This window comes from Streptomyces sp. NPDC091280 (assembly GCF_044768565.1).
In the GTDB taxonomy this organism is placed as follows: Bacteria; Actinomycetota; Actinomycetes; order Streptomycetales; family Streptomycetaceae; genus Streptomyces.
Genome location: NZ_JBIVUZ010000016.1, coordinates 112,005 through 223,409, shown reverse-complemented (window position 1 = coordinate 223,409; position 111,405 = coordinate 112,005). Strand labels below are relative to the sequence as shown.

The 111,405-nt window shown below is 71.4% G+C and carries 105 protein-coding genes and 1 pseudogene (2 of these 106 running past the window's edge); 54 read left to right on the top strand and 52 right to left on the bottom strand.

What is annotated here, in order from left to right; translation table 11 throughout:
• Window positions 1-185, bottom strand: partial view of a DUF3825 domain-containing protein gene (locus ACIQPR_RS40330; protein ID WP_403659520.1) — the start only. 748 nt of this gene lie to the left of the window's left edge; the window shows 185 of its 933 coding nt (coding positions 1-185); its start codon is at window positions 183-185; the stop codon falls past the left edge of the window.
• A gap of 210 nt (window positions 186-395) precedes the next feature.
• Entirely contained in the window at window positions 396-1,592 is a 1,197-nt protein-coding gene (locus ACIQPR_RS40325) for a DGQHR domain-containing protein (RefSeq protein ID WP_403659517.1), read from the bottom strand.
• 454 nt (window positions 1,593-2,046) lie between these two features.
• On the opposite strand from ACIQPR_RS40325, the gene ACIQPR_RS40320 reads away from it, so the two are divergent.
• Complete coding sequence (locus tag ACIQPR_RS40320) at window positions 2,047-2,826, top strand: recombinase family protein (RefSeq protein WP_403659514.1); 780 nt, start codon at window positions 2,047-2,049, stop codon at window positions 2,824-2,826.
• A 245-nt stretch (window positions 2,827-3,071) separates the two neighbouring features.
• Here ACIQPR_RS40320 and ACIQPR_RS40315 read toward each other — a convergent pair whose 3' ends face one another.
• Window positions 3,072-3,716: a DUF7002 family protein gene (locus ACIQPR_RS40315; protein WP_403659511.1), complete on the bottom strand. Its 645-nt coding sequence runs from the start codon at window positions 3,714-3,716 to the stop codon at window positions 3,072-3,074.
• A 175-nt stretch (window positions 3,717-3,891) separates the two neighbouring features.
• Here ACIQPR_RS40315 and ACIQPR_RS40310 point away from each other — a divergent pair, with 175 nt between their 5' ends.
• A complete protein-coding gene (locus ACIQPR_RS40310) occupies window positions 3,892-4,257 on the top strand; it encodes a hypothetical protein (RefSeq protein ID WP_403659508.1) in 366 nt (121 codons plus the stop codon).
• Between the two features lie 124 nt (window positions 4,258-4,381).
• Here ACIQPR_RS40310 and ACIQPR_RS40305 read toward each other — a convergent pair whose 3' ends face one another.
• On the bottom strand, window positions 4,382-4,906 hold the full coding sequence (locus ACIQPR_RS40305) for a hypothetical protein (RefSeq protein WP_403659505.1): 525 nt from the start codon (window positions 4,904-4,906) through the stop codon (window positions 4,382-4,384).
• Window positions 4,907-5,163: 257 nt separating this feature from the next.
• On the opposite strand from ACIQPR_RS40305, the pseudogene ACIQPR_RS40300 reads away from it, so the two are divergent.
• A pseudogene (locus ACIQPR_RS40300) lies at window positions 5,164-5,544 on the top strand (transcriptional regulator); the annotation flags it as partial.
• Here ACIQPR_RS40300 and ACIQPR_RS40295 read toward each other — a convergent pair.
• The 3 genes from ACIQPR_RS40295 to ACIQPR_RS40285 all read right to left on the bottom strand — a co-directional run bounded on the left by ACIQPR_RS40295 (window position 5,531) and on the right by ACIQPR_RS40285 (window position 7,540).
• Window positions 5,531-6,181, bottom strand: a complete 651-nt coding sequence (locus ACIQPR_RS40295; RefSeq protein WP_403659502.1) for a zf-HC2 domain-containing protein — start codon at window positions 6,179-6,181, stop codon at window positions 5,531-5,533. The pseudogene ACIQPR_RS40300 and the gene ACIQPR_RS40295 overlap by 14 nt on opposite strands.
• A 141-nt stretch (window positions 6,182-6,322) precedes the next feature.
• Window positions 6,323-6,838 (bottom strand): hypothetical protein, encoded by a 516-nt coding sequence (locus ACIQPR_RS40290; RefSeq protein ID WP_403659499.1) that lies wholly within the window; start codon window positions 6,836-6,838, stop codon window positions 6,323-6,325.
• A gap of 156 nt (window positions 6,839-6,994) precedes the next feature.
• The gene (locus ACIQPR_RS40285; RefSeq protein WP_403659496.1) at window positions 6,995-7,540 is read right to left on the bottom strand and encodes a sigma-70 family RNA polymerase sigma factor; all 546 of its coding nucleotides are present in this window, start codon (window positions 7,538-7,540) and stop codon (window positions 6,995-6,997) included.
• 224 nt (window positions 7,541-7,764) lie between these two features.
• Here ACIQPR_RS40285 and ACIQPR_RS40280 point away from each other — a divergent pair, with 224 nt between their 5' ends.
• Complete coding sequence (locus ACIQPR_RS40280) at window positions 7,765-8,904, top strand: CapA family protein (protein ID WP_403659493.1); 1,140 nt, start codon at window positions 7,765-7,767, stop codon at window positions 8,902-8,904.
• A gap of 25 nt (window positions 8,905-8,929) precedes the next feature.
• Here ACIQPR_RS40280 and ACIQPR_RS40275 read toward each other — a convergent pair whose 3' ends face one another.
• On the bottom strand, window positions 8,930-9,448 hold the full coding sequence (locus ACIQPR_RS40275; protein ID WP_403659490.1) for a MarR family winged helix-turn-helix transcriptional regulator: 519 nt from the start codon (window positions 9,446-9,448) through the stop codon (window positions 8,930-8,932).
• 57 nt (window positions 9,449-9,505) lie between these two features.
• On the opposite strand from ACIQPR_RS40275, the gene ACIQPR_RS40270 reads away from it, so the two are divergent.
• Complete coding sequence (locus ACIQPR_RS40270; protein WP_403659487.1) at window positions 9,506-10,381, top strand: alpha/beta fold hydrolase; 876 nt, start codon at window positions 9,506-9,508, stop codon at window positions 10,379-10,381.
• Window positions 10,382-10,553: 172 nt separating this feature from the next.
• Here the strand turns inward: ACIQPR_RS40270 and ACIQPR_RS40265 are convergent, their stop codons facing one another.
• Window positions 10,554-11,015, bottom strand: a complete 462-nt coding sequence (locus ACIQPR_RS40265; protein WP_403659484.1) for a universal stress protein — start codon at window positions 11,013-11,015, stop codon at window positions 10,554-10,556.
• A gap of 99 nt (window positions 11,016-11,114) precedes the next feature.
• Here ACIQPR_RS40265 and lysX point away from each other — a divergent pair, with 99 nt between their 5' ends.
• Window positions 11,115-14,393, top strand: a complete 3,279-nt coding sequence (lysX, locus tag ACIQPR_RS40260) for a bifunctional lysylphosphatidylglycerol synthetase/lysine--tRNA ligase LysX (RefSeq protein ID WP_403659481.1) — start codon at window positions 11,115-11,117, stop codon at window positions 14,391-14,393.
• A gap of 91 nt (window positions 14,394-14,484) precedes the next feature.
• Window positions 14,485-15,324: a polysaccharide deacetylase family protein gene (locus ACIQPR_RS40255; RefSeq protein WP_403659478.1), complete on the top strand. Its 840-nt coding sequence runs from the start codon at window positions 14,485-14,487 to the stop codon at window positions 15,322-15,324.
• A gap of 36 nt (window positions 15,325-15,360) precedes the next feature.
• On the opposite strand, the gene ACIQPR_RS40250 is transcribed toward ACIQPR_RS40255, so the two are convergent.
• Window positions 15,361-16,032, bottom strand: coding sequence for a class F sortase (locus ACIQPR_RS40250; protein ID WP_403659475.1), 672 nt, complete (start codon window positions 16,030-16,032; stop codon window positions 15,361-15,363).
• Window positions 16,033-16,364: 332 nt separating this feature from the next.
• Here ACIQPR_RS40250 and ACIQPR_RS40245 point away from each other — a divergent pair, with 332 nt between their 5' ends.
• On the top strand, window positions 16,365-16,868 hold the full coding sequence (locus tag ACIQPR_RS40245) for a hypothetical protein (protein WP_403659472.1): 504 nt from the start codon (window positions 16,365-16,367) through the stop codon (window positions 16,866-16,868).
• Window positions 16,869-16,965: 97 nt separating this feature from the next.
• Here the strand turns inward: ACIQPR_RS40245 and ACIQPR_RS40240 are convergent, their stop codons facing one another.
• The 3 genes from ACIQPR_RS40240 to ACIQPR_RS40230 all read right to left on the bottom strand — a co-directional run bounded on the left by ACIQPR_RS40240 (window position 16,966) and on the right by ACIQPR_RS40230 (window position 19,054).
• The gene (locus ACIQPR_RS40240; RefSeq protein ID WP_403659469.1) at window positions 16,966-17,514 is read right to left on the bottom strand and encodes a hypothetical protein; all 549 of its coding nucleotides are present in this window, start codon (window positions 17,512-17,514) and stop codon (window positions 16,966-16,968) included.
• Between the two features lie 248 nt (window positions 17,515-17,762).
• Window positions 17,763-18,497 (bottom strand): DUF4239 domain-containing protein, encoded by a 735-nt coding sequence (locus ACIQPR_RS40235; protein ID WP_403659678.1) that lies wholly within the window; start codon window positions 18,495-18,497, stop codon window positions 17,763-17,765.
• The gene (locus ACIQPR_RS40230; protein WP_403659466.1) at window positions 18,497-19,054 is read right to left on the bottom strand and encodes a hypothetical protein; all 558 of its coding nucleotides are present in this window, start codon (window positions 19,052-19,054) and stop codon (window positions 18,497-18,499) included. The genes ACIQPR_RS40235 and ACIQPR_RS40230 overlap by 1 nt, the downstream gene beginning before the upstream one ends.
• A 378-nt stretch (window positions 19,055-19,432) precedes the next feature.
• Here ACIQPR_RS40230 and ACIQPR_RS40225 point away from each other — a divergent pair, with 378 nt between their 5' ends.
• From ACIQPR_RS40225 to ACIQPR_RS40215, 3 genes are all read left to right on the top strand, one after another.
• On the top strand, window positions 19,433-20,392 hold the full coding sequence (locus ACIQPR_RS40225) for an SCO0930 family lipoprotein (RefSeq protein WP_403659463.1): 960 nt from the start codon (window positions 19,433-19,435) through the stop codon (window positions 20,390-20,392).
• 340 nt (window positions 20,393-20,732) lie between these two features.
• On the top strand, window positions 20,733-21,545 hold the full coding sequence (locus ACIQPR_RS40220; protein ID WP_403659460.1) for an SAM-dependent methyltransferase: 813 nt from the start codon (window positions 20,733-20,735) through the stop codon (window positions 21,543-21,545).
• On the top strand, window positions 21,542-23,686 hold the full coding sequence (locus tag ACIQPR_RS40215; protein WP_403659457.1) for a putative bifunctional diguanylate cyclase/phosphodiesterase: 2,145 nt from the start codon (window positions 21,542-21,544) through the stop codon (window positions 23,684-23,686). The genes ACIQPR_RS40220 and ACIQPR_RS40215 overlap by 4 nt, the downstream gene beginning before the upstream one ends.
• Window positions 23,687-23,718: 32 nt before the next feature.
• On the opposite strand, the gene ACIQPR_RS40210 is transcribed toward ACIQPR_RS40215, so the two are convergent.
• On the bottom strand, window positions 23,719-24,600 hold the full coding sequence (locus ACIQPR_RS40210) for a LysR family transcriptional regulator (protein ID WP_403659454.1): 882 nt from the start codon (window positions 24,598-24,600) through the stop codon (window positions 23,719-23,721).
• A gap of 120 nt (window positions 24,601-24,720) precedes the next feature.
• Here ACIQPR_RS40210 and ACIQPR_RS40205 point away from each other — a divergent pair, with 120 nt between their 5' ends.
• The 6 genes from ACIQPR_RS40205 (at window position 24,721) to ACIQPR_RS40180 (ending at window position 31,427) form a co-directional block, all read left to right on the top strand.
• Window positions 24,721-25,392 (top strand): succinate dehydrogenase, encoded by a 672-nt coding sequence (locus tag ACIQPR_RS40205; protein ID WP_403659675.1) that lies wholly within the window; start codon window positions 24,721-24,723, stop codon window positions 25,390-25,392.
• Window position 25,393: 1 nt separating this feature from the next.
• Window positions 25,394-27,364 carry a fumarate reductase/succinate dehydrogenase flavoprotein subunit gene (locus tag ACIQPR_RS40200; RefSeq protein WP_403659451.1) on the top strand — a complete coding sequence of 657 codons (1,971 nt, stop codon included), beginning with the start codon at window positions 25,394-25,396 and terminating at the stop codon, window positions 27,362-27,364.
• A complete protein-coding gene (locus tag ACIQPR_RS40195; protein ID WP_403659448.1) occupies window positions 27,361-28,110 on the top strand; it encodes a succinate dehydrogenase/fumarate reductase iron-sulfur subunit in 750 nt (249 codons plus the stop codon). The genes ACIQPR_RS40200 and ACIQPR_RS40195 overlap by 4 nt, the downstream gene beginning before the upstream one ends.
• 320 nt (window positions 28,111-28,430) lie before the next feature.
• On the top strand, window positions 28,431-29,204 hold the full coding sequence (locus tag ACIQPR_RS40190) for a GNAT family N-acetyltransferase (protein WP_403659445.1): 774 nt from the start codon (window positions 28,431-28,433) through the stop codon (window positions 29,202-29,204).
• Window positions 29,204-30,139, top strand: a complete 936-nt coding sequence (locus tag ACIQPR_RS40185; protein ID WP_403659442.1) for a lysophospholipid acyltransferase family protein — start codon at window positions 29,204-29,206, stop codon at window positions 30,137-30,139. The genes ACIQPR_RS40190 and ACIQPR_RS40185 overlap by 1 nt, the downstream gene beginning before the upstream one ends.
• A 118-nt stretch (window positions 30,140-30,257) precedes the next feature.
• The gene (locus tag ACIQPR_RS40180) at window positions 30,258-31,427 is read left to right on the top strand and encodes an alanine--tRNA ligase-related protein (protein WP_403659440.1); all 1,170 of its coding nucleotides are present in this window, start codon (window positions 30,258-30,260) and stop codon (window positions 31,425-31,427) included.
• Here the strand turns inward: ACIQPR_RS40180 and ACIQPR_RS40175 are convergent.
• The gene (locus ACIQPR_RS40175) at window positions 31,315-33,705 is read right to left on the bottom strand and encodes an ATP-binding cassette domain-containing protein (RefSeq protein WP_403659437.1); all 2,391 of its coding nucleotides are present in this window, start codon (window positions 33,703-33,705) and stop codon (window positions 31,315-31,317) included. The genes ACIQPR_RS40180 and ACIQPR_RS40175 overlap by 113 nt on opposite strands.
• Before the next feature lie 167 nt (window positions 33,706-33,872).
• Here ACIQPR_RS40175 and ACIQPR_RS40170 point away from each other — a divergent pair, with 167 nt between their 5' ends.
• On the top strand, window positions 33,873-34,895 hold the full coding sequence (locus ACIQPR_RS40170; RefSeq protein WP_403659434.1) for an alcohol dehydrogenase catalytic domain-containing protein: 1,023 nt from the start codon (window positions 33,873-33,875) through the stop codon (window positions 34,893-34,895).
• Here the strand turns inward: ACIQPR_RS40170 and ACIQPR_RS40165 are convergent.
• On the bottom strand, window positions 34,885-35,889 hold the full coding sequence (locus tag ACIQPR_RS40165; RefSeq protein ID WP_403659431.1) for an LLM class flavin-dependent oxidoreductase: 1,005 nt from the start codon (window positions 35,887-35,889) through the stop codon (window positions 34,885-34,887). The genes ACIQPR_RS40170 and ACIQPR_RS40165 overlap by 11 nt on opposite strands.
• A 52-nt stretch (window positions 35,890-35,941) precedes the next feature.
• The gene (locus tag ACIQPR_RS40160; protein ID WP_403659428.1) at window positions 35,942-36,364 is read right to left on the bottom strand and encodes a (2Fe-2S) ferredoxin domain-containing protein; all 423 of its coding nucleotides are present in this window, start codon (window positions 36,362-36,364) and stop codon (window positions 35,942-35,944) included.
• Between the two features lie 68 nt (window positions 36,365-36,432).
• On the opposite strand from ACIQPR_RS40160, the gene ACIQPR_RS40155 reads away from it, so the two are divergent.
• The 4 genes from ACIQPR_RS40155 (at window position 36,433) to ACIQPR_RS40140 (ending at window position 38,528) form a co-directional block, all read left to right on the top strand.
• The gene (locus tag ACIQPR_RS40155) at window positions 36,433-36,924 is read left to right on the top strand and encodes a hypothetical protein (protein WP_403659425.1); all 492 of its coding nucleotides are present in this window, start codon (window positions 36,433-36,435) and stop codon (window positions 36,922-36,924) included.
• Between the two features lie 84 nt (window positions 36,925-37,008).
• The gene (locus tag ACIQPR_RS40150; RefSeq protein ID WP_403659422.1) at window positions 37,009-37,350 is read left to right on the top strand and encodes an ArsR/SmtB family transcription factor; all 342 of its coding nucleotides are present in this window, start codon (window positions 37,009-37,011) and stop codon (window positions 37,348-37,350) included.
• 3 nt (window positions 37,351-37,353) lie between these two features.
• Window positions 37,354-37,860 (top strand): SRPBCC family protein, encoded by a 507-nt coding sequence (locus ACIQPR_RS40145; RefSeq protein WP_403659420.1) that lies wholly within the window; start codon window positions 37,354-37,356, stop codon window positions 37,858-37,860.
• Window positions 37,860-38,528 (top strand): dihydrofolate reductase family protein, encoded by a 669-nt coding sequence (locus ACIQPR_RS40140; protein WP_403659417.1) that lies wholly within the window; start codon window positions 37,860-37,862, stop codon window positions 38,526-38,528. Before ACIQPR_RS40145 ends, ACIQPR_RS40140 begins: the two co-directional genes overlap by 1 nt.
• Window positions 38,529-38,538: 10 nt before the next feature.
• Here the strand turns inward: ACIQPR_RS40140 and ACIQPR_RS40135 are convergent, their stop codons facing one another.
• From ACIQPR_RS40135 to egtA, 5 genes are all read right to left on the bottom strand, one after another.
• On the bottom strand, window positions 38,539-38,754 hold the full coding sequence (locus tag ACIQPR_RS40135; RefSeq protein WP_403659414.1) for a dodecin: 216 nt from the start codon (window positions 38,752-38,754) through the stop codon (window positions 38,539-38,541).
• A gap of 93 nt (window positions 38,755-38,847) precedes the next feature.
• Window positions 38,848-39,810, bottom strand: a complete 963-nt coding sequence (gene egtD, locus ACIQPR_RS40130; protein WP_403659411.1) for an L-histidine N(alpha)-methyltransferase — start codon at window positions 39,808-39,810, stop codon at window positions 38,848-38,850.
• Window positions 39,807-40,580: an ergothioneine biosynthesis protein EgtC gene (gene egtC, locus ACIQPR_RS40125; RefSeq protein WP_403659408.1), complete on the bottom strand. Its 774-nt coding sequence runs from the start codon at window positions 40,578-40,580 to the stop codon at window positions 39,807-39,809. The genes egtD and egtC overlap by 4 nt, the downstream gene beginning before the upstream one ends.
• Window positions 40,580-41,908 carry an ergothioneine biosynthesis protein EgtB gene (gene egtB, locus ACIQPR_RS40120; RefSeq protein ID WP_403659405.1) on the bottom strand — a complete coding sequence of 443 codons (1,329 nt, stop codon included), beginning with the start codon at window positions 41,906-41,908 and terminating at the stop codon, window positions 40,580-40,582. Before egtB ends, egtC begins: the two co-directional genes overlap by 1 nt.
• A complete protein-coding gene (gene egtA, locus ACIQPR_RS40115) occupies window positions 41,905-43,209 on the bottom strand; it encodes an ergothioneine biosynthesis glutamate--cysteine ligase EgtA (RefSeq protein ID WP_403659402.1) in 1,305 nt (434 codons plus the stop codon). Before egtA ends, egtB begins: the two co-directional genes overlap by 4 nt.
• 280 nt (window positions 43,210-43,489) lie before the next feature.
• Between egtA and ACIQPR_RS40110 the strand changes: the two genes are divergently transcribed.
• Window positions 43,490-44,344, top strand: coding sequence for a TIGR02452 family protein (locus tag ACIQPR_RS40110; RefSeq protein WP_403659399.1), 855 nt, complete (start codon window positions 43,490-43,492; stop codon window positions 44,342-44,344).
• On the opposite strand, the gene ACIQPR_RS40105 is transcribed toward ACIQPR_RS40110, so the two are convergent.
• The 4 genes from ACIQPR_RS40105 to ACIQPR_RS40090 form a co-directional block, all read right to left on the bottom strand.
• Window positions 44,329-44,775: a type II toxin-antitoxin system PemK/MazF family toxin gene (locus ACIQPR_RS40105; RefSeq protein WP_403659396.1), complete on the bottom strand. Its 447-nt coding sequence runs from the start codon at window positions 44,773-44,775 to the stop codon at window positions 44,329-44,331. The two genes, ACIQPR_RS40110 and ACIQPR_RS40105, sit on opposite strands and share 16 nt — an antisense overlap.
• 55 nt (window positions 44,776-44,830) lie before the next feature.
• A complete protein-coding gene (locus ACIQPR_RS40100; RefSeq protein ID WP_403659393.1) occupies window positions 44,831-46,318 on the bottom strand; it encodes an SPFH domain-containing protein in 1,488 nt (495 codons plus the stop codon).
• 144 nt (window positions 46,319-46,462) lie between these two features.
• On the bottom strand, window positions 46,463-46,681 hold the full coding sequence (locus ACIQPR_RS40095; protein WP_403659390.1) for a hypothetical protein: 219 nt from the start codon (window positions 46,679-46,681) through the stop codon (window positions 46,463-46,465).
• Window positions 46,682-46,683: 2 nt separating this feature from the next.
• A complete protein-coding gene (locus ACIQPR_RS40090) occupies window positions 46,684-48,129 on the bottom strand; it encodes an amidase (RefSeq protein ID WP_403659387.1) in 1,446 nt (481 codons plus the stop codon).
• Between the two features lie 237 nt (window positions 48,130-48,366).
• Here ACIQPR_RS40090 and ACIQPR_RS40085 point away from each other — a divergent pair, with 237 nt between their 5' ends.
• Complete coding sequence (locus tag ACIQPR_RS40085; RefSeq protein WP_403659384.1) at window positions 48,367-49,755, top strand: AbfB domain-containing protein; 1,389 nt, start codon at window positions 48,367-48,369, stop codon at window positions 49,753-49,755.
• Window positions 49,756-49,768: 13 nt separating this feature from the next.
• Here the strand turns inward: ACIQPR_RS40085 and ACIQPR_RS40080 are convergent, their stop codons facing one another.
• Window positions 49,769-51,220 carry a PucR family transcriptional regulator gene (locus ACIQPR_RS40080; protein ID WP_403659381.1) on the bottom strand — a complete coding sequence of 484 codons (1,452 nt, stop codon included), beginning with the start codon at window positions 51,218-51,220 and terminating at the stop codon, window positions 49,769-49,771.
• 102 nt (window positions 51,221-51,322) lie between these two features.
• On the opposite strand from ACIQPR_RS40080, the gene ACIQPR_RS40075 reads away from it, so the two are divergent.
• The 3 genes from ACIQPR_RS40075 to ACIQPR_RS40065 are packed head-to-tail and all read left to right on the top strand — an operon-like array spanning window position 51,323 to window position 54,720.
• A complete protein-coding gene (locus ACIQPR_RS40075; protein ID WP_403659378.1) occupies window positions 51,323-52,885 on the top strand; it encodes a purine-cytosine permease family protein in 1,563 nt (520 codons plus the stop codon).
• Window positions 52,882-53,280, top strand: a complete 399-nt coding sequence (locus tag ACIQPR_RS40070) for a nuclear transport factor 2 family protein (RefSeq protein ID WP_403659375.1) — start codon at window positions 52,882-52,884, stop codon at window positions 53,278-53,280. Before ACIQPR_RS40075 ends, ACIQPR_RS40070 begins: the two co-directional genes overlap by 4 nt.
• 15 nt (window positions 53,281-53,295) lie before the next feature.
• Complete coding sequence (locus ACIQPR_RS40065) at window positions 53,296-54,720, top strand: gamma-aminobutyraldehyde dehydrogenase (protein WP_403659372.1); 1,425 nt, start codon at window positions 53,296-53,298, stop codon at window positions 54,718-54,720.
• A gap of 74 nt (window positions 54,721-54,794) precedes the next feature.
• On the opposite strand, the gene ACIQPR_RS40060 is transcribed toward ACIQPR_RS40065, so the two are convergent.
• The 4 genes from ACIQPR_RS40060 to ACIQPR_RS40045 all read right to left on the bottom strand — a co-directional run bounded on the left by ACIQPR_RS40060 (window position 54,795) and on the right by ACIQPR_RS40045 (window position 61,491).
• Window positions 54,795-56,096, bottom strand: coding sequence for a cation:proton antiporter (locus ACIQPR_RS40060; RefSeq protein ID WP_403659368.1), 1,302 nt, complete (start codon window positions 56,094-56,096; stop codon window positions 54,795-54,797).
• A 291-nt stretch (window positions 56,097-56,387) separates the two neighbouring features.
• Window positions 56,388-57,695, bottom strand: a complete 1,308-nt coding sequence (locus tag ACIQPR_RS40055; RefSeq protein WP_403659365.1) for an MFS transporter — start codon at window positions 57,693-57,695, stop codon at window positions 56,388-56,390.
• A 370-nt stretch (window positions 57,696-58,065) separates the two neighbouring features.
• Window positions 58,066-59,652 carry a purple acid phosphatase family protein gene (locus ACIQPR_RS40050; RefSeq protein WP_403659672.1) on the bottom strand — a complete coding sequence of 529 codons (1,587 nt, stop codon included), beginning with the start codon at window positions 59,650-59,652 and terminating at the stop codon, window positions 58,066-58,068.
• 216 nt (window positions 59,653-59,868) lie between these two features.
• Window positions 59,869-61,491, bottom strand: coding sequence for an MFS transporter (locus tag ACIQPR_RS40045; RefSeq protein ID WP_403659362.1), 1,623 nt, complete (start codon window positions 61,489-61,491; stop codon window positions 59,869-59,871).
• A 141-nt stretch (window positions 61,492-61,632) separates the two neighbouring features.
• Between ACIQPR_RS40045 and ACIQPR_RS40040 the strand changes: the two genes are divergently transcribed.
• Window positions 61,633-62,628, top strand: a complete 996-nt coding sequence (locus ACIQPR_RS40040; protein ID WP_403659359.1) for an Lrp/AsnC family transcriptional regulator — start codon at window positions 61,633-61,635, stop codon at window positions 62,626-62,628.
• A gap of 101 nt (window positions 62,629-62,729) precedes the next feature.
• Here the strand turns inward: ACIQPR_RS40040 and ACIQPR_RS40035 are convergent, their stop codons facing one another.
• The 3 genes from ACIQPR_RS40035 to ACIQPR_RS40025 all read right to left on the bottom strand — a co-directional run bounded on the left by ACIQPR_RS40035 (window position 62,730) and on the right by ACIQPR_RS40025 (window position 66,714).
• Entirely contained in the window at window positions 62,730-64,070 is a 1,341-nt protein-coding gene (locus ACIQPR_RS40035) for a jacalin-like lectin (protein WP_403659356.1), read from the bottom strand.
• 236 nt (window positions 64,071-64,306) lie between these two features.
• On the bottom strand, window positions 64,307-65,446 hold the full coding sequence (locus tag ACIQPR_RS40030) for a helix-turn-helix domain-containing protein (protein WP_403659353.1): 1,140 nt from the start codon (window positions 65,444-65,446) through the stop codon (window positions 64,307-64,309).
• A gap of 287 nt (window positions 65,447-65,733) precedes the next feature.
• A complete protein-coding gene (locus tag ACIQPR_RS40025) occupies window positions 65,734-66,714 on the bottom strand; it encodes an alpha/beta hydrolase (protein ID WP_403659350.1) in 981 nt (326 codons plus the stop codon).
• A 251-nt stretch (window positions 66,715-66,965) separates the two neighbouring features.
• Between ACIQPR_RS40025 and ACIQPR_RS40020 the strand changes: the two genes are divergently transcribed.
• Together ACIQPR_RS40020 and ACIQPR_RS40015 are read left to right on the top strand one after the other, a co-directional pair.
• Window positions 66,966-67,913: a TerC family protein gene (locus ACIQPR_RS40020; RefSeq protein ID WP_403659347.1), complete on the top strand. Its 948-nt coding sequence runs from the start codon at window positions 66,966-66,968 to the stop codon at window positions 67,911-67,913.
• A gap of 78 nt (window positions 67,914-67,991) precedes the next feature.
• A complete protein-coding gene (locus tag ACIQPR_RS40015) occupies window positions 67,992-68,873 on the top strand; it encodes an LLM class F420-dependent oxidoreductase (RefSeq protein ID WP_403659344.1) in 882 nt (293 codons plus the stop codon).
• 87 nt (window positions 68,874-68,960) lie between these two features.
• Here ACIQPR_RS40015 and ACIQPR_RS40010 read toward each other — a convergent pair whose 3' ends face one another.
• On the bottom strand, window positions 68,961-69,524 hold the full coding sequence (locus ACIQPR_RS40010) for an NAD(P)H-dependent oxidoreductase (protein ID WP_403659341.1): 564 nt from the start codon (window positions 69,522-69,524) through the stop codon (window positions 68,961-68,963).
• 105 nt (window positions 69,525-69,629) lie between these two features.
• Here ACIQPR_RS40010 and ACIQPR_RS40005 point away from each other — a divergent pair, with 105 nt between their 5' ends.
• The 3 genes from ACIQPR_RS40005 to ACIQPR_RS39995 all read left to right on the top strand — a co-directional run bounded on the left by ACIQPR_RS40005 (window position 69,630) and on the right by ACIQPR_RS39995 (window position 73,161).
• A complete protein-coding gene (locus ACIQPR_RS40005) occupies window positions 69,630-70,310 on the top strand; it encodes a TetR/AcrR family transcriptional regulator (protein ID WP_403659338.1) in 681 nt (226 codons plus the stop codon).
• A 152-nt stretch (window positions 70,311-70,462) separates the two neighbouring features.
• Window positions 70,463-71,497 carry a LacI family DNA-binding transcriptional regulator gene (locus ACIQPR_RS40000; RefSeq protein ID WP_403659335.1) on the top strand — a complete coding sequence of 345 codons (1,035 nt, stop codon included), beginning with the start codon at window positions 70,463-70,465 and terminating at the stop codon, window positions 71,495-71,497.
• A gap of 227 nt (window positions 71,498-71,724) precedes the next feature.
• On the top strand, window positions 71,725-73,161 hold the full coding sequence (locus ACIQPR_RS39995) for an aldehyde dehydrogenase family protein (RefSeq protein ID WP_403659332.1): 1,437 nt from the start codon (window positions 71,725-71,727) through the stop codon (window positions 73,159-73,161).
• 38 nt (window positions 73,162-73,199) lie between these two features.
• Here the strand turns inward: ACIQPR_RS39995 and trxA are convergent, their stop codons facing one another.
• Entirely contained in the window at window positions 73,200-73,586 is a 387-nt protein-coding gene (gene trxA, locus ACIQPR_RS39990) for a thioredoxin (protein ID WP_200715720.1), read from the bottom strand.
• 122 nt (window positions 73,587-73,708) lie between these two features.
• On the opposite strand from trxA, the gene ACIQPR_RS39985 reads away from it, so the two are divergent.
• On the top strand, window positions 73,709-75,139 hold the full coding sequence (locus tag ACIQPR_RS39985) for a dihydrolipoyl dehydrogenase family protein (protein ID WP_403659329.1): 1,431 nt from the start codon (window positions 73,709-73,711) through the stop codon (window positions 75,137-75,139).
• A 37-nt stretch (window positions 75,140-75,176) separates the two neighbouring features.
• On the opposite strand, the gene ACIQPR_RS39980 is transcribed toward ACIQPR_RS39985, so the two are convergent.
• Window positions 75,177-75,821 (bottom strand): peptide deformylase, encoded by a 645-nt coding sequence (locus tag ACIQPR_RS39980; RefSeq protein ID WP_403659326.1) that lies wholly within the window; start codon window positions 75,819-75,821, stop codon window positions 75,177-75,179.
• Window positions 75,822-76,006: 185 nt separating this feature from the next.
• On the opposite strand from ACIQPR_RS39980, the gene ACIQPR_RS39975 reads away from it, so the two are divergent.
• The gene (locus ACIQPR_RS39975) at window positions 76,007-77,398 is read left to right on the top strand and encodes a PepSY-associated TM helix domain-containing protein (RefSeq protein ID WP_403659323.1); all 1,392 of its coding nucleotides are present in this window, start codon (window positions 76,007-76,009) and stop codon (window positions 77,396-77,398) included.
• 66 nt (window positions 77,399-77,464) lie between these two features.
• Here the strand turns inward: ACIQPR_RS39975 and ACIQPR_RS39970 are convergent, their stop codons facing one another.
• From ACIQPR_RS39970 to ACIQPR_RS39960, 3 genes are read right to left on the bottom strand one after another with little or no spacing between them, the layout of a single operon-like run.
• Complete coding sequence (locus ACIQPR_RS39970; protein WP_403659320.1) at window positions 77,465-77,812, bottom strand: tetratricopeptide repeat protein; 348 nt, start codon at window positions 77,810-77,812, stop codon at window positions 77,465-77,467.
• 48 nt (window positions 77,813-77,860) lie between these two features.
• The gene (locus ACIQPR_RS39965; RefSeq protein ID WP_403659318.1) at window positions 77,861-78,307 is read right to left on the bottom strand and encodes a MarR family transcriptional regulator; all 447 of its coding nucleotides are present in this window, start codon (window positions 78,305-78,307) and stop codon (window positions 77,861-77,863) included.
• A complete protein-coding gene (locus tag ACIQPR_RS39960) occupies window positions 78,304-78,786 on the bottom strand; it encodes a MarR family winged helix-turn-helix transcriptional regulator (RefSeq protein WP_403659315.1) in 483 nt (160 codons plus the stop codon). Before ACIQPR_RS39960 ends, ACIQPR_RS39965 begins: the two co-directional genes overlap by 4 nt.
• Window positions 78,787-78,926: 140 nt before the next feature.
• Here ACIQPR_RS39960 and ACIQPR_RS39955 point away from each other — a divergent pair, with 140 nt between their 5' ends.
• From ACIQPR_RS39955 to ACIQPR_RS39935, 5 genes are all read left to right on the top strand, one after another.
• Window positions 78,927-79,892, top strand: coding sequence for a pirin family protein (locus ACIQPR_RS39955; RefSeq protein ID WP_403659312.1), 966 nt, complete (start codon window positions 78,927-78,929; stop codon window positions 79,890-79,892).
• 219 nt (window positions 79,893-80,111) lie between these two features.
• The gene (locus tag ACIQPR_RS39950) at window positions 80,112-80,267 is read left to right on the top strand and encodes a hypothetical protein (protein WP_403659309.1); all 156 of its coding nucleotides are present in this window, start codon (window positions 80,112-80,114) and stop codon (window positions 80,265-80,267) included.
• A gap of 85 nt (window positions 80,268-80,352) precedes the next feature.
• Complete coding sequence (locus ACIQPR_RS39945) at window positions 80,353-80,562, top strand: hypothetical protein (RefSeq protein ID WP_403659306.1); 210 nt, start codon at window positions 80,353-80,355, stop codon at window positions 80,560-80,562.
• On the top strand, window positions 80,555-81,499 hold the full coding sequence (locus tag ACIQPR_RS39940) for a hypothetical protein (protein ID WP_403659302.1): 945 nt from the start codon (window positions 80,555-80,557) through the stop codon (window positions 81,497-81,499). Before ACIQPR_RS39945 ends, ACIQPR_RS39940 begins: the two co-directional genes overlap by 8 nt.
• A complete protein-coding gene (locus ACIQPR_RS39935; protein WP_403659299.1) occupies window positions 81,486-81,779 on the top strand; it encodes a PqqD family protein in 294 nt (97 codons plus the stop codon). The genes ACIQPR_RS39940 and ACIQPR_RS39935 overlap by 14 nt, the downstream gene beginning before the upstream one ends.
• A gap of 58 nt (window positions 81,780-81,837) precedes the next feature.
• On the opposite strand, the gene ACIQPR_RS39930 is transcribed toward ACIQPR_RS39935, so the two are convergent.
• Both ACIQPR_RS39930 and ACIQPR_RS39925 read right to left on the bottom strand, forming a co-directional pair.
• Window positions 81,838-83,058 (bottom strand): metallophosphoesterase, encoded by a 1,221-nt coding sequence (locus tag ACIQPR_RS39930; RefSeq protein ID WP_403659296.1) that lies wholly within the window; start codon window positions 83,056-83,058, stop codon window positions 81,838-81,840.
• An 85-nt stretch (window positions 83,059-83,143) separates the two neighbouring features.
• Complete coding sequence (locus tag ACIQPR_RS39925) at window positions 83,144-84,145, bottom strand: MerR family transcriptional regulator (protein ID WP_403659293.1); 1,002 nt, start codon at window positions 84,143-84,145, stop codon at window positions 83,144-83,146.
• 144 nt (window positions 84,146-84,289) lie between these two features.
• Here ACIQPR_RS39925 and ACIQPR_RS39920 point away from each other — a divergent pair, with 144 nt between their 5' ends.
• From ACIQPR_RS39920 to ACIQPR_RS39910, 3 genes are all read left to right on the top strand, one after another.
• On the top strand, window positions 84,290-85,033 hold the full coding sequence (locus ACIQPR_RS39920) for a transcriptional regulator (protein ID WP_403659290.1): 744 nt from the start codon (window positions 84,290-84,292) through the stop codon (window positions 85,031-85,033).
• Window positions 85,030-86,010, top strand: coding sequence for a pyridoxal-phosphate dependent enzyme (locus ACIQPR_RS39915; protein ID WP_403659288.1), 981 nt, complete (start codon window positions 85,030-85,032; stop codon window positions 86,008-86,010). The genes ACIQPR_RS39920 and ACIQPR_RS39915 overlap by 4 nt, the downstream gene beginning before the upstream one ends.
• Before the next feature lie 165 nt (window positions 86,011-86,175).
• The gene (locus tag ACIQPR_RS39910) at window positions 86,176-86,535 is read left to right on the top strand and encodes a cupin domain-containing protein (protein WP_403659285.1); all 360 of its coding nucleotides are present in this window, start codon (window positions 86,176-86,178) and stop codon (window positions 86,533-86,535) included.
• Between the two features lie 81 nt (window positions 86,536-86,616).
• Here ACIQPR_RS39910 and ACIQPR_RS39905 read toward each other — a convergent pair whose 3' ends face one another.
• The gene (locus ACIQPR_RS39905; protein WP_403659282.1) at window positions 86,617-87,576 is read right to left on the bottom strand and encodes a pyridoxal-phosphate dependent enzyme; all 960 of its coding nucleotides are present in this window, start codon (window positions 87,574-87,576) and stop codon (window positions 86,617-86,619) included.
• 157 nt (window positions 87,577-87,733) lie between these two features.
• Here ACIQPR_RS39905 and ACIQPR_RS39900 point away from each other — a divergent pair, with 157 nt between their 5' ends.
• On the top strand, window positions 87,734-88,438 hold the full coding sequence (locus ACIQPR_RS39900; RefSeq protein ID WP_403659279.1) for an SDR family oxidoreductase: 705 nt from the start codon (window positions 87,734-87,736) through the stop codon (window positions 88,436-88,438).
• 24 nt (window positions 88,439-88,462) lie between these two features.
• On the opposite strand, the gene ACIQPR_RS39895 is transcribed toward ACIQPR_RS39900, so the two are convergent.
• Entirely contained in the window at window positions 88,463-89,827 is a 1,365-nt protein-coding gene (locus ACIQPR_RS39895; protein WP_403659276.1) for a VWA domain-containing protein, read from the bottom strand.
• Window positions 89,824-90,681 carry an AAA family ATPase gene (locus tag ACIQPR_RS39890; protein ID WP_403659273.1) on the bottom strand — a complete coding sequence of 286 codons (858 nt, stop codon included), beginning with the start codon at window positions 90,679-90,681 and terminating at the stop codon, window positions 89,824-89,826. Before ACIQPR_RS39890 ends, ACIQPR_RS39895 begins: the two co-directional genes overlap by 4 nt.
• Before the next feature lie 218 nt (window positions 90,682-90,899).
• Here ACIQPR_RS39890 and ACIQPR_RS39885 point away from each other — a divergent pair, with 218 nt between their 5' ends.
• From ACIQPR_RS39885 to ACIQPR_RS39865, 5 genes are all read left to right on the top strand, one after another.
• Window positions 90,900-91,472, top strand: a complete 573-nt coding sequence (locus ACIQPR_RS39885; protein ID WP_403659270.1) for a TetR/AcrR family transcriptional regulator — start codon at window positions 90,900-90,902, stop codon at window positions 91,470-91,472.
• A gap of 175 nt (window positions 91,473-91,647) precedes the next feature.
• Window positions 91,648-92,328: an ABC transporter permease gene (locus tag ACIQPR_RS39880; RefSeq protein WP_403659267.1), complete on the top strand. Its 681-nt coding sequence runs from the start codon at window positions 91,648-91,650 to the stop codon at window positions 92,326-92,328.
• Entirely contained in the window at window positions 92,325-92,996 is a 672-nt protein-coding gene (locus ACIQPR_RS39875; protein ID WP_403659264.1) for an ABC transporter permease, read from the top strand. The genes ACIQPR_RS39880 and ACIQPR_RS39875 overlap by 4 nt, the downstream gene beginning before the upstream one ends.
• Window positions 92,993-93,931: an ABC transporter substrate-binding protein gene (locus tag ACIQPR_RS39870; protein WP_403659257.1), complete on the top strand. Its 939-nt coding sequence runs from the start codon at window positions 92,993-92,995 to the stop codon at window positions 93,929-93,931. Before ACIQPR_RS39875 ends, ACIQPR_RS39870 begins: the two co-directional genes overlap by 4 nt.
• A gap of 107 nt (window positions 93,932-94,038) precedes the next feature.
• Entirely contained in the window at window positions 94,039-94,551 is a 513-nt protein-coding gene (locus tag ACIQPR_RS39865) for a hypothetical protein (RefSeq protein ID WP_403659254.1), read from the top strand.
• Between the two features lie 15 nt (window positions 94,552-94,566).
• On the opposite strand, the gene ACIQPR_RS39860 is transcribed toward ACIQPR_RS39865, so the two are convergent.
• A complete protein-coding gene (locus ACIQPR_RS39860) occupies window positions 94,567-95,721 on the bottom strand; it encodes a betaine/proline/choline family ABC transporter ATP-binding protein (RefSeq protein ID WP_403659251.1) in 1,155 nt (384 codons plus the stop codon).
• A 201-nt stretch (window positions 95,722-95,922) separates the two neighbouring features.
• Here ACIQPR_RS39860 and ACIQPR_RS39855 point away from each other — a divergent pair, with 201 nt between their 5' ends.
• Window positions 95,923-98,928, top strand: coding sequence for a family 78 glycoside hydrolase catalytic domain (locus tag ACIQPR_RS39855; protein ID WP_403659248.1), 3,006 nt, complete (start codon window positions 95,923-95,925; stop codon window positions 98,926-98,928).
• Here ACIQPR_RS39855 and ACIQPR_RS39850 read toward each other — a convergent pair.
• The 6 genes from ACIQPR_RS39850 to rhaI form a co-directional block, all read right to left on the bottom strand.
• The gene (locus ACIQPR_RS39850; RefSeq protein ID WP_403659245.1) at window positions 98,901-99,590 is read right to left on the bottom strand and encodes a lactate utilization protein C; all 690 of its coding nucleotides are present in this window, start codon (window positions 99,588-99,590) and stop codon (window positions 98,901-98,903) included. The two genes, ACIQPR_RS39855 and ACIQPR_RS39850, sit on opposite strands and share 28 nt — an antisense overlap.
• The gene (locus ACIQPR_RS39845; RefSeq protein WP_403659242.1) at window positions 99,587-101,074 is read right to left on the bottom strand and encodes a LutB/LldF family L-lactate oxidation iron-sulfur protein; all 1,488 of its coding nucleotides are present in this window, start codon (window positions 101,072-101,074) and stop codon (window positions 99,587-99,589) included. The genes ACIQPR_RS39850 and ACIQPR_RS39845 overlap by 4 nt, the downstream gene beginning before the upstream one ends.
• Window positions 101,071-101,826: a (Fe-S)-binding protein gene (locus tag ACIQPR_RS39840; RefSeq protein ID WP_403659669.1), complete on the bottom strand. Its 756-nt coding sequence runs from the start codon at window positions 101,824-101,826 to the stop codon at window positions 101,071-101,073. The genes ACIQPR_RS39845 and ACIQPR_RS39840 overlap by 4 nt, the downstream gene beginning before the upstream one ends.
• 73 nt (window positions 101,827-101,899) lie before the next feature.
• Window positions 101,900-103,363, bottom strand: a complete 1,464-nt coding sequence (locus ACIQPR_RS39835; protein WP_403659666.1) for a rhamnulokinase family protein — start codon at window positions 103,361-103,363, stop codon at window positions 101,900-101,902.
• A 20-nt stretch (window positions 103,364-103,383) separates the two neighbouring features.
• Window positions 103,384-105,423, bottom strand: a complete 2,040-nt coding sequence (locus ACIQPR_RS39830) for a bifunctional aldolase/short-chain dehydrogenase (protein ID WP_403659239.1) — start codon at window positions 105,421-105,423, stop codon at window positions 103,384-103,386.
• Between the two features lie 81 nt (window positions 105,424-105,504).
• Complete coding sequence (gene rhaI, locus ACIQPR_RS39825) at window positions 105,505-106,665, bottom strand: L-rhamnose isomerase (RefSeq protein ID WP_403659236.1); 1,161 nt, start codon at window positions 106,663-106,665, stop codon at window positions 105,505-105,507.
• A gap of 262 nt (window positions 106,666-106,927) precedes the next feature.
• Here rhaI and ACIQPR_RS39820 point away from each other — a divergent pair, with 262 nt between their 5' ends.
• The 4 genes from ACIQPR_RS39820 to rhaS form a co-directional block, all read left to right on the top strand.
• Window positions 106,928-108,445 (top strand): sugar ABC transporter ATP-binding protein, encoded by a 1,518-nt coding sequence (locus ACIQPR_RS39820; protein ID WP_403659233.1) that lies wholly within the window; start codon window positions 106,928-106,930, stop codon window positions 108,443-108,445.
• Window positions 108,442-109,482: an ABC transporter permease gene (locus ACIQPR_RS39815; protein ID WP_403659230.1), complete on the top strand. Its 1,041-nt coding sequence runs from the start codon at window positions 108,442-108,444 to the stop codon at window positions 109,480-109,482. Before ACIQPR_RS39820 ends, ACIQPR_RS39815 begins: the two co-directional genes overlap by 4 nt.
• Entirely contained in the window at window positions 109,475-110,461 is a 987-nt protein-coding gene (locus ACIQPR_RS39810) for an ABC transporter permease (RefSeq protein ID WP_403659227.1), read from the top strand. Before ACIQPR_RS39815 ends, ACIQPR_RS39810 begins: the two co-directional genes overlap by 8 nt.
• Window positions 110,462-110,555: 94 nt before the next feature.
• Window positions 110,556-111,405 carry the 5' portion of a rhamnose ABC transporter substrate-binding protein gene (rhaS, locus tag ACIQPR_RS39805; protein WP_403659224.1) on the top strand. Its footprint extends 233 nt past the window's final position, so the window shows 850 of its 1,083 coding nt (coding positions 1-850); its start codon is at window positions 110,556-110,558; its stop codon lies off the right edge, out of view.

The following is a 111,405-nucleotide window of genomic DNA, read 5'->3' as shown; positions in this document are numbered from 1 at the left end:
ATGTCGGGGTCGCCGATGCCGTCGCGGAGACTGGCTCCCGATCTCACGTACCCCATGTGCGCGTACTCGAAGAGCGCGTTGCCAGACAGGCCCGATACACGGGGAGGCCGTGCCCCGGACGATGGCGTCGCTTGACGGGCAAGGTCTGCCGGTGAGGGGAAAGAGTGCTTCTCGCTGGTAGTCATAAAACCTCTCTAACGTGTATCGGATGGAGTTGCCCCGGTTTCCCCATGCCGTTGGAGCGGCTTGGAGCGGCCGGGGCTTCAGTTCTTCCTGTTGGAGGGCGTTGGACGAGCCGAAAATCAGACTGATCAAGGCTCAGTCGCCGTCCGGGATGTCCAGGCCCTGCGGGCGACGTTGCGGCGGCGGCACACATCGCTCCGCCACACCAGGTATCAGAGCTGAATGGTCTCCGCGGGTGAAGGCAGGCGGCTCTGGATGAGCAGGCTCAGCCGCCGCCTACCGGCGTCCCCGCTGAATCCGGAAGCGACCGAGCCCACCCTCCAGAAGTCGGCGCCGGAGCGGGTCGACAGCTGGCCGTCGTTGTCAACGGACTCGCCCTCAAGAGTGGGCAGGTCCTTCATGACCTTGGCGTACTCGGAGGCCTGGCCGAGCCCCCCTCCGTTGCTGCGGACCACTTCGATCACTTGCGGCAGCACTCGGTGGAGTGCGACGGCTCCGCTGCCCTTCTGGAGGACGAAGTCCTGAGCTTCGTCGAAGGGCTCGGGCATGACCTGCTTGATCCCAGACCAATAGGCGTTGAGGACGGCTGCCACAATCGAGGCATCGGCACGCTTGAACGACGGCATGTCGAGTACCGGCTTCAGAGACCGGGCGAACTGCGGTTTGGGAATCGTCACGCCGTCACCCCTGGTCTTGCGACGGTTGGCCTCCTGGAACCGCCCCTGCCAAGGACCGACCAGCTTTTCCAACTCGTCCACAACCGCGTAGGCGCGAGTGATCCAGTCTCGGTCCTCGGCCGCGAGCATCTCCCGAAGCTCCGGATCTTCCTCTGCCATCTTGGTCAGCAGCTGCCAGGCAAGGTCGGTCTTGACGCTGGCCGCGTTGGTGTTCACCTCGTAGAACTCCCGCATCTCCTCTCCCGGGTCGAGCCCCAGCGTGAGACTGATCGGAACAGGGAAGTCCTCGAAGGCTTCCTGCTCACTGAGCAACTGGTTCAGGCCGCCCGCCCGGTGCTGGCCGTCGTAGATCCACAGCGACACGTCGTCGGTGAACTCGATGCGGCCGGTGCCAATCCAGTTGCCGCCTTCGAGCACAGCGTTCTCGTATCCCACCTGATCGCCGTCCACCACGACGACCACTCGCTCTTCATCCATGTCGATCTTGCGGATGTTGACGAGCAGGGGGTTCGGCATTCGCCCCTTCTTCTCGTCGTAGTAGCGGGCGGCCTTGCGTACTCGGGCGGTGACAGGCGCCCTCTGGTAACCCTCGCTAGTGTCCGGGTCGAAGATGTCGACCTCTTGATGCTCCGACACCGTGACCGCGTCGGCGAACGCCTGAAGCATGCGGGTCCCCCGCTGCACGCACAGCGCGCCAGCGATCTGGATCGTCGTCAAAGCCTGCTTGCTCATACCTCTCCTATCCCACAAGGGCACCCCAGCCGGGCGCGTGTCAGATCTGAATAGTAGATCTGACATAAGGATCTGTCAATCAGATCTGCTATTCAGATCTGAACGGTAGATCTGAAGACTCTAGCCCCTCGTTCGACTCTCACAAACGACCCTTTCCGGGAGCAAGATCGGAAACGGTCGCCGGAGTCGCTCCGGATGCCCGATCAATTCTCAGAACTCGTTCTCACTCAAGTAGTGGCGGACCCCTATTCTGGGAATGGTTTGTGAGAGGATTTTGGGCGTTACGGACCCTCAGGACACCATCGACAGCGACGCCGACGACGTCGAGCGCCACGACTGCCCGCGCTGCGGCGTCCAGCCCGGCTCGCCCTGCCGCTCGCGTTCGGGCGCAGTCGCCGGGATCTACCACACCGGCCGCTTCAAGTAGGTCGCCCGACTCGCCAAGCTGCTGCGGGTGCCGACCCCCGCCGACCGCGGCCCCGGGCAGCCCTGGCGGCCCGGCACCCCGCCGCCGGCCGCGCCCGAGACGGACACCCCGGGCGCGGACATCCGCATCGGGTACGCCCGCTGCAGCCACCTCACCCAGGAGCTGCAGTCGCAGCTGGACGCGCTAAGCGCGCACGGCATCCCCCGGGACAAGATCTTCTCCGAGAAGATCAGCACCCGCATCCGGGTCCGCCCCCAGTTCGAAGCCGCCCTCACCCTCGCCCGGGAGATCAAGGCCCACGCCCCGCACTGCCGCGTGCTGTTCACCGTCTACGAGATGAAGCGGCTCGGCCGCGACGCCGCCGAGCTCACCGCGCTGGCCGACCACCTGACCGCGCACGGCCTGGTCCTGGAGATGCTGGCCGGCCCGCTGCCCGGCATCTACGACCCGTCCGGGCCGGGCCGGATGCTCTTCGGGTTCTTCGCCGCGATGGCCGAGACCGAGCGTGAGAGCATCCGCGAGGCCACCCTCGAAGGGCTCGACGCCGCCGCCCGCAAGGGCAAGCACGGCGGCCGGCCGCCCGTCATCACCGACGACATGCTGCACACCGTGCTGCGACGCCGGGCCGCGGGCGAGTCCGTCGAGCAGATCCGGCCCGACCTGATCATCCCCACCGGCAAGCGCAAGGGCCAGAACCCCGGCCTGGCCAGCATCTACCGGGCCCTGGCCGAGCACGAGAAGCGCCAGGCGTACCCCGAAGCCGTCGCCAAGGCCCACGCCGACTTCGCCGGGCTCCAGGCCAGCTGACGACGGATCGGCCTACAAGATCATCTCAATGTGGGTTTTGCAGGCACCTTGACCGGACCCCATCTACCGGGCACTCGCCGAACACGAGAAGCGCCAGGCGTACCCCGCCGCCGTCCAGCAGGCCCGTGCCGAGTTCGCAGCCCTCCATATGGAGAGCTACCCAACTCGGTCACTCTGAGTTACTTGTCCTTCTGTCATAGCAACCCGAACTCAGAGCCCCTTTCGGGTGACTCGTGTGATGAAGTTCAGTCGAGGCTGGTGCCGTGCTGCCAGTGCTTGGTGGCGGTGGTCAGTTCGGCGAGGTCGGGAATGGCGTCAAGGACTGTGACCTCGGCGACCTTCCGACTGCTTCTGCGGGTGAGGACGGCGGGGCCGGGGAAGTCTTCGGGGCTGGTGAAGAAGCGTGCGTCGCGGGGGAGGTTCTTGCCTTGGGGAATGGCGCCGGAGTTGAAGGCGCTGAGTTGGACGCGCTCGCCGTGGCGCTTGAGCAGTTCGGCGGTGCTGATGCTGAAGACGGTCTGCCGGATAGGCTTGTACCGGGAGCTATTGAGGAGTTTGGTCAGCCGGTCCTGGTCGGCCCAGAGGAAGACGCGGGTGTTGAGGGCGTCGAGGAACTGTTGGGCGGTGGTGCCGTCGGCGAGGTTGTCCTCAAGGCCGATCAGCGGGGTCTGGTCGCGGATAAGAGCGCTTCCGTGGACGGGGTGCTTGATCTGGATGCTGGAGCGCCGGACGGTGCCGAGGATTCGGGCACATTGGGCGTCGTCGACTTCGAAGAGGTCGAGGAGCACCGTGGTGCTGAGAAGTCCGTGCTGGTTGATCAGCTGTTCGGCGCGGGCGTCGGCCATGTGCCAGAGCACCGGGTGACGCTTTATGAGCTCCTGGGTGTCCACAGCGGGAGGCTACTCCGCACGGGTAACAGGGGAGGCTCTGTGCGACAGGCGTACCCCGAAGCCGTCCAGCAGGCCCACACCGACTTTGCCGCCCTCCAGCCCGAAGGCGTCGACCGGTCACTCTGAGCTACTTGTCACCTCGCCGGAGTTTCGGGAGGACAGGGCCTTCGCGGCGATGGCGGAAACCGAACGGGAGAACATCCGGGAGTCGACCCTCGAAGGGCTCGACACCGCAGCCCGAAAGGGCAAGCACGGCGGCCGGCCGCCGGTCATCACCGACGACATGCTGCACACCGTCCTCCGCCGCAGGGCTCTCGGTGAGTCCGTGGAACAGATCCAGCCCGGCCTGATCATCCCCACCGGTAAGCGCAAGGGGCAGAACCCCTCGGTGGCCAGCGTCTACCGGGCCCTCGCTGAACACGCCAAGCGGGAGGCTTACCCCGAGGCCATCGAGTCGGCCCACGCCGACTTCGCCGCCCTCCAGGTCGGTGAAGTCCCCAGCCCTCGTACGGAGACGGCCGAGCCCGCCCGGCGCCGCTAAGCCTGCCCTGAACTGGGCGGCAGCCGCGTAGCGTTGCATTTTCGGCAGGAACTACTGGGATGCCTGCTGTGAGGGGCGGATGCGGTCCGCCCCGTCGTCCGGCGACGGCGGGGCGATTCTTGCGTCAGCTCTGGCGCTGGGTGGTGGTGATGCACTGGCACGGCTTCCACCGGTCAGGCACCTTGCCCCAGGAGAATCTGATGATCGGTTTGTTCTGGTAGCCGCTGAGGAACAACGGACAGCTGGTGGAGGCGTGGTAGGCGTCGCTGGTCGCCGTGGTGACCACTTCGGTCAGCGAGTCGTACTCGTACGTACCAGGTCGCTCGTACCGGCCGTTCGAGGTTCGAAGCCCGGCGGCAATCGAGCCATCCTTGCCCCCACGGGTGTTCAGGATGTTGACACCGCACGCCTGAGCGAACTCATAGACGTCGAAGTTCGGATCGTTGTAGCCCAGGACCTGAGCCGTCACCCACATGGCGTTTGTCTTCACGGCCTGCGTCTGCTCGGTGTTGAGGACCGGGTCGCTGGGGTGGCTCTTTGTGTCGATGTCGCGGTTGTGCCCTGCACGGTCAAGCCGGAAGTGGGCATCGGACCAGTCCTGAAGACGGATCTCGTCAGCGAACTGTTGAGCAAGTTTGCTCAGGGCCATGGTGTCCTCCGATCGGACGGCCTGTCGCCCCCCTACGGGGCGAGCCTTCGCAAATCTAGACGAACTAGGCACCTTCATGCAAGTGCATGCGCTCGCCACGGCTACCGCTTACGTAGCTCGTTCGAGTTGATCTCCTCGTCCCGGCCGCCAGCCTCAGACGGGTCGAAGCAGCCCGCGCCCAGCCCGGTCGCGTGATGGACAGAGCCCATCACACTGAGCTACCTGTCACTTGGTTCGCTGTTCGTTAACAGCACCCCAACCTGGCGCGCCGCCGCTTCCTGGGCCGGCCCCTGGAGAGTTCGAGCGCCGAGGAGTTCGCGCACATCGTGGTCTCCCGGCTGCGCCGTGCCGCCGACCGCTATCCGCACGATCCGGGCCTGACCCGGCTGCTGGCCGAACTGCGCGCCGGCAGCGAGGAGTTCGGGCAGATCTGGGACACCGATCCGGTGCACGCCCCCGGCCACCGCACCAAGACCCTGACGCACCCGGAGGCGGGCCCACTGCGGGTGAACTGCGATGTGCTCACCGTCCCGCACGACGACCAGCAGGTCGTCTTCCTCACCGCGGACCCGGGCACCGCGTCCGCGCGGGCCCTGCGTCAACTGGGCGCCGCGGGGCGGGACTTCAGTGCGAGGTGAGCCGCACCAGCTGCCGGCCCTCGGCCGTCCGGACGTCGTAGTGGTCGATCTCGTCGGGGTGCATCGCCGCGCCGCCGTGCATCGTGATCATCGTCGCGTCGTGCGCCGGTACGTTCCAACTGGTCACGACCTGCTCGGAACCGTCCCGGCCGACGACCACCAGACGACAGGAGCGGGGCCCCGCGCCGTCCTTGATCTTGAGGGACACATCGCTGCCGTAGTCCTCGTTCGCGGCCCTGACCTGTGCCCACACGCCCGACTTGGCGTCGGTCGCGGTGAGTTGCACCGTCCCGTCGCCCTGCCCGGCGAGCGTCGCGACCGCGGGGCCGCCCACGGCCAGTGCCACGGAGGCGGCCACGGCGTACAGAAAACGCCGCCGCCCGGCCCGGTGACGGGCGGCCACTTCTTCGAGCAACCGGTCGAGCAGCCGGGGCCCGGGTTGCGCCATGGGGTGCACGTAGCGCGGTGTTGCCCGCCGGTACAGCATCAACTGCCGTGATGCGGGACCGAATTCGGTCACATGAGCCGCGCAGCTCGCACACTCCATGAGGTGATCCTCGAAGCGGAAGGCCTCCGCCTCGTCCAGCACGCCGAGCGCGTACGCGCCGACGTCGCGATGCCTTTCCAGGGACCTCATGACGAATCCTCGTGCCGTTAGGTGCGGGTGGGGTTGCTCCTTGCTCCCATCGGTACGCACCAGCCCGTCGAATCACTCAAGGCGCACACAGAATCGCCATCACGAATTCGTAGCGGTCGGGCCCATGGATTGGTCCCTCTTTCAAAAAAGATGGATGGCGAGATGACCGAGCGGCAGACCCAGCTGCCAGGCGGGTGTCCAGACCTTCGGCCCGTCGTCCTCACCGGTCACCGGACCGCCTCCCGGCACCGCGTCCAGATCGGGCGCGAGCAGCTCGGTCTCCTCCAGCCAGCGCCAGGCGTCCTCCGCCAGCGCCAGGTCCGGTGCGTCGACGCCGGTCTCGATCGCCTCCGCCGTCAACCTGGACATACGTTCCTGGACCCAGTCCTGCCACGGCTGGTCGTACGCCGTGAGCGAAAGCCAGGTCTCAAGTTGGGTGACCACCCGGATACCGGACAATTCGCCGTCCGTGTCCGAGAGGAAGATGGTCAGCGCCAGTGCGTCCCGTCCCGCGCGGAACTCGAAGGACGTCGGCGGCATCAGGTCGCCGGTCCGCAGCAGTTCGTCGGCGATGTACTCGGCGTACAACCACGCCATGGGGACGGTGAGTTCACCGCCACCGGTGCCGTCCGTGCTCTCTTGACCTCTGTGCAGCATCCCTGCCTGCCTTCCTCCGGTGCGTGCGCGTCGCCCGGCCCGAGGCTCCGTCAGGAACCCCGGGCCCCCCAGTCCGGAACACGGATGAGGACAGCCGATTACTCAACCATGGTCCTGAGCAAGGCGCTTTACGGAGGTTTGACTCAGCAGTCGGTTTCAGTGCAGGTCGGCCGCATAACCCGGAAGCACCCGGCGCAGGGCGCGCAGCGCGTAGTACGCGCGGGACTTCACCGTACCGGGCGGAATTCCGAGCGCCGCCGCGGCCTCCGCCACACTCGCCCCCTGGAAATACACGAGCACCAGGACTTCACGGTGCTCCGGAGTGAGTGTCTTCACAGCCTCCCGCACATCGAGGGTCGCCGCCGACCGTTCCGCGTGATCGGCGCACACCCGCGCGTTCTCCAGCACCGCGTCCCCGACCTCGGGCGGTCGCGCCTGCCGGGCCCGCCGGGCGTCGATCGCGAGTCGCCTGCCCACCGTCAGCAGCCAGGGCCGTACGGACTCGAAGTCGTCGGCGCGCAGGGCCTCGGGGTGCTGCCAGGCCCGTACCAGGGTCTCCTGGACGAGGTCCTCGGCACGCTGGCGGTCACCGTCGCAGAGCCGCAGCAGCAGCGCGAACAGCGGCCTGCCGTGCTCGCGCTGGAGTGCGGCGAGCTCGTGCTCGGCGGTCGTTCCGTCTTTGAGCGTGGGTCCGGCCGTCATGGCCGATATGGCATCGCAGGGGACCGCCAGGGGACAGGGGGCGCACGAGGGGCGTGCGGCGGACGGTCGATCGCGTCGGCGAACGGTGCGACGAACGGTCCGTGCCGCCCGGTGATCCCCCACACGCGCACACCGGACGGGTCATGAGGGAGCGGATGCCGTTTGCGGGGGCGCCGAGGTTCATACCTATCGGTGGGTAAATATGACCACAGTGGGGTGAATTGATGATCGCACGCAGACGACAGGTGGCCGTCGCCCTGGTCGGCGTTCTCGCCGCGGCCGCCGCCTGCCAGGCCCAGCACCACGACCGGAAGACCGCCGGCCGCCCGGCGCCCCCCGCCGCCCACGGCTTCACCCTCGTCGCGGCCGGCGGCATCCTCCCGCACAGCGCGGTCCTCGACCGCGCCCGCTTCGACGCGGGCGGCACCGGCTACGACTTCGGGCCGATGCTCTCGGCCGTCCAACCCCTCGTCTCGCGGGCCGACCTGGCGCTCTGCACCATCGAGACGGCCTACGGCGACCGCACCGGCTCCCCGTTCTTCGACACGCCGCCCGAGGAGGCCAGGGCGCTCGCCGCGACCGGCTACGACAGCTGCTCCACCGCCTCCGAACACAGCCTGGACGACGGCTCCTTCGGCATCCGGCACACCCTCGACACCCTGGACGGCGCCGGCGTACGGCACGCGGGAACGGCGCGCGACGAGGCGGAGGCGCGCGCGGTCACGCTGCTGCGCGCCGGGCCCGCGAAGGTCGCCCACCTCGCCTACACCGCCGACACGAACGGCGTCCCGCTCCCGGCCGGCGAGCCCTGGTCGGTCAACCTCCTCGACCCGGCCCGCATCCTCGCCGACGCCCGCGCCGCCCGGCGCGCGGGCGCCGACGTGGTCGTCGTCTCGCTGCGCTGGGGCACACCGGCCCAGGACACGCCCGACCCGCAACAGGTGGCCCTGGCCGGGGAACTCACCGCCTCCCGCACCGCCGGCCGCCCCGACATCGACCTGATCCTCGGCACCCACGCCCGCACCCCGCAGGCGTACGAGAAGGTCAACGGCACCTGGGTGGTCTACGGGCTGGGCGACCAGGTCACCGGCGAGATGTACGACAACGCGGGCACCCAGGATCCCGGCGGCGACACCAGCACCCTCGCCCGCTTCACCTTCGTGCCGCCCGTCCGGCCCGGCGCGCGCTGGGAGGTGGCGAAGGCGGAGTTCGTCCCGCAGCTGTTCGACGTCGACGCCGGCCGGGTCGTCGACGTCAACCGGGCGATCGCCCAGGGCGCCGAGCTGACCGGGGACCGCGACCGCGTGCGCGAGGTGGTGCTCGGCAGGGGCGCGGCGAAGGACGGGCTGGTGATGGGGCAGTAGCCCGTGGTGCGGATGTGACGGACGGTCAGTCCGTGTCCGTGTCTGTGTCCGTGTCTGTGTCCACCTTCACGTCCACATCCACGTCCGCGTGGTCGAAGGTCTTGAGGATCTCGGTGAGCACCCGCACGCACGCGCTCACCTCGGCGTCGGTCAGCCCGCCGCCGACCTGGCGGTTCAGGGCGTGTTCGCGGCCGAGGACGGTCGTGATGACGGACCGGCCCTCCTCGGTGAGCCGGATCAGGGAGGACCGCTGGTGCGCGGGGTTGGGCGTGACCTCGACCCAGGCGTGGGCCGCCGCCTCGTTGACCATGCGCTGAAGGAACTGCCGACTCAGAGCGAGGGCGCGGCCCATCTGCGGCACCGTCATCGGCCCGTGCTGCCGCAGCAGGTCCAGTGCGGCACGCACGCCGACGGAGACGCCCTCGACCGGTTCGCCCTGCTCGACCTTGCGCAGGGCGCGCCGGTAGAGGGGGCCGACCAGGTCGAACACCTCGGTGAGGCGGTGGCCGAGTTCGTCGGGGGACAGGGGAGCGGAGTCGTTCACGGACCCATCATGACACCTGGGTTGCCAACTTCCTTCAAGGATGACACCTTGGTTGTCATGACAGCCGCTTCGGAACGCGCCTCAGACCTGTCCTCAGACCTGTCCTCGGAACTGACCCCGGAACGTGCTTCGCGACTGAGCTACTTCGCGTCCGCCGACGGGGACCTGGCCTACCTCGACCTGGGCACCGGCACGCCCGTGGTCCTCCTCCACTCCGGCTTCGCCGACCACCGCGTCTTCGACGAGCAGATACCGGCCCTCGCCCGCGACTTCCGCGTGATCGCCCCGGACATCCGCGGCCACGGCTTCTCGGCCAACGCGAGCAGGCCGTTCCGCTGGGCCGACGACCTCGGCGCACTCCTGCACCACCTCGACCCGGGTCCCGTCGTCCTGGTCGGGCTGTGCATGGGCGCGGCCGTCGCCACCGACACCGCGCTGGAACACCCCGGACTGGTCCGCGCGGTCGTCGTCTCCGGCGCAGGCACCAGCGCGTTCGAGTACACCGACCCCCAACTGCTCGAACATCAGGCGCACGCCGGGCGGTTGCTCGCCGCCGGTGACCTCGCGGGCTGGCTCGACCAGTTCGCGCGCGGGGTGGCCGGCCCGCACCGCACCACGGACGAGGTCGCCCCCTCCGTCCTGCGGCGCCTGCGCGAACTGACCTCCCACACCCTCGCCAAGCACACACCCGGCGAGCGCGACTGGCACGTCCCCCTGGGCGACCCGTGGCCCCGCATCCCGGCGCTCGACGTCCCGGTCCTCGCGATCCACGGCGCCCTGGACTGGCCCGACAGCATCGCCATGGCCCAACGCTTCACCGACACGGTCCCCGACGGCCGCTCCACCACGATCGAGGACGCCGGCCACTACCCGAACATGGAGCAGCCGGAGGAGTTCAACGCGATCCTGGGGGAGTTCCTGCGCTCCCTGTGACGAAACTCAGGTCCGCGGCCTTCAGCGAGACCGGTTCCAGCCGCAGCCACACCGTGCCGTCCCGCGCCGGATCGCCGTAGAGACAGCGCACGAACCGCCCGTCCCACCGGGCTTCGTCCGCGCCCGGACAACGCGCGAGCTTCCGCCGCGCCGGCCGGGCCGTACACAGCCCCTACGGCACCACCGTCACCGGCCACCGGCCCGCCTTCACCAACCGCACCGCGACCGAGCCGACGATCCGGTGGCCGGCCTGTTCGGAGGCGCCCACGATGACCGCGTCGGCCTTCAGTTCGTCGGCGGCCTTCACCAGGCCGCCGTAGGGATCGCCGCGGAACGTGTGGAACTCCCAGCGGATGTCGAATATCCCCTTCACCCGCTCGGTCTCGTGCCGGATCTGGGCGACCAGATCCTCGGCGATCTCGTCGGTCGTCTCGGCGACCGGCGCCCCCATGGCCGCGCCCGCCGCCAGCACCGGCTGCACGTACACCAGGGCGAGCAGCGCCCGCTGCCGCCGGGCCAGGCCCGCCGCGTACGACGCCGCCCGCAGCGAGGACTCCGAGCCGTCCACCCCGGCCACGATGACCTTCGGCCCGTCCGTGCCCCGTTCGAACTGAGTTGGATGCTGTTCCGTCACGGCTGCGAGGCTATCGGAACCCGCAGGTCCTGAGCCCTGCCCACCCGCCCCGCGGCTCTCGACGGGCGCACGGGCCGCCCAGTTCCTACAGTCGGAAGCATGACCGCCACCGTGCAGGCGCCCCGGTCCAAGGACACCAAGGCTCCGATACGGCCGCCCGGCCGCGGCTTCCTCAGCAGGGTGCCGGAGGGCTTCGCGACCTTCTTCGGCGCCCTCGGCCTGCTCTGCGTCCTGCTGGCCCTCATCGCCCCGCTGCGCCGCGTCCTGCGCCCGGTGGTCCGCTTCCTCGACCTCCTCATCGTCCCCGTCAGCGCCAACCTCGCCTACGCCGTCTTCCTGTTCCTGCTCGCCGCGGCGACCGCCGCCCGCAAGAAGATCGCTTGGTGGCTGGTCGTCGTCTACCTCGGCCTGCTGGTCCTCACGGACGTCCTGGGCGTGGCCCTCGGCCTGTACGCCGAGTCCCTCCCGTCCCTGATCGTCTGCGCCCTGCTGCTGGTCCTGCTGATCGTCGCCCGCAGACAGTTCTACGCCGCCTCCCGCCGCGCGGCCGTCCGCCGGGCCCTCGCCGTCCTGTTCGCCGGACTCGCCGTCGCGATCCTGGCCGGCTGGGGACTGGTCTCCCTGTTCCCCGGCACGCTGCCCGAGAGCCAGCACCTGGGCTGGGCCGCCGACCGGGTCTGCGGCGGACTGGTCTCCGGCCGCTCCTTCGACGGCCGCCCGCCCCGCGCCCTGTTCTTCCTCCTCGGCCTCTTCGGCGCGCTCGCCCTCCTCAACGCGGCCACCGTCCTCTTCCGCTCCCAGCGCCTCGAAGCGGCCCTGCACGGCGACGAGGAGGCCCGTATCCGCGCCCTGCTGAAGGCCTACGGCGGCCAGGACTCCCTCGGCTACTTCGCCACCCGGCGCGACAAGGCCGTCGTCTTCTCGCCCAGCGGCAAGGCCGCCGTCACCTACCGCGTCGAGGCGGGCGTCTGCCTCGCCAGCGGCGACCCGGTGGGCGACCGCGAGGCCTGGCCGCACGCCATCGCCACCTGGCTCGACCTCGCCCGCCGCCACGCCTGGGCCCCCGCGGTGATGGGCGCCTCCGAGGACGGCGCGAAGGCCTTCGCCCGCGCCGGACTCGGCGCCCTCCAGCTCGGCGACGAGGCCATCCTGCACGTCGCCGACTTCGACCTCGCGGGCCGCGACATGCGCGTCACCCGCCAGGCCGTGGGCCGCGTCCGCCGGGCCGGCGCCACCTGCCGCGTCCGCCGCCACTCCACCCTCACCGACGCGGAGATGGAGGAGATCGTCGACCGCGCCGACGCCTGGCGCGACACCGAGACCGAACGCGGCTTCTCCATGGCCCTGGACCGCCTCGGCGACCCCGCCGACGGCGACTGCCTCCTCGTCGAAGCACTCGGCGGCGACGGCAAGCTGCTCGCCCTGCTGTCCCTCGTCCCCTGGGGCACCGACGGCGTCTCCCTCGACCTGATGCGCCGCGACCGCACCGCACCCAACGGCGTCATGGAGTTCATGGTCGCCGAACTCTGCGCCCTCGCACCGAAGTTGGGCGTCCGCCGGATCTCCCTCAACTTCGCCGTGTTCCGCTCGGCCTTCGAGGAGGGCGCCCGCATCGGCGCCGGACCGGTGCTCCGCCTGTGGCGCCGGCTCCTGCTGTTCTTCTCCAAGTGGTGGCAACTGGAGGCCCTTTACCGCTCCAACGCCAAGTACCACCCCGAGTGGTACCCCCGCTTCATCTGCTACGGCGAGACCGCCTCCCTGGCCCGGATCAGCCTCGCGTCCGGCATCGCCGAGGGCTTCGTCTCCGTACCGTCGCTGCGTCAACTCTGGGGAAAGGGGCACCCGAAGAGCGGACAGCGGCCCGCGACCACGGCGGGGCTGCTGCCCCTGTCGGCACTCGGCCTCGACGGAGCGGACGAGGCCGGGGCGGGCGGCCCGGACGGCGCACGGCCCGAACAGGTCCGCGTCCGCCACCGCACCCTCGACCGCCTGATCGCCACCGGCACCGACCCCTACCCGGTCGGCGTCCCGCGCCGCACCCACACCCTCGCCGAGATCCGCGCGGGCGACCAAGTCACCGTCGCCGGGCGGGTGATGCGGGTGCGCGACCTCGGCGGCATCGTCTTCCTCACCCTGCGCGACTGGTCCGGCGACCACCAACTCGCCCTCACCCGCGCCGAGTCGGGCCCCGGCCTGGACCGCTTCACCGCCGACACCGACATCGGCGACCACATCACCGCCACCGGCCGCGCGGGCACCAGCGACAAGGGCGAACCCACCGTCTTCGTCACCTCCTGGCAGCTCACCGGCAAATGCCTGCGCCCGCTGCCCGACAAACACCGCGGCCTCACCGACCCCGAGGCCAAGGTCCGCACGCGCTACCTCGACCTGGTCGCGAGCCCCGCCGCCCGCGATGTGGTCCGGGCCCGCTCCACCGCCGTACAGGCCCTGCGCCAGGGCCTGTTGGAGCGCGGCTACCTGGAGGTCGAGACCCCGATGCTCCAGCAGATCCACGGCGGCGCCAACGCCCGCCCCTTCACCACCCACATCAACGCCTACGACCTCGACCTCTACCTGCGCATCGCCCCCGAGCTGTACCTCAAGCGCCTGTGCGTCGGCGGGATGGAGAAGGTCTTCGAGATGGGCCGCACCTTCCGCAACGAGGGCGTCTCCTACAAGCACAACCCCGAGTTCACGATGCTGGAGGCCTACCAGGCGTACGCCGACTACGACGAGATGCTCGACCTCGCCCGCGAACTCGTCCAGGGCGCGGCCACCGCCGCCTTCGGCTCGCCCGTCGCGCGCAAGGACGGCCAGGAGTACGACATCTCGGGCCGCTGGCCGGTCAAGACCGTCTACGGCGCGATCTCCGAGGCGCTGGGGGAGCCGGTCGACGCCGACACCGAACTGCCCGCCCTGCACCGGCTCTGCGACCGGGCCGGAGTGCCGTACGGCGTCGACGACCCGCGCGGGGACGTCGTACTGGAGATGTACGAGCGGCTGGTCGAGGAGCCGACCCGGCTGCCCACCTTCTACAAGGACTTCCCGACCGACGTCTCCCCGCTCACCCGGCAGCACCGCACCGACCCGCGCCTCGCCGAACGCTGGGACCTCGTCGCCTTCGGCACCGAACTCGGCACCGCCTACTCCGAACTGACCGACCCCGTCGAACAGCGCCGCCGCCTCACCGCCCAGTCGCTGCTGGCCGCCGGGGGAGACCCCGAGGCGATGGAACTCGACGAGGACTTCCTCGACGCCCTCGAATACGCGATGCCGCCCACCGGGGGCCTCGGCATAGGCGTGGACCGACTGGTCATGTTCCTCACGGGTCTGACGATCCGTGAGACGCTGCCGTTCCCCCTCGTCCGGCGCCGCTGAGCACGCGCACGCTGGGCCGGGCGGGTGTTTTCCTGCCGCCGCTCCGGTGTCGAGGTGCGGCGGCGGTGCCCCGCCGGGCGACTGATGAGTCATGAAGAAGGATCAGTCGCTCACGCGCCGACGGGCCCTGCTCGCCGGCGCCGCTGCCGTCGGGGCGGCCGGCACCGCCGGTCTGCTGTACTCCGGACTCTCCGACGACGCCCCCGCCAGGGCCGCCGCGCCCGCCGCCGGGCCCCCGCCGCGCCTCGCCCGCAAGCCCTCCTCCTACCGCCTCCAGCCCGTGGCCGGATACGGCGCACCGCACACCACCCTCGCCCACGTCCCGGTACGGCACGAACCGTTCCTGCGCATGTCCGGCCGCGGCAACACCATGGTGCTCACCTTCGACGACGGACCCGACCCCCGCTACACCCCGCACATCCTGGACACCCTCGCCGAGTACGACGTCCGCGCCACGTTCTTCGTGTGCGGCGAGATGGCCGACTGGAACCGCGACATCCTGGCCCGGATGTCCGACGAGGGCCACGTCGTCGGCAACCACACCTGGTCGCACCCCCTGCTCACCAAGCTGACCCGACGTCAGATCCGCTCCGAGATGGAACGCACCAGCGACGTCATCGAGGACGCCTACGGCGAACGGCCCCTGTGGTTCCGCGCGCCCTACGGCGCCTGGAACCGGGCCGCCTTCCAACTCGGCTCGGAGCTGGGCATGGAACCCCTCGCGTGGACCGTCGACACCCTCGACTGGGACACCCCCGGCGTCCGGCACATCGTCGACGCGGTCGAGGACGGCGCCGCCCCCGGCGTCGTGGTGCTCTCGCACGACGCCGGGGGCGACCGTTCCCAGAGTGTGCGGGCGCTGCGCGAATATCTGCCGCACCTGCTCGACTCCGGCTATCACATGGCGCTGCCGCGCCGCCGGACCACCTGACGGAATCAGGCCCTGTCCCGCCCGGTCGGGGAACGCTCAGTGGACCTCGACCAGGCGGGCGAAGACGACGACATTGCCGTCGTAGCCGTTCTGCTTGGAGAAACCGCCGCCGCACGTGATGACGCGCAGTTCCGGAGTTCCCTTGGAGGCGTAGACGCGGTCGCCGGGGAAGTTGCTCTTCTCGAAGACCTCGATGCCGTAGATCTCGAATACGGCCGTCTTTCCGTCCTTGCGCTCGACCTCGACGCGATTTCCCTTCTTGAGGGCCCCGAGTCCGTAGAACACGGCGGGGCCCATCTTGTTGTCGACATGGCCGACGACGACCGCCGTGCCCTTCTCGCCGGGGGAGACGGCGCCGGTGAACCAGCCCGCCAGATTCGGGTCCTCCGGCGGTGGCGCGCCGACCCAGCCGTCCGCGTCCAGGCCCACCGGCATGACCGGGGCGTCGACCCGGATCGCGGGAATCCTGACCCGGTCGGCGACGGAGTACGGCAGCGGGGCCGGGGCCTTGCCGAAGGTGCCGACACCGGTGCGGGTGTCGGCCGCAGCCGCCGAAGCCGGCTGCGGCGGCCCCACATCGAACTCCCCCGAACCATTCCGAATGAGCGCGAGACCGGTCAGCAGAACAAGCGCTATCACTCCCCACGGGGCGCGCTTCTTCTGCCGCTCCTCCTCTTCGGCAAGCTCGGACAGCTCGGACGCAGACATTCGCCATCCCCTCTCGACGCGGCCGTCGCCACGTCAATCGCGCATACGAGAACGCTAAGTCCGGAATGCGGAACCGGCGACGGGGCAGGCGCGAACGGGTGGCCCGGACATCCTTATGTGCGCCATATGAGGAAAAGGCGGCAGGAATTTTCTGACGGTCCGTGACCTGCGGCAATATCCGATTGTCCGGTGGTCGCCCGGCGTGTCCGCTCACCAGGACGGACCATTCCCGAAATGCGGGCGCGTGCAAGGCATCTGAGGGTGCGTCTGGGAGGCGTTTTCTCGCCGATCGACCGGGGACGTGTCCCGGGGCGCCTTCCGCGGAGGATGACATGCGTACAACTCGTGCCCTGGCCGCAGCCGGTGCCGCGGTGGCCGTCCTGGGGCTCGCCGCCCCGGCCGCTCTCGCGGACGGCATGGGGGAGAGCCCCAGCAACATCGTCGCCCTGCCCAGCGTGATCGCCCGCGGCGGCCAGCTGACCGTGACGGTCGACGGCTGCTTCACCGGCGCCACCGCCAACTCGCCCGGCTTCGAACGCCCGGCGAACCTGTCGGCACTCGTCGGCGGCGCCGGCCAGACCGCCAGCGGAACGGCGCGGATCAGCCGGAACGCCGGTCCGGGCCCGTACAGCATCACCGTGCGCTGCCGGAACGGCTCCGTGCTGACCCGCGACTCCGCCTACACCGTCATCGGCGGTGTCCGCGGCGGTCTCGGCGGCAGCAGCACCGCCGGCGCGACCCCGACCGACATGGCGATCGGCGGCGGCCTGGTCGCCGCGGCCGTAGTGGGCGGCGGGGTGTTCTGGATGCGCCGCCGCAGCGAGCGCGTCATCTGACCTCCGTCCCCCTGCGGAGAGCGTGCCGCACGGAACAGGCCTTCGCCCCGGACCCTTTCGGGTTCCGGGGCGAAGGCCTGCGCGGGTGCCGGAGCGGTCAGGCGCCGTCCTCCCCGGTACGGCGGCGGGAGAAGTGGTACGCCGCCCCCACCGAGCCGGCGATGAGCGCCGCGCCGATGCCCAGCTCCTTGAGGTCGAACCCGGCGATGCTGCCGCCCTCGCCGGCCCTGACCCCCCGGGGCATCTGCTGCGCCGGCTGGAGCGGCTGGATGTTGTTGTTGGTGCGGCCGGAGGCGATGGTCAGACCCGTGGAGCCGCTCTCGCCGCCGCACGTGAACGTCACCTGGTACACCGCGCCCGGCCGGGCGTCCCAGTCGACCGTCGCGGTCGCCGAGGACTGGCCCGGCGAGATCCTGACGGTGTCGAAGACCCCGGAGGAGACCGTGGCGGAGCCCCGGCAGCCGCCGCTGTCGCGGTCGATCTGCAAGGTCACCTGACCGCCCGCCGCGATCGTCGAGGGCAGGACGCTGAAGCCGAACGGCGTGATGTTGTGGTTGCCGTCGCCCTTCGCGACGGCGGCCGGCGCCGCGAGGGCGAGGGCGCTGATGCCCAGCAGAGCGGCCGAGGCGACGCGTATCGCGCGCATGGTGATTCCTCCGGGTCCCCGAGGAGCAGCCGCGGACCTTTTCCGCTGGCGCCGTAAATGCACCTCGATGTCCGAAACGCTAGGAACATGTGTGCGCTCCCGCGATCCCAGTCGCGCGAATGGGGCAACCGTGTGGGCCGCACAGGGGACGCCGTTCCTGCGACCGGGGGACGGCCGCGGCGTGGCGGACGTCCCCCCCGGCGGCCGACCCGTGACCCGGCCCCGGCCCCGGTCCCGGTGAGGGGCCGTCAGCCCTTGATGTGCGGGAAGAGGTTCAGGAACGGCTGCGACGAGGCCGTGATGCCGCGGCTGTACGGCGCGTCGAAGTCCCAGATGAGGAACAGGAGGAAGGCGATCAGCGCCGAGAACAGCCCGGCCAGCACCAGTTCCCGGGTCGTGCGCCGGATCTGCAACGCGAAGACCATGCCGATGGTGATCACCGCCCCGGCCAGCAGCCCGAACCACACCACCGCCGGCATCGTCGCCCCCGTGGAGTCCGCGCGGGCGTTGCGCGCCGCGTCGAGGGCGCCCACCTGGTCGACCAGCGGCTGGTAGGCCTGCGCCTGGAAGTCCGTCTTCGGCTGGTAGTCCGTGACGTCCGCGCGGATGCGCTCCAGGAGTTCGGCGCCGCGCGGGGTGAGCTTCTGGTGGTCGGCCATCGTCTTCCACTCGACGTTGACGACCTGGGAGACGTACGCCTCGACGTCGGCCCGGATCCGGTCGCGCTCGTCCGGCGGATAGGCCCGCACCCGCTCCGAGATCTCGTGCAGCGCCTGTGCCTCCGCCTGCACATGGTCCTGGGCGGCGCTGCGGGCCTCCCAGACACCGGCGATCGCCAGACCCAGGACGATGGCGTACACCACGCCGATCCACATCGTCATGTACTCGATGACGTCCGGGGTCTCGCTGGGGTCCTCGTCCTCGGACGCGGTGCGGGCGCGCAGGAAGGTGACGATGAGGACGACGACACAGGCCGCCGCCATCACGAGGACGAGAACAAGCCATTCCGACAAGGGTTTCCTCCGGGGATCAGCGCGGACGCAGCGCGGCGATGGCGACCACCGCGGGCAGCGTGATGAGCAGGACGTAGACGACCGGCGGCGTCCGGCTGTGGGCGGGCCGCGGGCGCGGCTGGGCGTGGTACTTCGGATAACTCACCGGGGTCGCCGCGGGACGCGGGGCGGGCCTGGGCACCGGCTTGGGCTTCGGTTTCGGTGAGGGAGTCGGGGTCGGGGTCGGCGTAGGTGTCGGGACCGGCCGGGGCGGCGGGGCGGCGGCCGGCCGGGGCGCCGGGGCGGGCGGCGGAGGCGTGGGCCTCGGCGTGGGTTTCGGGGTCGGGGTCGGCCGGGGTGTCGGCGTCGGGGTGGGCTTCGGCTTCGGCGGGGGAGGCGGCGTCGGCTTCGGCGGTGGCGGAGTGGGCGTCGGCGAGGGGCAGGGCGGCGGCGGGCTCGGCTCCGGGCAGATCGGCGGAGTCGGCCAGGAGTCGCCGGCCACCGCCACTGCCACCGTGCCGTCCGGCCCCGTCGAGGCGTACGCGCACGCGTCGGCCGCCGCCGGGCCCGCCGGCGCGCCCACCAGCAGCCAGGTCAGCGTCACCAGGGCCAACGCCCTTGCGACAGGGGCGGTTCGGGTCGGTTCGGGTCCATGCACGACGGAGATCATGAGGCTTCGCGGGCCCGCGCGTGCCCGGGCGCGGAGGGATTGCCCCGAAGGAGTGGAAGGCGCTGTGCGACGGTTTGACGATCCGACAGTCGGAGGTGGCCGGATGCGTACGCCCATGCGACGGGCGGCTGTGTCACAGGTGTCGGAAAGAAATTTGTGCGGCCGTTGAACACTTCCCTGGTCCCCACCCGTACCTAGGACCGTGCGGCGGCACAGACGGGCGCTGCAACATCCAGGTGATTATGGGGAGTTGAAGATGAAGACCTCCTGGCGGAGCGCCTCACTCGCGGCGACGGCCGTGTCCGTCATGGCGTTGACGGCCGCATGCGGTTCGAGCAACGCGCCTACGCCGTCCTCCGCGGCACAGAATGTCGGTGCCACGGCGGCGGCCGGAGGTTACGGCAGCGTGGGGGCCGCGACGTCGAGCCCCAGCGCCGCCAGCAACGGCTACGGCGCGGACGGCCAGCAGGCCGCGGCGGCCGAGCCCGCGGGCCAGTTGACGGTTGCCAGCAACCCCGACCTCGGCAAGGTCCTGAGCGACGGCGCGGGCCTGACCCTCTACCGCTTCGACGCCGACACGGCCAACCCGCCGAAGTCCAACTGCGACGGCGACTGCGCCACCACCTGGCCGCCGGTTCCCGCCGACGACGCCACCGCCGGCGCCGGTATCGACAAGTCCCTCATCGGCGAGGTGACCCGTTCCGACGGCACCAAGCAGCTGACCATCGGCGGCTGGCCGGCCTACCGCTACGCCAAGGACGTCAACGCCGGTGACGTCAACGGCCAGGGCGTGGGCGGCAAGTGGTACGCGCTGGCCCCCGACGGCAAGAAGGCGACCCTCGCCTCGCTGCCCGGCCTCTCCGTCCGCAAGGACGCCAAGCTCGGCGACATCGTCGTCGACAAGAACGGCCACACGGTCTACCGCTTCCTCAAGGACAAGGCGTGGCCCAAGTCCGTCTCGAACTGCACCGGCGCCTGCCTGGAGAAGTGGCCGGCCGTCGGCATCGTCTCGGCGGACGACACCAAGGGCGTGCAGAAGAAGGGCCTCATGGGCTTCACCCGGCCCGACGGCGTCAAGCAGATGACCGTCAACTGCTGGCCGATCTACACCTTCTCCGGTGACACCGCCGCCGGACAGACCAACGGCCAGGGCGTGGGCGGCACTTGGTACGCCGTCTCGCCCGAGGGCAAGCCGGTCGGCGCGCCCGCGGAGTAGCGAGAACCTCCCCAGGGTTGATCGCCCCCCGCCCACTCGGCAACGGACACGCGGAAGGGAGGGACGCGGGCAAGCGACAACAGTGCCGAAACACAGCAGCGCGTACGACCACAGGTCCGCCCCCTCCGCACCGCACGGAGGGGGCGGGCCGCTTTGGCATTTCCCGCGCGGCGAATTCCGGCATTCTCCACGCTTCTCCGCGTGTCCCCGCACGGCAATTCGGCACGTGCCGCAGGCAGTGACCGGGAACGGACGGTCAATTTCCGTTTCCGCTCGCTCCTTTGGCGGGCGATCAGTAGCCTCAGCTCGAACACCGGATCGCCTACGCCTGGAGAGATACATGGAGCGTCCCGCCTGGGCACCACGGAGCATCGACATCTCGGTGCCGAGCGTTTCGCGTATCTACGACTACTACCTGGGCGGTTCGCACAACTTCGAGGTCGACCGGGAAGCGGCCCGCAAGGCCATGGAGTTCCTCCCGGGACTTCCCAAGATCATGCAGGCGAACCGGGCGTTCATGCGCCGCGCCGTCCGCTTCGCGGCGGCCGAGGGCATCACCCAGTTCCTCGACATCGGCTCCGGAATTCCCACCTTCGGAAACGTCCACGAGGTGGCCCAGGAGGCCAGTCCCGGCGCCCATGTCATGTATGTCGACCACGACCCGGTGGCGGTCGCGCACAGCCAGGCCGTCCTCGCGGGCAACCCGACCGCGGACGTCGTCGCGGCCGACCTCCGCAAGCCCCGGGAGATCCTCGCGAGCCCCGAGGTGCAGCGGCTGATCGACATGAATCGGCCAGTGGCCTTACTTCTCGTTGCCATACTGCACTTCGTGGAAGACACGGACGACCCGTACGGAGCGGTGGCACAGCTGCGCGACGCACTCGCGCCCGGCAGCCTGCTGATCCTCACTCATGCCTCGTACGAGGGAATCCCGTTGCCACCGGAGCGCGCGGAGGGCGCGGTCGACGTGTACAAGGACATTCGCAATCCGCTGATCATGCGCTCGCGCGAGGAGATCGCGCGGTTCTTCGAGGGGTACGACATGGTGGAACCCGGACTGGTGCCGATGCCGGACTGGCGGCCGGACACCGCACCGGAGGACGAGGATCCGTATTCGTTCTCCGGATTCGCCGGCGTAGGACGCACGGCGTGATCGCGGAGCCGGACGGGCCGGAGGACAGACTGCGCAGGTTCGCGACCATCTGGAGCCGGGCGGTGTTCCCGGCGACCTCGACCTCGCTGACCCGGCCGGAGTTCGAGGAACTGCTCCTGCCGCTGGCCCGGCGGCTGAGCGAGGCGCTGCGCGCCAGGACCTTCGAGGCCGAGGAGGGCAAGGCGGTGGGCGCCGCCCTCGTCGCCGCGCACTGCACCGACCCCGACGCCCTCAGCCGCACCCTGGAGTGCGTCGACGCCTACCTGGTGCTCTACTGCGGCGGCGACGGCCCCCAGGAGGACCTGCGGATCCGCTCGGCCCGCCTCCAGCACGCCATGGCCGCCGGCTTCGCCCAGGAACTGCGCGAACGCACCCTCGCCGAGCAGGAGGCCATCTCGGTGGCCGCGCTCCAGGCCCAGGGCGTCGTCGCCCAGGCCCTGCACGCGACGGAGGCCCGCTTCCGCGCCGTCTTCGAGGGCGCGGCCATAGGCATCGGCATGGCCGACCTCGACGGCAACATCCTCCAGGTCAACGGCGCGCTGCTGCGCATGTTCGGGATCTCCGACCAGACCATGGGCGGACGCAACGTCCGCGAGTGGACCCACCCGGAGGACGCGCCCCAGACCTGGACCCTCTACGACGAACTCGTCCGCGGCGAACGCGAGCACTACCACGTCGAGAAGGCGTTCTACCGGCCGGACGGCACGGTCCTGTGGACCAACCTCACCGTCTCCCTGCTGCGCGACGCGGACGGCAGCCCGCAGTACCAGCTCGCCCTCATGGAGGACACCACCGAGCGCCGGCTGCTGAACCTGCGGCTGCGCTACGAGGCGACCCACGACGCGCTCACCGGCCTGCCCAACCGCACCCTGTTCTTCGAACGCCTGGAGAAGGCGCTCGGCGCGGGCGACAACCAGCGGTTCGGGCTGTGCTACCTCGACCTCGACGGCTTCAAGACCATCAACGACAGCCTCGGCCACGCGGCCGGCGACCGGCTGCTCGTCGAGGTCGCCGACCGGCTCCAGTCCTGCGCGACCGCGCCCGGAGAGATGGTCGCCCGGCTCGGCGGCGACGAGTTCGTGGCCCTGACCACGGGCCCCGACACCGAGCGCGAGGTCGACGAGCTCGCCGGCCGCATCATGAACGCGCTCGTCACCCCCGTCAGCATCGACGGCCGCGACCTCACCGTGCGCGGCTCCATCGGCATCGTCGAGGGCCCGGCCGGCGAACGCGGCCCGGCGGAGGTGCTGCGCAGCGCCGACATCACGATGTACCGGGCCAAGTCGGCGGGCGGCAACCGCTTCGAACTCGCCGACCCGGAGGCCGACGCCCGCGCGATCACCCGCCACGGACTGACCACGGCACTCCCGGCCGCGCTGGACCGGGGCGAGTTCTTCATCGAGTACCAGCCGCTGGTCCACCTCGGCGACGGCAGCGTGCGCGGCGCCGAGGCCCTGGTCCGCTGGCTGCACCCGCAGCACGGCGTGCTCGGCCCCGACCGGTTCATCCCGCTCGCCGAACACACCGGCCTGATCGTGCCGCTCGGCCGCTGGGTCCTCGACCAGTCCGTCCGGCAGGCCAAGCAGTGGCAGGAACGACACGGCGGCAACGACGCGACCGGCCCGCTGCGCATCAACGTCAACCTCTCGCCCTGCCAGCTCAGCCACCCCAGCCTGGTGCAGGACACCGTCGACATCCTGGAGCGCGCCGGCGTCAGCCCCGACGCGCTCTGCCTGGAGGTCACCGAGTCCGCGCTCATCGGCGCCGACGACGACCTCCTCAAGCCGCTGCGCCGGCTGGCCGAGATGGGCGTCGACATCGCCCTCGACGACTTCGGCACCGGCTACTCCAACCTCGCCAACCTCCGCCGCCTGCCGGTGAGCATCCTCAAGCTGGACCGCTCCTTCACCCAGGGCATGCAGCAGTTCCCGGCCGACCCGGTCGACCTCAAGATCGTCGAGGGCATCGTCTCCCTCGCGCACAGCCTGAACCTCGCGGTGACGGTCGAGGGCGTCGAGACGGGCGCACAGGCCGAGCAGCTGCGCATACTCGGCTGCGACACGGCCCAGGGCTGGTACTACGCCCGCCCCGGCCCGCCGGAGCGGCTGCACGAACTGGCGCTGGTGGACGCGACGGGCTGATCGACCGCCGCCCCGGGGCGGCCGGGCGGCGGTCAGCGCTCCAGCAGCATGCGTTGCAGCTCTCTGGCCGCCCTCGGCGGAGCCACGTCGCTGCGGTGCGCGAGCGCGATCGTCCGGTGCAGTCCGGGCCGGGCCAGCGGGGTCACCCGCAGCCCCCGCCCGGACTTCGTCGCCACCATCCGCGGTACGACGGCCACGCCGAGCCCCGCCCGTACGAAGCCGAGGACCGCGTCCATCTCGCCGCCCTCCACCGCGAAGTCGGGTTCGAAGCCCTCGGCGCGGCACGCGGCGACGGTCAGTTCCCGCAGGTCGTAGCCGTGCCGGAACATCACGAGGCGCTCGCCCTCCAGGTCGGCGATGCGGACGGTACGCCCTCGCCCCGGCACCGGCGCCTCCGGTGTCGACACGACCACCAGGTCCTCGCGCAGCAGCTCCACCGTCGTCAGCGCCGGTGACGGCGTGGGCAGCGGCAGCACCACCAGGGCCAGGTCCAGGGCGCCGCGCGCGAGTTCGCGTACGAGATCGTGCGAACCGCCCTCCTCGATGAGCAGCCGGATGCCCGGATAGCGGTCGTGGAAGGCGCGCAGCACGTCCGGCAGCAGACCTGTGCACAGGCTCGGGGTCGCCCCCAACCTGACCCGCCCGCTGCGCAGTTGGACCAGTTCGAGGACCTCGTGCCGGGCCGTGTCCGCGTCCGCCAGGATCCGCCGGGCCAGCGGCAGCAGTGCCTCGCCCGCGTCGGTGAGCGTGATGTTGTTTCGCGCCCGCAGGAACAGATCGGCCCCCAACTCCCGCTCCAGCGCCTTGATCTGCTGGGACAGCGAGGGCTGCGCGACATGCACGAGATCGGCGGCCCGGGTGAAGTGCCGGGTCTCGGCGACGGCCACGAAGTACTGGAGCTGCTGGAACTGCATACAGCCATGATAGTCGCGTCCTATGGAAACGAGCCGGATCATGTCTTGGACCGATCGACGGTGGGGCGCCTAACGTCCGTAGACATGGCTCTGGCAACGCGGACGGACAAACGGCCGTCGATGGCGCGCACGGTGTGGGACAGCACCGTCGGCAAGAAGACAGTGATGGCGGTCAGCGGCCTGATCATGCTGCTGTACCTGGTCGTCCACATGATCGGGAACCTGAAGATCTTCTTCGGCGCGGGCGAGTTCAACCACTACGCCCACTGGCTGCGCACGGTCGGCGAGCCCTTCATGCACTACGAGTGGACGCTCTGGCTGATCCGGATCGTCCTGGTCGTCGCCGTCGTCGCGCACGCCGTCTCCGCGTACCAGCTCAGCCGCCGCGACATCAAGGCGCGCCCCAGCAAGTACGTGCACAAGAAGCCGAGGGCGAGCTACGCGACGCGCACCATGCGCTGGGGCGGGATCATCCTCGCCCTGTTCATCGTCTGGCACATCCTCGACCTGACCACCGGCACCGTGCACTCCGGCGGCTTCCAGGAGGGCCACCCGTACCAGAACGTCGTGGACACCTTCTCCACCTGGTACGGCGACACCATCTACATCGTCGCGATGCTCGCCCTCGGCCTGCACGTCCGGCACGGCTTCTGGAGCGCGGCCCAGACCCTCGGCGCGGGCAGCCGCAGCCGCGACCGCGCCCTGAAGACGACCGCCAATGTCCTCGCACTGCTGCTCACGGCCGGCTTCATCGCCGTCCCCGTGGGCGTCATGACCGGAGTGGTGAGCTGAAATGTCTCCCGAAGCCGAAACGCCCCTCGAATACGCGGACTTCACGACCGGGGACCCCGTCACCGACATCAAGGCCCCGGCCGGACCCGTCAACGAACGCTGGGACACCCGGCGTTTCGAGGCCAGACTCGTCAACCCCGCCAACCGCCGCAAGCACACGGTGATCGTCGTCGGCACCGGCCTCGCGGGCGGCTCCGCGGGCGCCACCCTCGCCGAACAGGGCTACCACGTCGTCCAGTTCTGCTACCAGGACTCCCCGCGCCGCGCCCACTCGATCGCCGCCCAGGGCGGCATCAACGCGGCGAAGAACTACCGCAACGACGGCGACTCCGTCCACCGCCTCTTCTACGACACCGTCAAGGGCGGCGACTTCAGGGCCCGCGAGTCCAACGTCCACCGCCTCGCGCAGATCTCCGTCGAGATCATCGACCAGTGCGTGGCGCAGGGCGTGCCCTTCGCCCGCGAGTACGGCGGCCTCCTCGACACCCGCTCCTTCGGCGGCGTGCAGGTCTCCCGCACCTTCTACGCGCGCGGCCAGACGGGGCAGCAGCTTCTCCTCGGCGCCTACCAGGCCCTGTCCCGGCAGATCGCCGCCGGGAACATCGAGATGCACCCGCGCACCGAGATGCTCGACCTGATCGTCATCGACGGAAAGGCGCGGGGCATCGTCGCCCGCGACCTGGTCACGGGCCGCATCGACACCTACTTCGCGGACGCCGTCGTCCTCGCCAGCGGCGGTTACGGCAACGTCTTCTACCTGTCGACGAACGCCATGAACTCCAACGCCACCGCGATCTGGCGGGCCCACCGGCGCGGCGCGCTCTTCGCCAACCCCTGCTTCACCCAGATCCACCCCACCTGCATCCCGCGCACCGGCGAGCACCAGTCCAAGCTGACCCTGATGAGCGAGTCGCTGCGCAACGACGGCCGGATCTGGGTCCCGAAGGCCAAGGGCGACACCCGCCCCGCCCACCGGATCCCCGAGGACGAGCGCGACTACTACCTGGAGCGCGTCTACCCGTCCTTCGGCAACCTGGTGCCCCGGGACATCGCCTCCCGCGCCGCGAAGAACGTCTGCGACGAGGGCAGGGGAGTCGGCCCCGGCGGCCAGGGCGTCTACCTCGACTTCGCCGACGCCATCGCGAGGATGGGCCGCAAGGCCGTCGAGGAGAAGTACGGCAACCTCTTCGACATGTACGCCCGGATCACCGCCGAGGACCCGTACACGGTTCCGATGCGGATCTACCCGGCCGTGCACTACACGATGGGCGGCCTCTGGGTCGACTACGACCTCCAGACCACCGTCCCCGGCCTGTTCGCGATCGGCGAGGCCAACTTCTCCGACCACGGGGCCAACCGCCTCGGCGCCTCCGCGCTGATGCAGGGCCTGGCCGACGGCTACTTCGTGCTCCCGGCGACCATCAACGACTACCTCGCCCGCCACCCCGGACATGAGGCGATCACCGTCGAACACCCCGCAGTACAGGAGGTGTTGGCGGAGACCGAGGACCGGCTCCACCTCCTGCTGTCCGTCGACGGCGACCGCACCCCCGACTCCTTCCACCGCGAACTGGGCGAACTCATGTGGGAGTTCTGCGGAATGGCCCGCACCGAGGGCGGACTGCGCAAGGCGCTGGAGCGCATCCCGCAGATCCGCGAGGAGTTCTGGCGCCGCATCAAGGTCCCCGGCACCGGCGAGGAGTTCAACCAGTCGCTGGAGAAGGCGAACCGCATCGTCGACTACCTCGAACTCGCCGAGCTGATGTGCCTCGACGCGCTCAACCGCGCCGAGTCCTGCGGCGGCCACTTCCGCGAGGAGTCCCAGACCCCGGACGGTGAAGCGGCGCGCCGGGACGAGGAGTTCAGCTACGCGGCGGCCTGGGAGTTCACCGGAACCGGCTCATCTCCCGTACTGCACAAGGAAGACCTCGTCTTCGAGTACGTCCACCCCACTCAGCGGAGCTACGCATGAAGCTCACCCTGCGCGTCTGGCGGCAGCGCGACGCCGCCGCCGAAGGCGCCATGTCCACCTACCACGTGGACGGAATCTCCAGCGACATGTCCTTCCTGGAGATGCTCGACACCCTCAACGAGGAACTCATCCTCAAGGGCGAGGACCCGGTCGCCTTCGACCACGACTGCCGCGAGGGCATCTGCGGCGCGTGCAGCCTGGTCATCAACGGCGACGCGCACGGCCCCGAGCGCACCACCACCTGCCAGTTGCACATGCGGTCCTTCGCGGACGGCGACACGATCGACATCGAACCGTGGCGCGCCTCGGCCTTCCCCGTCGTCAAGGACCTGGTCGTGGACCGCTCGGCCTTCGACCGGATCATCCAGGCCGGCGGCTACATCACCGCCCCGACCGGCGCCGCCCCCGAGGCCCACGCCACCCCCGTGCCCAAACCGGACGCGGACTTCGCCTTCGAGCACGCCGAGTGCATCGGCTGCGGGGCATGCGTGGCCGCGTGCCCGAACGGCGCGGCCATGCTGTTCACCTCCGCCAAGGTCAACCACCTGGGCGTCCTCCCGCAGGGCGCCCCCGAACGCGAGACCCGCGTCCTCGACATGGTCACGCAGATGGACGACGAGGGCTTCGGCGGCTGCACCCTCACCGGCGAATGCGCCACCGCCTGCCCGAAGGGCATCCCCCTGGTCTCCATCACCGCCATGAACAAGGAGTGGCTGCGCGCCACCCGCAAGGTCGCCAGGCGCTGACCGCCGTACGAACTCCCCCAGGGGACAAGGACGTTCGCCGACAAGGTGCGGACGGGCGGGACCGGGAGTGGTGCTCATCCCCGGTCCCGCCAGGCATCCCCGGGAACTCCCACCGACCCTCCTTCGTTCCCAGCACGAGTGCACGACGACGACTGTCCCTGATCGCCCGGGTGTGAGCACGCCGTTCAACAACCCCACATCCCTGCTCCGGGCACAGGTCACGCGCAGGACGCCCGGCATCGGAAGAACTGTTGCGACCGGACCTACGGAACCGGCCAGCCAGTTCCCCCGCCGAACCCGGCCCGTGATCAGGGAGAGCCATGACCGGCGTGTCCACCCTCGACCGTCCCTCGCAGCCCGCAGCGCCGACCCGCTACACCGTCACGCTCGCCCGCGACGAGAACGACGTGCGGGCCGCGCAGCGGCTGCGCCACGACGTCTTCGCCGGGGAGATGGGCGCCCACCTGTCCAGCCCGCAGCCCGGCCTGGACGTGGACGCCTTCGACGCCTACTGCGACCACCTCCTCGTCCGCGACACGGTCACCGGACAGGTGGTCGGCACCTACCGGCTGCTGCCGCCGGAGCGGGCCGCGGTCGCCGGACGGCTCTACTCGGAGAGCGAGTTCGACCTCACCCCCCTCGACCCGATCCGCCCGGGCCTGGTCGAGGTCGGCCGTTCCTGCGTCCACCCCGACCACCGCGACGGCACGGTCATCGGCCTCATCTGGGCCGGCATAGCCCGCTACATGGTCGACCGCGGCCACGAGTGGCTGGCCGGCTGCTGCTCCGTCCCGCTCGCCGACGGCGGCGCCCTCGCCGCCGGCACCTGGGACCGGGTCGGCGCCAAGCACCTCGCCCCCGAGGAGTTCCGGGTACGCCCCCTGCTGCCCTGGAACCCGGACGGCGTCGCCCGCCCCGCCGACCGCGTCGAACTCCCGCCGCTGCTGCGCGGCTACGTCCGCCTCGGCGCCTGGGTCTGCGGCGCGCCCGCCCACGACCCGGACTTCGGGGTCGCCGACCTGTACGTGCTGCTGTCGATGCGCCGGGTCAACCCGCGCTATCTGCGGCACTTCCTCTCGCTCGTCCCGGCCTGATGAGCGTCTGGCTGCCCAGCGCGCCCTGCACCCCCAGGACGTGCATCGGGTCGACGGGGTCCGTCACGGCGCTGCCGCGCGCCGTGCTGCGATGCGTGGCCGTGCTGGTCGTGGTGGCCGCCGGGGCCGCCCTCACCCCCATCGGCGGGCGGATCCCCGCCCGCGCGGTGCGCTGGTGGTGCCGGACCATCGTCCGGGCCGCCGGCATCCGGCTCCGTATCACCGGCAGCGCCACGCCCACCGGCGGACTGCTGCTGGTCGCCAACCACATCTCGTGGCTGGACATCCCGCTCATGGCCGCCGTCCGCCCCGCCCGCATGCTCGCCAAGGCCGAGATCCGCAACTGGCCCGTCGCGGGGACGCTCACGGCGGGCAGCGGCGCCCTGTTCATCGACCGCGACCGGCTGCGCGCCCTGCCCGAGACGGTCGCCTCCGTCGCGGGCGCCCTGCGCGCCGGCGGAGCGGTCGCCGTCTTCCCCGAGGGCAGCACCTGGTGCGGCCTGGCCCAGGGGCACTTCCGGCGGGCGGTCTTCCAGGCCGCGCTGGACGCCGGAGTCCCCGTCCAGCCGGTCGGTCTGCACTACGTCACCGACGGCGGTACGGCCAGCACGGTCCCCGCCTTCATCGGCAGCGACTCGTTGCTCACCTCGGTGTGGCGGGTCGTGTCGACGCGCGGACTGGTCGCCGACGTCGAGGTGGGGCAGGCCATAGCGCCCGGCAGCCACCCCGACCGCCGTTCCCTCGCCCACGCGGCGCAGGCCGGGGTGTCGGTCCGGGCCCACCACCCGGACCACTGCGCCTCGGCGGCCCCGGTGCCGGTGAATATTCGCAGGACGGCGCGGAGGCGTCCTGCTAGCGTCGCGGCCATGAGGATCATCAGGCACACCGGCACCGCGACCGCGCGAGCGACCAGCTCGCCGGCTGCCGACGCCTGATCCCACCCACCACTCCCGGCGGCCGGAAACGGACCGCCGGGACGTGTCGTCTCCACCCCCTCGCACCCCGCCCGGCGGTCCCTTCCGGTCCCCACCCGACCCGAAGGACCCGACCGCCATGAACACCGACGACGTCGTCCGCACCTTCCTCGACTTCTACCGCGAACGCGGGCACGAGCCGATCACCGGCAGCACCCTCCTGCCACCGCCGTCCGACCCGGTCCTGTTCACCACCTCCGGCATGCACCCGCTCACGCCCTACCTCAAGGGCCGCCCCCATCCACAGGGCCGCCGTCTGGTGAACGTCCAGCGCTGTCTGCGCACCACCGACCTCGACGAGGTCGGCGATCCCACCCACCTCACCGTCTTCGAGATGCTCGGCTCCTGGTCGCTCGGCGACTACGGCCATCCGCAGAGCCTGCGCTGGGGCTACGAACTCCTCCGTGACGGCTTCGGCGTCCCGCACGAGAAGCTGTCCGTCACCGTCTTCGACTCCGACCTCCAATCCCTGGACACCTGGCGGGAGTTGGGCCTGCCCGTGGAGCCGACCCAGGACGAGAACTGGTGGTCCAACGGACCGACCGGCCCCTGCGGCCCCGACTCCGAGATCTTCTACTGGACCGGCGACGGCCCGCCGCAGGGGAGCCCGACCAGCGACCCGCGCTGGGTGGAGATCTGGAACCACGTGCACATGCGCCACGACCGCGGCGACGACGGCGAACTCGTACCGCTGCGCCAGGTCAACGTCGACACCGGCATGGGACTTGAGCGCCTCGTCTCCATCCTCCAAGGACGCGGATCGGTCTACGAAACGGATCTGTTCGAGCCCTGGATGCGGCTGGTCCCACCGCTGTGGGACCTGGACGAGAGGTCGGTGCGGGTGGTCTGCGACCACCTGAGGTCGACCGTCGTGGTCCTGGGGGACGGCGTACGGCCGTCCAACACCGGTCGGGGGTACGTCCTACGGCGGCTCGTGCGGCGGTTGCTCACCGTGCTGCGGCGGGACGACCCGTCGCGCACATTGGCCGATCTGCCGGTCGAGCCTGTCGAGCACACGCTCGATCACTTTCGGCAGCCGCTCGGTGCCGATGCCGTGCGGGACGTGCTGGGGGACGAGGAGCGGCGGTTCGACGGGCTGCTGGAGCGGGGACGGCGGGTGCTGTCGCGGCCGGAGTTCAGGGGGCCGTTGAGCGAGGAGGACTATCGCTATCTGCACGACACCCATGGCCTGCCGCGTGAGTTGGTGGCCGGTTCGCTGTCAGAGCCTTCGCCAGATAGGGAGCTGTGACGCTTCCCGGCGCCCTCGCCACCTCGCTCGGCGGGCCCGTCGCCACGATCCGCCCGCCGTCCAGGTCGATCACCCGGTCCGCGCCCGCCACCACCGCCATGTCGTGCTCGACCACCACCACCGTGTGACCGGCGTCGACGAGTCCGTGGAGCTGCCGGAGGAGCACCTCGACGTCGGCGGGGTGGAGACCGGTGGTCGGCTCGTCCAGGACATAGAGGGTGTGGGCGCTCCGGGAGCGCTGCAACTCGCTGGCCAGCTTGATGCGTTGGGCCTCCCCGCCGGAGAGTTCGGTGGCGGGCTGGCCCAGCCGCAGATAGCCGAGGCCGACGTCCAGGAGCGTGCCGAGGCTGCGCGCCACGGGCGGCGAGTCCGCGAAGAACTCCGCCGCGGCCTCCACCGTGAGGTCGAGGACCTGCGCGATGTTCCGTCCCCGGTACGCCACTTGGAGTATCTCGGGGTTGTAGCGGGCCCCGCCGCACTCCGGGCAGGGCGCGTAGGTGCTCGGGAGGAAGAGCAGCTCGACGCTCACGAACCCCTCGCCCTGGCAGGTCTCGCAGCGCCCGCCCGGCACGTTGAACGAGAACCGCCCCACGCCGTAACCCCGTCGCCGTGCCTCGTCGGTGGCCGCGAACACCTTGCGGACGACGTCGAAGAGGCCGGTGTAGGTGGCGAGGTTCGAGCGCGGGGTGCGGCCGATCGGCTTCTGATCGACCGACACCAGCCGTCCCACACCCGGCAGTTCCTCGGTGATCTCCCCGATGAGCGTCGACTTCCCGGAGCCCGAGACGCCGGTGACGGCGGTGAACACCCCCAGAGGGAAGGCCACCGTCACCTCCCGCAGGTTGTGCCGGGTGATCGGGCCGACCTTCAACTCGCCGTGCGGGGAACGGACTTCGCGGGCCGGTGCGGGGGAGCGGTGGAAGAGGTGGCGGGCCGTCGCCGACTCCTTCACCCCCGCCAGGTCGGGCACCGGGCCGCTGTGCAGCACGCGCCCGCCGTGTGCGCCGGCCAGCGGTCCCACGTCCACCAGCCAGTCGGCGGCGCGCATGACGTCGAGATGGTGCTCCACCACGAACACCGAGTTGCCCGCGGCCTTCAGCCGATCCAGCACCGTGAGCAGGGCCTCGGTGTCGGCGGGGTGCAGACCGGCCGACGGTTCGTCGAGGACGTAGACGACACCGAAGAGGCCGGAGCGCAGCTGTGTGGCCAGGCGCAGGCGTTGCAGTTCGCCGGGAGAGAGGGTCGGGGTCGGGCGGTCCAGGCTGAGGTGGCCGAGGCCCAGTTCGAGGATCGGCGCGATACGGGCGGTGAGGTCCTCGGTGAGGACGCGGGCCGCCTCCGAGGTGCCGCCCAGCGTGCCCGCCAGCTCCGCCAGCGGCAGCGCCGCCAGGTCGGCGATCGTACGGCCCCCGACCGTCACCGCCAGGGACTCGGCGCGCAGTCGGCCGCCCTCGCAGACCGGGCAGGGGGCACTGGTCAGGAAGCGTTCCGCCCTGGCCCGCAGGGTCGCGCTCTTCGTGTCGGCGAACGTTTTCATGACGTACCGGTGGGCGCTCATGTATGTGCCCTGGTACGGGCGTTGGATGCGGTCGGCGTCCCGGACCGGATGGACCGTCACCACCGGCTGCTCGTCCGTGAACAGGATCCACTCCCGCCGCTCGGCGGGGAGTTCGCGCCACGGCACGTCGACGTCGTGGCCGAGGGTGTCGAGGATGTCGCGCAGGTTCTTGCCCTGCCAGGCGCCGGGCCAGGCGGCGATCGCGCCCTCGCGGATCGACAGGGACGGGTCGGGGACCAGGGACTCCTCGCTCGTGCGGTGCACCCGGCCGAGGCCGTGGCACTCGGGGCACGCGCCCGCCGCCGTATTGGGGGAGAAGGCGTCCGAGTCGAGGCGTTCGGCGCCGGGCGGGTAGTCGCCGGCGCGGGAGAACAGCATGCGGAGCGAGTTGGAGAGATGGGTGACCGTGCCCACCGAGGAGCGGGAGGTGGGGGTCGAGCGGCGCTGCTGGAGCGAGACGGCGGGCGGGAGCCCGGTGATCTCGCCGACCTTCGGGGCGCCGATCTGGTGGATCAGTCTGCGGGCGTACGGCGCGACCGACTCGAAGTAGCGGCGCTGGGCCTCGGCGTAGATCGTGCCGAAGGCGAGGGAGGACTTCCCGGAACCGGAGACGCCCGTGAACACGACCAGCGCGTCCCGGGGGATGTCGACGTCGACGCCCTGGAGGTTGTGCTCGCGGGCGTCGCGTACGCGGACGAGGGGGTCGTGGGGGCTGGACATGGCCCGGTGATTCTATGCGCTCCCGGTCGGTGACGCCCGCTGACCTGCGGGGGTGCGGCGGGGTCAGGGCTGTGCCACGTTGGAGGAGACGGAAAACGGCCGCCGCGCGGTCCCCCGCGCCGCGCCGTCCGGCCCCGCCGCGCGTCGCATCCCTCCGGGAGACACCCATGAGCAGTTGTCGAGTCGCGCAAGTGGCCGTCGCCGGTGGCGAGTTCGAACTCGTCGAGCGTGAGCTGCCGCAGCCCGGACCCGGCCATGTGCGGATCGCCGTGGAGGCGTGCGGGATCTGCCACACCGACACCTTCTTCGTCGACGCCGGAGTGCCGGGCGTGCGGTTCCCGCTCGTCACCGGGCACGAGATCGCCGGGCGGATCGACGCGCTCGGCGAGGGCACCGCGGCCCTGGGCTGGCGGGTCGGCGACCGGGTGGCGGTCGGCTGGTTCGGCGGCAGCTGCGGTCACTGCACCCCTTGCCGGCAGGGCGACTTCATCGTCTGCGCGAACCTGAAGGTGCCCGGCTGGGCCTACGACGGCGGCTTCGCCGAGATGACGGTCGCGCCCGTCGACGCGCTCGCCCGGGTCCCCGAGAGCCTGTCGGCGACCGCCGCCGCGCCCATGGGCTGCGCGGGCGTGACCACCTTCAACGGGCTGCGGCACAGCTCGGCCGGGCCGGGCGACCTGGTCGCCGTCCTCGGGCTCGGCGGTCTCGGCCACCTGGGTGTGCAGTACGCGGTCGCCATGGGATTCGAGACCGTGGTGATCACACGCGGCGCCGAAAAGGCCGACTTCGCCAAGCAGTTGGGCGCGCACCACTGCATCGACAGCACGGCGGACACCGAAGTCGCCGAGGCACTGCGGGCGTTGGGCGGCGCCAAGGTGGTCCTGGCCACGGCGGGCGACGCCGACGCCGCGACGGCCACCGTGGAGGGGCTGAGACCGCGCGGCGAGCTGGTGATCGTCGGGGCGGACAGCGCGCCGCTGGGCATCAGTCCGCTCCAACTCATCCTGCCCGGCAAGGTGGTTCGCGGGCATCTGTGCGGCACCGCCCAGGACGTCCAGGACACGCTGGCCTTCAGCGTCCTGCACGACATCTCCCCGATGGTGGAGACCGCGCCGCTGGAACGGGCGGGCGAGGCCTATCGGCGGATGCTGTCCGGGGCCGCGCGCTTCCGGATGGTGCTCACCCCGTGAGCGAGGCGATCCGGGCGAGGCGCCGGTAGGAGTCCAGCAGGGCCGCGCGGTCGTAGGTGCTGGTGGTGACCAGGACCTCGTCGGCCGCTGTCTCCTTCAGCACCGTCTCCAGCTCGTCGGCCACCTGCTCCTCGGTGCCCGCGAGCTGTCCGGTGAGCCCGGTGTCGTAGAAGCCGAACTCCTTGTCGGACATGGCCAGTTGTGCCACGCGTTCGGCGGGCGGCAGGGGTGGGAAGGTGCCGTGGGTGCGGGCGTGCGCCATCGACCAGGCCTCCGGGACGAGGAGTGCGCGGGCCGCCTCGGGGGTGGCGGCCACGGCGACCGTGCCCGAGATGACGACGTACGGCCGTGAGGCCCAGGGGGAGGGGCGGAAGCGGGCGCGGTAGTGGTCGATGCCGCGCCGCGTCCTCTCCCGGTCACGGAGGTCGCCGATCACCATCGGCAGGCCCGCGCGGGCCGCGATGCCGGCGCCCTCGCCCGTCGCGAGCACGAACGGCGGGACGCCGAGGCCCTCCGAGGGGCGCGCGTGGGCGCCGGTGGGGGAGGTGCCGCGGAACCAGCCGAGGAGCTCGGCGAGTTGTCCGGCGAAGTCGTCGGCGTCGTCCTTGTCGCGGCCCAGGGCCTTGCGCACACCGTCGGTGAAGCCGACCGAGCGGCCCAGGCCCATGTCGATCCGGCCCGGGAACAGCGACTCCAGCACCCCGAACTGCTCGGCCACGACCAGGGGTTGGTGGTTGGGCAGCATCACTCCGCCCGTCCCGACCCGGATGCTCCGGGTGGCCGAGGCGACGGCGGCGGCCAGCACGGTCGGCGCCGAACCCGCGACCCCGGGCACTCCGTGGTGCTCCGACACCCAGAACCGGTGATAGCCCAGTTCCTCGACCTCCCGCGCCAGCCGCACGGTGTCGCGCAGCGCCTCGGCGGGCGGATGCCCCTCGCGGGTGCGCGAGCGGTCCAGCACGGAGAACGGGGTCGAGGCGATCAGGGAACTCACACCGGGTTCAACGCCCGCGCGCCCTCGGCATTCCCCGAGCCGGTCGCGGCGCTCACCGCCGGGACCGCACGCGTGCGTCCCGCGGCGGGTCGATGAACTGCAACTCCAGGGTCACGGGCGGCTCCGCGAGCCCCGGTCCGCCCGCCGCCGCCCACTCCAGGACCTCTTCCGTGCAGTCGTCGTCCATCGCGAACCCGACCCAGGTCGGCCGCCCGCCGGCCCGCCGCCCCGCGGCCGAGGGCTGCACCACGATCACGTTGGCCTGGTCGCAGGGGCCGAGGCAGTCCGTCGTACGCACCGCGAAACCGTGCTCCGCGGCCCCGGCCCGCAGCCGTTCCAACTGCCAGGCGTGGTCCGTGCCCGGGTGCTTGCGCGGGTCGCCGCAGCAGCAGCCCCGGCAGACGACCAGGGTGCAGGGCCGTTCTCGGGCGGCACCTATGAGGAACGTACGGCGTGCGGGGGTGGCGGCAGACATACGAGAAGCATGAGGCCAGGGCCTCGGGGCGGCGGCGCCGGGGTGCGGGGGCTGTCTAAGGTGGCCCGGTGACAGCTGACCGCAGGCGGCCCCTCGCCGTGTTCGACCTCGACAACACCCTCGCCGACACCGCCCACCGGCAGCGGTTCCTGGAGGGCAGCCCGCGCGACTGGGAGGGCTTCTTCGGCGCCGCGCCCCAGGACCCGCCGCTGGCGGAGGGCGTCGCGCTCGCGCTGGAGTGCGCCGAGGAGTGCGAGGTCATCTATCTGACCGGGCGGCCCGAGCGCTGCCGACGCGACACGCTCGACTGGCTCGCCGCGCACCGGCTGCCCGAGGGGCGGCTCTTCATGCGGCGCGACGACGACCGCAGACCCGCCCGCCGCACCAAGCTGGAGATCCTCAAGCGGCTCGCCCGGGACCGGGACATCCGCGTCCTGGTGGACGACGACGAACTCGTGTGCGACGACGCCGAGCGCGCCGGTTTCCGGGTCGTCCGGGCCCGCTGGACCTCCCCCTCCGCCGCGCTGGAGGCGGCCCAGGAGGGGGAGGGCCGCACCTGAGACGGCCGTAGCACCGGCATCCGAAGGGACCTGCCGGGCTTGCGCTCGGCTTGACGCATTCCCATATCGGCATACGATGGCCGCATGGCACGAGCAGCGACGACGTCGGACGTCTTCAACGCGATCGCCGAGCCGCAGCGCCGGGAGATCCTGGCCCTGCTGCGGACCGGTGAGCGACCGGTCACCGAACTGGCGCACGAGCTGGGGATGAGCCAGCCCGGGGCGTCCAAGCATCTGCGGGTGCTCCGGGAAGTGGGCCTGGTGCGGGTCCGCGAGGCGGGCAAGCGGCGCCTCTACGGCCTCGACGCCCGCGGGCTGCGGCCCGTCCACGAGTGGGCCGGCGGCTTCGAGCGGTTCTGGAACGAGAGCTTCGACCGCCTGGACACCTATGTGCGCGAGCTCGAACAGACACGGCGGGAGGACTGACCGATGGCAGAAACAGAGCGGGAGACGGACGCGGAGTCGGCCACGGCCGAACGGGAGATCGTGATCTCCCGGGTCATCGACGCCGCGCGAGAGCTGGTGTTCGAGGCCTTCACCGAGGTCCGGCACCTCTCGCGGTGGTGGGGGCCGGACGGATTCACCACCACCACGCGGTCCTTCGAGTTCCGCGAGGGCGGGGAATGGGTCTTCGTGCTGCACGGGCCGGACGGCACCGACTACGCCGAGTGGATCCGCTGGACCCGGATCGTGCCCCCGGAGCGGATCGAGCTGCTGCACGGCGAGACCCGCGACGACCCGGACGCCTTCGCCTCGGTCCTGACCCTCGCGGCGGACGGCACGGCGACCCGCATCGTGATGCGCACGCTGTTCCCCACCAAGGAACTGCGCGACGAGGCGGCCGAGAAGTACCACGCGATCGAGGGCGGCGAACAGACCCTGGGCAACCTGGCGGCCTACGTCACCGACCTCGCGCGGAAGGGGGCGCGGGGCTGATGGCCGGGAAGGTGTTCTTCAGCGTGTCGATGTCGCTGGACGGTTTCGTGGCGCCCGAGTCCGTGCCCGACCAGGACGAGCTGTTCGCGCCCGAGCGGCAGGACGAACCGGCGGTGCGGCGCTGGCTGGCCCAGTGGACGGAACTCCAGCAGTGGGTGTTCCCGCTGCGGTTCTTCCGGGAGAACCTGAAGCTCGGCGAGGGCGGCGAGGAGGGCCTCGACAACGACCTGGCGCGCCACACGTTCGAGCGCACCGGCGCGAGCGTCATGGGCAGGCGCATGTTCGACCTCGGCGAGCGGTCCTGGCCGGAGGAGGCGCCCTTCCGCACCCCGGTCTTCGTCGTGACACACGGCAGCCGGGAACCGTGGGAGCGGCCCGGCGGCACCACGTTCCACTTCGTCGACGACGGCGTCGAGCACGCCCTCGACCGGGCCCGCGAGGCCGCCGGCGACCGGGACGTCCGCATCGCCGGCGGCGGCGCGACGATCCTGGAGTACCTGAACGCGGGCCTGGTCGACGAGTTCTCGATCACGCTCTCCCCGGTGCTGTTCGGCACCGGCACCCGCCTGTTCGAGGGCGTGGACGCCTCCAGGATCGCGCTGGAGCCGGTCCGCTCGCGGGCCTCGGCACGGGTGACGCACCTGACCTACGCGGTGCGCCCGCGATAGCCCGGAGGCGTCAGTCCTCGTCCTCGATGCGGAAGCCGACCTTCAGGCCGACCTGGTAGTGCTCGATCTGCCCGTTCTCGATCTGGCCCCTGACCTGCGTCACCTCGAACCAGTCCAGGCCGCGCAGGGTCTGCGCGGCGCGGGCGACGCCGTTGCGGATGGCCTGGTCGATGCCCTCGTGAGAGGTCCCGACGATCTCGGTGACCCGGTACGTGTGGTTGGACATGCGGGTACTCCTCTCGGCCGTGACGGGCGCGTCACGCGTCACTCCACCGTGCCCCACGGCGCGGCGGTACGCGAGACGGCCCGTCACCCGAGGTCAGCGCACCACGCTCAGTGACAGCGCGAAGCGGCCCGCCCGGTCGGTCCACCAGTGGGCCAACTCCAGCCCGGCCGCCGCCAGTTCGGTGCGCACACCCTCCTTCCGGAACTTCGCCGAGATCTCGGTGCGCAGTTCCTCGCCGGCCGCGAAGTCGACGGCGAGATCGAGCGCCGGGATCTTCACGGTCTGGTCCGTGAGGGACCGCAGCCGCATCTCGATCCACTCGTTGTCGGTGTCCCAGAGCGCCACGTGCTCGAAGGCCGAGACGTCGAAGTCGGCGCCCAGTTCGCGGTCGACCACGGTCAGCACGTTCTTGTTGAACGCGGCCGTCACCCCGGCCGCGTCGTCGTACGCCCTGACCAGGACCTCTTCGTCCTTGACCAGGTCCGTGCCGAGCAGCAGCGCGTCCCCGGGCGAGAGCAGCGCGCGCAGCCCGGCGAAGAACGTGGCGCGTTCGGCCGGCAGCAGGTTGCCGATCGTGCCGCCCAGGAACGCCAGCAGACGCGGTCCCGGTGTCTTTGGGAGGGTCAGCGCGGCGGTGAAGTCCGCGATCAGGGCGTGCACGGCGAGGCCCGGCCGCTCCTGGACGAGGGCGTGCCCGGCCCCGGTGAGCGCGCTCTCGCTGACGTCGACCGGGACGTACAGCGCCAGGCCGGTGAACGCGTCGAGGAGATGGCGTGTCTTGTCCGAGGAGCCGGAGCCCAGCTCGACGAGTGTGCGCGCGCCGGTCGCGGCGGCGATCTCACCGGCCCGGTCGACGAGGATCTCGCGCTCCGCGCGGGTCGGGTAGTACTCGGGCAACTCGGTGATCCGCTCGAAGAGTTCGCTGCCGTGGGCGTCGTAGAACCACTTCGGCGGGAGGGTCTTCGGGGTGTGGGTGAGGCCTTCGAGGACGTCGGCGCGCAGGGCCGCGTCGGTGGCGTCCTCGGGCAGGGTGCGGGTGAGAAGGAACGGGCTCACGTACGGGGCTCCTTCGGTGGTGCGAGGTCTTTCAGGGGGGTGAGGAGGACCTCGGCGCGGGTCGCGGTGAGCAGATGGCGGTCGGGGACCTCCTGCCAGTGCGGGTCGTCGTCGTAGGGCTCGGAGGCGACCACCGTGCGGCGGCCGGGCTCCGAGAGGTACCAGAGGGAGTCGCCCCAGGCCGTCGCGGCGATCGACTCTCCGTTGCTGAGAAGGAGGTTGAGGCGGGAGCCGGGGGCGGCGTGCGCGACCTCGGCCACCGTGTCGGCCAGCGCCTGGCCCTCCTCGTCGCCCGCCCGCAGCCGGGCCAGGGCCAGCGCCCAGACGAACGCCGAGTCGCAGCGGGCCTCCATCGACAACAGGTCGACCGGGGGCAGGCGTTGGGCGAGGGCGGCGAGGGTGCGGGGCCAGCCGGTGACCGCGCCGTTGTGGCTGAACAGCCAGGGGCCCGCGGCGAACGGCGCCGCCGCGGCCTCCCCGTCCGCGCCCGCGAACGTCGCGTCCCGTACGGCGGCCAGCAGCGCCGACGAGCGCACCACGCGGGCCAGGTCGGCGAAGGACTGGTCGCCCCAGATGGGCACCGCCCGCCGGTAGCGGCCCGGCACCGGGTCGCCCTCGGCGTACCAACCCACCCCGAAACCATCGGCGTTGACCGTTCCGTGCCGCTGCCGGCGCGGCTGCCAGGACTGCCGGTACAGGCTGTGCTCCGGGTCCACGAGGAGCCGGCCGAGCGGCTCCTCGGGTCCCAGGTACGCCAGATGACGGCACATCAGACGGCTCCCGAGCGGGCCGTGCGGAAACCGGAGAAGATCTGCCGCCGGATCGGATAGTCCCAGTTGCGGAACGTGCCCCGGCAGGCCACCTCGTCCACCGCGAACGAACCGCCCCGCAGAACCTTGTACTCCGGGCCGAAGAACACCTCCGAGTACTCCTTGTACGGGAACGCCCTGAACCCCGGGTAGGGCAGGAAGTCGCTCGACGTCCACTCCCACACATCACCGATCAACTGCCGCACGCCCAGCGGTGATTCGCCCGCCGGATAGCTCCCCGCGGGGGCCGGGCGGAGGTGGCGCTGACCGAGGTTGGCGTGTTCCGGGGCCGGGTCGGCGTCGCCCCACGGGTAGCGCGTGGAGCGGTCGGCCACCGGGTCGTGGCGGGCCGCCTTCTCCCACTCGGCCTCGGTCGGCAGCCGGCGTCCGGCCCAGCGGGCGTAGGCGTCGGCCTCGTACCAGCACACGTGCAGGACGGGCTCATCGGGCGGCACGGCCTCCGTGACGCCGAAGTGCCGCCGCAGCCACTGCTTGCCGTCCTTGCGCCAGAACAGCGGCGCGACGACGGAGTTGCGGCGGATGTGCGCCCAGCCCTCCTTCGCCCACCAGCGCGGGTCGTCGTAGCCGCCGTCCTCGACGAACGCCAGATACGCGCCGTTGGTCACCGGTGTCGTGTCGATGTGGAAGGCGGCCACCTCGCGCCGGTGCGCGGGCTTCTCGTTGTCCAGCGCCCACGGTTCGGTGGAGGTGCCCATGGTGAACGGGCCGCCGGGGACGAGGACTTCGGACGGGCCGGTGAACAGCGGTACCGGTTCCGGGTCCGGGGCCGTCAACGCCCGTGGTCCGGTGCGGAGCTGATGGGTGATCAACATCGTTTCGTCGTGCTGCTGTTCGTGCTGGGCAACCATCCCGAAGGCGAAGCCCGCCTCGGTGAGCCGCGTTCCGCGGAAGGTGGAGCCGGCCAGTACGTCGGTGACCCGGCCGCGTACCTCGGCCGCGTACCGCCGGGCCTCCGCGGGCGGCAGCAGCGGCAGCGAGGGACGTTCGGAGCGCGGGTGCTCGAACGCGTCGTAGAGGCCGTCGATGTCGGGCCGCATCGCGTCCCGGCCGCCGACGGCCCGCAGCAGCCACAGCTCCTCCTGGTTGCCGATGTGCGCGAGGTCCCAGACCAGCGGGGACATCAACGGCGAGTGCTGCGCGGTGAGTTCGGGCTCGTCCACGCAGCTCGTCAGAAGCGTGGTGCGGTCCCGGGCCGTGGTCAAAGTGGTCAACGCCCGTTGCCGGAGCGCCTCGATATCGATGTCAGGGGAGGTGTCGGCGTCGGTCATGTGCGGATGTCCTTCCCGTGCGGGCGGCTGTCCGTGCCCCGCACGCGGTCGAGCAGATCGTCGGCGGGGCAGCGGCCCCGCACGACATAGCGGTCGAAGTACGCGCGGACGGCGTCCGTGACCCCGGTGCTCGCGCCCAGCCGGGGCAGCGCCTCCAACGCCGTCGCGAAGCAGACGAGCGCCACCTCGTGCAGCTCCGGGTCGGACAGCCCGTAGCGGGCCGCGTCGATCCACAGCGGATTGTGCGGCGCGGGCAGCCCGAGCGACCGTTCGGCCAGCGGCTTCACGGCCCGGTACGCCGTCTCGGCGGCCTCCGGGTCGTCGAACAGCGCCGTCGTCACCGCGAGCGGCACGATCCAGCCGTCGTCCCCGGGCTGCGCGTCGATCATGCGCAGTTCGAGATGGCCACGCGGTCTGACCGGCGGGAACAGGGTGGTGAGGTGATAGTCGAGGTCGTCCCGGGTCGGCGGCGTCGAGGACCGGGTCCACTCCCGGAAGGTCAGCCCCTCGGGCACGTCCCACGGGCCGTCCCCGCGCCGGACGCACATCACCGGCGAGTCCAGCACATGCTTCGCCCAGGCACCGCGCGGCTCCGCCTCCAGCGGGGGCGCGCCCGCCCGCCCGGGGCCGATCTCCATCCAGATCAGCTGCCGGGAGGAACGCCAGCCCGTGGGGCTGCGGCCGATCAGCGGGGAGTTGGCGAACGCGGCCACCAGCACCGCGCCCAGCTGGTGCGCCAGCCACCAGCGCCGCCCGTGGCCGAGCGGCCCAGGCTCCTCGTGACCGGCGTCCAGGCACACCTGCACGGATGCCGAGGTGCACATCATGCGGCGGCCGGCGGGGCCGGTGCGGTCGAGGCAGCGCTCCATCGCGTCGTAGCGCGGCTCGTGCAGGAACCGGCGCGGGGGGTGCCAGGGATCGTGGCCGACGCCGACCAGCCCCAGGTTGTCGCGGGCCAGCACCGCGCGGACGGTGTCGAGGTCCTCGGAGACGGTACCGATGCACTCCATCAGGGAGGCGGCGGGCGACGAGCTCAGTTCCAGCTGGCCGCCGGGCTCGACGGTGAGCGCCGACCTCAGGTGCACGGATCTCAGCGCGGCGTAGGCCGCTTCGAGTCGTTCGGGTGTCACGGGGAGCTGCGGCAGCCGCAGCTCGTGGACGAGCCATTCCACTTCGACCCCGAGCGTGCGGGGCGGACCGGTCTTGAAGCAGATGCCCCTGACCAGGGCCTCCACCTCGGGTTCGGTGACCGCGACGTCGGGCTTCGTACAGTCGCCGCAGTCACTTGCCGTATCGGACATGTCGGGATCCTCCTGAGATTCCACCATGCCACCGGCCCGGTTTCGGTTGGGCCCGGGTCGGCACACTCGTACCACCCAAGACCCTCGCGGCTGGTCGCACAAGGGTGCGTATTGCCGTGTTCGGGATCGGTAATCTCCGGTTCGCCGGCCGTTCGCGAGGCCCGGAAACTCCGTTGCACCGCACGACCAGCATCGCTCACGATGAGGGTGTGAGCACGACGGGGGAGAACACGGGGGAGATCGCGGGGCGCGCTCTCATGGCGTACACGGGGGTTATGCCATGAGCGCGCGCCTGCGCGGCATCGCGCGGCAGACCGAGGAGATCGTCGCGGCCGGGGGCTACCGCACGGCGCACGGACGCGAGGTGTCCATCGCGGCCGGGACCCGGGCGGCCCGCGCGGGCACCCGCCTGCACGGACCGGAGCCGGTGCGCGTACCGGAGCTCCCGCAGGTGGACACGTTCATCGAGGTCACGGGCGAGAGCAGCCTGGAGGCCGCCCGTCGGCTCACCGGCCCGGTCGCGGTGCTGAACTTCGCCTCGGCCCGCAATCCCGGCGGCGGATTCCTCAACGGCGCCCAGGCCCAGGAAGAGGCCCTGTGCCGTGCCTCCGCGCTGTACACCTGCCTGCTTGAGGCCCGCGGCTTCTACGACCACCACCGCGCCCACCGCGATCCGTTCTACACGGACCGCGTCATCCACTCACCGGCCGTCCCCGTCTTCCGCGACGACAAGGGCCACCTGCTGGAAGAGCCGTACACCGCAGGCTTCCTGACCGCCGCCGCGCCGAACGCGGGGGTCGTGCTGCGCACCGCGCCGGAGCGCGCGGCCGAACTGCCGGGCGCGGTCGCCGTACGGGCCGAGCGGGTGCTGGAGACCGCCGTGGCGCACGGCTACCGGCGACTGGTCCTGGGCGCCTGGGGCTGCGGGGTGTTCCGCAACGACCCGGAGCTGGTCGCGGGCGCCTTCCGCGCGCTGCTCGGGCCGGGCGGACGGTTCGCCGCGGCCTTCGAGCACGTGGTCTTCGGCGTCCTGGACCGCACACCGGGTGCCACGGTCCGGGACGCCTTCGTACGGGCCTTCCCGGAGCCCCGGCCCCGGCCCCGCACCGTGGAGACCGCTCAGGTCCAGCCGTAGCGCTCGTGCAGCCGCTGGCGGACGAGGTTGAAGCGCATCCGGTCGATCGCGCACGCCTCGCGGCGCATGCCGTCCTCGTGCAGGCGCAGGATGCGGTCCACGTCGACCCAGGAGTCGCGGCCGGTCTTGTCCCAGGGGCCGTTGCCGATCGCCACCCACTCGCGGTCGGCGTCGTGCCGCTTGCTGGAGAGCTGGACGGCGAGCAGGGTCCCGCCGGGCTCGCGGGCCACGACGAGCACCGGGCGGTCCTTGCCCCGGCCGTCGTTCTCCTCGAACGGCACCCAGGTCCAGACGATCTCGCCGGGGTCGGGGTCCCCGTCGTGCGCGGGGGAGTACTCGGTACGCACCCTGCCGACCTCGCGCGGGTCGGCCTCGGTGGTGGCGGAGGGGCCGAAGCGGCCCGGGACGTTCTCATCGGTAAACGCGGTCACGGGGGGCACCTTAGAGGGTGTCCCCCGTGACCCGTGCGTCAGCCTCCCGTTGACGTCACTTCTCGTCCTTCTCCACCGGCACCTTCTGCGAGGGCGGTGCCACCGTCCCGTTCAGGGCCGAAGTCCCGTTCGTGCTCTGGCCGTTCTGGTTCATCGAGGAGAGCAGCTGGCGGGCCAGTCCCAGGCCCGTGCCGCCCATCGTGAGCGCCTTGGCGAGCATCTCCGCCATGCCGTCCGCCCCGTTGAGGACCACCATGTTGTCGACGCTGCCGAACGCGGACGCGCCGGCCTTCACGATCTCCGGCCAGTTCTCGGCGAGTTGCTGCGCGACCACCGCTTCCTGGTTCTCGGCGAGGGCCGCGGCCCGCGCCTTGATGGCCTCCGCCTCGGCGAGGCCCTGGGCCCGGGTCGCCTCGGCGGCGGCCAGACCCTTCGCCTGGGCCGCCGCGGCCTCGGCCTCACCGGTGGCCCGGGTCGCCGTGGCGGCGGCGGCACCGCGTGCCTTGGTCGCCTCGGCCTCGGCGTTCGCGGCCGTCTTGATCCGGCTCGCCTCGGCCGTGGCCGCCAACTCGGTCTCCTTGGCCTTGGCCTGCGCGGCGGAGATCCGCGCGTCCCGCTCGGCCTCGGCACGGGCCCGGGTCTCGTAGGCCTGGGCGTCCGCGGGCTTGCGGACGTCGGCCTGGAGCTGCTGTTCCCGGCGCAGCGCGTCGAGTTCGGCGATCCGGGTCTCCTGGACGACGACGTCCTGCCGGGCGGCGGCGTCCGCGAGCGGTCCGGCCTGCCGGGCCTTGGCCGCCGCCTTGTCGCGCTCGGCCTGGTAGCCGGCCTGGAGGATCTCGCTGTCCCGGGTGGCCTCCGACATCCGTGCCGCGGCCTTCTGCTCGGCCTCGGTGGCCAGCCGGTTGGCCTCGGCCTGCGCGATGCGCGCGTCCCGCTGCACGGCGGCGGCGTGCGGCATCGCGAGGTTCTTGATGTACCCGGTCGGGTCCTCGATCTCGTGGATCTGGAGGGAGTCCACGATCAGGCCCAGCTTCTCCATCTCCGTACCGCACGCGGCACGGGTCTGGCCGGTCAGTTTCTCCCGGTCGCGGATCATGTCCTCGACCGTCAACCCGCCCACGATGGACCGGAGATGACCGGCGAACACGTTGTGCACCCGCTCCGACATCATCTTCTGCTGGTCCAGGAAACGGCGGCCCGCGTTCGCGATCGACACGAAGTCGTCGCCCACCTTGAAGATGACCACGCCCCGCACCTTGAGCGGGATGCCCTGGGTGGTCACGCAATCCACGTGCAGTTCGGTCTCGTTGAGGTCCAGCGAGATCTTGCGCACCGCCTGCACACCCGGCAGCACCAGCGTGCCGCGCCCCGTGACGATGCGGAACCCCATGCCCTCTTCGAGGCCTTCGGTACGGTGTTTCGAGCCGGAGATGATGAGTGCCTCGTTGGGCTCGGCCACCCGCCACATCGACTTGAACAGACCGATCAGTACGAGGACGGCGACAACCGCCACCCCCGCCACGACGCCGATGACCATCGGCATACGCCCCCTTGTGATGGTGCCCTTTCGGCACCGAACGAAGGGAGTGTGCGCCCGCGCGACACCGGGGTACAGACGTTGACGGATCCTTGTTGCAATCTTGACGCGAACACCCTTGAAACGGCTCTCACCTGCGGGGGAACACGCTCAACTGTCGTACGCCGCTGTTACGTAGACGGTACGCGGCGGGAGGTATTCCACGACCATCACCACCGTGCCCGGCTCGATCCGGACGGCACCGGCGGCGGCGTACGCGAGGAAGTGCTCGGCGCCGCCGCGCACCCGGACGATCACCTCACCGACGAGTCCGGGCCCGACCGTCCCGGTGACCCGCCCCATCAGCCCGACCATCGACGCATCGTCCATGGTCACAGGGTACGGGCCGAACGGTCCGGTGCCGCCTGGGAATCCGCGCCGACCGGCTCCGGCCACCGCTCGTGCCAGCGCAGTTCCGCCTCCAGCTGGGCGGCCAGCGAGAGCAGCAGCGGCTCGCTGTTCGCGGGGCCCAACAGCTGGGCGCCGACCGGGAGTCCGCCCGCGACGAAGCCGGCCGGGACGTTGACGCCGGGCCAGCCCAGCACGTTCCACGGCCAGGCGTAGGGACAGGCGGCGATCATCGCGCGGTCGGTGGCCAGGCCGTCCAGGTCGATCAGCGCGCCGACGAGCGGCGGGGGAGCGGCGGTTGTCGGCGCGAGGACCACGTCGTAGCGGCCGAAGAACGCGCCGAACCGGTCGTGCAGTCCCGCCTCCGCGCGCCGGGCCGCCCGCAGCGGGGCCCCGCCGAGCAGCCGGCCGAGCCGGGCGGCGTCCAGGGTGCGGCGGTCGAGGAGTCCGGGGTGCGGTGCCTCGCGGACCCGTTCGGCGATTCCGGCGGTGGCACGCGGGATCAGGGTCAGTCCGATCCGGCCGTACGGCGGGTCGTCCGTCACCACCGTGTGCCCCAACCCGGCCAGTTTCTCGGCCAGTTCGAGGATCCGGGCGCGGACCTCCGGGCGCAGCCGGGCCGGGAGCGCGGTGAACGGCGGCTTCAGGGAGAGGGCGATGCGCAGTCGGCCGGGATCGCGGCCCACCGCCTCGGTCATGCCGACCGCGGGCGGGCGGTGCGGGTCCCCCGGGTGGTTGCCGCCGGCCGCGTCCAGCAGCAGGGCCGCGTCGGCGACCGTGCGGGCGAGGGTGCCGTTGACGGTGATGCCGTGGAAGGACTCGCCGCGCGGCCAGGTCGAGATCCGGCCGCGCTGCGGTTTGACGCCGACGAGGTGGGTCCAGGCGGCCGGAATGCGCACCGACCCGGCGCCGTCCGAGCCGAGCGCGGCCGGGACCAGCCCGGCCGCGACGGCCGCCGCCGAGCCGCCGGACGAACCCCCGGGTGTGTGAAGGGAGTTCCACGGATTGCGGGTCGCGCCGAACGCGGGCCCCTCGGTGAACGGCCACTGCCCGAACTCGCAGGTGTTCGTCTTCCCGACGATCACGGCACCGGCCGCGCGCAGCCGTCGTACCGCCTCCCCGTCCTCGGTCACCGGCGGGAACTCGCCCGGGCAGCCGAACGCGGTCGGCTCGCCCGCCACGTCCATGTCGTCCTTGACGGCGACCGGCACCCCGAGCAGCGACTTCCTTACTCCGGCGGCCAGTTGGCGGTCCGCCGCGTCGGCCTCGGCGAGCGCGGCCTCCCGCCGTACGATCCGAAAGGCGTTCAGGGAGGCCTGGGTCGACTCGATCCGGGTCAGGGCCCGCTCGGTGAGGGCGCGGGAGGTCACCTCGCCGGCGGCCAGCGCGCGGGCGGACTCGGCGAGGCCGGGGGAACGGTCGGGCGTCATGGCGGCACCTCCGGAGCGGGTGGTCTACCGAACGGTAACGTCCGGGCGGCCGGTGCGGTACGGATGCGGCAACTTCGCGCGTGGCGTGGGTGGTTGACCGTCCGCCACAGGCTTCCCACAGGCATCCTCCGGCACTGCGCAAACCATTGACGTGCTCTTGACCCACCCTTACCTTCTGACCGAATTCACGAACTGCGTTCGGCCTGACGAACGTCCGAGTCTCCGGGAGAGCCGCCCGTGACCACACGTCCCCCCACACCGTCCCGCCGTGCCCTGCTGCGGGCACTGGCCGCGCTGCCCGCCTCGGCGCTCGTCCTGGGCGAGGCCCCCGGCCTGCTCGGCACGGCCCTGGCCGCCGCCCCCGCCGCCGGCTACGCGACCCGCTACACCATCGTCCCGTTCCTCGACAGCGACGACGGCACGGTCAACGTCTACCAGTCCGACGACGCCACCGACTTCCGCCTCCTCCAGGCCTCCGCCTACACCCCGCCGAGCAACCGCATCCGCGACGCCAGCATCTTCAAGCACACCGACGGCTACTACTACGTCACCTACACCACCCACACCTGGCAGGACGAGAGCACCACCATCGGCTTCGCCCGCAGCTCCGACCGGGTCGCCTGGACCTTCCTGTACGACTACACCGTCCCGATCACGAACCTGTCCCGCGCCTGGGCCCCCGAGTGGTTCGTCGACAGCGACGGCAGCGTCAACGTCATCGTGTCCTGCTCCACCACCGACGACGAGTGGATCTTCACGCCGTACGCGCTGAAGGCGGCCAACTCGGCGTTGACCGCCTGGAGTTCACCCGTCGCCCTGGCGGGCATCGGCAGCAACCACATCGACACGTACATCGTGCGCATCGGCTCGACCTACCACGCGTTCACCAAGAACGAGACGGCCAAGTACATCGAGTACGGCACCGCCACCAGCCTCACCGGCCCCTACACGATCTCGAAGACCGGCGACTGGGCGGGCTGGGGCAGCTACCGCGAGGGCCCCTCGGTGATCCAGCTCGACAACGGCGGCTGGCGGATCTTCTTCGACGGCTACGGCGACGGCACCTACTACTACAGCGACAGCTACGACACCTTCGCCACCTGGTCCGCGCCGACCGCGCTCACCACCCTCTCCGGCACCGCACGCCACTTCACCGTCATCAAGGAGACGGTGTCCGGCGGCCCGAGTCTCGCGACCGGCGTCACCCGCTCCTTCCGGTCCGTCAACTACACCACCCGCTACTGGCAGGAGGTGTCCTCGCTGCTCAACCTGCCCGTGGTGACCAGCTCCAGCACCACCGCCCTGAAGCAGGCGTCCACGTTCACCGTCGTCGCGGGCCTCGCCGACGCGACCGGCTTCTCGATCCGGGACAGCGCGGGCAACTACCTGCGCCACTACGACTTCCGGGGCCGCTTCGACACCAACGACGGCACCACGACGTTCGCGAAGGACGCCACGTTCTACGCCCGGACCGGGACCGCCACCGGCTCGCTGCGCTTCGAGTCGGCCAACTACCCCGGCTACTACCTGCGCCACTACAACTACCAACTGCGGGTGGACCCGACCGACGGCACGGACCTCTTCCGGACCGACAGCTCGTTCGTCCCGGTGACGGCCTGGGCCTGAGCGGAGGCGGTGCTCAGTCGGTGAGGCCCAGGGTCCCCGCCGCCTGGATCGCCAGCCAGACCTCGGCCAGCGCCCCCGTCGACGTCAGGTCGCGGTGGGTGAGGGCGCCGAAGCGGCGCAGCCGGTAGGCGAGCGTGTTCGGATGGATGTGCAGGGCCGCCGCGGCCGTGTCGGTGCGGCGGTCCCGCTCCATCCAGGTACGGGCCGAGACCAGCAGCTGCGAGTCGTGGGCCTCGTCGTAGCGCAGCACCTCACCGAGCACGTGCTCGACCAGCGCCGTCAGGACGGCGGGGTCGTCGGGCAGCCAGCGGCCGGTCGCGTCGTCGCCGTAGCGCACGACGGGACGGCCCGACTCCACCGCCTTGGACAGGGCCCACAGGGCCTCGCGCTGGGCGACCCGCAGCGCGGCGCCCGGCAGGAACGGGCGGCTCATCCCGCTCGCCACGCCCGGCAGTCCACCGATGGCCCCGGTCAGCTCCGGCGCGCCCAGCACATAGCGGTCCTCGCCCCGGGTGAGCAGCAGATGGGGATGGTCCTCAAGGCAGCGCAGCAACGCCTCGTCGGTGGTGTGCCGCACCACCAGGAGCACGGTGTCGCCGTCGATCGCGTGCCGGGCGAGCCTGCGGCGCGCGGCCTCCGGGTCGAGGACCTCCTGAAGCAGTTCGGCCAGGGTCTCCGCGCCCTCGCGGCGCAGCGTCTCGCGTTCGTTGCGGACCATCGCCAGGCGCAGCGCCGCCACGGTGGCGATGTGCTGGGCGACGGCGAGCCCCGCGGGCTGCGCGCCCTGCCGCTCGTAGGCGACGAGGAAGCCCGCCGGGCCGCCCGGCGCGGGCACCGGCAGGACGAAGCCGCCGGGCACGGTCGGCGGGGCGTCGACGGAGGCCGGCAGGACGGCGGGATCCGGCACGGGCACACCGGGCAGCAGCGGGCGGCCCTGGGGCGTGCACAGGTAGACGTCGTAGCCCGAGAGGTCTTCGAGGCGGCGCAGCAGGGCCGGGGTGTCCAGGTCCTCGGCCACCAGCCAGCGCAGCGCGCCGAAGACCTGGAGCTGCGCGCCGAGCCGGTGCCCGGCGTCCTCCTGCACGGAGGCGGCGACCTCCTGGGAGACCGCGATGAACGGGACCGCGAGCGGCACCTCCAGGACCGGGAAGCCGCGCTCCTCGGCCGCCCGGAAGAACGCGTCGTGCAGCGGCGGCATGTGCAGCTGCGCGGAGAGCGCGAGCGCGGACACCCCGGCGTCGTCCAGCCGCTCCAGATAGGCGCGCTGCCCGGCCGCCGTGCGCGGCACCGCGAGACCCGTCGTCATGATCACCTCGGCGCCCAGCAGCCAGGGCGTCGGATCGGTGAGCTCGCTGGCGTGCGCCCAGGACACCGACCTGCCGAGCCCGCCGCGACCGGCCTTCACCGAGAGCTGGAGCGCGGGGAAGGCGAGCAGATCCTCGACGGTCACTTTGTTTCCGGCCACAAAAGAAAGCGTACTGCTCCGTGATGGACACAATTGTCGCAGGTCGGCCGCGGGCCACAGACTGTGGAACCGGCCCCCGCATGAACGGAAGGTGGAGCGCCAGTGACGACCTCGATCACCGACATCGAGACCTACGGCGTCGAACGGATCCCGGACGAGGACCGCACGGCCCGCCCCATCGACCTGTTCCGGCTCGCCTTCGGCGGCGCCAACACCTTCGCCACCTGCGTCCTCGGCGCCTTCCCGATCCTCTTCGGCCTCTCCTTCTGGCAGGGCCTGGCCGCCACCGTCCTCGGCCTGGTCGCGGGTGCGCTGCTGCTCGCGCCGATGGCCCTGTTCGGCCCCACCAACGGCACGAACAACGCGGTCTCCTCCTCCGCCCACCTGGGTGTGCACGGCCGGGTCGTCGGCTCGTTCCTCTCGCTGCTCACCGCCGTCGCGTTCTTCTCCATCTCGGTGTGGTCCTCGGGCGACGCGCTGGTGGGCGGCGCGCACCGCCTCGTGGACGTCCCCGAGTCGGATGTCACCTACGGCATCGCCTACGCCGTCTTCGCCGGGCTCGTCCTGGTGGTCTGCGTCTACGGCTTCAAGTTCATGCTGCTCGTCAACAAGATCGCGGTGCTGGCCGCGTCCGCCCTCTTCGTGCTCGGCGCCTTCGCCTTCGCCGGCGACTTCGACCCCGGCTACGCGGGCACCTTCGCCTCCACCGCCGACCCGCTGTTCTGGCCCTCGTTCATCGGCGCCGCCCTGATCGTGCTCTCCAACCCGGTCTCCTTCGGCGCCTTCCTCGGCGACTGGTCGCGCTACATCCCGGCCGGGGCCCCGCGCCGCCGGGTGATGGGCGCCGCGTTCCTCGCCCAGCTCGCCACCCTGCTGCCGTTCCTCTTCGGCCTGGCCACCGCGTCGATCATCGCCTCCAAGGCCGCCAAGTACGTCGACCCGGCCGCCCCCAACTACGTCGGCGGGCTCCTCGCGATCTCGCCCGGCTGGTACTTCCTGCCGCTGTGCCTGATCGCCCTGATCGGCGGCCTCTCCACCGGCACGACGTCCCTCTACGGCACCGGCCTCGACTTCTCCAGCGTCTTCACGCGCTTCAGCCGCGTCCAGGCCACCTTCTTCATCGGCGCCCTGTCGATCGCGTTCATCTTCGTCGGCCGCTTCGCGCTCAACCTCACGCAGTCCATCTCGACGTTCGCCACGCTGATCATCACCTGCACCGCGCCCTGGATGATCGTCATGACCCTCGGCTACGTCACCCGCCGCGGCTGGTACGACGCGGAGGCCCTCCAGGTCTTCAACCGCCGTCAGCGCGGCGGCCGTTACTGGTTCACGCACGGCTGGAACTGGCGCGGCATGGCCACCTGGCTGGTCTCCGCCGCCGTGGCCCTCCTGTTCACCAACCTCCCCGGCCAGTTCGTCGGCCCGCTCGGCGACCTCGCGGGCGGCACCGACATCTCCCTGCCGGTCGGCCTCGGCCTCGCGGTCGTCCTCTACCTGGCCCTGCTCACCGCGTTCCCCGAGCCGCGCGCCGTGTACGGACCGGCGGGACCCCGCTTCGTCCGGGCCGCCGACACACCGGTGCCGCCCATCACCGGCGACGGCACCGAAGCGCCCGCCCCCGCGCCCGCCGCCGCCAACCGAACCCGCGCAAGGAGCCGTTCATGAGCACCACCGTCCAGGAAGTCCGGGCCGCCGCCGACGCGCTCGTCGCCGCCTTCGCCGAGGGCCGCCTCGACGACTACTTCGGCGCCTTCGCCCCGGACGCGAGCTTCGTCTTCCACACCACCCCGAAGCGGCTCGACTCCACCGCCGAGTACCGCGCGCTGTGGCAGCGCTGGGTGGACGAGGACGGCTTCCGCGTCCTCGGCTGCGCCTCCACCGCCCAGCTGATCCAGCCGTTCGGCGACACGGCCGTCTTCAGCCACGACGTGAAGACCCGGATCGCCACGCACTCCGGCGAGGAGACCGTCCAGGAGCGGGAGACCATCGTCTTCGCCCGCGCGGACGACGGCGGCTGGACCGCCGTACACGAGCATCTGTCCGCCCGCAGCGCCGCCTGACCAGGAGAGACGTCCATGAGCACCACCTTCCGCAACTACATCGACGGTGCGTTCGCGGACGCCTCGGACGGCCGCACCCTCGATGTGGTGGACCCCACCACCGGTGACGTCTACGCGACCTCCCCGCTCTCCGGGGCGGCCGACGTCGACGCGGCGATGGCCGCCGCCGCTGCCGCGTTCCCCCTCTGGCGCGACACCACGCCGTCCCTGCGGCAGCGCGCGCTGCTGCGGATCGCCGACGCGATGGAGGAGCGGGCCGAGGAACTGGTCGCCGCCGAGAGCCGCGACACCGGCAAGCCGCTGCACCTCGTCCGCAGCGAGGAACTCGCCCCCGCCATCGACCAGATCCGCTTCTTCGCGGGCGCGGCGAGGATGCTCGAAGGCCGCTCGGCCGGCGAGTACATGGAGGGCATGACCTCGATCGTCCGGCGCGAGCCGGTCGGGGTGTGCGCCCAGGTCGCGCCCTGGAACTACCCGCTGCTGATGGCCGTGTGGAAGTTCGCGCCCGCGCTCGCGGCCGGCAACGCGGTGGTCCTCAAGCCCTCCGACACCACCCCGGCCTCCACCGTCCTGCTCGCCGGGATCATCGGCTCGATCGTGCCCAAGGGCGTCTTCAACGTCGTGTGCGGCGACCGCGACACCGGTCGGCTGATGGTCGAGCACCCCACCCCCGCGATGGCCTCCATCACCGGCTCCGTGCGCGCCGGCATCGAGGTCGCCCGGAGCGCGGCACAGGACGTCAAGCGCGTCCACCTGGAGCTCGGCGGCAAGGCCCCGGCGGTGGTCTTCGAGGACGCCGACCTGACGAAGGCGGTCGAGGACCTGGTCGTCGGCGGCTTCTTCAACGCCGGCCAGGACTGCACGGCCGCGACCCGCGTCCTGGTCCACGAGTCCGTCCACGACGAGTTCGTGGCCGCGCTCGCCAAGGCGGCGGCCGAGACGAAGACCGGCCTCCCGGACGACGAGGACGTGCTCTACGGCCCCCTCAACAACGCGGGCCAGCTCGCCCAGGTCAGCGGCTTCGTCGAGCGCCTGCCCGAGCACGCCAGGATCGAGACGGGCGGCCACCGGGTCGGCGACAAGGGCTACTTCTACGCCCCGACCGTGGTCTCGGGCCTGCGCCAGGACGACGAGATCGTCCAGAACGAGGTCTTCGGCCCGGTCATGACCGTCCAGTCCTTCACCGACGAGGCCGAGGCCGTCCGCCTCGCCAACGGCGTCGACTACGCCCTGGCCTCCTCGGTGTGGACCCGGGACCACGCGCGGGCCATGCGGATGTCCAAGAGCCTCGACTTCGGCTGCGTCTGGATCAACACCCACATGGCACTCGTCGCCGAGATGCCGCACGGCGGCTTCAAGCGCTCCGGCTACGGCAAGGACCTCTCCGCGTACGGCTTCGAGGACTACACCCGCGTCAAGCACGTCATGACGTCACTCTGACCCGAGGGCGGCCAGGCCGACCGCGCGGCGGTGTCCCGGACGGGCCCGGCCGTCTCGACCGCGCGGCCCGGCCGCTACGACGGACCGTGCGGGCGCCGCGCACCGGCGCCGCCCGCGGTGACCGGCTCCCGGCGTTCGCGGGTCAGGTCCTGCGGGGTCGCCCGCAGCGCGAGGTCACTGGGCCAGACCACCCGGAGCAGCGGGCCCGTCATGGCGGTGGTCAGCACCGCCATGACCACCATCAGCGCGTACAACCGCCCGTCCAGGACGCCGAGTTGGCGTCCCACGCTGAGGATGATCAGTTCGGTGAGGCCGCGGGTGTTCATCAGGACGGCGAGCGCGCAGGACACACGCCGGTCGAGACCGTTGGCGTAGGCGCCCGTGTACGCGCCGACGAGCTTGCCGGCGACCGCCACCAGCAGGATCAGCGCCAACTGCCCGAGGTCGGACCAGCGGAACCGCGACAGGTCCACCTGGAGACCGGCGACCACGAAGAACACCGGCAACAACAGCACGTCGTTCACGAGCCCGACCCGCTCGCGCAGTCGGGCCCGCAGCCCCTCCGCACCCGAGCGCGGGACGACCGCCCCGAACAGGAACGCCCCGAAGACGAAGTGCAGCCCCATCCACTCGGTCGCGGCCCCCGACAGCAGCAGCCCGGCGAAGACCGCGGCCAGCAGCACGGCGGTCGGTTGCGCGCCCGCCCCGGGCCGCTTCAGCAGCCGGCCGAGCAACCACCGCACCGGGTAGCGCATCAGCAGCAGATACGGCAGGAACAGCAGCGCCCGTGCGGGGCCGCCGCCCGGCGCGACGACGGCCACCACCACGGCCAGCAGCGACCAGGCCAGTACGTCGGCGAGGGCGGCGCAGCACAGCGCCAGCGCGCCGAGCGGGGTGCGGTCCAGGTCCCGGTCGGTGAGGATCCGGGCGAGCACCGGGAACGCGGTGACGGACATGGCGGCGCCCATGAAGAGGACGAAGCCGAGCCGGTCGGGCCCGGGATGCTCGCGCAGGAGCCAGGTGCCGAGCGCCATGCCCAGGCCGCACGGAAGCAGCAGCGAGGCCAGTGACACGGAGACGGCGATGCGGCCGGTGCCGCGCACCGTACGGCGGTCGAAGTCCAGCCCCACCAGGAACATGAAGACGGCGACCCCGACATCCGCCGGAGCGGTCAGCAGCGGCCGGATGCCGGTCGGCAGCAGCGCGCGCGAGAGAGCGCCGTCGAACAGGGTGGGCCCGAGCAGGACACCGGCCAGGATCTCGCCGACGACCGCTGGCTGCCCGATCCGGCGCGCGAGTGCGCCGAAGAACGTGGCGGCGACGATGACGACGGCGAGGCCGGCCAGTAACGCGGATGCCTGTGATGAAGAGGTCATGACACGGTGGACTCCTTGTGTTCGGCCGGACGAAATCGTGCCACCCCGGTCCGAAGCGACGGGGCCGGTCCCGCGACGACATCGGTACTGCGTTAACGGGACACCGAGAGAGCCGTACGGGGCTGCCCGCATCGCCCACTTCCGCCGGGCCGAATCGGCGAAGTGGGGATTTCGTGAGCGGCCCCTCGCTCTTCCTCCGTCTTCCTCCGTGAAAACCCCGCGCAATTCACCGGGCGGCCCGGAGAAGCGGTCGGCGCCGAGGGCCGTGCGATTGTCCCCGGGCGCGGACCGTCAACGCGGCGTCGTCGACGGCTCGTTGGGGAGGGCGGCCCGGGGCGGGCCGTCGGCGGTCGCGCGCAGCGTGGGTTCGTTGCGCAGCCGTACGAAGGTGACGGCCAGGGCGGCGGCCTGTACGGCGGCGCAGCACAGGACGGCCGTGCCTAGGTGGGCGGGCGGGGTGAGCGCGACCAGGATGCCGGCCACCGGGAACGGCAGCAGCAGGAGCAGCATGGTCAGGGAGAGCGTCGTACCGAAGGCCGTGGCCGGGATGACCAGGGAGCGCAGCGTGCGCAGGACGACGGTGAGCCCGCCGTCGCCCGCCATGAACAGCGCGACGAGGACCATGTACGCGGCGTACGACGGGGCCTGCGGGAGAGCCAGGCAGGCCGCCGACGCGAAGGTCGCGCACACCACGCCCACGCCCCACAGGTCGACCCGGCTCAGCGCGAGCCGGCAGCCGGTGACGGCCAGCAGGGTGGCCGCGGCGGCGGCCGACCACAGGGTGCCGACATCGGCGGAGGAGCGGCCGAAGTTCTCCACCACGATCACCGGGCTGGCCGACTGGAGCAGCCCGAGCGCGAGGTTGGAGCAGGCCAGGCCCGCCACCAGCCAGCGCAGGGCGGGCAGTCTGCGCAGCATGCGCAGCCCGGTCCGCAGCCCGCCCGGTGTCCGCTCGCCGTCCGGCCGCGCGGAGCGCAGCGGGGTGGGCGGGGTCTGCAGACCGAGCACGGCGGCCAGCAGCGACAGCGCGGTCAGGCATCCGAGCATCCAGCCCGGCCCCACCAGCAGCAGGAAACCCGCGAGCAGGGGACCGACGAGCATGGCGGTCTGGTCGATCCCGATGAGCACCGACTGCACTCCGTGGGGCCGGAGTTCGCTCCGCCGGGTGACGATCGCGCCCACCGCCTCGTTGGCCACGAAGCTGAACTGGGTGAGCGTGCCGGTCACCGCGGCCAGCACCAGCACGGTCACCGTCTCCGCCGTGCCGCGCGGCAGCACGGCCAGCGTGACCGCCGCCCCGGCCAGCACCAGGGCCCGCAGCAGCGAGGCCAGGAAGCACACGATGGCCGCCCCGCGCCGGTCCACCACATTGCCCGCCAGCACGAACGCGGCGATCCGGGGCGTCCACTCCAGGGCGAACGCCAGACCCGTCAGCGACGGGGAGCGGGTGATGGCCAGGACGAGCAGCGGCATGGCGTACGTCGACATGGAGAACGCCAGCGCGTCACTGGTGCGGGGTGCGTAGATCCGTCGAAAAAGACTGCCGGACGGAACGGCTGCATGGCGACCGGCGGGGGGCCGGTCCTCGTGCAGGGTCATGGCCACGGAGTGGAGGGCTTTCGGTGAGGCGTATCACGGAGGGGGAAAGAAGGAAACAGGTGGCCCCCGCGCACGGCGAAAGGAATTCACGGAGAACGGGATGCGGGGCAAAACGCCTACGGGCAACAGCAGTTGCGGCGTGAAATATATCGCAGCCAGGGGGTTCGGCATATCCCGAGCGCACGTCCGCGCACATCTCCGTACGGTCTCCGCAAGGGATTCGGGGCATTTCCGCTGCCGAAATCGGAAGTGTCCGCAGATTCATGACTCCCGAACCCCTCAACTCGCCTCCCCGCGGCGGCAGTAGGAGTGCGAGTACGCGAAACGGCGGTCACCGGCACAGTGCCGGTGACCGCCGTTCGGGGTGTTCCTAGTGACCGTGACCGGACTTCTTCACCTCGCGCGAGACGGTGAAACGGTCCACCTCGGCGCCGGTCGCGGCCAGCGCCCGGACCGTGAGGGTCGTCGTACGGCCCGGCGCGGCCGGAGCGACGTCGACGCGGATGAACGAGTAGCCGGTGTAACGGACCCGCGACCAGTCGACGTTCTCGTCGACCTTGCCGTCCTTGCTCGTCCAGTACGTCGGCACCGAGTCGATCTCGTCCTCGTTCCCCTCGTAGCTGTCGGCGACCGGGAAGCTGTACACGCTCTCGCCGCCCGCGCCCGCCGTCACGTAGACCACACCGCCACGCGTCGGCTGGTGGGTGCCGCCGATCGGCAGCGCGCGCACGGCCTTGTCCTGGACGACCGGGTCGGTGCGCTCGTAGACGTGGTTGTGGCCGTTGACCACCAGGTCGACCTGGTGCTTCTCGTACAGCGGCACCCACTGCTCGCGCACCCCGCCCTCGGAGGCGTGCGAGCTGGTGGTGGAGAAGGCGCAGTGGTGGTGGAAGACGACGATGAAGTCCACGTCCGTACGGGCCCGCAGCTCACCGAGCCGCCGGTCGAGCCAGGCGGTCTGCTTGCCCGCGGTGTAGCCGATGTTCGCCGGGATCTCGTACGACACGTCGTTCGCGTCGACCGAGACCACGCCCACGTTGCCGTGGACGAAGGAGTAGACACCGGGAGCTGACGTGGCGTCAAAACCGTTGTCGGGCAGGGTGAAACGGGCCTCGTTGCCGCCGTACCCGTTGGGGGAGTACCAGGACTCCATGTCGTGGTTGCCGAACGCCACCATCCACGGCACCCGGCTGGAGAGCGGTTCGATCTGCGCGAGGAACGAATCCCACTGGCGGGCGTCGTAGTTGCTCGCGTCGCCGGGCAGCCCGTGGCCGGTCTCCTCGGCGTAGCAGATGTCACCCGCGTGCAGGTGGAAGGCCGGACTCTGCGCCTGGACAAGGGCGTTGAGGCCGATCGAGGTGTAACTCGGGTTCTGGTCACCGAAGGCGGTGAACGTGAACGGCCGGGTGCTGTGCGTGCGGGGCGCGGTGGTGAACGAGTAGATGGTGTGCGCGGCGCCCGGATCGGCGGGGTCGAAGCCGTCGTGACCGACGCCGTAGTAGTACGTCGTGTCGGGGCTCAGGTTGTCCAGGGCCGCGTGCACGTAGTACTGGTCGATGTCCGCGCTCTTGCCGATCCCGGCCGGCGTGAACAGGTCGCGCACCTCCGCCGGTATGCGGTGGCTCAGGTCGAGGGGGCTTCTGCCGATCCGCAGGAACGGCTTGCGCACCGGAAGGGGCACCTGCCACGACACGCGCATCTGCGTGCGCGGATCGGCGCCGTAGGCCAGATGCCGGCCGAACGGCGCCACCAGCGAACCGTGCACGGCGGCCGTGGTCGACGCCGGCACCAGCGTGGGCGTCGCCGCGGCGGCCACCCCGCCGCCGCCCGCGAGGGCGACTCCGGTGGCGGCGACCGCGCCCCCGCGCAGCAGCCCGCGACGGGAGAAGGCACGGCGGAGGTACTCGTGTTGCTCGGGCATGCTCAGGGTGTCGGCGAGCCGGTCGGGAAGGCCCATGCGAGGAGTGTTCATGGGCGCGACGCTGGCAGCGCCGGTTGAACTACCGATTGCCGCCTGCCCATGGATTGGCCATATCCCGCCCATCGCGTGGCTTGTCTTGTATGCCTCGGATGCGAGTGGGCGGGACAGGAACTCCGGAAGACGACGACCGTCGCGCGAGGACAAGGTCCCCGAGGTGAACTTGAGGAGGATTTCCGTCCCGGCGACGGGCGTTCAGCGGTTCGGCGTCGCCTCGGCCACCCCCGCCGCAGCCGCCGTCGCGGCACCCGCGGGGTTCGTGCCCGCGACCGGAGCGGCCGTGGCGACCGCCGTCCGGCGCGGGCGGAGCAGCAGCACGCAGACCAGTGCCGCCAGGAGCGTCAGCGATCCGGCCACCACCAGGCACAGCCGCATGCCGTCCAGGAACGAGTCGCCCAGCGCGCCCAGCGCCCGCCCGGTGTCCGCGCCGAGGTCCATGCGCGCGACGGCCCCCAGGCCCCCGGCGTCGGCGGTCGCGACGATGCCGTCCCGGGTCGCGCCGGTCACCCCGGCGTCGCCGAGGTGGCCGGGCAGGGTGTCGAGCGCCCTGGTGGTGAGCAGGGCGCCCAGGACCGCCGGGCCGAGCGCGCCGCCGACCTGCCGGAAGGCGTTGTTCCCGGCCGCCGCCATCCCCGCCTGCTGATACGGCACGGAGGCCACGGCCGTCGCCGTCATCGGCGTCAGGACGGTCCCGATGCCCAGGCCCAGCAGCGCCAGCCGCCACGCGATGGACCCGAACGAGGTGCCGGCGTCGACGCCGGTCAGCGTGAACAGCGCGCCGGAGATGACGAGCAGACCCCCGGTGATCAGCACGCGCGGGGCGACCCGGTGCATGAGCCGCCCGCCCGGCTGACCGACCACGATCGCCGCCGCGGTGACCATGAGCAGCCGCCAGCCCGCCTGGAGCGTGTCGAGCTGCTGGACGAGACCGAAGTACAGGCTGAGCAGGAAGAAGAAGCCGATCAGCGCCAGGAAGGTGATCATCGCGACCAGCGTGGTGGCGGTGAACGCCGGGCTGCGGAACAGCGTCAGATCCAGCATCGGACTGTCGCTGCGCCGCTCCGCGAACACGAACGCCACCCCACCGGCCACCGCCGTGAACAGGGCCACCATCACCTTGGCGTCCGTGAAGGAACCCGCGCCGCCCTCGATCACGCCGTAGACGAGCGCGGTGATGGCGAGGGTCGCGGTCAGCTGGCCGGGCCAGTCCAGCTTCCGCCCGTGCGCGGCACGGGAGTCGGGGAGCAGCCGGGCCGCGAAGCCCAGCGCGATCAGCGGGACGGGCACCGAGAGCAGGTAGATCCAGCGCCACGAGGCGTGGTCGAGGATCACTCCGGCCGTCAGCGGGCCGATGGCCAGCGCGGCCATGAGAGCGGTGGCCCACAGGCCGATGAACTTGCCGCGCTCCCGGTGGTCGGGCACCGCGTGACTGATCAGCGCGAGTGTCGTGGGCAGCAGGACGGCCGCGCCGAGACCGGCGAGCGCCTGGCCGATCCACAGCACCTGGACCGACTGCGCGCCCAGCGCGACGGCGGCTCCGGCGGCGGCGGACAGCAGGCCCGCCATGAACACCTTCCTGCGGCCGTGCACATCGCCGAAGACACCGGCGGTGAGGATGAAGGCGGCCATCGGCAGGACGAATGCGTCCTGGACCCAGGACAGTTGGGCGGTCGACGTGTGCAGTGCCGACTGGATCGCGGGCAGGCTCACGGCGACCGTGGTCACCGGCAAGTAGGCGACGAAGACGCCGAGGCAGGCCATGACGAGGGTGGCCGCCCGCCGGTCGGCCGTCCCGCTCGCCGGGATCGTGACGTTCACGGAGAACTCTCCTTCTTGACTGCGATGCCCTCGAACGGGCACGCGCCTCAGGATCGGCTCCGGAATGGACAATCACCAACGTGGGACGGGGAAGCGTGCACAAACCTCCAAGCAGTCCCTGAAGAGTGTCAGACTTTCCCCATGACGGACGAAGTCGACGGGAAAATCCTCCGCGCGCTGCAATGCGCGCCCAGGGCCGCGTTCCGCCTGATCGGCGAGGTCGCCGGGGTGTCGGAGCAGACCGCGGCCCGCCGCTTCCACGCGCTGCGCCGTGCCGGGGTGCTGCGGGTGGTCGGCCTGGTCGACCCCGCCGTCCACGGCGACGCGCGCTGGGTGGCCCGGATCCGCTGCCGCCCCGACCGGGTCGGCCCGCTCGCCGACGCGCTCACCCGCCGGCCCGACATCGCCTACGCGGGACTCGCGTCCGGCGGTTCGGAGATCATCTGTGTCATCACCGCACCGGTCCACGTGCCGCGCGACGACGTCCTGCTGCGTCAACTCCCCAAGTCCGCCTCGGTCCTGGACGTGAGCATCGACCTGCTCATCCACCCCTTCGGCACCTCGGGCAGAAGCGACTGGACGGGCCACGGCGGCCACCTCACGCCCGAGCAGATCCAACTCCTCGTCGGGGAAAGGCCGTTGACCCCCACAGGACCGCCGGTACGCCTCACCGACGAGGACACGCCGCTCCTCGACGCCCTCGCCGAGGACGGCCGCGCCACCCACACCCGGCTCGCCGACGTCACCGGCTGGTCGACGGCCCGCGTCGCCCGCCGCCTGGACGCCCTGGAGAACTCCGGGACTCTCGCCTACGACGTCGAACTGCTCTCCGCGCGCCTGGGGTTCGCCCTCAACGCCACCCTGTGGCTGCGCGTCGCCCCCGCCTGTCTCGAAAGCGCGGGCGAGGAACTCGCGGCCCACGACGAGGTGGCCTTCGCCGCCGCCATCAGCGGCGACTCCAATGTGATGGTGGTCGTGATCTGCCATGACACGGAGGACCTGTACCGCTATCTGACCACCAAGGTCGCCGCCGTACCGGGTGTCGACGGCTACGGCGTGAGCATCCACGTCCACCGCCTGAAACAGGCCACCTCGCTCATCTCCCGCGGGCGGCTGGTGCCTCCGGCGTTCGCGTAGCGGGTCCGCACGCGCCGGGCCGGACCACCCGCGGCGGCGGGTGATCCGGCGGACCCGCGCCGGGTGCTGAGACGGGGTGCGGCGACGGTTGTCGCGCCGGGTCAGCGCTTGGTGTAGATGAAGCCGACCTTGTCGACCTCGTCGCCGGAGCGGCCGTGGAAGCCGGCGATCTGCCAGCCGGAGGGTGCGGTGCGGGTCACGCAGTCCGAGGTGGTGGTGCCGCCGGCCAGGGTGTTGCCCAGGTTGGTGGTGAACTTGGCGTAGAAGATCCGCGTGGTGTCGTTGTACTTGCCCTCGCACAGGTAGGCCGAGGTGACGTATTCGCTGCTGCCGAGGGTGAGGGAGGTCGCGGTGCCGCCGGTGCCGCCGTGGGTGAGTGTGGTGCCGTTGGCGAGGGTGATGCCGACCTGGTCGACGCGGGAGCCGGAGCGCAGGGAGATCTTCGTGGCGCGGGCGGCGGCGGGGACGCTGTCGATGTCCTGGTAGTAGTCGCCGTGGGGGCCGCCGAACTGGTCGCTGAGCTGGTAGTCGGTGTTCTGTGACCAGGTGAAGCCGACGGTGATGGGGTCGTGGTCGGAGAGCATCAGTCCGTCGTCGGTGAGGAACTTGGCGTGCTCGTTGTTGTAGGAGGTCGCGTTGAGGGTGACGAGTCTGCTGCTGCGGTAGAGGACTTTGTCGACGACCTCGCAGGTGTTGGGCACGGTGGCGCCGCTCTGGTCGCACACCAGGGCGTCGCTGCCCTTGGCGGGTGCGACTCCGCCGCGGACGAGCTGGACCCAGGCGTCGGTGAGTCCGTTGGCGGCGCCGAACTCGGCGATGGTGTCGGCGGAGCGGGTGTAGCGGGTGTTGGTGTCGCCCATCACCACGACCGCGTTGCCCGCCGAATGGGTGCTGATGAACGTGGTGAGCTGGCTGAGGTTGTCCGCGCGGGAGGCCTCGTCGCCGTCGTTGGTCCCGGCGTTGGTGTGCAGGTTGTAGAAGTCGACGTACACGCCCTCGGAGAGGCGCTCGCGCATGAAGGTGAAGCCCTTGGGGGTGAGGCAGTCGCCCGAGTCGATCTGGCAGGAGTTCCAGTGGACGCGCTCGAAGTCGTCCCCGTCCCAGGCGTAGTTGGAGACCGTGTTGAGTCCGCTGCCGATACCGGCGCCGCCGCTGGTCGCGGTGCGGTAGGGGTGCGTGTCGGTGGAGTACAGGTAGGCGTGGTAGTTGAAGTCCTCCTGCACGTTCACGATGTCGTACGGGGCGATGCGCGTGCCGATCGCGGTGGTGCTCGTGTCGCGCGGGGTCGAGGCGCTGGACAACGACGACGGCAGGCCGGCGACGTTGTAGGTGAGCACGCTGAAACTGCCCGAGGTCGCGGCGGCGGCCGGCGTGGCGGCGGCCACCGTGAGCCCGCCCAGGGCCGCGGCAGCGGTCGCCAGACAGGCGAGGATTCTGCGCATGGGGAAGTGCCTCCTGCGGAGTGACGGACGGAGGGGGAGGGTGGTGCGGCGGTCATGTCGCAATGTAGCGACAAGCGCTTGCTGTGACTCCCCTCCGACTGCACTGAATTGGGAATTCCGCGTGACACGGAGGTGGCCAAGTCCCGCTGCCTGTCCGTTTGTTGTCGGTGCGGGCGGATACCGTCCGGCCGTCGGGGCGCCATGGGAAGCGCTTTACCCTCGGGTCGGCCTCGGTGCTACGGCCGCGCCAAGTGACGCATCGTCAGCGCGAGTTGGAGGCGCAGCCGCCCCTGCGGAGTGCGGACCGGCCAGCCCAGCAGGGACTCCGCGTGCGTCAACCGGTCCTGGAGGGTGGAGTGGTGGACGTTGATCTCGGTCGCCGCCGCGCGCAGGCTCGTCGTGGCGGCGACCGCGTGCAGAGTGGTCAGCAGCCAGGGCGCGTTGGCCGCCGCCGTCTCCAAGTCGTGGACGTCGGGCGGGGGTTCGGCGCCCGGGGCGACCAGTTCGGCGAGCAGGGCGATGCCGCCGAGTTCGTCGGCGTACACGACACGCGGGCCGGGGTCCTGCGCGGAGCCCTCGGCGGTGAAGCGCAGGGCCGTACGGGCGGCGGCCCAGGACCGGGGGAGATCCAGCACGGGCACGGCGGGGCCGACACCGAGCCGCTCGACGGGCGGTCCGGCGCCCGGGCGGACCGGGACCGACGGTGCCGGAGCGGGCAGCGGATCGACGTCCGGGTGGGCGGCGGGCGACCCGGGTCGTAGGCCGGACGTACCGGACTCCCGGGGCGCGGCGACGGACCGGGTCCGGCCTTCGGCCGGGGTCCGAGGGGCGGCGAGGACTCGGGGGCGTCCGTCGGCCGGGGCGACGGCCCGGGCGCGGGCCGCCGGGTCGGCCGGGTCCAGACCGAGGCGGCGGGCCGCGTGCAGCCGGGCCGCCTCGGGGGCCGTGGCGTCGAGGAGCGTCTCGACCGACTCCGGGTCGTCGGCGGGGAGCCGGCCCCGGGTACGGTCCAGCACGAGCCGCACGACGCCGGCCGCGCGCTCCAGGATCACCGCGTCGACGACACTGTGCCCCGCCTCCGCCGTACGCTCCAGCCACAGCGCGGGAGCACCGTCCGGCGTCAGCGCGGCGGCCGGCCAGGCGGGGTCCACCGGCGACTCGCTGTCCCTGCGCGTGCCGTCCGCCTCGACCCGCACCCGGACCCGACGCTCCGCGTCGACCAGCCGCGCGGCACACCCGGACAGCACCGCGGCCCCGCGCACCAGCGCCTCAAGCCCGGCCCGCGACTCGGCGAGCCGATCGAAGTAGCCGATGACCCGCAGTGCGGCCCCGGCGTCCGGATCCAGCGCGGTCAGGCGCCCGGCCAGCTCTTTCATGACTCCATGGTGCGCCATGGAACCGGAGCGCAGGGCACCGCGGACAAGGTTCCGTCGAGGACGCGGGAGGGGAGATGGGAGCGGAGGTGGGAGGGGAGAGTCGAGGACGCGCGATGCGGGTCGGGTGCGGAGGCGTCGCGAGACGGCGCGTGATCCCGTGCCCGGGAAGCGCGAACCACCGGCACCGGCGGGGATCGCCCGTCGCCGTATGCGCGCCGGGGGCTCGTCTCGACCGTCCTCGCGGTATGCGGCGGGCGGCGTCCCGTGCGGAGGCCGCCCGCGTTCCCTCACGCGGCCAACAGCCGCCGCAGCCAGTTCAGGTGTGCCGCTCGGGCCGTCTGTGAGATCGCCGCCTGCGGGGCGAAGCCGTCGAAGCCGTGGAAGCCGCCGGGCCAGACGTGGAGTTCGGCGACGGCGCCCGTCTGCCAGAGGCGGGACGCGTAGGAGACGACCTCGTCGCGGAAGGTCTCGGCCGATCCGACGTCGAGGAACGCCGGGGGCAGACCGGTCAGGTCCTGCGCCCGGGCCGGTGCGGCGTACGGGGACACGTCGGGGCCGCCGCGCCGGTCGCCGAGGAGAGCGGTCCAGCCGCTCTCGTTGGCCGTGCGGTCCCAGACGCCGACGCCCACCATCTGGTGCGCGGACGGGGTGTCGTTGCGGTCGTCGAGCATCGGGCACAGCAGCAGCTGCCCGATGGGCCGGGGCCCGCCGCGATCCCGGGTGAGCAGGGCCAGCGCGGCGCACAGCCCGCCGCCCGCGCTCGCGCCCATCAGCACGATCCGCTCAGGATCGCCGCCTATCTCCTTCGCGTGCTCCGCCGTCCACAGCAGACCGGCGTACACGTCCTCGATCGGCGCGGGATGCGGATGCTCGGGCGCCAGCCGGTACTCCACCGACACCACCACCGCGTCCAGTTCCGCCGCGTACTCCAGCGCCGCGCTCACCCCGACCCGGTTGTCGCCGAGCACCATGCCACCGCCGTGCACGTGGTAGATCACGGGCAGCGGTCCGCTCGTCCTCGGCGCGGTCGGACGGCAGATGAGCAGCGAGATGTCGGGCTCACCGACCGGCCCCGCGACCTCCCGGTCCTCGACGGCGAAGACCCCGCCCTGGGTCAGGTCCGCCTCCCCGAGCTGGCTGATGGCCGGGCCGCGGCGGATCGCGTCGATGTCCTCCAGCGTCATCCCGGGCGAGATGAACTCCTTGATCAACTCCAGTGCGGCGGCGAGTTCGGGGTCGAACGGGGGCGGGGGCGGGACGGATGTCATGCGCTTCTCCTCACGCTGGGCGCGGCGGCTCGTACGGCCCATGGTCCGCGCCGGCACCCCTGATCCACGCACCGCCGGACGGCGGAACCTCTCCGCCGTCCGGCGGGTGCCTTGCCAGGATGTGACCAGTTGTTCACCTGCGGGACGTGGAAGGCATACTCCGCTTCGACAACGATGTCCGGACCCCAAACCCCCACGGACCGCCCCATGTGGCGTCACTCACACCACTGCCCCTATCAGGAGCACCACCCGTGAACATCTCCCTGACCGTCTGGCTGCTGACGATCGCCGTCCTGTGCGCCCTCGTCGGTGTCGACTTCCTCATCGGCCGCAAACCCCACGACGTGTCGATCAAGGAAGCGGGGACCTGGACCGTCGTCTGGGTCGTCCTGGCCTGCCTGTTCGGGCTCGGGCTGCTGATCTTCGGCGGGAGCGGGCCCACGGGCGAGTTCTTCGCCGGGTACATCACCGAGAAGTCGCTGAGCGTCGACAACCTCTTCGTGTTCGTGCTGATCATGGGCAAGTTCGCGGTGCCCTCCCAGTACCAGCAGCGCGTCCTCATGGTCGGCGTCCTCGTCGCCCTGGTGCTGCGCGCGGGCTTCATCGCGGCCGGCGCGGCCATCATCTCCGCGTTCTCCTGGGTCTTCTACCTCTTCGGCGCGTTCCTGATCTGGACCGCCTGGAAGCTCGTCCAGGACGCCCGCAAGGGTGGGCACGAGGAGGACTACGAGGAGAACAAGCTCCTCAAGATCGCCGAACGCCGCTTCGGTGTGGCCGACCGGTACCACGGCACCAAGCTGTTCATCACCGAGAACGGCAAGCGGATCATGACCCCGATGCTGGTCGTGATGCTCGCCATCGGCTCCACCGACATCCTCTTCGCGCTCGACTCGATCCCCGCGATCTACGGCCTCACCCAGGACCCGTACATCGTGTTCACCGCCAACGCGTTCGCCCTGATGGGCCTGCGCCAGCTGTACTTCCTCATCGGCGGCCTGCTCAAGAAGCTCGTGCACCTCAGCTACGGCCTGTCGATCATCCTCGGCTTCATCGGCGTCAAGCTGGTGCTGCACGCCCTGCACGAGTCCGGCGTGCACGTCCCGCAGATCTCCATCCCCTTCTCCCTCGGCTTCATCGTGCTGGTCCTCGCGGTGACGACCTTCACCAGCCTGCGCGCCACCAGGACCGCGAGCGCTTGACTTCGAGAACGCTCCAGGACCTACGGTCACGAGGCACGGTGAGGATCCGGGCGAGCGAGCTGTGGAACGGAGTCGGACATGCGGGTCGGTGTGCACATCAACCGCTTCAACCATCCCGGAGGGCCGGCGGCGATCGGACCCGAACTGGCCGCCGCGGGCGCCGCCGCCGAGGCGGCGGGCGTCAGCTGGCTCTCGGTGATGGACCACTACTTCCAGATGGAGTTCAACGGCGGCGCCGAGGACGCCATGCTGGAGGCCTACACGACCCTCGGCTTCCTCGCCGGCCACACCTCCACGGTCCGCCTCGGCGCGCTGGTGACCGGTGTGACGTACCGGAACCCGGGCCTGCTCGCGAAGATCGCGACCACCCTCGACGTGCTCTCCGGCGGCCGGGCCACCCTCGGCATCGGGGCCGCGTGGTACGACCGCGAGCACCACGGTCTCGGTGTGCACTACCCGCCGGTCGCGGAGCGTTTCGAGCGGCTGGAGGAGACCCTGCGGATCTGTCTCCAGATGTGGGACCCGCAGGCCAACGGCCCCTTCGAGGGCAAGCACTACCGGCTCGCCGAGACGCTGTGCGTGCCCGCGCCGGTCAGCCGCCCGCACCCCGAGATCATGATCGGCGGCAGCGGCGAGAAGAAGACGCTGCGGCTGGTCGCCCAGTACGCCGACGCCTGCAACCTGATCGTGTCGACCCCGGACGAGCTGCGGCACAAGCTCGATGTGCTGCGCGGGCACTGCGACCGGCTGGGGCGCGACTACGACCGTATCCGCAAGACGATCGTGCACATGGGGGAGTCGGTCACCACGGGCGATCTCGACGCCTTCCTGGGGGAGATCGACGGCTTCACGAAGCTCGGCGTCGACACCGTGATCCTGGGCCCGCGCACCGGGGAGCCGGCCGAGTGGATCGAGCGGTTCGTGGCTCCGGCGGTGCCGCGCCTGGCCGAACTGGACTGACCGGGACCGGACCCGACCGATACGAACACGAAAGGGCCGGAGTCCACGGGGGACTCCGGCCCTTCGACGGTGAAGCGGGGGCGCCGATCAGGCGGCGACGGCCTCGCCGGCGTGGCCCTTCAGCTGGGAGAGGACCTCGCTCAGCTGGGCGACGACCTCGGCGTCATCGGACGGGTGGGTCTCGGCGAAGCGGACCACGGAACCGGGGATCGAGAGCTTGATCTCCTCGATGACCTTGCCGCCGGCGATGCCCACGGCCTTGCGGGTCTCGTCCTGCGCCCATACGCCGCCGAACTGGCCGTAGGCGGTGCCGACCACGACGACCGGCTTGCCGCCGAAGCCGCTGGCGCCGTAGGGGCGGGACAGCCAGTCGATGGCGTTCTTCAGGACGGCCGGGATGGTGCCGTTGTACTCGGGGGAGAAGAAGAGGAACGCGTCGGCGGCACCCGCGGCCTCGCGCAGCTTGGCGGCGGCGGCCGGGACGTTGCCCTCGACGTCGATGTCCTCGTTGTAGAAGGGGATCTCGGCGAGACCCTCGAAGATCTCGATGTCGGAGCCCTCGGGCGCGAACTTCACAGCGGCCTCGGCGAGCTGGCGGTTGTGCGAGCCGGCACGCAGGCTGCCGACGAGCGCGAGGATACGAACAGACATGGGGGACTCCAAGGGGGGGGCTGAAACACTGCCGTTACGATCCGGACCGGGGTCCGCTTAAAAGTTGTATCAGCCTAAGCGGACCGCGGTCCAGTTTTGTTCCCGGTGCTTTACGCTGTCTTCATGTCCAGCGCCCTGCCGCCCTTTCCGAAGCCCGAGGAGTCCATAAGCGAGCCCCAGTTGCTGGAGGTCCGCTCCTTCGGCGACGAGCCGTGCCTGCGCGCCGACGCGGCACGCAACCGGGCCAAGCTGCTGGAGGCGGCCACCCGCCTGATCGCGGAGCACGGCGTGGCCGGCGTCACCATGGAGGCAGTGGCCACCGCCGCCCAGGTCGGCAAAGGGACCGTCTTCCGCCGCTTCGGCGACCGCACCGGCCTGCTGATGGCCCTGCTGGACCACTCCGCGAAGACACTCCAGGCGGACTTCATGGGCGGGCCGCCCCCGCTGGGCCCCGGGGCACCCCCGGTCGAGCGGCTGCGGGCGTTCGGCGTGGCGGTCCTGTACCGCTCGGCGGAACAGTTGGACCTGCAACTGGCCGCACAGCCCGACCCGGCCCGCCGCTTCTCCCACACCGCGCTCCAGGCACTGCGCACCCACGTCACGATGCTGCTGCGCCAGATCCTGCCCGACGCGGACTGCGAACTGCTCGCCCAGCCGCTCATGGCCGCCCTGGACCCCGCCCTGATCAACCATCTGACCAGGCAGTGCGGGATGCCGATGGAGCGCCTCGAAGCCGGCTGGATCGACCTCGTCGCCCGAGTGACCTGCACGCCGCCGCCCCGCTGAGGCCCCCCCGCGAGCCGCGTTCACCATCAACACGCCCGCTCCGAACGGCTCGTGACGAACACGTTCGTAAAAAACCGGACCATGTTGTCGTCGTGACGACCGTTCCCCCGCCGCGCTGCCCGTCTCCGGCTTCTGCCAAGATGCCGTACGTCATGGTGCAGATACCGAAAACGCCCGCAGCCCCGTCGCCCGCACCCCGCGCCGTCCCCACGAGCGCCGATGTGGCCCGCCTGGCCGGGGTCTCCCGCGCGACCGTCTCCTACGTCCTCAACAACACCAGCGCCGTACGGATCAGCGAACCCACCCGCCGCCGCGTCCACGAGGCCGCCAAGGAACTGGGGTACGTCCCGCACGCGGCGGCCCGCAGCCTGCGCGCCGGACACAGCCGGATGGTGCTGATGCCGGCACCGCCCATGCAAGTGGGCCTTCTCTACAGCCAGTTCATCAACGACCTCCAGTGGGCGCTCAGCCGCCTCGACTACACGGTCGTCCAGCACGGTTCCGTCGGACTGCGCGGCGACGAGGCCGCCCGCGCCTGGGCCGAACTCCGCCCGGTCGCCGTCCTGGTGCCCGGCGCCGGACTCGGCCCGCAGGGCGTGGCGGTCCTCAAGCGCTCCGGGGCGCGGGCCGTCATCACGCTCGGCCCCGAGGCGATCGAGGGCGCGCACGTCCTGCGGCTGGACCACGAGGGCGTCGGCCACTGCGCCGGCACGCACCTCTACGAACGCGGCCGGCGCCGGATCGGCGTGGTCGTGCCCGAGGAGCCGGGCATGGGGGTGTTCTCCCGGCCCCGCCTCGAAGGAGTGCGCCGCGCGCTGCTCGGCACGGACGCCACGGTCACCGAACTCCCGCTCGCCTACAGCGAGGAGAGCGCCGCCAAGACCGCCGCCGAGTGGTCCGTGCTCGGCCTCGACGCGGTGTTCGCGTACAACGACGAGTACGCGATGCTGCTGATGCGCGCCCTCCAGGACGAAGGCGTGCGCATCCCGGAGGACACCGCCGTGGTCGGCGCCGACGACCTGATGATCGGCCGGCTGCTGCGACCGCGTCTGAGCACCGTCCGCATCCAGCTCCCGTCCGGCCGCGACCTCGCCGAACTCGTCGACAACGCGGTGCGCGACCCCGGCTCGGTGCCGGGCGTGCACGAACTGCTCGGCCCCTCGGTGGTGCACCGCGACTCCAGCTGAACCGGATCGGGCCGAACCGGATCCGGTTGAACCGGATCGGGCGAGCGCGGACCGGGGCGAACACGCCGTGCGCCACTAGGATGTTGCGTGCTCAACCAGACGGGGGTGTGTTCGATCACGGACGCGGTCCAGACGTCTGCGCCGGATCGCCGCATCCCGTTCACGCGAACGCCCCGGGACCCCACCTGCCCGCGTGGGTCCCGCCGTTGACGGATCGGAGAGCCGCCATGCCCCTGCTCGACCCCAAGACCTGGCAGTCCCGCCCGCTGTCGGGCCCCGAGTATCCGGTCACCGAGCCCGCCACCGGCGACCAGCTCGCCACCGTCACGCTCGCCGCCGCCGAGGACATACGCTCCGCCGCGCGGGCGGCCGGCAGCGCGCAGACCGAGTGGGCGCGCGTCCCGCACTTCGTCCGCGCCGGAGTGCTGCGCAGGGCAGGTGACCTCTTCGCCGCGAACGCCGAGGAACTGCGCGAGTGGCTGGTGCGGGAGTCCGGGTCGATCCCCGGCAAGGCGGACTTCGAACTGCACGTCGCCGCCCAGGAGTGCTACGAGGCCGCCGCGCTCGCCTCCCGCCCGGCCGGCGAGGTACTCCCCTCGGAGGCGCCGCGGCTGTCGTACACCCGGCGGGTGCCGGTCGGCGTGGTCGGCGTGATCGCGCCCTTCAACGCCCCGCTGATCCTCTCCATCCGCTCGGTCGCCCCGGCGCTCGCGCTCGGCAACGGGGTCGTCCTCAAGCCGGACCCGCGCACCGCGGTCTGCGGGGGACTGGCCCTCGCGGCGGTCTTCGCGGAGGCGGGCCTGCCCGACGAACTCCTCCACGTCCTGCCCGGCGGCGCGGAGGTGGGCGCGGCACTGGTCGCCGACCCGCAGGTGCCCGTCATCTCCTTCACCGGCTCAACCGCCGCCGGACGCGCGGTCGGTGAGGCGGCGGGGCGTCATCTCAAGCGCGCACACCTGGAGTTGGGCGGGAACTCGGCCCTGATCGTGCTGGCGGACGCCGACCTGGACGCGGTGATCTCGACGGCGGCCTGGGGTTCGTTCTTCCACCAGGGGCAGATCTGCATGACGACCGGACGCCATCTCGTGCACGCCTCGCTCTACGAGGAGTACGTCGAACGCCTCGCCGCCAAGGCCGACTCGCTCGCCGTGGGCGACCCGCACCGGGCGCAGGTCCACCTCGGCCCGATCATCGACCGGTCCCAACTGGCCAAGGTGCACGGCCTGGTGGAGGCCAGCACGTCAACCGGCGCCAGGCTGGCGGCCGGTGGCACGCACGAGGACCTCTTCTACCGGCCGACCGTCCTCGCGGGCGTCGACGACGACACCCCCGCCTACGCGCAGGAGGTCTTCGGCCCGGTGGCGCCGGTACGGTCCTTCGCCACCGCCGAGGAGGCGGCGGCGCTGGCCGCGGACGGACCGTACGGCCTCTCGCTCGGTATCGTCACGCGCGACGCCGCCCGCGGTCTGGAGCTGGCGGAGCGCGTCCCGACCGGGATCGTCCACATCAACGACCAGACCGTCAACGACGAGGCCGTGGCGCCCTTCGGCGGGGTCGCCGCGTCCGGCACCGGCGCCCGCTTCGGCGGCGAGGCCAACATCGAGGCCTTCACCGACGTGCGCTGGACGACGTTGCGCGGGGACGTGGCGACGTACCCCTTCTGAGCACCCCCGGGGTTGCCGGTCCCGGCAACCCCTCGGGGTCACTGACCGTTCTGCTCGGCCTGCGCCTGCTGCTCGGCGACCGACTTGCGGACCTCGTCCATGTCCAGCTTGCGGGCCTGGCCGATGACGTCCGTCAGGGCGGCCTCCGGCAGCGCGCCGGGCTGCGCGAACACGGCGACACGGTCGCGCACGATCATCAGTGTGGGGATCGACTGGATGCCGAAGGCCTGGGCCAGCTCGGGCTGGGCCTCGGTGTCGATCTTGCCGAAGACCAGGTCCGGGTTGTCCTCGGCCGCCTTCTCGTAGACGGGGGCGAACTGACGGCACGGCCCGCACCAGGACGCCCAGAAGTCGATCAGGACGAAGTCGTTGTCCGTGACCGTCTGGTCGAAGTTCTCCTTGGTCAGCTCCACGGTGCTGCTCATGACGTGATTCCCTCTTCCTCGATGTGGGGGCGAAGCCGTCCCGGACAACACGGTCGTCCGGGCCCGTATTCCGCGCCCCTACCCGTGTGGCCTCCGCGCACACCACCCAGCAGACTGGCCCCATGACGGAAACGGAATCCATCGAGTACGACGTCGTGGTGGTCGGAGCCGGGCCCGTGGGGGAGAACGTCGCCGACCGCACCCGTGCGGCCGGTCTCTCCACCGCGGTCGTGGAGAGCGAACTCGTCGGCGGCGAGTGCTCGTACTGGGCCTGCATGCCCAGCAAGGCCCTGCTGCGCCCGGTGATCGCCCGCGCCGACGCCCGCCGCGTGCCCGGCCTCGGCCACCTCGTCCAGGGCCCCCTGGACACCGCCGCGGTGCTCGCCCACCGCGACTACGAGACCTCGGGCTGGAAGGACGACGGCCAGGTCCGCTGGCTCGACGGCATCGGCGCCGACCTCTACCGGGGCCAGGGCCGCCTCGACGGCCCCCGCCGGGTCACGGTGACGGGCCCCGACGGCGTACGGCACGTCCTCACCGCCCGGCACGCGGTCGCCGTGTGCACCGGCACCCGCGCCCTCCTGCCCGACCTGCCCGGACTCGCCGAGGTCCGGCCCTGGACCAGCCGCGAGGCCACCAGCGCCAAGGCCGCGCCCGGCAGCCTGATCGTGGTCGGCGGCGGGGTCGTCGCCGTGGAGATGGCCACGGCCTGGCAGGCGCTCGGCTCCCGGGTCAGCCTCCTCGTGCGCGGCAAGGGCCTGCTGCCCCGCATGGAGCCCTTCGCCGGCGAACTGGTCGCCGACGCGCTCACCGAGGCGGGCGTCGACCTGCGCACCGGCACCTCCGTCACCTCGGTGACCAGGGAGAACGGCACCGTCGTCGCCGTCACCGACACCGGCGACCGGATCGAGGCCGACGAGATCCTCTTCGCCACCGGACGCGTCCCGCACACCGAGGACATCGGCCTCGACACGATCGGCCTGGAACCGGGCTCCTGGCTCTCGGTGGACGACTCGCTGCGCGTCCAGGACAGCGACTGGCTGTACGCGGTCGGCGACGTCAACCACCGCGCCCTCCTGACCCACCAGGGCAAGTACCAGGCCCGGATCGCGGGCGCCGCGATCGCCGCCCGCGCCTCCGGCGTCCCGCTCCTGGAGACCGACCCGTGGGGAGCCCACGCGGCCACCGCCGACCACGACGCCGTGCCCCAGGTCGTCTTCACCGACCCGGAGGCGGCGGCCGTCGGCCTCTCCCTCGCCGAGGCGGAACAGGCCGGCCACCGCGTCCGTGCCGTCGACGTCGAGTTCGCCTCGGTCGCGGGCGCCGGCCTCTACGCCGACGGCTACCGGGGCCGCGCCCGCATGATCGTCGACCTCGACGACGAAATCCTGCGCGGAGTCACCTTCGTGGGCCCCGGCGTCGGCGAACTGATCCACTCCGCGACCATCGCCGTCGTCGGCCGGGTCCCGATCGACCGCCTGTGGCACGCGGTCCCGTCCTACCCGACCATCAGCGAGGTCTGGCTGCGCCTGCTGGAGGCCTATCGGGGCTGAACACCCCGATGACCAAAGGCAGTTGACAGCCGCTTCGCTACGGCAGCTCGAAGCCGAGCGCGGCCGACGCCTCGACCGGCGTCGGCTGCGCCCAGCGCTCCGCCATCGCCTCGTTCGAGGACAACGACCGCAGCTCGGCCCGGTCCAGGTACAGCAGTCCGTCGAGATGGTCCGTCTCGTGCTGCACGATCCGCGCGGGCCACCCGGTGAACACCTCGTCCACCGCCCGCCCGTGCTCGTCCAGCCCGGTCAGCCGCACCGACGCGGGCCGCGCGACCACGGCCTGCCAGCCCGGCACGCTCAGGCACCCCTCGAAGAACGCGACCCGGTCCGCACCGACCGGCTCGTACGCCGGATTGACCAGCACCCGGAACGGCTGCGGCACCCGCCCGCGCACCACCCGCACCTCGTCCGGCACCGGCGCCGGATCCTCGATCACCGCGATCCGCAGCTCCACCCCGACCTGCGGCGCGGCGACGCCCACCCCCGGCGCCGCGTGCATGGTCACGCGCAGCGCCTCCACGAACCGGGCCAGCAGCGCCGGCTCCAACTGGCCCTCGAACGGCTCGGTCCCGCGCCGGAGCACCGGATCTCCGGCCGAGACGATGGGCAACGGACCGCCGGCGGCGAGGAGTTCCTCGACCCGCTCGGCCAGGGGCGCGCGATCACTGGGAAGTGCCATCGCGCCAGGATGCCATGGCCCGCGACCCACCCCGAACGTGACGCACGCCACTTGAGCCCGCGGGAACTCGGCGCCTCCACCCGCCGACTACTGGACCACTACCGCTACGGCACACCCGTCGCCCCCGTCCTCGCCCCGCACCGCCGTCCCCCGTCCCGCCCCCTGCCACCCGGAGAAGCCCGCCCATGTCCACCGCTCCCTCGACCGCCCCGGCCGAGGTCCCGCAGGAGCCCACCCCGGCACCGTCCCCCAGCCGCTGGGCCCCGCTGCGCCCCCTGGTCCTGCGCCTGCACTTCTACGCCGGCGTGCTCGTCGCCCCGTTCCTGCTCGTCGCCGCGACCACCGGCTTCCTGTACGCCGGCGCCTTCCAGGCCGAACGGATCGTGTACGCCCATGAGTTGACCGTCCCGGTCGGGGACCGCGAGCTGCCGATCTCGCAGCAGGTGGCCGCCGCCCGCACGGCGCATCCCGAGGGCACGGTCTCGGCGGTCCGGCCCTCCCCGAAGGCCGGCGCCACCACCCGCGTCATGCTCTCCGGCGTCGAGGGCATCCGCTCCGACCACACCCTCGCGGTGTTCGTCGACCCGTACACCGGGAAGGTGCGCGGCGCGCTGGAACAGTACGGCTCGACCGGCGCGCTCCCGCTGCGGACCTGGATCGACGACCTCCACCGCAACCTCAATCTCGGCGAAACCGGCCGCCTCTACAGCGAGTTCGCCGCGAGCTGGCTGTGGGTCATCGCGGGCGGCGGACTGGTGCTGTGGTTCTCCCGCCGCCGCGCCCAGCGCAAGCTGCGCGGCACCAGTGGACGGCGCCGCACCCTCGGCCTGCACGGCACGGTCGGTGCCTGGGCCGCCGCCGGGTTCATCTTCCTCTCGGCGACCGGACTGACCTGGTCGACGTACGCGGGCGCCAACATCGACGAACTCCGCACCTCCCTGGGCCAGTCCACGCCCTCGGTGTCCGCCGCCGCGAGCGGTGAGCACGCGGGCCACGGCGGCTCCACCGCGACCGGCGCCGCCGAACACGGCGTGGGCCTCGACAAGATCCTCGCCGCCGCGCGGGCGAAGGGACTGGGCAACCCCGTCGAGATCGTGCCGCCCGCCGACGCGAACTCGACGTACGTCGTCAAACAGGTCCAGCGCAGCTGGCCCGAGAAGCAGGACGCGGTCGCCGTCGACCCCGCCACGGGCCAGGTGACCGACGAACTCCGCTTCGCCGACTACCCGTTGCTCGCCAAACTGACCCGCTGGGGCATCGACCTGCACACCGGTGTCCTGTTCGGCCTGGCCAACCAGATCGCCCTGATGCTGCTCGCCGCGTCCTTGGTCCTGCTGATCGTGTGGGGCTACCGCATGTGGTGGCAGCGCGGCCGGGGTTCCGCCTTCGGCCGCCCGATCCCGCGCGGTGCCTGGGCCCGGCTGTCCCCGCTGGTCCTCGTCCCGTGTCTGATGGTGATCGCCGTACTCGGTTATTTCGTACCGCTGTTGGGGATTCCGCTGGCCGCGTTCATCGCGGTGGACGTGGTGCTCGGCGAGATCGCCCACCGCAAGGGCGAGCGGACCTACGCGAAGTAGCCGTACTCGCGAAGGGGCCCGGTTCCCTGCCGGAACCGGGCCCCTTCGCGATCGTGCCGCCGTGTCTCAGACCTGCTCGAAGTCACCCGCGAGCGCCGAGGCGATCCGCAGATGCGAGCCCGCCTCCTCGTGCCGCCCCTGCCGCTCCAGCGTGCGGCCGAGCATCAGCCGTGCGTAGTGCTCGACCGGGTCGCGCTCCACGAGGATCCGCAACTCGGTCTCGGCGCGCCGCAGTTGGGCCGAGTGGTAGTAGGCGCGGGCCAGCAGCAGACGCGGTCCGGTCTGCTCCGGCACCTCTTCGACCAGCCCGCCCAGCACCCGGGCCGCGGCGGCGTAGTCCTTGGCGTCGAAGAACATCCGCGCGCGCTCCCAGCGCTCCCCCGGTGTTCCGTGGTCGTAGTACGTCATGTCCACTTGACCTCCTTCGACGCCCTCAACGGACCCTGTTGGTTGAATATTCCACTACTGGGCTGCGGTGGCCGGCTCGGCGTCGGCCCGCTCGGTGACCAGGGCCAGCACGCGTCCGGCGGCGAGCAGGTCCTCCTCGGGGATGTCGCCCCAGATGCGGGCACTCGCCGCTGCCGTCTCCTTCGTGATCCGCTCGAACAGCTCCCGGCCCGCGTCCGTGATCCGCACGTCGGACGCGTCCGTGGCGAGCAGTCCGGCCGTGATCAGCTCGTCGACGGTGCCCCGCACGGAGTCCTCGTCGGCCTTCAGGGCCGCCACGGTGTCCGCGACGAGCTGCCCGCGGTCGACCGGCCCGGCAGCGAGGGCGACCGGCCGCAGCACGATCTGCTGCTGGAAGCCGAGGCCGTGGCGGGCGAGGACGCTCTCCAGCACGGCGCGGGCGGCGTAGTGGGCCAGGCCGAGCATGCGGGCGTTCGCGGGGGTCGCGGTGGTCGTCGTCATGACTGCTCCTTCTCGTGCTCACTCGTGTGGTCCAGGGGTGTGTCGAGCAGCGCTGTCAGCTCCCGGGCGAACTCCCGGGTCCGGGCGCTGTCGAGGCCGCCGAGCGGTTCCAGCAGCTGCTGGAGGAGCCCGTCGACGACCTTGATCGCCCGCAGGGTGACGGCGCGGCCCTGTTCGGTGAGGGCCAGCTGCACCGCGCGCGGATCGCGGGGGTCCCGGGTCCGCTCGACGAGACCGGCGGACTCCAGGGCGCGGGCCAGCTTCGACACATAGAGCGCTTCGAGCCCGGTGTGGTCGGCCAGATGCCGCTGGCTGGGGCGCAGCCCGGAACGCTGCATGCCGTACAGCGACGCCACCAGGGAGTACTGCGCGTGGGTCAGTCCCAGGGGTGCCACCGCGCGGTCGACCGCCACGCGCCACTTCATCGACAGTCGCCAGACCAGGAAACCGGGCGTCGCGCCCTCGGATGCCGTACTCATGATGGATACAGTACATGGCTACTATCGCCATGGCTACTATGTTCATGGCTACTGTTTTCGGGTCGGCGCGCCGTCGTATCGACGTCTCCTCGCGTCCGCACGGACTGACGCGACCGCCCCGACGGGACTAGGTTGTCGCCATGAGCAATCTTGATCGCGAAGCGGTCCCGGCCCTGTGCGGCGGCCGTGGTTTCGTGGTGGCGGAGCCCGTCCGTGAACTCCTCAGCCCTCGCACGGTCCAGCTCGGCGAGTCCACCGAAGTCCGCCGGCTGCTGCCCAACCTGGGCCGCCGCATGGTCGGCGCCTGGTGCTTCGTCGATCACTACGGCCCCGACGACATCGCCGACGAGCCCGGCATGCAGGTGCCCCCGCACCCGCACATGGGCCTGCAGACCGTCAGCTGGCTGCACGAGGGCGAGGTGCTGCACCGCGACTCCACCGGCAGCGTCGCGACGATCCGCCCGCGCGAACTCGGCCTCATGACCTCCGGCCGCGCGATCAGCCACGCCGAGCAGAGCCCCAAGTCGCACGCCCGTCTCCTGCACGGCGCGCAGCTGTGGGTCGCCCTTCCCGACAGCGACCGCCATGTCGAGCCGCACTTCGAGCACCATGCCGAACTGCCGGTCGTCACGGCGCCGGGCCTGCGCGCCACGGTCGTCCTCGGCGACGTCGACGGCGCGGCCTCGCCCGGCACGACGTACACCCCGATCGTCGGCGCGGACCTGGCCCTCGCGGCCGGCGCGGACGTACGCCTGCCGCTGGAGCCCGACTTCGAGTACGCCGTCCTCGCCATGTCCGGCGAGGCCCACGTTGACGGCGTCCCGGTCCTCCCCGGCTCCATGCTCTACCTCGGCTGCGGTCGCACCGAACTCCCGCTGCGCGCCGCGTCGGACGCCGGTCTGATGCTGCTGGGCGGCGAGCCGTTCGAGGAGGAGTTGATCATGTTCTGGAACTGGATCGGCCGCACCCAGCAGGAGATCGAGCAGGCGCGCGAGGACTGGATGACGGGATCGCGGTTCGGCGAGGTGAAGGGGTACGACGGCGCACCGCTGCCCGCTCCCGAGTTGCCGCCGCTGGCGTTGAAGCCGCGGGGAAGGGTGCGTTGAGCCGCCGATCCGCCGAGTCGCCGAGCGGCTGAGAACGCGCAAGTTAAGCATTTCTCATGTGAACCCCTTTTCTTCAAGCTCTGGTGATGCACCGTCAAAGCCGAAGCCATCGTTCGGTATGAAGTGCACGCATGCCGTTGCTGCCCCGGGTGACGTTCGTACTCTTGAGTCACGGCCGAAAGACTGCGGCCGACAGGAATGACTCACGCGGAGGCATGAATGAACCACACGGCCGACCGGCAGTCCGTAGGAAACCTGGAATTCCCGATGATCACCCCCGTCGGTGTGCTCGACGACGAACAGGGCGTGTCCGGAATGGGCCTGGAGGACCAGACCCCGAAGCCTCTCGTGGCGATAATCTACAACGGCATCTGATCCCCGGAAGCCGTGGCCGGCGCCGATTCCAAGGAAAGGCGCCGGCTTTTTCGGCGACCCAATCCATCGAAAGCGGGAACGCGACATGCCGAAACGGATATGGGTGACGGAAGGCGTCGCGAGCGACGGCGACATGTACGGCCGGGCCCTCCAGCTGCCGGACGGGAACGGCACGGCCGGCGGTGGGGTGGAGCGCCGGCCCGGGACGGTCCTCAAGAGCCACCTGGGGGACATCCCCTCCTGCCCGTGCCTCGCGGCCCTGGTGCCCGACACGCGGGAGGCGGTCGATGCGTGAGGGGATCGAGGCCAACCTCCGCGCGCTCTTCGGGGCGCAGGAGGCCGGGTTCCTCACCGACGAACCGGGGCTCGCCTCCTGGCTGACCGGACAGGGCGTGCCCGCCGCGACCTTCGACGGCGTGCTGTCCGGCCGCGAGTCGCCGCCCGCCCGCGCGGTCGCCGTCCCCCTCGACTACGGGCGGCTGCCCTCGCGGCTCGCGCTGCGCGACATCCTTTCCGCGAGCAGTGTGCTGTGGATGTCGCTCGCCTCGTTCTCGGGCGAACTGGACGACGCGCGATACGCGGTGCGGAAATTCTCGGAGATCGACATCACGGGCGCGGTCGCCATGAACAGAAGAATTGTCACCCGACTTCTGCTGGCCGGGGAGAAAGTCGCCCTGACCGGTCCGGGAACGGATCTCACACTACGGCTCCCCGAGGTTCTCCAGCTCTCCAGCCGGACCCGAACGGAACTCCTTCCCGACGAGCATTCCACGATCGGGAACTATTTCGAGGTGGCGATGTCACCCACCGATCTCGCGGGGCACATCGACACGGAACTCTCCATCTCCGGAACAATGCGCATCGATTCCGTCCTGGTCGCCCGGCACCGGGAACTCAGAGGAGAAAGAGCCGACCGTTTCGAGGCCGCCAAGGAAATCGCCGCGGCTTTGCGGAAAGCGTGTCCGCTTTTCGTCACCATCGAGGACAACCGTTTCGTCGACGGATTCGGCCCCTGGGCCGCCGGCATCGACGCGACCAGCGGCCCGGAGTACCGGGGCGCGGTCACCGAGGTCGCCATCGGCACCGGCCTCCTCGATCCCGCAGGCTGCGACTGGACCCGCAACTGCCTCCTGAACGAGGGAGCCGCGGGCATCCACCTCGGTGTCGGCAACGGCCTGGACGGCATGCACTTCGACTTCATCGCGACGGAGGCCCGTCTTGCCCCGCACTGAAACCCGCCTGCGCCTCCCGGAGTTCCTCCATCTCCAGCCGCAGTCCGACGGTTCCGCCCATGTCGTCGACGACCGCACCTTCAGCGTCGCCCGCGTCAACGCCTCGGCCCGCGTCCTGCTGGAGTCCCTCCGCGAACCCCGCACCGAGGGCGACCTGAGAACCGCCCTGGCACGGGCCGCCGACTGCATGCCTGAGGAGACCGCCGAGGCGGTCACGAGCCTGATCGCGGACTTGGGGGCACGCGGTTGGATCGAGACCGACAGCACGGCCCCGGCGTGAACACCCGAGCTCGGCAGGCGGTACGACGTCTCCGTCCCGGCCGCCCTGCCCGGCCGCGCTACGACGCGGTCGGCGGCTGCGGGGAACGGAGCACCAGCAGGGTGATCTCGCTCGGGGCGAAGACACGGAACGGCGGGCCCCAGAAGCCGGTACCCCGGCTGGTGTAGAGCTGAGTGCGGGAGCCGTGGCGGGTGAGACCGGCCAGGGCGGGCTGGTCGAGGCGGACCAGGTGGTGGAAGGGCCAGATCTGACCGCCGTGGGTGTGGCCGGAGAGCTGGAGGTCGATGCCCGCGCCCGCCGCCCGGTCGACGAACTTCGGCTGGTGCGCCAGGAGCAGGACCGGCAGATCCGGGTCGGCGCCATCGAGGGCTCCGGCGAGATGGGCGCGGTGGCCGGCCAGACCGGAGGACTCGGCGGTGACGTCGTCCACACCGGCCACCACGAGGGTGTCGCCGCCGCGTTCGAGCAGCACATGGCGGTTGCGCAGCGGCTCCCAGCCCAGTTCGTCCATCAGATCGACCCAGCCCTGGGCCTCGCTGTAGTACTCGTGATTGCCGGTGACGTACACCTTGGCCCGGGTCGCGCGCACGGTGGCGAGGGGGAGGGCCTGGGCGCGGCGCCGTTCGGCCGTGCCGTCGGCGATGTCGCCGGTGTGGCAGACCAGGTCGGCCTCCAGGCCGTTCACGGTCTCGCACACCCGCTCCGACCAGCGGGCGCGGTCGAGCGGACCGTAGTGCGTGTCGGTGATGAGGGCGACCCGGGTGCCGTCCAATCCGGCGCCCAGGCGCGGGAGTTGTACGTCGAGGCGGCGCACGCGCGGCACACGGCGGGCTTCGGCGTAGCCCCAGGCGAGCAGGACGGCGGTCGTGCCGAGGACGGCCCAGGTGACGATGCGGGCCCGGTCCTCGCCGTCGCCGACACCGGCCACGGTCAGGGCGAGCCGCAGCAGGACACCGAGCAGGACGGACCAGGTGAACAGGACCCAGCTGCCGCCGAGGAGCGAGTCGCCGAGGACCGCCATCCGGTCCTGCTGACGCCGTCCGTGCCCGCGCATCATCGCCAGCGGCATGACGGCCAGACCGAGGACGAACAGCGCGGTGCCGGTCACCGTGACGGGCAGCGGCCAGTGCTGGCCGGAGTACAGGAGCACCCCGCACGGCACGGCCCACAGCAGGACGGGCGCGATGAGGGGGAGGTAGCGCATCAGCCGGTGCAGTGCGCTCTGCCGGGGCGCGGGCGCTTCGCTGTCGGCGGGTCGGGTGTCGCTGGTGTCGGTCACGCGTCCCACTCTAGGTAGGGCCGCCACCACCGGACACAGAGAGGGTGAGGGGGTCGGCGCGGTCGCGCGTGAGGGGCAAGGCGTGTCATCCGCCGGGCAGGTCCCGGCGCAGCGCGGAGGCCATCCACGCGCGGACCGCCGCCGCCCGCTCGGGGTCCGGCTTGGGGGTGTCGTTGATCGTCGCCACCAAAGACAGGTACTTGGTCAGCAGGTTGAGGCCGGTGGACCTGGCCAGTGTCCGGGCCGACCCGCCGTTCCGGTCGAAGTCGACGATGGCGCGCCGGGACTTCTCGATGTCGTGGCCCTGGTCCCCGGTCATCGCGGTGACCAGCGTCGCCGAGTGCGCGGCCACGCGCTCGGCGATGTCCCGGGCCTGCGTCGAGTCGGCGGACACGCCCGCCTGTTGGGCGGCCTGCGCCTCCAGCACGAGCAGCCGGTGCCGTTCGATGCGGGCCATCATCTCCGGCGACGCCATCAGCCGGCCCCGCTCGGTGCCGAAGGTGCGGTGGAGGAAGTCCCGCAGCTCCGTGCGGAATTCCTCGTCCCGCACGATGTCGGCGAGTTCGATCCAGGCCTCCAGCTGGTCGGCGGACGGTTCCTCGGGCAAATGGGGCCGCCTGCTGTGCAGTTGCTCGATGTAGCCGGGATGGACGTCCAGGCCGTCGGTCACGAAGTCCCAGAACTCGCCGACGAGCCGGTCGCGTTCGTCGTCGGACATCGACACCAGCTTGTGCATCAGGCTCACCTGTTCCGTCGTGGTGTGCTGCCGCACGATGGTCCGCAACACGGCGGAGCGCGCCCGGAACTGTTGTAACTGGGCTTCCACCAGGCGCAGATGAGTGACCGCCAGCTCGTGCAGGGTGGTCTCCGCGCCCAGCACCCGGCGGATGTCGTCCAGCCCGGCACCCAGGTCGCGCAGGGTCCGCACGAGCTCCAGCCGGGCGATGGCGTGCACGTCGTACTGCCGGAAGCCGCCCTCGGTGAGGCGGGTGGGAGTGACGACGCCCTCGTCGGCGTAGAACCGGATCGCGCTCACGCTCAGGCCCGTGCGGCGGGCGACGTCGCCTATGGAATAGAGCTCGTTCATGCCGATCACTATGGGATCTCAAGCGACTTGAGAGTCAAGGGGACCGGTGGGCAGACGGACGGACGATGTGGAATCTGAGTATAGTGATCAGACGAAATATCTAGAGTCGAATCCGGTCGAGTCGTGAGGGGATGGACGGTGACGATGGCCGACACCCCGGCCCTGGACGCCGAACGGGACGCGATCGTCGGGGCGTTGAGGCCCGTTGTCGCGGGGATCGCGGCGACCTTCGGGCCGGTGTGCGAGGTGGTGCTGCACGACTACCGGCACCCGGAGAAGTCCGTGGTCGCCGTCGCCGGAGCGGTCACCGGGCGTTCCGTGGGCGGTGCGATGAGTGAGATCGGACTGCGGATGCTGGCGCGCGGGGACGAGGCCGGCGACGAGTTGAACTACCTCACCCGGACCAAGGGCGGCCAACTGCTCAAGTCGTCCACGATGGTGCTGCGGGACTCCACCGGCACGGTGTTCGGCGCGCTGTGCGTCAACGTCGACGTCACCGCCGTACAGCAGGCGCAGGCCGTGCTCAGCGGGATCGGCGGGGGAGCCGGGAGCGGGGCGGGGGAGGCGTCCGGCACCACCACCTTCGGCAACGACATCGACTCCGTGGTCGAGTCCATCGTCGACGCCCATCAGCTGCGGCAGAGCAGGACCTGGGTCCAACTCGACCGCGCGCAGCGGCTGGAGCTGTTCCGCAGCCTCGACGAGCACGGCGTCTTCGCCGTCCGCCGAGCCGTCGAACAGGTCGCCGCCCGACTGGGCATCTCCCGCGCCTCGGCCTACACCTACCTGTCCCAGGCCCGCGCGGCGACCGGCACAGCAGCCAGGAGCCGTACCCCCACCGAATCCGCTCCCGCACCCGCCCCCGCTCCCGATGGAGGACCCGCGTGACCACCCCCACCCCGCCCATCACCCTTGACGACGTCCGTGACGCCGCCGCGCAGATCAAGGGCGTTGCCCACCGCACACCCGTGCTGCGCTCGCGCACGCTCGACGAGCTCGTCGGTGCCGAGGTGTTCCTGAAGTGCGAGAACTTCCAGCGGATCGGTGCCTTCAAGTTCCGCGGCGCCTACAACGCGGCCTCGCGGCTGACCCCGGAGCAACTGGCCCGTGGCATCGCCGCCTACTCCTCCGGCAACCACGCCCAGGCCGTCGCCCTCGCCGCGCGTGAACTCGGGACCACCGCGGTGATCGTCATGCCGGAGGACACCCCGGCCTCGAAGCTGGCCGCCACCGCGGGGTACGGCGCCGAGATCGTGACGTACGACCGTTACAGCGGCGACCGCGTGGCCATCGGGGAGGCCCTGGCCGGCGAGCGCGGGCTCTCCCTCGTCCCGCCCTACGAGCATCCGCACGTCATGGCGGGCCAGGGCACGGCCGCACTCGAACTCGTCGAGGAAGTGGGGGAGTTGGACAGCGTGCTGGTGCCCGTGGGCGGTGGTGGGCTGATCGCGGGGACGGCCACCGCCGTCAAGGGGCTGCACCCGCGCACCCGCGTGATCGGCGTCGAACCGGAGGCGGGGGACGACACCAAGCGGTCCCTGGAGGCGGGCCGGCGCGTGACCATCCCGGTGCCGCGCACGATCGCCGACGGGCAGGCCGCCGAGACCCCCGGTGAACTCACCTTCTCGGTGAACCGGCGGCTGGTCGACGAGATCGCGCTGGTGAGCGACGAGGAGATCAAGGACGCGATGCGGTTCGCCTTCGAGCGGCTGAAGATCGTCGTCGAGCCGAGCGGCGCCACCCCACTGGCCGCGCTCCTCGCCGGGCGCGCGGGCCCGGTCTCCGGCCGGGTCGGGATGATCGTCTCGGGCGGCAACATCGGCGCCGAACGGTTCGCGCTGCTGTGCGGGAACGGCGGGTCCTGACCACGGCCCGGCCGCCGTTCCCCCGAATGGCGCTCCCGGGTGGACAGGACGACGATGGAGTGGTGGGGCGCGGCCCCCGCCGGAGCGCCGGTGCCGTCCGAAGGAGCCGGGAGACGGGGACCGGCCCCGGCCGTGCCGCGCGCGGCCGGAATGGAGGCAGCCGTCATGCTGGAAGTGAAGACGGTCGAGAAGCCGGACGAGCGGCGTGACTTCCCGCGCGGCCACCTCGAAGCGGTCCACCTCAGCGGACTCGACTTCGCGGTGGGCACGTTCGAGCCGGGCTGGCGCTGGTCCGAGTCCGTGGCCCCGATCGCGGGCACCGAGAGCTGCGAGATCCACCACAACGGCTATGTCGTCCAGGGGCGCATGCACCTCCTCATGGACGACGGCGGCGAGGCCGAAGTCGGCCCCGGTGACGTCTTCGTGTGCTCGCCGGGGCACGACGCGTGGGTCGTCGGCGACGAACAGGTCATCGTGTACGACTTCGCCGGCGCCATGGCCACGGACTACGCGAAGGCTCCGTAGTCCCGCCCGGGGGTCCTCCTTGGGTCCCCGGGTCTCCCGGACGTACGCGCCCCGCGGCACCGCACCCGCCGGGCGCGTATGTCATGCCCGGTACTCGACGACCTGCTCCTGCGCGTACGCGACCGCCTCCCCGTGCCCGAACAGGCCGGGCAGTCCGCCCGTGTGCACGAACACGGTCCGCTCGCCCGGCCTGATGTCACCGTCCCGGACGGCCGCGACGAGGCCCGCCATCGTCCGTCCCGTGTACGTCGGGTCGAGGACGAGCCCGGCGGTGCGGGCGGCGAGGGTGAGCGCCTCGGCGGTCGGCGGGGTGAGAGCGGCGTAGCCGGCGCCGACCTGGTCGCGGCGCACCCGTAGCCCCTCCGTCGTCGCCAGGCCCGCGAACTCGCTCACGGCGGCGGCCGGTTCGGGGAGCGCGCCGACGTCGACGCCGAGTACCGCCGCCGCGCCGAGCGAGCGCACCAGCCCCGCCATGGTGCCGCCCGAGCCGAGCGCGACCACGGCGGTACGCAGGTCGGGGAGCTGCTCGCGCAACTCCTCGCCGCAGCGCTCGTAGCCGCGTGCGCCGAGCACGCTGGAACCGCCGAACGGGATCAGCGAAGGCCTCGCGCCGGTGCCGCGCAGTTCCTCACAGACCCCGGCCGCCGCTCGGTCCAGTCCGGCCCGGTCCACCTCGCCCGCCCAGGCGACGCGCGCGCCGAACAGCCCGTCGAGGGCGAGGTTCCCCGAGCGGGAGCCGCCCGGTGACCCGCGCAGCACCAGCACCACGGCAAGGCCCAGCCGGGCTGCTGCGGCGGCCGTCAGCCGGGCGTGGTTGCTCTGCGCGGCGCCCGTGGTGACCAGGGTGTCCGCGCCCTCGGCCAGTGCGGCGCCGATGGTCCACTCCAGCTTGCGGATCTTGTTGCCGCCGCCGCCCAGGCCGGTCAGGTCGTCGCGCTTGATCCACAGGTCGTCCGGGTCGAGCCCGATCGCGGCGGCCAGCCGGGGCGCCGGTTCGACGGGGGTGGGGAAGGTGGCCAGTTCCACGCGGGGGTCGCTCATGCCGTCCATCATCGCGCGCTCGCGCGGCACTCCGGCCGCATCCCCGCTTGCCGTCGGAAACCGATCGGTTTACTGTGGTCGAGGCAGGTAAACCGATCGGTTTCCAGGTCGCGTTCCGTGCGGCTGCCTCGGCTGCCCCCAGCTCCGGGAGATCTCCATGACAAGCATCGAAGGTTCCGTCGTCCTCGTCACCGGCGGCAGCCGCGGCATCGGCCGTGCGCTGGTGGAGGCCCTGTACGAGCGCGGCGCCAAGAAGGTGTACGCCACCGCCCGCGACCCGAAGACCGTGACCCACCCGGACGCCGTACCGCTGGCGCTGGAGGTCAGTGACCCCGCGTCCGTCGCGGCGGCGGCCGAGCGGGCGCAGGACGTCACGATCCTGATCAACAACGCGGGCGCGTCCGTGAACGCGAACTTCCTGGACTCGCCCGTCGAGGACGTCCGCCGCGAGTTCGAGACCAACTTCTACGGCCCGCTGCTCGTCACGCGCGCCTTCGTGCCGATCATCGAGCGCAACGGCGGCGGCCACCTCCTGAACGTCCACTCGGTGCTGTCCTGGGTCGGTCTCGCCGGCTCCTACAGCGCCTCCAAGGCCGCCTTCTGGTCGCAGACCAACTCCCTGCGCCTGGACCTGAAGCCGCGCGGCATCGAGGTCACCGGACTGCACGTCGGCTACGTCGACACGGACATGGCCGCACACGTCGACGGGCCCAAGTCCACGCCCGGGAGCGTGGCGGCACAGGCCCTCGACGGCATCGAGTCCGGAGCCTTCGAGGTCCTGGCCGACGAGCTGAGCCGCCAGGTCAAGGCCGGGCTCTCCGCCGAAGGCGGCGCGCTCTACCCGCAGTTGGCGACCGCCTGAGCACCGGCCCGCTCGACGGCCCGGTCAGATCGGCAGCAACCGGCCCACCAGCGCGCTGAGTTGCTTCGCGTTGCGGCACTCGTGCATCTCGACCAGCTCCGCGTAACCGGGTGCGGCCGAGTCGCCGGTGCCCCACTGGGAGCGCTGCTCGGGGTTCAACCAGTAGACGCGACGGGCCCGTTGGGCGATGTACCGGACGGCCGGGAGATTCGGGTCGCTCATGTTGGTGCGGGCGTCACCGAGGACGAACACGGTCGTGCGCGGGCCGACCGCGTCGCCGTAGCGCTCGGCGAACTCGCCCAGGGCGACGCCGTAGTCGCTGCTTCCGTGCCAGCCGGTGAGGGTGGCCTCGGCGCGGATGCGGGCGCCGAGGCCCTCGGGATCGGCGGCGCCGTGCGCGAGCAGCGGCGTCACCTCGTCGAGGCGGTTGACGAAGGCGAAGACGCGGACCTTGCTGAACTGGTCGTGCAGCGCCTGCACCAGCAGCATCGTGAAGTCGGAGAAACCCGACACCGAGCCCGACACATCGCACAGCAGCACCAGTTCGGGCCGGACCGGCCGGCGTCTGCGCAGCACCGGCCGCATCGGCACCCCGCCCGTGGACAGTGAACCGCGCAGGGTGCGCCGGAGGTCGACGGTGCCCCGCGAGGCGCGCCGCCGCCGGGCCGCGAGCCGGGTGGCCAGTTTCCGGGCCAGCGGCTGAACGGCCCTGCGCAGTTCGGCCAGTTGGGCCCGGCCCGCGAACAGGAAGTCGACCCGGTCGGCGGTCGGCGCCACCGCCCGCCGGGCGATCACGTCCCGGCCGCGCCGCTCGGCGACCCGGCGCCGCGCCTCCGCGGCGACCTGCCGCCGGAACCCCTCGATCCGCTGCCGGATCTCGTCGTCCAGCAGCCGGTCGGTGAACCCGGCGTCGCCGCCCCCGGCCCGGACGCTCGTGCGCACCCGGGCCAGCAACGTCTGCGGTCGCAGCCACTCCAGGGTCTGGTGCGAGGACCAGCCGTCCGTGGTGGGGGAGTTGCCGTAGCCGCCGAAACCGTCGACCGCCTCCGCCGCCAACTGCCCCATCAGAGCTTGGTCGTTGGCCGCGAGCGCCGCCGCGAGCCGGTCGCGCAGGTCGTCGCGGCCGGCGGCCTCGCCCCGGGGCGCTCCGATGCCGCGCGGGAAGTAGAGGTCGAAGACCGGGTCGAACACCGGGCGCACCGCGGTCCCGTGCAGCAGGGTCGCGGCCAGCCCCTCGCGCAGCAGCTCCCGGTCCGCGAACCCGAGCGCCTCCATGGCCAGCGCCGCGTCCACCGTCTCGCCGGTCCCGATCCGCAGACCGTGCGCGCGCAGCGCGGCGACGAGGCCCGTGAGCCGCTCGGTGACATCGGTGGTCTCCGCGGCGGTCACACCGCGTCCAGGTCGAGCTTCGCCGCCGCCCTGAGGATGTCGTCCTGGTGCTTGAGGAGCACCCCGAGGGTGTCCCGTACGAGCGTCTCGTCGAGCGTGTCGGCGCCGAGGGCCAGGAGGGTGCGGGCCCAGTCGATGGTCTCGGCCACCGACGGCACCTTCCGCAGCTCCATCTCCCGCAGCGCCCCAACCACCCGGACCACCGACCCGGCCAGCGTCTCGCCGAGCCCGGGCACCTTCAGCCGTACGATCCGGCGCTCCAACTCCTCGTCGGGGAAGCCGATATGGAGGAACAGGCAGCGGCGGCGCAGGGCCTCGGAGAGTTCGCGGCTCGCGTTCGAGGTGAGGACCACGAACGGGCGGCGGGCCGCGGTGATCGTGCCCAGCTCCGGGACGGTGACCTGGAAGTCGCTGAGCACCTCCAGCAGCAGCCCCTCCACCTCGACGTCCGCCTTGTCGGTCTCGTCGATCAGCAGGACCTTGGGGTCGTCGCCGCGGATCGCCGTGAGCAGCGGGCGGGGGAGCAGGAACTCCTCGCTGAAGATGTCGGTGCGGGTCTCGTCCCAGCTCTCGTCGCGGCCCGCGCTGATGCGCAGCAGCTGCTTGGCGTGGTTCCACTCGTACAGCGCCCGGGACTCGTCGACGCCCTCGTAGCACTGGAGCCGGACCAGCCGGGCCCCGGCGACCTCGGCGACGGCCTTCGCCAGCTCGGTCTTGCCGACACCGGCCGGGCCCTCGACGAGCAGCGGTTTGCCGAGGCGGTCGGCGAGGAACACGGTCGTGGCGACCGCGGGCGAGGCCAGATAGCCGGTCTCGGCGAGGCGCGCGGAGACTTCGTCGACGGAACGGAACAACGGGGCCTCCGGCGGATCGAGGGCGGTGCTTCGAGAGCGGTGTTTCGACAGCGGTGCTTCAAGGGCGGTGCTCAGAGGAGATCGGGACAACGGCGCGTCGACATCCAGTCGGCTGTCTAAGCGCTTGTTCAGCTCCACTGTCACCCTTCGCCCGGCCGCCGCGCAAGCCTGTACACCGATCGGTTTCCTCCTGGCCTCCGGCGCGGTAGCCTCGGAGTATGGCCACGACAGACAAGGCGTCCCCCCGAGACCGGCTGCTCGACGCGGCGGCCGAGCTCTTCTACCACGACGGTGTCTCCATCGGCGTCGAGGCGCTGTGCCGGACCGCCGGAGTCTCGAAACGGTCGATGTACCAGCTCTTCGACAGCAAGGACGAGGTCCTGGCCGCGAGCCTGGAGCGCCGTGCCCCCGGCTACGCGGCGCGGCTCATCCCCGGCCCGGACGACGCCGGTACGCCCCGCGAGCGCATCCTGTACGTCTTCGAGCAGGCGGAGCGGGCCTCCACCGAGCCCGCGTACATGGGCTGCCCGTTTCTCGCCGCACTGGTCGAGCTGAAGGACCCCGACCATCCGGCCAGTGTGGTAGCGCGTACGGCCAAGGAGTCCTTGCAGGACGCCTTCCGTGCCCAGGCAGAGCTGGGCGGCGCACAGGATCCCGCCCTGCTGGCCCGCCAGTTGATGCTGGTCTTCGACGGCGCGAGCGCCCGCGCCGGCACCAAGGTGGAGACGCTGGACGACGGTCTGACCACCCGGACCGTGACGGTCCTGCTCGACGCGGCGGGCGTGCGGTAGACGCGCGCCGGGGACGCCCGCGGCGGACGTGCGGCCGGGACGGCCGAAGTGCGCGTACGGCAGCGGCGGTTGCCGCAGCCGATGCCCCTGACCCCGCCGTGCCGTCGGCGGACTCGTCCCCCCGTACGGGTCACCTCGACGAGCCGACCCGGGGCCCACCGGATGCAATGGTGAGGTGACCGCGCCCCCGGACGACTGCCTCGCCCGCAACGAGTGGATCTGCGGCGAGTACCTGAGCACCCGTCGCCACATCCTCCTCGACGCGGTCGGCCAGCACCTCCAGCTGACCGCGGTCTCGGTGCTGATCGGCCTGGCCGTCGCGCTGCCCCTCGCGGTGGCGGCCCGCCGCTGGGGCTGGGCCGCCGGCCCGGTGCTCGCCGTGACGACGATCCTCTACACCATTCCGTCCCTGGCGATGTTCTCGCTGCTCCTGCCCGTCTACGGCCTCTCGGCCACCCTCGTCGTGGCGGGGCTGGTGCTCTACTCGCTCACCCTGCTCGTCCGCAACATCCTCGCGGGCCTGCGCGCCGTACCCGAGGAGACCCGACAGGCCGCACGCGGCATGGGCTACGGCCCGATCCGCCTCCTCCTCACCGTCGAACTGCCGCTCGCGCTCCCCGCCGCGATGGCCGGACTGCGCATCGCCACCGTCTCGGCCGTCTCGCTGGTGACGGTCGGGGCGATCGTCGGCTTCGGCGGGCTCGGCAATCTGATCTACGCGGGCATGAACACCTACTTCAAGGCGCAGGTCCTCACCGCGTCCGTGCTGTGCGTGGTGATCGCGATCGTCGCCGACCTGCTCCTGCTGCTCGTGCAACGCCTGATCACCCCCTGGACCAGGGCGGTACGCGGATGAACACCCTCACCGACGCCTGGCACTGGCTCACCGACTCCGCGCACTGGTCGGGCGACGACGGCATCTGGCACCGGCTCGCGCAGCACCTCGTCCTCACCGTCGTGTGCCTGGTCGTCAGCTGTCTGATCGCGCTGCCGGTCGCGCTCGTCCTCGGCCACCTCGGCAAGGGCGGCGCGCTCGCCGTCAACATCTCCAACATCGGCCGCGCGGTACCCACCTTCGCCGTCCTGGTCCTGCTGCTCCTGACCCCGATCGGCGACTGGGGCGAGGGACCCACGGTCGTCGCCCTCGTCCTGTTCGCCGTACCGCCGCTGCTCACCAACGCCTACGTCGGCATGCGCGAGGTCGACCGCGACGTGGTGCGGGCCGCGCGCGGCATGGGAATGACGGGACGCCAGCAGCTGTTCCGCGTCGAACTGCCGCTCGCAATGCCGCTGTTGATGAACGGCGTGCGGATCGCGGCCGTCCAGCTCGTCGCGACCGCCACCATCGCCGCCCTGGCCGGTGGCGGCGGACTCGGCCGCATCATCACCGCCGGCTTCAACCTCGCCAATACCGCGCAGGTGGTCGCCGGAGCCGTCCTGGTCGCGGTGTTCGCGCTGCTCGTCGAGGGCGTCTTCGAGGTCGCCGAGCGACTGGCACCGCGCTGGGCGAGGGGAGCGCGATGAGGCGGCACATCGTCACGTCCGTACTGCTCCTGGCCGCCACCGGCTGCTCGACCGGCCCCTCCCTGGAGAACAAGGGCGCCGTCACCGCACCACCCGGCGACAGCCACCACCTCACCATCGGCTCGGCCGGATTCACCGAGAGCGACCTGCTCGCCCAGATGTACGCGCTGCTCCTGAACCAGGCCGGCTACCGGACGTCCCTGCTCACCGTCGCCAACCGCGAACTCTACGAACCCGCCCTGGAATCGGGGCAGATCGACGTCGTGCCCGAGTACGCGGCCACCTTCGCCGACTGGCTCAACGCCAAGACCAACGGCCCCGACGCGCCGGCCGTCGGCTCACCCGACCTCGCCACCACGATGAAGGCACTGCGCGGACTCGCCACCCCGCGCGGGCTGACCGTCCTCGACCCCGGGAAGGCCGTCGACCAGAACGCCTTCGCGGTCGCCCGCTCCTACGCCCGCGAGCACCACCTCAAGACCCTCAGCGACCTGGGCGCCTCCGGACTGGAGGTACGGCTCGCAGCGGGCGACGAGTGCGTCCAACGGCCCTACTGCGAACCGGGGTTGAAGAAGACCTACGGCATCGACATCACCGCCGTCGACCCCAAGGGCGTCGGTACCACCCAGGCCAAGAGCGCGGTGCGCGGCGGCCAGGACCAGATGGTGCTGACCACGACCACCGACGCCACCCTCGACGAGTTCGGCCTCGTCCTGCTCACCGACGACAAGCACCTGCAGAACGCCGACTACATCGTCCCGGTCGTCAACCGCTCCCGCGCGGGGAGCCCCGGCGTGACCAAGGCGCTGGGGAAGCTCAACGACGTCCTCACCACGGCCGACCTGGCGTCGATGAACCAACAGGTCGACAGCTGGCGGCGGTTGGCGCAGGACGTGGCACGGACGTATCTGAAGGAGAAGGGCCTGCTGACGTGAGGTCCGGGGGGATTGTCAGTGGCGGGTTGTAGCTTTCGGGCATGGGCGTATACCTGGTTGATGTCGGTGCGGAGGAATGGCTGAGTGAGGACACCGGGGAAGGGGGGATGGGAGCGATCGCCAAGGGGCTCGACGCGGAGCTGGCCCGGCGCGGGCTGCCGCCGTACACGGGCGTGCCGGAGCGGGACTCCGGATCGGGGTTCGAGGAGAAACTGAGCCCGTCCATGATCGGGTTCGACGCGCTGTGCCGCAGTCGGCTGACGCCGGCGGAGCGTGATCTGATCGGCGACTGGTCGGTGCTGGTGCCGGTCTCGCTCGACGAGGAGATACGCCTGCCGATCGGCTCCGCCTACACGGACGAGACGGTGATCGTGGGCGCGCCCCAGATCCTCGCCCTCGCCGAGCGGCTGGCCGAGGCCCTCGAACTGCCCGCCGAGATACCGGACGAGCCCGGGAACCTCGCTCTGACCTTCTGGTTCCTGGAGGGCGAGGCGGAGGAGTTCGCCGCCGCCCGGCCGGGGCGGTGGGCCGAGGATCTGGACACCGCCTTCTATGTGGCGCTGTACCTGCGCGCGGCCCAGCACTGCCTGCGGCGAGGCTGTCCCCTCACCTTCAGCTGAGCCGCCGGGCGGCCCTCAGGCGTCCGCCACCGAGTCGAAGTCCACCTGTCCGCGCGGCACTCCGAGGGCGTCCGCGTCCACGGACCGGCGCAGCGCCTCGTGCAGCTTCGCCGGAGTCAGCACACCGAGGAAGCGCGCCCCGTCCAGCACGGCGACCCACCCGGCGTCGTGCTGGAGCATCACCCCGAAGGCCTGCTTCAGCGGGGCGCCCACCGGTACCCACGCGTTCATCCGGTGCGCGAGTGCGCCGACCGTGCCGCCGGCCGCGAGTTCCTCGGCCTTGACCCAGCCGTGCAGTTCACCCTGCTCGTCGAGGACCACGGCCCACCGCGCGCCGTCGGCCCGCAGCCGCCCGGCCGCCGTCCGCGCGTCTTCGTCGACCCGGGCGACCGGCGGCTGCTCCAGGTCGTCGGGCTCGATCGCGGTGACGGACAGCCGCTTCAGACCCCGGTCCGCGCCCACGAACGACGCGACATACGGCGTCGCGGGCCTGCCCAGCACCGCGCCGGGAGTGTCGTACTGCTCGATCCGCCCCTGCCCGTACACGGCGATGCGGTCACCGAGCCGTACCGCCTCCTCGATGTCGTGCGTGACCAGCAGCACCGTCTTGCGCACGGCGGCCTGCATCCGCAGGAACTCGTCCTGCAACTGCTCGCGCACCACGGGGTCGACCGCGCCGAACGGCTCGTCCATCAGCAGCACCGGCGGATCGGCGGCCAGCGCCCGCGCCACCCCGACCCGTTGCCGCTGACCGCCCGACAACTGCTCCGGGTAGCGCGACCCGTACGTCTTGGGGTCCAGGCCCACCAGATCGAGCAGTTCGGCGGCGCGGGCCCGCGCCCTGGCCCGCTTCCAGCCGACCAGCGACGGCACGGTCGCCGTGTTGTCGAGGACCGTGCGGTGCGGGAAGAGCCCCACCTGCTGGATGACGTAGCCGATCCGGCGGCGCAGTCGCACCGGGTCGACGGAGGCGATGTCCTCGCCGTCGACGAGGATCCGGCCGGAGGTGGGCTCGATGAGGCGGTTGACCATCATCATGGTCGTCGTCTTGCCGCAGCCGGACGGGCCCACGAGCGTGACGAGTTCACCCTCGGACACCTCGAAGGACAGCCCGTCCACGGCCGTCGTACCGTCCGGATACCGCTTGCTGACCTGCTCGAACCGGATCATGACCTCACGCTAACGGCGTCGGTCCGCCACCGCCCATCAACGGGGGCCTACCGGCTGGTGAGGCGACTCCTCCCGCTCTGAAATGTTTCAAATCTCGCACTGTCCAGGAGATGGACATGCTCCCCCGGCCCCACTAATTTCGACCGTCGGACGCACTGAACCGATACAACTCCACCGCTCGGCGGGCCGAAGGGACAGGGCATGAACGACGGAGTCGCCGTTTCCGGCACCACGGTGTCGGGCCTCACGGTGGAGCACCGCACCGACCCGCTCGGTGTCGACGCGGAACACCCGAGGTTCGGGTGGCGCACACGGTCCGCGGCCCGCGGCCGGCGTCAGACGGCGTACCGCCTCCGGGTCGCCACCTCGGCCCGCCGGCTGACCGACGACACGGCCGACGTCTGGGACACCGGCCGCGTCGACTCGGCGGACTCGGTCGCGGTCCGGTACGCGGGCCCCGCACTCCACGCCTCGACCCGCTACCACTGGACGGTCACGGTCTGGGACGAGCGGGGCGAAGCGGTCACCGCCGCCACCGCCGCCCACTTCGAGACCGGTCTGCGCAGCACCGACGGAGTCACCGGCTGGGACGGCGCGCGATGGATCACCATGGCCGGCAAGCGGCCGAACAGCGCGGGCGCGCCCCTGCTGCGCCGCCAGAGCGCGCTGCGTGGCGAGCGGGTGAGCGAAGCCCGGCTGTACGTGTCGGCGCTCGGCGTGTACGAGGTCCACGTCAACGGCGCACGGGTCGCGGTGCCGCACGGCGAGGGCACGACCCACGAGTTCCTGACCCCTGGCTGGACCGACTACGAGAGCACCGTCGACTACTTCACCTACGACGTCACCGACCTGCTGACGGACCCGGCGCAGGTCACCCTCGCGGCCGTGCTAGGCAACGGCTGGTACAACGGGCGCGTCTCCGAGAACAGCTCCTACTACGCGGCCGACGGCAACCCCCTGGCACTCAAGGCCAAGCTCCTCGTCCGCTACGCCGACGGCTCCGGCCAGACGATCGTCACCGCGCCCGACGAGGACTGGCGGGCCACCGACACCGGCCCGTACCGCGCCGACGACATCTACGACGGCCAGACCTACGACGCCCGCCGGGAACTCCCGGGCTGGACGGCGAACGGCTTCGACACCACCGGCTGGGCCGCGGTCCAGGAACACGACCACCCTTTTCCGGAAGCCCGGTTGGTGGCCCATTCCGGCGAGAGCGCCCGCCTGGTGCCGGGATGGGACCGCGAAGCCCGCTCCGTCACCGTGTACACCGCGGTGACCGGCCAGGAGGACAGCGCGAACGGCCGGGGCCGGATCGTCGTCGACCCCGCCCGCACGGTCACCGACCCCGGCCCCGCGGCCACCGCCTCCGTCACCCTGCGCCCCGGCGACACCGCCGTCGTCGACCTCGGCCAGAACCTCGTCGGCGTACCCCGCTACACCGTGCGCGGCCCGGCGGGCGCCCAAGTCGTCTGCGCACCGGGGGAGTTCCTCAACGACGACAGCGCCGGCGCCGACGGACCCGCCGGCTCCGTCTACCGCGCCAACCTGCGCACCGCCCGCGCCACCAGCACCTACATCCTCAAGGGCGACCCCGCCGGCGAGACCCACCAGGACTCACTGACCTTCTACGGCTTCCGCTACGTCTCGGTCACCGCGACCGACACCGTCACCCTCACCGCACTCACGGGGCGGGTCGCCACCTCCGCCCTGCGCGACATCGGCTCCGTCACCACCGACGACACCGAGGTCAACCAGCTGATCAGCAACGTCCGTTGGGGCCAGCGCGGCAACTACCTGTGGGTGCCCACCGACTGCCCCCAGCGCGACGAACGCCTCGGCTGGACCGGCGACACCCAGCTCTTCGCCAACACCGGTCTCTACAACGCCGATTCGGTCACCTTCCTCAGCCACTTCCAGGACACGCTGATCGACGCCCAGCGCGGCTACGGCGCGGACGGCGCCCAGTTCCCCTGGGCCGCCCCCGGCAACCGCTACAACCAGCCGCTCCCGGCCGGCGGTTGGGCGGACTGCGGAGTGGTCGTGCCCTGGACGGTGTGGCAGATGACCGGCGACACCACGATCATCGACCGCAGCTGGGCCGCGATGACCAAGTACGTCGACTGGATCCGCGACCGCACCGGCGACACCTGGGCCGGCCAGGGCGCGATCTTCGGCGACTGGCTCGCCTTCCAGATCACCAGCACCCAACTCGTCAGCGACGCCTACTACGGCTACAGCGCCCGCCTGATGGCCGACATGGCCCACGCCACCGGCCGCACCGCCGAAGCCGCCGCCCACGAAGCGCTCTTCACCCGCATCAAGCGCGCCTTCATCACCAAGTACCTTGCCACCGACCCCGGTTCGGGCCTGGTCACGCTCCGCTCCAGCCTCGGCGAGCCACCGCCGTTCACACCCGGCAACAGCACCGGCAAGACCGAGGACGACACCCAGACCGCCCTGCTGTGGACCCTCAAACTCGGCTTCTACGACACACCGGACCAGCGCCGCCAACTGGTCGCCCTGCTCGCCGACAACATCGGCAACAGCGAGGCCTACAAGGCGGCCCACCCCGACAGCACCCGCGTCCAGTACGCCGAGAACACGCTCGCCGTGGGCTTCCTCGGCGTGCACGTCATCGCCCCCGTCCTCACCGACGAGGGTCGCGTCGACCTGGCGTACCGGCTCCTCCACCAGAACGCGATGCCGTCCTGGCTCTACTCGGTGGCCAACGGCGCCACCACCGTCTGGGAGCGCTGGAACTCCTACTCCCAGGAGGACGGCTTCGGCCCTGTCGACATGAACTCCTTCAACCACTACTCCTACGGCGCGATCATGGAGTGGATGTACGAGAGCATGGCCGGCATCGCCAAGGACCCGGCCCACCCGGGCTTCCGCCACTTCTTCCTCCGGCCGCACCTCGACCCCACCGGCAGGATCACCCGGGTGACCGGCTCGTATCTGTCGCCCTACGGCGAGATCGTCAGCGAATGGAGCGTGCGGGAGCGGGAGTTGACGTACCGGGCGGCCGTCCCCGCCAACAGCACGGCGACCCTGCGCATCCCCGCCGCCGACCCGTCCGCCGTCCGCGAGCACGGCACGCCCCTGGCCGAGGCGCCGGGCGTGCGGCTCCTCGGCTTCGCGGACGGCACCGCCTCCTTCGAACTCCCCTCGGGGAGCTACCAGTTGACCTCCGCGCTGGACTGACCGCCGACCAGGACCACCTCCAGGGTGCGCGGACCGTGCACCCCCTCGACCCGGTCCAGCTCGATGTCGCTGGTCGCCGACGGACCGGAGATCCAGGTGAGCGGGCGGGTGGGATCCAGGCGCCGGAGCGCCTGGGGCACCGAGGAGACCACCTGGTCCGGTACCCGTACGACACAGATGTGGTGGTCGGGGACGAGCGTGATCCGGCGGCGGCCCTGGTCCGGGCCGCCGTCCAGGACGATGGTGCCGGTCTCGGCGGCGGCCACCGCGCACGCGGTGACCACACTGTCGACCCGGTCCAGCTCGAGCGGAGTGCTCTCGGCCCGGTCCGCGATCCGCTCCGCGTCGACCGCCGTGAGCCAGGACGGGTCGAGCCCCGGCGGCACCACGACCGTCCGGGCACCGCGCTCCGACAGCAACCGCCCGATGACGGCGGCGAGTTCGGCCTCCGCGCAGCGGTGCACGACGGCCCGGTAGTCCGCCAGGTTCTCGGCCAGCAGCTCGACCGTCTGCTCGACGGTCCGGTTCCCGTGCTCGGTCAGATAGTCCCGCCGGACCGCCCGCTCGTACTGGAGGTCACTCCCCGGCGGGAAAGTGCCGTCCTCGCGCACATCCGTGAGCGCGCGCCGCACCCGGCCCAGGATCCGTTCCCTGCTGCTCACTTGGCCGTGTCCTTTCCGCCGTGCGTGCGCTGCCACCAGTCGCGGAACGGCTCCGCGGGCACGGCCGGCAGCTCCCGGGTACCGCTCCACGCCCGGCCGGGTCCGGGCAGCGACCGGGGATGGAAGCGCCGGGTGCGGGAGGCGAGCCGCTGCCCGGTGCGCAGGGCGCCGGGGTGCGCGAGGGTCCAGCGGGCCGCCCGCATGGCGGCCCGCTCGGCGGCATGCCCCTTCGCGGGCCGCAGCACCACCTTGTTGCCCTCACGGGTCACCGGCCCGCCCTCCACGACCCGCTCCCGCAGATGCACCAGCACCTCGGGGATGTCGATGGCCACCGGGCAGACCTCGTAGCAGGCCCCGCACAGCGACGAGGCGTACGGCAGCGAGGCGTCGATCTCGCTTGCCGTGCCCCGGAGTTGGGGGCTGAGGATCGCACCGATCGGGCCCGGGTAGACCGAGCCGTAGGCGTGGCCCCCGGCCCGCTCGTACACCGGGCAGACGTTGAGACAGGCCGAGCAGCGGATGCAGCGCAGGGCCTGGCGGCCGACCTCGTCGGCGAGGGTGTCGCTGCGTCCGTTGTCGAGCAGCACCAGATGGAAGACGCGCGGGCCGTCGCCCTCGGTGGTGCCCGTCCAGGTGCTGGTGTACGGGTTCATGCGCTCGGCGGTCGAGGAGCGGGGGAGGGTCTGGAGGAACACCTCCAGGTCCTGCCAGGCGGGCACGGTCTTCTCGATGCCGACGACCGAGATCAGCGTCTCGGGCAGCGTGAGGCACATCCGGCCGTTGCCCTCGGACTCGACGACGACCATCGTGCCGGTGTCGGCGACCATGAAGTTCGCGCCGGAGACGCCCACCTTGGCGCGCAGGAACTTCTCGCGCAGGTGCAGACGGGCGGCCTCGGCGAGTTCGGCGGGCGTGTCCGTCAGACCCTCCGGAGCCGGGCGGCCCCACTCGCTCATCTCGCGGCTGAAGATCTCCCGGATCTCGCCGCGGTTGCGGTGGATCGCGGGGACCAGGATGTGCGAGGGCCGGTCCTTGCCCAACTGCACGATCAGTTCGGCGAGATCGGTCTCGTAGGCGCGGATGCCCGCTGCCTCCAAGGCCTCGTTGAGCCCGATCTCCTGCGTGGCCATCGACTTGACCTTGACGACCTCCGACTCGCCCGTCTCCTGGACCAGTCGGACGACGATCCGGTTGGCCTCCTCGGCGTCGGCGGCCCAGTGCACGACACCCCCGGCCGCCGTCACCGACTCCTCCAACCGCTCCAGATAGTGGTCGAGATGGCGCAGTGTGTGGTCCTTGATCTGCTTGCCGGCCTCGCGCAGTTCGGCCCAGTCGGACACCTCCGCCACGGCCTTAGCGCGTTTGGCGCGGATCGTGTGGGTGGCGTGCCGCAGATTGCCGCGCAGGGTCTGGTTGCCGACCGCCTCGTGCGCGGCCACGGGGAAGGCCGGGAAGGCGGGCATACCGACGAACGTGCCGCTCATGAGCGTGAGTCCTCCTCCGTGGCGGCCAGGATCTCGGCGATGTGCACCGGCCGCATGCCGGTGCGCAGCCGGGCCATGGTGCCGCCGATGTGCATGAGACAGGAGTTGTCCGCGGCGCACAGCACCTCCGCTCCCGTCGACCGGGCGTTGCGCACCTTGTCGGCACCCATCGCCGCCGAGACGTCGGCGTTCTTCACGGCGAACGTCCCGCCGAAGCCGCAGCACTCCTCCGCACCGGGCAGCTCCACCAACTCCAGCCCCTTGACTGCCTGGAGGAGTCTGAGCGGCCGGTCGCCGAGCCCCAGGCCGCGCAGCCCGTGGCAGGTGGGGTGGTAGGTCACCCGGTGCGGATAGCAGGCGCCCACGTCCGTCACCCCGAGCACGTCCACGAGGAACTCGGTCAGCTCGTAGGTCTTCGGCACGACCGGCGCCAGCGTGGCCGCGAGGGCGTCGCCGCGTCCCTCCGCACGGGCCCTTTCGCCCATCCGCGGATACAGCTCCCGCACCATCGCCCCGCACGACCCGGACGGCGTGACGATCGCCTCGTACTCCCCGAAGACATCGGAGAAATGCCGGGCGAGCGGTTCGGCCTCATGGCGGTAGCCGGTGTTGTAGTGCGCCTGCCCGCAGCAGGTCTGCGCCATCGGGAAGTCGACGTCGACGCCCAGTCTGGTCAGCAGTTTCACCACGGCGCGCCCGGTGTCCGGATACAGCGTGTCGTTGACGCAGGTCAGGAACAGGGCGACACGCATCGCGGCTCCTTTGTGGTCGATCATCGGATGAGTGCAGAGTAGTCGGAGCTCGGTGTCCGGGGGAGTCCCCGTCTCACCGCGCGGCGAGCCGGGCCGCCGCGGCCCGCCAGCGGGCGGTGCCGCCCTGGGGCTCGTACCGGGTCGACGGCTGGGTGCGGGCGAGCAGCCCCCGCATTCCGGCCAGGTCGCCGACGAGTCCGTGGGCCCGCGCCTGCACCAGCACATTGCCCAGCGCGGCGGCCTCCGTGGGCCCCGCCACCACCGGCAACCCGCAGGCGTCGGCGGTGAGTTGGCACAACAGCGCGTTGCGGGTGCCGCCCCCGACGATGTGCACGACGTCGACCGGACGGCCGGCGAGTTCCTGGGCCTCGTCGACCGCCAGCCGGTGGGCGAGCGCGAGCGAGTCGAGGATGCAGCGCGTGATCTCGGCCCGTGACTCCGGCACCGGCTGCCCCGAGCCGCGACACGCGTCCGCGATCCGCTCCGGCATCCGGCCCGGCGCCAGAAACGCCGGGTCGCCCGCGTCCACCACCGACCGCAGCGCCGGCACCTTGGCCGCGGCGCGCAGCAACGCGCCCAACTCCGGCTCGCCCCAGGCCCGTACACACTCCTGAAGCAGCCACAGCCCCATGATGTTGCGCAGATAGCGGACCGTGCCGTCCAGCCCCAGCTCGTTGGTGAAGTTGGCGGCCCGGCTCGCCTCGGTCAGCACGGGCGCGTCCAGCTCCAGCCCGGCCAGGGACCAGGTCCCGGTGCAGATGTAGGCGAAGTGCTCCTCGACGGCCGGTACGGCGGCGACCGCGGACGCCGTGTCGTGCGAGCCGACCGCCGTCACCGCCACCGGCCCCCGCAGCCCCGTCTCCTCCAGCACCTCGGCCCGCAGCACCCCCGCCGGGTCCCCCGGCCGCCGCAGCGGAGCGAACAGCCCGAGGTCGACACCGAGCCGCGAGGCGATGTCGTGGGACCAGTCGCGCGTGCGGGGATCGACGAGCTGGGTCGTGGAGGCGTTGGTCAGCTCGGTGCCCTGCTCCCCGGTGAGCCAGTACGACAGCAGGTCGGGGATGAGCAACAGCCGCTCGGCGTGCGCCAGTTGAGCCGAGTCACGGGCCGCCGCCAGCTGGTACAGGGTGTTGAAGGGCGCGTACTGCAACCCGGTCGCCGCGTACAGCTCGCCCGCCGGCACGGTCGCCCACACCTTCTCGGCGACCCCCTCCGTGCGGGCGTCCCGATAGTGCACGGGGTTGCCGAGCAACGCCCCGTCCGCGTCGAGCAGTCCGTAGTCCACGGCCCAGCTGTCGACACCCACGGAATCGATCCGACCACCGGTGTCCGTCCCCGCCGCCCGGAGCCCGTCGAGGACCCCCGCGTACAGCGCGAGGATGTCCCAGCGCAGGCCCTCCGGAGTGCGGACGGGCCGGTTGGGGAAGCGGTGGGCCTCCGCCAACTCCAGGGAATCCGGCCCTACCTGGCCGACCATGACCCGCCCGCTGGACGCGCCGAGGTCGACCGCCGCGTACAACCTCACGTCCCTGCCCATGTCCGCGCCCACGTCCGCGCTCATCGAAGGAAGGCCGCCGCGACACCGGCGTCGACCGGGACGTGCAGCCCGGTGGTGTGCGTCAGGTCCCCACCCGTGAGGGCGAACACGGCGTTGGCCACATGCTCCGGCAGCACCTCCCGCTTGAGGATGGTGCGTTGGGCGTAGAACTCGCCGAGCTTCTCCTCCTCGATCCCGTAGGTCGCCGCCCGCTGCGCGCCCCAGCCGCCCGCGAAGATCCCCGAGCCGCGCACCACCCCGTCCGGGTTGATCCCGTTGACCCGGATCCCGTGCTCGCCCAACTCGGCCGCCAGCAGCCGCACTTGATGGGCCTGATCGGCCTTGGTGGCGGAGTAGGCGATGTTGTTGGGCCCGGCGAACACGGCGTTCTTGGACGCGATGTAGAGGATGTCGCCGCCGAGTCCCTGCGCGATCATCGCCCGCGCCGCCTCGCGCGAGACGAGGAACGAACCCCGGGCCATGATGTCGTGCTGGAGATCCCAGTCCCGCGCCGACGTCTCCAACAGGGGCTTGGAGATGGAGATCCCGGCGTTGTTGACGACGAGATCGACCCCGCCGAAGGCGAGCAGCGCGGCCTTGAAGGCGTCGGCGATCTGCGCCTCGTCCGTCACATCGACGCTCACGGCGACGGCCTTGTCGGGCCCGCCGAGTTCCTCGGCGACGGCGAGGGCGTTCTCTGAGTTGAGATCGGCGATGACGACACACGCCCCCTCGTCCACCAGCCGCCGCGCGACAGCCTTCCCGATCCCGCTCCCGGCACCGGTGACCAGCGCGATCCGCGTGGCGAGCGGCTTGGACTTCGGCAGCCGCCGCAACTTGGCCTCCTCCAGGGCCCAGTACTCGATGCGGAACTTCTCCGACTCCTCGATCGGCGCGTACGACGACACCGCCTCGGCGCCGCGCATCACGTTGATGGCGTTGACGTAGAACTCGCCGGCCACGCGCGCGGTCTGCTTGTCCTTGCCGAAGGAGAACATGCCCACACCGGGGATCAGCACGATCGCCGGGTCGGCGCCGCGCATGGCGGGGGAGTCGGGTTCGGCATGCCGCCGGTAGTACGCGGCGTACTCCTCGCGGTAGGCGCCGTGCAGCTCCTTCAGCCGCGCGATCGTCTCGTCCAGCGGGGCGGTGGGCGGCAGATCGAGCACCAGCGGCCTGACCTTGGTCCGCAGGAAGTGGTCGGGGCAGGAGGTCCCGAGCGCCGCGAGCCGCGGATGCTCGGCCCGCGCGAGGAAGTCGAGGACGACCCCGGAGTCCGTGAAGTGCCCGACCTGCGGCCGGTCCTGCGAGGCGACGGCACGGATGTACGGCGCGAGGGCGGCGGCCCGCTCCCTGCGCTCGGCGTCACCGAGCGGACCGTACCCCTCGACGACGGGCCCGAAGGGCTCGGGCCTGCCGCGCTCGGCGAGGAACACCTCGGCGGTGCGGATGATGTGCAGCGAGTTCCGCTCGCACTCCTCGGAACTCGCCCCCCAGGCGGTGATCCCGTGCCCGCCGAGCACACAGCCGACGGCCTGCGGATTGGCCTTCTTGACGGCGGCGATGTCCAGCCCCAGCTGGAACCCGGGCCGCCGCCACGGCACCCACACCACGGAGTCCCCGAAGCACTCGGCGGTCAGCTTCTCCCCGTCGGCGGCGCAGGCGAGCGCGATCCCGGAATCGGGATGCAGATGGTCGACGTGCGCCGCGTCCACGAGGCCGTGCATCGCGGTGTCGATGGAGGGCGCGGCACCTCCCTTGCCGTGCAGGCAGTAGTCGAACGCGGCGACCATCTCGTCCTCGCGGTCCACACCCGGGTAGACGTCGGCGAGCGCGCGCATCCGGTCCAGCCGCAACACGGCGAGCCCGCCCTCGGTGAGCGTCCCGAGATCGCCCCCGGACCCCTTCACCCACATCAGCTCGACATCACCGCCGGTGACGGGGTCGGTGTCCACTCCCTTGGCGGACGCGTTGCCGCCGGCGTAGTTGGTGTTGCGGGGATCGGCGCCGAGCCGATGGGAGCGGGCGAGGAGAGCGGCGGCTTCGGGGTGCGGTGCCATGACTTTCGGTTCCTTACGAGAGAGGTGACTGCGTTTCCCTGGGGCGCGGGGCCCGCGGACGGACGGATTCCCGGCAGCGGCTCAGGCGCCCCAGCCGGCCTGCCGCCCCCCGACCCGCTCGGCGACGATCCGCTCCTGCCATCCGCTCGCCCGGTACGCCGCGACGGGGTCGGGCGCAAGCCCCTGCTCCTCGCGCAGCTCCCGCAGCAGCGGCCGTACATCCGTGTTGTAGGCGTCCATGATCACGGCGTTCGCGCCCAGCACGTCCCCGCTGCGCTGCGCGGCGCCCAGCGCGTCGCGGTCCACGAGCAGTGCCTTCGCGGTGGCCTCCTGCACGTTCATCACCGAGCGGATGATCGCCGGGATCTTCGCCTCGATGTTGTGGCACTGGTCGAGCATGAAGGCCACGTCGGCCGTGAACCCGCCACCCCGGACGACCTCGTACATGATCCGGAAGAGCTGGAAGGGGTCCGCCGCGCCCACCATCAGATCGTCGTCCGCGTAGAACCGCGAGTTGAAGTCGAACGCCCCGAGCTTCCCCTCGCGCAGCAGTGTCGCCACGATGAACTCGATGTTGGTGCCGGGCGCGTGATGTCCCGTGTCGACCACGACCTGCGCCTTCGGCCCGAGCTTCAGGCAGTGGGCGTAGGCCGTCCCCCAGTCGGGAACGTCGGTCGCGTAGAAGGCCGGCTCGAAGAACTTGTACTCCAGCAGCATCCGCTGCCCGTCCCCGAGCCGCTCGTACACCGCGGCGAGCGCCTGCGCCAACCGGTCCTGGCGTGCGCTGAGATCGTCCTGCCCGGGGTAGTTCGTGCCGTCCGCGAACCAGAGCTTCAGGTCGGCGGAGCCCGTCGCGTCCATGATGTCGACGCACTCCAGCAGATGGTCCAGCGCCTTGCGCCGCACCGCCGCGTCGGGATGGCAGACGCTGCCGAGCCGGTAGTCGTCGTCCTGGAAGGTGTTGGAGTTGATCGCGCCGAGCTTCAGCCCGTGGTCGTCGGCGAACTTGGCCAGCGCCGCGAAGTCGTCCACCCGGTCCCAGGGGATGTGCAGGGCCACGGTGGGGGCCACGCCCGTGAACTCGTGGACCTTGGCCGCGTCCTCCAGCTTCTCCCGCGGGTTCCGCGGCACGCCCTCCTGGGCGAACACCTTGAAGCGGGTCCCCGAGTTCCCGTACGCCCACGACGGCGTCTCGACTGCCTGGGTCCTGAGTGCGGCCTTCACCGCGGCGAGATCGGTCACTTGTGGGCTCCTGTGACATGCGACGAAACGCTATGGGTATGAAACGATTCAGGTGGTGAAGTTATGGGCCTCCCGAAGGGGTGTCAAGCCCTGCGGCGAAGCCTGTGCTCCGTGACTCCAATGTGACCTTCGGCTATCGAAAGTTTTTCGACGCGGACCCATTGACGTGACAAGGCTGGCGCGCCTAACGTCCCGGCAACCAAGTTGAAACCTTTCACGACGCCTGGACGGCCTCCCCGCCGGCGTCGTCGAGGAGCCCCTCATGACCCACCCGTCAGACGCGGGTCCGGCCCCGGTGCTCGCGCTCAAGGGCATCTCCAAGTCCTTCGGCGCGGTACGCGCCCTGCGGGACGTGTCCCTCGAACTGTTCCCCGGTGAGGTGCACGCACTCGCCGGTGAGAACGGCGCGGGCAAGTCCACTCTCATCAAGACCCTCGCCGGTGTGCACCGGCCCGACGCCGGCCAGGTGCTGCTCGACGGCGAACCCGTCCTCTTCCACGGCCCCGGCGACGCCCGCGACGCGGGCATCGCCGTGATCTATCAGGAACCGACCCTCTTCCCCGACCTGTCGATCGCCGAGAACATCTTCATGGGCCGCCAGCCGCGCCGCGCCCTCGGCCGGATCGACCACAAGGCCACGCACGCCGCGACCGCCGACCTGATGAAGCGGCTCGGCGTGGAGCTGGACCCCGACCGCCCGGCGCGCGGCCTGTCCATCGCGGACCAGCAGATCGTGGAGATCGCCAAGGCGCTCTCCTTCGACGCCCGCGTCCTGATCATGGACGAGCCGACGGCCGCCCTCACCGGCAGCGAGGTGGCCCGCCTCTTCGGCGTGGTCCGCACCCTGCGCGAGCAGGGATCGGCCGTCCTGTTCATCTCGCACCGCCTGGAGGAGATCTTCCAGATCTGCCGGCGCGTCACCACCCTCCGCGACGGCGCCTGGATCTCCAGCGAACCGGTCGAGGGCATGACCGAGGACGATCTCGTACGACGCATGGTGGGCCGCGAACTCGACGAGCTGTATCCCAAGCAGGACGTCGAACCGGGCGAAGTCGCCCTGAGCGTCAAGCGGTTGACCCGCGAGGGGGTCTTCACCGACATCTCCTTCGACGTACGGCGCGGGGAGATCGTCGGGCTCGCCGGGCTGGTCGGCGCCGGCCGTACCGAGGTGGCGCGCGCCGTCTTCGGCGTCGACCGGTGGGACGCCGGCCGGGTCGAGGTCGACGGGAAGGCGCTGACGAACGGCGCCCCCTCCACCGCGATGGCCGCGGGCCTCGCCCTGGTCCCCGAGGACCGGCGGGCCCAGGGCCTGGTGATGGACATGTCGATCGAGCGCAACATCGGTCTGACCGGCCTGCGCACGACCGTGCGGGCGGGCCTCGTCGACCGCGGCGCCGAGCGCAGCCGCTCCCTCGACTGGGCCGTGAAGCTGCACGTCAAGTACGCGCAGATCGCCGACACCGTCAACACCCTCTCCGGCGGCAACCAGCAGAAGGTGGTCCTCGCCAAGTGGCTGGCCACCGGCCCCAAGGTGCTGATCGTCGACGAGCCGACCCGTGGCATCGATGTCGGCACCAAGGCCGAAGTGCACCGGCTGCTCAGCGAGTTGGCCGCCGACGGCGTCGCCGTCCTGATGATCTCCTCCGATCTGCCCGAGATCCTCGGCATGGCCGACCGCGTGCTGGTGATGCACGAGGGCCGGCTCGCCGCGGAGATCCCCCGTTCCGAAGCCACCGAGGAATCCGTGATGGCCGCAGCCACCGGGAGGGCCGCCGTATGACGGTCACCGCTCCCAATCCCGCGCCCGCCGCCGAGGCCCCCGAATCGAGCGGCACCCGGCTGGTCGACCGGGTCTTCAAGATGCGCGAACTCGCCATCCTGGTCGTCTTCCTGGTGATGATCGGCATCACCCAGGCGGGCAACAGCGAGTTCCTGTCCGAGCAGGGCATCAAGGACCTGCTGCTCAACGCGACCATCCTGGTCCTGGTCGCCACCGGCCAGTCGCTGGTCGTCATCACCCGCAACGTCGACCTGTCGGTCGGCTCCACCCTCGGCATCACCGCCTTCGCCACCGGCGACTACCTCCACAGCGGCGGCAACGCGGTCGTCGCGATCCTCCTGGCCGTACTCCTCGGCGTCGGCCTCGGACTGGTCAACGGGCTGCTCGTCAGCCTCGGCCAGGTGCCCGCCCTGGTCGTCACGCTCGGCACGCTCTACATCATCCGGGGCGTCGACTCCATCTGGGTCGGCTCACGGCAGATCACCGCCGCCGATCTCCCGGGCGGATTCGTGGACTTCGGCTCCGGCGGCCTGTCGGCGGTGCCCTGGCTGGCGCTGATCGCGCTCGCCGTGCTCGTCGTCACCGCCTACTACCTCAAACACTTCGGCAGCGGACGGGAGTTGTACGCCCTCGGCTCCAACCCCGAGGCCGCGCGGCTGGCCGGCATCCCCGTCCGCAAGCGGATCCTCGCCGCGTACACCTTCTGCGGCGCCCTCGCCGGACTCGCCGGCGCGATGTACCTGGCCCGCTTCGGCAACGTCGACTCCGGCACCGGCACCGGCTACGAACTCACCGTGGTGAGCGCGGTGGTCGTCGGCGGCGTGGTCTTCACCGGCGGCTCCGGCAGCGTCTACGGCGCGGCCCTCGGCGCCCTCCTGCTGACCTCGATCAACAGTGTGCTGCCCGCCCTCGGCGTCAGCTCCGTCTGGGTGCTCGCCATCAACGGCATCCTGCTCCTCCTCGCCATCGCCGTCGACCGGATCGTCGCCCTGCGCGTGGCCACCGCACTGAAGAAGAGGAACGCCCGCCATGCCTGAGCCAGCGTCCTTTGCGAACCGCGCGATCCGCTGGGACACGGTCGTCGGCGCCCTCCTCGTCGTCCTGCTGCTGTTCTCCTTCACCTCCGTGGACGGGTTCGGCAACGCGCTGAACCTGTCGTTCCTGATCGGCAACACCCTTCCCATCGCCCTGATCGCGCTGCCGATGACCCTGCTGGTCGTCGCCGGCGAGATCGATCTGTCGGTCGCCTCCACAGCCGGACTGTCGGGCGCGGTGATGGGCAAGCTGTGGAACGACGGCATGGCGATCGAGACGATCATCCCGATCTGCCTGCTGCTGGGCGTGGTCTGCGGCCTGGTCAACGGGCTGCTCGTCACCCGCCTCGGACTGCCGTCCCTCGCCGTCACCATCGGCACGCTGGCCGCGTACCGGGGCATCGCGCAGATCGTGCTCGGCTCCGACGCGGTCACCGACTTCCCCACGCAGTACCTGGACTTCGCGGCCGGACGGCTCGGCGGCACCTTCCTGCCCCGCGCCTTCCTGCCCTTCCTGGTCCTCCTCGCGATCGCCGTCGTGGCCCTGCACGCCACACCGTTCGGGCGCTCGCTGTTCGCGATCGGGGCGAACGAGGAGGCGGCACGGTTCGCCGGCATCCGCGTCAAGCGGCAGAAGCTGATCCTGTTCACCGTCACCGGGCTGATGGCCTCCCTCACCGGGATCTTCTGGGCACTGCACTACGCCAGCGCCCGCTACGACAACGCGACCGGGCTCGAACTCTCCGTCGTGGCCGCGGTGTTGCTCGGCGGCATCGACTTCGACGGCGGCAAGGGGACGTTGGGGGGCGCCGTCGCCGGTGTCTTCCTGCTCGGCGCGTTGCAGAACGTGATGAGCCTGCTGAACGTCTCGGCGCAGTCGCAGATCGTCGTCACCGGCGTGCTGCTCGTCGTGTCGGTGCTCGGCCCCCGCGTCGCCCGGCAGGTCGCCGTCGCCAGGGCCGCGGCCCGTTCCACCGGATAGGTCCGCCGCCCAACCGGCGGCAGCCGCACACCAGTACAGCACCGAGCCCCCGTCGGGGCACTTCACCCGCCCTCCTGACAAAGGAACCCGTGCCATGCGCAAGTCTTCGCTCCGTCGTGCCTGTGCGGCCCTCGCCGCCGTCACCTCGCTCACCCTGGCCGCCACCGCCTGCGGCGGCACCACCAAGAAGGACGTGAAGGACGAGAACACCGGCGCGGCCGTCACCGGGGGCACGGCGGACCCGAGCGCCCCGCTCAAGAAGGGACTCACCGTCGGGTTCCTGCCCAAGCAGGTCAACAACCCGTACTTCACCACGTCCGACAAGGGCGGCGAGAAGGCCCTCACCGAACTGGGCGAGAAGTACAAGGAGGTGGGCCCGAGCAGCGCCACCGACACGGCGGGGCAGGTGAGTTACGTCAACACGCTCACCCAGCAGCAGGTGAACGCGATCGCCGTCTCCGCGCAGGACCCGGGCGCCCTGTGCACCGCGCTCAAGCAGGCGATGAGCAACAAGATCAAGGTCGTCACCTACGACTCCGACACCAACCCCGAGTGCCGCAACGCCTTCGTCTCGCAGGCCAGCGCCGAGGACCTCGGCCGCACCCAGGTGCAGTTGCTCGCCCAGCAGATCGGCTACAAGGGCGAGATCGCGATCCTGTCGGCCGCGCAGACCGCGACGAACCAGAACACCTGGATCGGCTACATGAAGGACGAGCTGAAGGACCCCAAGTACAAGAACATCAAGCTGGTCAAGGTCGCCTACGGCAACGACGACGCCCAGCAGTCCTTCCAGCAGACCCAGGGACTCCTCCAGGAGCACCCGAACCTGAAGGGGATCATCTCCCCGACCACCGTCGGCATCAAGGCCGCCGCCCAGTACCTGTCCGGCTCCCGGTACAAGGGCAAGGTCAAGCTGACCGGCCTCGGCACCCCGAACGACATGC

Excerpts from the sequence above, each read along its gene's own strand:
- ACIQPR_RS39905 (WP_403659282.1), bottom strand. The coding sequence starts at position 87,576 with ATGAGCGACCCCCGCGTGGAACTGGCCACCTTCCCCACCCCCGTCGAA.
- ACIQPR_RS40140 (WP_403659417.1), top strand. The coding sequence starts at position 37,860 with ATGGCCGGGAAGGTGTTCTTCAGCGTGTCGATGTCGCTGGACGGTTTC.
- ACIQPR_RS39980 (WP_403659326.1), bottom strand. The coding sequence starts at position 75,821 with ATGGCACTTCCCAGTGATCGCGCGCCCCTGGCCGAGCGGGTCGAGGAA.
- ACIQPR_RS39870 (WP_403659257.1), top strand. The coding sequence starts at position 92,993 with ATGAGGCGGCACATCGTCACGTCCGTACTGCTCCTGGCCGCCACCGGC.
- ACIQPR_RS40095 (WP_403659390.1), bottom strand. The coding sequence starts at position 46,681 with ATGGACGATGCGTCGATGGTCGGGCTGATGGGGCGGGTCACCGGGACG.
- ACIQPR_RS40185 (WP_403659442.1), top strand. The coding sequence starts at position 29,204 with ATGAGCGTCTGGCTGCCCAGCGCGCCCTGCACCCCCAGGACGTGCATC.
- ACIQPR_RS39900 (WP_403659279.1), top strand. The coding sequence starts at position 87,734 with ATGACAAGCATCGAAGGTTCCGTCGTCCTCGTCACCGGCGGCAGCCGC.
- ACIQPR_RS39920 (WP_403659290.1), top strand. The coding sequence starts at position 84,290 with ATGGCCGACACCCCGGCCCTGGACGCCGAACGGGACGCGATCGTCGGG.
- ACIQPR_RS40015 (WP_403659344.1), top strand. The coding sequence starts at position 67,992 with ATGCGGGTCGGTGTGCACATCAACCGCTTCAACCATCCCGGAGGGCCG.
- ACIQPR_RS39840 (WP_403659669.1), bottom strand. The coding sequence starts at position 101,826 with ATGCGTGTCGCCCTGTTCCTGACCTGCGTCAACGACACGCTGTATCCG.
- lysX (WP_403659481.1), top strand. The coding sequence starts at position 11,115 with ATGACCGCCACCGTGCAGGCGCCCCGGTCCAAGGACACCAAGGCTCCG.
- egtB (WP_403659405.1), bottom strand. The coding sequence starts at position 41,908 with ATGACCGACGCCGACACCTCCCCTGACATCGATATCGAGGCGCTCCGG.
- ACIQPR_RS40220 (WP_403659460.1), top strand. The coding sequence starts at position 20,733 with ATGGAGCGTCCCGCCTGGGCACCACGGAGCATCGACATCTCGGTGCCG.
- ACIQPR_RS39965 (WP_403659318.1), bottom strand. The coding sequence starts at position 78,307 with ATGACGACGACCACCGCGACCCCCGCGAACGCCCGCATGCTCGGCCTG.
- ACIQPR_RS39925 (WP_403659293.1), bottom strand. The coding sequence starts at position 84,145 with ATGAACGAGCTCTATTCCATAGGCGACGTCGCCCGCCGCACGGGCCTG.
- ACIQPR_RS40280 (WP_403659493.1), top strand. The coding sequence starts at position 7,765 with ATGATCGCACGCAGACGACAGGTGGCCGTCGCCCTGGTCGGCGTTCTC.
- ACIQPR_RS39815 (WP_403659230.1), top strand. The coding sequence starts at position 108,442 with ATGACGGTCACCGCTCCCAATCCCGCGCCCGCCGCCGAGGCCCCCGAA.
- ACIQPR_RS39810 (WP_403659227.1), top strand. The coding sequence starts at position 109,475 with ATGCCTGAGCCAGCGTCCTTTGCGAACCGCGCGATCCGCTGGGACACG.
- ACIQPR_RS40150 (WP_403659422.1), top strand. The coding sequence starts at position 37,009 with ATGGCACGAGCAGCGACGACGTCGGACGTCTTCAACGCGATCGCCGAG.
- ACIQPR_RS40225 (WP_403659463.1), top strand. The coding sequence starts at position 19,433 with ATGAAGACCTCCTGGCGGAGCGCCTCACTCGCGGCGACGGCCGTGTCC.
- ACIQPR_RS39820 (WP_403659233.1), top strand. The coding sequence starts at position 106,928 with ATGACCCACCCGTCAGACGCGGGTCCGGCCCCGGTGCTCGCGCTCAAG.
- ACIQPR_RS39995 (WP_403659332.1), top strand. The coding sequence starts at position 71,725 with ATGCCCCTGCTCGACCCCAAGACCTGGCAGTCCCGCCCGCTGTCGGGC.
- ACIQPR_RS40000 (WP_403659335.1), top strand. The coding sequence starts at position 70,463 with ATGGTGCAGATACCGAAAACGCCCGCAGCCCCGTCGCCCGCACCCCGC.
- ACIQPR_RS40255 (WP_403659478.1), top strand. The coding sequence starts at position 14,485 with ATGAAGAAGGATCAGTCGCTCACGCGCCGACGGGCCCTGCTCGCCGGC.
- egtA (WP_403659402.1), bottom strand. The coding sequence starts at position 43,209 with ATGTCCGATACGGCAAGTGACTGCGGCGACTGTACGAAGCCCGACGTC.
- ACIQPR_RS39875 (WP_403659264.1), top strand. The coding sequence starts at position 92,325 with ATGAACACCCTCACCGACGCCTGGCACTGGCTCACCGACTCCGCGCAC.
- ACIQPR_RS40160 (WP_403659428.1), bottom strand. The coding sequence starts at position 36,364 with ATGTCTGCCGCCACCCCCGCACGCCGTACGTTCCTCATAGGTGCCGCC.
- ACIQPR_RS40290 (WP_403659499.1), bottom strand. The coding sequence starts at position 6,838 with ATGCTGCACAGAGGTCAAGAGAGCACGGACGGCACCGGTGGCGGTGAA.
- ACIQPR_RS40245 (WP_403659472.1), top strand. The coding sequence starts at position 16,365 with ATGCGTACAACTCGTGCCCTGGCCGCAGCCGGTGCCGCGGTGGCCGTC.
- ACIQPR_RS40175 (WP_403659437.1), bottom strand. The coding sequence starts at position 33,705 with ATGTCCAGCCCCCACGACCCCCTCGTCCGCGTACGCGACGCCCGCGAG.
- ACIQPR_RS39950 (WP_403659309.1), top strand. The coding sequence starts at position 80,112 with ATGAACCACACGGCCGACCGGCAGTCCGTAGGAAACCTGGAATTCCCG.
- trxA (WP_200715720.1), bottom strand. The coding sequence starts at position 73,586 with ATGAGCAGCACCGTGGAGCTGACCAAGGAGAACTTCGACCAGACGGTC.
- ACIQPR_RS40110 (WP_403659399.1), top strand. The coding sequence starts at position 43,490 with ATGAGCGCGCGCCTGCGCGGCATCGCGCGGCAGACCGAGGAGATCGTC.
- ACIQPR_RS40285 (WP_403659496.1), bottom strand. The coding sequence starts at position 7,540 with ATGACGGCCGGACCCACGCTCAAAGACGGAACGACCGCCGAGCACGAG.
- ACIQPR_RS40205 (WP_403659675.1), top strand. The coding sequence starts at position 24,721 with ATGGCGCGCACGGTGTGGGACAGCACCGTCGGCAAGAAGACAGTGATG.
- ACIQPR_RS39955 (WP_403659312.1), top strand. The coding sequence starts at position 78,927 with ATGAGCAATCTTGATCGCGAAGCGGTCCCGGCCCTGTGCGGCGGCCGT.
- ACIQPR_RS39835 (WP_403659666.1), bottom strand. The coding sequence starts at position 103,363 with ATGGGCAGGGACGTGAGGTTGTACGCGGCGGTCGACCTCGGCGCGTCC.
- ACIQPR_RS40135 (WP_403659414.1), bottom strand. The coding sequence starts at position 38,754 with ATGTCCAACCACACGTACCGGGTCACCGAGATCGTCGGGACCTCTCAC.
- ACIQPR_RS40240 (WP_403659469.1), bottom strand. The coding sequence starts at position 17,514 with ATGCGCGCGATACGCGTCGCCTCGGCCGCTCTGCTGGGCATCAGCGCC.
- ACIQPR_RS39960 (WP_403659315.1), bottom strand. The coding sequence starts at position 78,786 with ATGAGTACGGCATCCGAGGGCGCGACGCCCGGTTTCCTGGTCTGGCGA.
- ACIQPR_RS40055 (WP_403659365.1), bottom strand. The coding sequence starts at position 57,695 with ATGACCCTGCACGAGGACCGGCCCCCCGCCGGTCGCCATGCAGCCGTT.
- ACIQPR_RS40210 (WP_403659454.1), bottom strand. The coding sequence starts at position 24,600 with ATGCAGTTCCAGCAGCTCCAGTACTTCGTGGCCGTCGCCGAGACCCGG.
- egtC (WP_403659408.1), bottom strand. The coding sequence starts at position 40,580 with ATGTGCCGTCATCTGGCGTACCTGGGACCCGAGGAGCCGCTCGGCCGG.
- ACIQPR_RS39975 (WP_403659323.1), top strand. The coding sequence starts at position 76,007 with ATGTCCACCGCTCCCTCGACCGCCCCGGCCGAGGTCCCGCAGGAGCCC.
- ACIQPR_RS40025 (WP_403659350.1), bottom strand. The coding sequence starts at position 66,714 with ATGACATCCGTCCCGCCCCCGCCCCCGTTCGACCCCGAACTCGCCGCC.
- ACIQPR_RS40310 (WP_403659508.1), top strand. The coding sequence starts at position 3,892 with ATGGCGGAAACCGAACGGGAGAACATCCGGGAGTCGACCCTCGAAGGG.
- ACIQPR_RS39910 (WP_403659285.1), top strand. The coding sequence starts at position 86,176 with ATGCTGGAAGTGAAGACGGTCGAGAAGCCGGACGAGCGGCGTGACTTC.
- ACIQPR_RS40195 (WP_403659448.1), top strand. The coding sequence starts at position 27,361 with ATGAAGCTCACCCTGCGCGTCTGGCGGCAGCGCGACGCCGCCGCCGAA.
- ACIQPR_RS39845 (WP_403659242.1), bottom strand. The coding sequence starts at position 101,074 with ATGAGCGGCACGTTCGTCGGTATGCCCGCCTTCCCGGCCTTCCCCGTG.
- ACIQPR_RS40090 (WP_403659387.1), bottom strand. The coding sequence starts at position 48,129 with ATGACGCCCGACCGTTCCCCCGGCCTCGCCGAGTCCGCCCGCGCGCTG.
- ACIQPR_RS39885 (WP_403659270.1), top strand. The coding sequence starts at position 90,900 with ATGGCCACGACAGACAAGGCGTCCCCCCGAGACCGGCTGCTCGACGCG.
- ACIQPR_RS40070 (WP_403659375.1), top strand. The coding sequence starts at position 52,882 with ATGAGCACCACCGTCCAGGAAGTCCGGGCCGCCGCCGACGCGCTCGTC.
- ACIQPR_RS40050 (WP_403659672.1), bottom strand. The coding sequence starts at position 59,652 with ATGGGCCTTCCCGACCGGCTCGCCGACACCCTGAGCATGCCCGAGCAA.
- ACIQPR_RS39865 (WP_403659254.1), top strand. The coding sequence starts at position 94,039 with ATGGGAGCGATCGCCAAGGGGCTCGACGCGGAGCTGGCCCGGCGCGGG.
- ACIQPR_RS40060 (WP_403659368.1), bottom strand. The coding sequence starts at position 56,096 with ATGACCTCTTCATCACAGGCATCCGCGTTACTGGCCGGCCTCGCCGTC.
- ACIQPR_RS40270 (WP_403659487.1), top strand. The coding sequence starts at position 9,506 with ATGACAGCCGCTTCGGAACGCGCCTCAGACCTGTCCTCAGACCTGTCC.
- ACIQPR_RS39985 (WP_403659329.1), top strand. The coding sequence starts at position 73,709 with ATGACGGAAACGGAATCCATCGAGTACGACGTCGTGGTGGTCGGAGCC.
- ACIQPR_RS39860 (WP_403659251.1), bottom strand. The coding sequence starts at position 95,721 with ATGATCCGGTTCGAGCAGGTCAGCAAGCGGTATCCGGACGGTACGACG.
- ACIQPR_RS40305 (WP_403659505.1), bottom strand. The coding sequence starts at position 4,906 with ATGGCCCTGAGCAAACTTGCTCAACAGTTCGCTGACGAGATCCGTCTT.
- ACIQPR_RS40235 (WP_403659678.1), bottom strand. The coding sequence starts at position 18,497 with ATGGCGGCGGCCTGTGTCGTCGTCCTCATCGTCACCTTCCTGCGCGCC.
- ACIQPR_RS40100 (WP_403659393.1), bottom strand. The coding sequence starts at position 46,318 with ATGCCGATGGTCATCGGCGTCGTGGCGGGGGTGGCGGTTGTCGCCGTC.
- ACIQPR_RS40180 (WP_403659440.1), top strand. The coding sequence starts at position 30,258 with ATGAACACCGACGACGTCGTCCGCACCTTCCTCGACTTCTACCGCGAA.
- ACIQPR_RS40035 (WP_403659356.1), bottom strand. The coding sequence starts at position 64,070 with ATGCGCAGAATCCTCGCCTGTCTGGCGACCGCTGCCGCGGCCCTGGGC.
- ACIQPR_RS39830 (WP_403659239.1), bottom strand. The coding sequence starts at position 105,423 with ATGGCACCGCACCCCGAAGCCGCCGCTCTCCTCGCCCGCTCCCATCGG.
- ACIQPR_RS40010 (WP_403659341.1), bottom strand. The coding sequence starts at position 69,524 with ATGTCTGTTCGTATCCTCGCGCTCGTCGGCAGCCTGCGTGCCGGCTCG.
- ACIQPR_RS40200 (WP_403659451.1), top strand. The coding sequence starts at position 25,394 with ATGTCTCCCGAAGCCGAAACGCCCCTCGAATACGCGGACTTCACGACC.
- ACIQPR_RS40030 (WP_403659353.1), bottom strand. The coding sequence starts at position 65,446 with ATGAAAGAGCTGGCCGGGCGCCTGACCGCGCTGGATCCGGACGCCGGG.
- ACIQPR_RS39855 (WP_403659248.1), top strand. The coding sequence starts at position 95,923 with ATGAACGACGGAGTCGCCGTTTCCGGCACCACGGTGTCGGGCCTCACG.
- ACIQPR_RS40250 (WP_403659475.1), bottom strand. The coding sequence starts at position 16,032 with ATGTCTGCGTCCGAGCTGTCCGAGCTTGCCGAAGAGGAGGAGCGGCAG.
- ACIQPR_RS40190 (WP_403659445.1), top strand. The coding sequence starts at position 28,431 with ATGACCGGCGTGTCCACCCTCGACCGTCCCTCGCAGCCCGCAGCGCCG.
- ACIQPR_RS40040 (WP_403659359.1), top strand. The coding sequence starts at position 61,633 with ATGACGGACGAAGTCGACGGGAAAATCCTCCGCGCGCTGCAATGCGCG.
- ACIQPR_RS40170 (WP_403659434.1), top strand. The coding sequence starts at position 33,873 with ATGAGCAGTTGTCGAGTCGCGCAAGTGGCCGTCGCCGGTGGCGAGTTC.
- ACIQPR_RS40295 (WP_403659502.1), bottom strand. The coding sequence starts at position 6,181 with ATGAGGTCCCTGGAAAGGCATCGCGACGTCGGCGCGTACGCGCTCGGC.
- ACIQPR_RS40065 (WP_403659372.1), top strand. The coding sequence starts at position 53,296 with ATGAGCACCACCTTCCGCAACTACATCGACGGTGCGTTCGCGGACGCC.
- ACIQPR_RS39940 (WP_403659302.1), top strand. The coding sequence starts at position 80,555 with ATGCGTGAGGGGATCGAGGCCAACCTCCGCGCGCTCTTCGGGGCGCAG.
- ACIQPR_RS40145 (WP_403659420.1), top strand. The coding sequence starts at position 37,354 with ATGGCAGAAACAGAGCGGGAGACGGACGCGGAGTCGGCCACGGCCGAA.
- ACIQPR_RS39945 (WP_403659306.1), top strand. The coding sequence starts at position 80,353 with ATGCCGAAACGGATATGGGTGACGGAAGGCGTCGCGAGCGACGGCGAC.
- ACIQPR_RS40325 (WP_403659517.1), bottom strand. The coding sequence starts at position 1,592 with ATGAGCAAGCAGGCTTTGACGACGATCCAGATCGCTGGCGCGCTGTGC.